Genomic DNA, 111064 nt, shown 5'->3' on the forward strand with positions numbered 1-111064 from the left:
AGGTGCTGCCGATCCCCCCGTCAGCGCCGGCCAGCAGGCCGGAGGCGAAGATCTCGTCATAGCCGTTGTAGAGCACCAGATCCGGATGTTCACGACGGATCTGCTCCATCTGGAAGAGATCGCCGGAGGTTTGCTTCAGCGCGCCGACGCCAGGCAGCGTTACCAGCGTGTTGATCTGATCCAGCGTTAACTTAACGCCGCTTAGCGCAGGGATGTTATAAACCACCATCGGCAACCCCTCCGCGGAGTCAATAATTGCACGATAGTGGTCGCAATGTTCTTCAAAGCTAAAGGGATAGTAAAACGGTGTGACGGCGGATACAGCGTCAAAACCGACGCGGGCGGCGGCCATGGCTAACTGCTGGCTTTCCGCCGTGCTGACGCAGCCAACATGGGCGATGAGCGTGATTTTCCCCTTCGCCTCTTCCGCCACAATCTCCATCACCTGCTCTCGTTCCGAAAGGCTCTGTACAAAGGCCTCTCCCGTTGAACCGCCGACGTACAGCCCATCGATACCCTGTTCAATATTGAACCGCACCAGACGGCGCAGGCTTTCTTTATCCAGCATCTGCTCAGAGTTAAACGGGGTCAGGAGTGCGGCCATTACGCCGCGTAATTGCGTTGCCATAGTTACCTCAATCGATCGTGTGTTTGTTATAACGACATACCTTTATACCTGTTATACCAGATCAATTAAGCAGCAGTAGAATACAGAACGCTTATATTGCGATCTGCTTCACTAAAGGATCGTTATTTTTTGGCTTTTGAATGCTGGCCGAAAGCGTGCCAGGTGGCGGAGACGCTGTTAAGGTGAGTTTGCAACGCCCGATCCGCTTCATCGGGATCGCGGCGGCGGATCGCATCCACAATTGCGATATGCTGGCGATAGCTGACTTCATTATGCTGATAAAGCTCTGCGTCCGGCACTTTAGGACGCGCCGCAATTAACCAGTCAAGCAGCGCAACGTGGATCGCATTGAAGATCGGATTGCCGGGGATCTCCGCCAGCACGCGGTGAAAATCGACATCGGAACGAATAAATAGCGTGTTGTCATCCAGGGACTGGCTGTTGATCTCCAGGGCTTTCGTGAGCTGCGCAATCTGATCGTCAGTGGCATATTCTGCGGCATAACGAACGAGGCTGGATTCAAAGAACAGGCGAAGCTGCTCGAAATGGGCAATACCGCCGGGCTGGGTCAGAAAGTCTTTCGCCATTCCCGACAATTCACTGATGATGGTATCGGCAGACGGCATGGTTACGCGGGCACGTTCACCGTTGTTAATCTGCACCAGCCCTTTACGCTTTAGCGCCGCCAGCGCTTCGCGCACCGAGGGGCGACCCACGTTGAAGAACTCCATCAGTTCGCGCTCGGAGGGTAACTGCTCTCCCTGGGCAAATTCCTTCCGACGGATCATCTGCTCCAGCTCTTCTTCCACCATATCAGACAGTTTTTTGCGCGCCAGCGGCCGACGGCGCAGGCTGCGACCAATGGTTTCATCAGAGTTTTCAGCTTTAAGATCAGTCGGTTTCATTGCAGTCCGGTGCCATTGAAGGAAAACAGTTCATCATAACACAGGAAATTAGAGGGGGCGAAAAGGGACCGAAAGCAAAACAGGCCCGTCGGGCCTGTTTGTTTATTTCACAACGCGCAGTGCGGGACGACCACCGCGTGGTGGTGGCTCGTCATCCGGATCGGTGTCGTCATTATGATCGGGTTTATCGCCATCGATGACAGACATTACCGTGTCGCTTTCGCGTTCATCGGATGCCTCATCATCATTCAGGCTGGCAACCTCTTCATCATAAGCCGCTTCCGGCTCAAACATGGTGCCCGCACCGTTTTCACGGGCGTAGATAGCCAGCACAGCTGCCAGCGGCACGGAAACCTGACGCGGCACGCCGCCGAAGCGCGCATTAAAGCGCACTTCGTCGTTCGCCAGCTCCAGGTTACCCACTGCGCGTGGCGCAATATTCAGTACAATCTGTCCGTCGCGCGCGTATTCCATTGGAACCAGCACGCCCGGCAACGTCACATCCACAACCAGGTGCGGCGTGAGCTGGTTATCCAGCAGCCATTCATAGAAGGCGCGCAGCAGATACGGACGGCGTGGTGAAAGTTGTGACATTTCCACAGTCATTAGCCTCGGCCGAGACGCATTTCACGTTCCGGTTCAGTTAAAGATGCCAGGAAAGAGTCGCGTTCAAAGACGCGAGTCATATAGCCTTTCAGCTCTTTCGCGCCAGGGCCGCTGAACTCTACGCCCAGGGTTGGCAGACGCCACAGCAACGGAGCCAGGTAGCAATCCACCAGGCTGAACTCGTCGCTCAGGAAGAAAGGCTTTTGACCAAAGACTGGCGCGATTGCCAGCAGCTCTTCACGCAGCTGTTTACGTGCAGCATCCGCTTCAGAAGAGGAACCGTTGACGATAACGTTCATCAGCGAGTACCAGTCTTTCTCGATACGCTGCATGTACAGGCGGCTTTCACCACGCGCAACAGGATAAACAGGCATCAGCGGCGGATGCGGGAAACGCTCATCCAGGTATTCCATAATGATACGGGATTCCCACAGGGTCAGCTCGCGATCCACCAGCGTCGGTACGCTTTGGCTCGGGTTGAGATCGATCAGATCCTGAGGCGGGTTATCCTTTTCCACATGCTCGATCTCAAAACTGACACCCTTCTCGGCCAGCACGATACGAACCTGATGGCTATAAATGTCAGTAGGACCAGAAAACAGCGTCATTACCGAACGTTTGTTGGCAGCGACAGCCATGAAAACCTCCAGGTATATTCAGAATTTTTACTGCTACCAGCCCAACGGGGCCAGCCAGATGATGTATCGCCCATCCCAGAGAAGACACATTGTTCAAGAATCGAACAAAAATCGAGTATTCACCGATATTTGGGCAGAAAATTGGATGATAGTTTACCAGATTTTGATGGCTTTGTGGTGAGGGGATTCCGGAAATGTGGAAAAAGAGAAGATATATGAAATGTTACTGTGGATAACCTGCGCATTATCCATAAAAAAACCCGCCGAAGCGGGTTTTTCGCCAATCGTTCTGCGTAAGCAGAATGGATTAACGTTTGGAGAACTGTGGACGACGACGTGCTTTACGCAGACCCACTTTCTTACGTTCAACCTGACGAGCGTCACGAGTAACGAAGCCAGCTTTACGCAGTTCAGAACGCAGGGATTCGTCGTACTCCATCAGCGCGCGGGTGATACCGTGACGGATCGCACCTGCCTGACCGGAGATACCACCACCTTTAACGGTGATGTACAGATCCAGTTTTTCTACCATATCAACCAGTTCCAGCGGCTGGCGAACTACCATGCGGGCAGTTTCGCGACCGAAGTATTGTTCCAGAGAACGCTGGTTGATTACGATTTTACCACTGCCCGGTTTGATGAAAACGCGAGCTGCGGAACTTTTGCGGCGACCAGTGCCGTAGTATTGATTTTCAGCCATTGCCTATAATCCCGATTAGATGTCAAGAACTTGCGGTTGCTGTGCCGCGTGGTTGTGCTCGTTGCCTGCGTAAACTTTCAGTTTACGGAACATAGCACGACCCAGCGGGCCTTTTGGCAGCATGCCTTTAACCGCGATTTCAATCACACGCTCAGGACGGCGGGCAATCATCTCTTCAAAGGTCGCTTCTTTGATACCACCGATGTGGCCGGTGTGGTGGTAGTACATTTTGTCAGTACGCTTGTTGCCGGTAACAGCAACTTTGTCAGCGTTCAGAACGATGATGTAATCACCGGTATCAACGTGCGGAGTGTATTCCGCTTTATGCTTACCGCGCAGGCGACGAGCCAGTTCAGTAGCCAGACGGCCCAGAGTTTTACCGGTCGCGTCAACAACATACCAGTCGCGCTGTACGGTTTCTGGTTTAGCTGTAAAAGTTTTCATTAAAAGCTTACCCAAATAATAAGTTACACGTTGGTGAACACCCAAACGTTTAGTCAGTTGAGGTTCACACGACAAAGTCCGGCAAACCTACCCCTTCGAATAGCACATGCCGACACATAGAAAGTTTCGGGAAAAAAACCTTCTCGTAACGTGGGGTCGCAAGATTATAGAGAAGTTGAGGTCAAAGATCGACCCTTAAATGTGATTTGGAATGGGTTTTTCGGGGTCAGGTATTGTGCGGTCTGGTGCCCTCACCCCCAGCCCCTCTCCCACGGGGAGAGGGGAGCATTTATTATGGCATATGCTCACGCTTGAGGTACTCTTCGCTCTGCATCTCTTGCAGGCGCGACAGGCAGCGCTGGAACTCAAACTTCAGGCGCTCGCCCTGATAAACCTCATATAAAGGCACCTCGGCGCTGACCACCAGCTTAACGTGGCGCTCGTAAAACTCATCTACCAGCGCGATGAAGCGGCGCGCTTCGCTCTCCATGAGTGGGGTCATAACGGGCACATCCCACAACATAACGGTATGGAACAGACGCGAAAGTGCAATGTAGTCATGCTGGCTGCGGGCGTCCACGCAGAGCGTTGCAAACGAGACGGCCAGCGTCTGGTTTTCTACGCCAAGCGTCGGCAACGGACGATGATTAATCTCCAGCGCTGGCGCGTTATCCCGCGGCGCTCCCGCCAGCGCCAGCCACAGTTTATCCATCTCGCGGGCTGTGTCGGCATTCAATGGCGAAAGCCACAGGTGTGCCTGCGTTAATGTGCGCAGACGATAATCGACGCCGGCATCGACGTTCATGATGTCGCAGTGCTGTTTGATAGCATCAATGGCCGGCAGGAAACGCGCCCGCTGGAGACCATTGCGATAAAGCTCATCCGGCGGGATATTGGAGGTCGCCACCAGAGTGATCCCACGCGCAAACAGCGCTTTCATGAGGCCCCCCAACAGCATGGCATCCGTAATATCGGAAACGAAGAACTCGTCGAAGCAGAGCACGTCCGTTTCCGCCTTAAAGCGATCGGCCACAATGTCCAGCGGGTCGGTTTCGCCCTGGAGCGCCGTCAGCTCTTCATGGACCCGCAGCATAAAACGGTGAAAGTGCAGGCGCTGCTTACGCGTGCCGGGCAGGCTCTGGTAGAACATGTCCATCAGCCAGGTCTTACCCCGCCCAACGCCGCCCCACATATATAAGCCACGAACCGGTGCGTTTACCGTGGGCTCTTTTTTGCCCAGTAAACGGCCGAATGCCGCCTTCAGCCCACTGCTCTGCACCGCATCGGCGGGTTTCGCCAGAAGTTCCTGATAAATCGTGTCCAGGCGGTTAACCGCTTCACGCTGGACATCATCCGGCTGGTGTGTGCCCTCGCTCAGGGCCAGTTGGTAACGCGATGAAGGGGACAGGTTTTGCATGATGTTGTTGTTATTCCTTTAGTTAAACCTCACCAGCGCGCGTGGCTGATGAAAAAAAGGCCGTTCTACACTACGCGATGATACGTCAGGATTCCACTTCTGCGGAAATAGCGGTTATAGTGGCATAATCAGGCACAGGCAGGAGCCGAGCCAACACCCTACGGAACAACAAGACAACGGGAGAAGTTCATGACCTGGGAATATGCGCTAATCGGTTTAGTCGTCGGCATCATCATTGGTGCTGTGGCCATGCGTTTCGGTAACCGCAAATTGCGTCAGCAGCAGTCACTGCAATACGAACTGGAAAAGAACAAAGCCGAACTGGAAGAATATCGCGAAGAGCTGGTCAGCCACTTTGCCCGTAGCGCTGAGCTGCTGGACAACATGGCGACAGATTATCGCCAGCTCTACCAGCACATGGCGAAAAGCTCCAGCAGCCTGCTGCCGGAAATGACCGCGGAGACCAACCCCTTCCGCAATCGTCTGGCTGATTCTGAAGCCGGTAACGATCAGGCTCCGGTTCAGATGCCACGCGACTATTCAGACGGCGCGTCCGGCCTGCTGCGCGGTGGCGTAAAACGCGATTAATCGCACAACCTGAATAAATTTTACGGGCGCACCTTATGCGCCCGTCCTTTCTTCCCGTCCCCAGCTATTATTTAGTCAAACACCTCATTGTTCAGCGGTTGAAAATTCAATAACATCAAGATGTTTTTGAGGCCGTTCTTTTTCATTCCAGGATACGAGAGTCAGCATCAATGAAGAAAAAAAACCAGCTGTTGAGCGCCTTAGCGTTAAGTGTCGGGTTATCTCTCTCGGCGTCCTTCCCCGCCAGTGCGGCACTGCCTTCGCAGGTGCCTGGACAAGAAGCCATTCCCAGCCTTGCGCCGATGCTTGAAAAAGTCCTGCCTGCGGTAGTCAGCGTTCAGGTGGAAGGGACGGCACGCCAAAGCCAGCGTATTCCTGAAGAGCTGAAGAAATATTTTGGCGAAGATGCGCCGGATCAGCAGGCTCAGCCCTTTGAAGGCCTGGGCTCAGGGGTGATTATCGACGCGGCTAAGGGCTATATCCTGACCAATAACCACGTGATCAGCCAGGCCGATAAAATCAGCGTTCAGCTGAACGATGGCCGGGAGTTTGACGCCAAACTGATCGGCGGTGACGATCAGAGTGATATCGCCCTGCTACAGGTGCAAAACCCCAGCAATCTGACCCAGATCGCCATTGCAGATTCCGATAAGCTACGCGTCGGTGATTTTGCCGTCGCGGTCGGTAACCCGTTCGGCTTAGGCCAAACCGCCACCTCCGGGATTGTCTCCGCCCTGGGGCGCAGCGGCCTGAATCTCGAAGGGCTGGAAAACTTCATCCAGACCGACGCCTCCATCAACCGGGGCAACTCCGGCGGTGCGCTGCTTAATCTGAACGGCGAGCTGATCGGCATCAACACCGCTATCCTCGCGCCAGGCGGCGGCAGCATCGGGATTGGTTTTGCCATTCCGAGTAACATGGCGAAAACCCTGTCTCAACAGCTGATTCAGTTTGGCGAGGTTAAGCGCGGTCTGCTGGGCATCAAAGGCATGGAGATGAGCGCCGATATCGCCAAAGCCTTTAAGCTCAACGTCCAGCGCGGGGCGTTTGTCAGCGAAGTGCTGCCCAACTCAGGCTCTGCGAAAGCGGGCGTGAAATCCGGCGACATTATTGTCAGCCTGAACGATAAACCGCTGAGCAGCTTCGCTGAATTACGATCACGTATTGCCACCACGGAGCCGGGCGCTAAAGTGAAGCTGGGCCTGATCCGTGAGGGCAAACCGCTGACTGTGGAAGTGACGCTGGACAAGAGCACCTCCTCTTCCGCCAGCGCAGAACAGATCTCCCCGGCTCTACAGGGCGCTACGCTGAGCGACGGTCAGCTTAAAAACGGCACGAAAGGCATTTCTGTCACTACCGTTGAGAAGAGCAGCCCGGCCGCGCAGGCAGGTTTACATCAGGACGACGTGATCGTGGGCGTGAACCGCACTCGCGTGCAGTCTATTGCCGAAATGCGTAAGGTGCTGGAGAGTAAACCGGCGGTCATTGCCCTGCAAATTATCCGTGGCAACGACACCCTCTACATTTTACTGCGTTAACCATTTGCGACTCCGGACATCGCCGCTGCGTGTGATGTCCGGATAACTCATGTTATGCTGCAAACCGTTCCTTTTTTAACGACACACGCATCATGCTTTTAAAGCTCTTTCGTTCAATTGTCATTGGTTTGATCGTTGCCGGTCTGCTGCTGGTGGCTATGCCATCTTTACGCCAGTTCAACAAACTGTCGGCTCCTCAGTTCGACAGCACGGATGAAACGCCTGCGACGTACAATCAGGCGGTACGCCGTGCCGCCCCCGCCGTGGTTAACGTCTATAACCGCGGGCTTAACAGTTCCGCTCATAACCAGCTGGAGATCCGCACGCTCGGTTCCGGTGTGATCATGGATGACCGGGGCTACATCATCACCAATAAACACGTCATTAACGATGCCGACCAGATTATCGTCGCCTTACAGGATGGCCGCGTGTTTGAAGCCCTGCTGGTGGGGTCGGACAGCCTTACCGACCTGGCGGTGCTGAAGATCAACGCCACGGGCGGTCTGCCGACAATCCCGATTAATCGCAAACGCACCCCGCACATCGGCGATGTGGTGCTGGCGATCGGTAACCCGTACAACCTGGGCCAGACCATCACTCAGGGGATCATCAGCGCGACCGGTCGAATCGGCCTGAACCCGTCAGGGCGGCAGAACTTCCTGCAAACCGATGCCTCAATCAACCACGGTAACTCCGGCGGTGCGCTGGTGAACTCTCTGGGCGAACTGATGGGCATTAACACCCTCTCCTTCGACAAGAGCAACGACGGTGAAACGCCGGAAGGGATTGGCTTTGCCATTCCGTTCCAGCTGGCGACCAAGATCATGGACAAGCTGATCCGCGATGGCCGCGTGATCCGTGGCTACATCGGTATTGGCGGGCGTGAAATCGCGCCGATGCATACGCAGGGCGGTGGTATCGATCAGATCCAGGGGATTGTGGTCAACGAAGTGGCGCCTGGCGGCCCGGCGGCCAACGCAGGTATCCAGGTGAACGACGTTATCCTTTCCGTCAACGGTACGCCAGCGGTCTCTGCGCTGGAAACCATGGACCAGGTGGCTGAGATTCGCCCGGGCTCCATCATCCCTGTTGAAGTCATGCGTAATGACAAGAAGCTGACGATTCAGGTCACCATCCAGGAATACCCGGCCACTAACTGACGGGCATAAAAAAACGGAGCTTAACGCTCCGTTTTTTTTACCGGGATAAGATCACTTGTTAACGAATTCTTCGCCCAGCGTAATGTCTTTCTTCAGCGTATCCAGCATGCCTTCCATCGCGTTTTGCTCAAACGCGCTCAGCGTGCCGATAGACTTACGCTCTTCAACACCGTTTTTACCCAGCAGCAGCGGCTGAGAGAAGAAGCGCGCGTGTTCACCGTCGCCTTCAACATAGGCGCATTCAACAACGCCTTTTTCGCCCTGCAACGCGCGAACCAGAGACAGGCCGAAACGTGCCGCCGCCTGGCCCATAGACAGGGTTGCAGAACCGCCACCCGCCTTCGCTTCCACCACTTCGGTGCCTGCGTTCTGAATACGTTTGGTCAGATCAGCCACTTCCTGCTCGGTGAAACTCACGCCCGGGATCTGCGACAGCAGAGGCAGGATGGTCACGCCAGAGTGACCGCCGATAACCGGCACTTCCACTTCCGTTGGCTGCTTGCCTTTCAGCTCAGCCACGAAGGTATTGGAGCGGATGATATCCAGCGTAGTTACGCCGAACAGTTTGTTCTTGTCGTAAACGCCCGCTTTCTTCAGCACTTCTGCTGCGATAGCAACGGTGGTGTTCACCGGGTTGGTGATGATCCCGATGCACGCTTTCGGGCAGGTTTCAGCGATCTGCTGAACCAGGTTTTTCACGATGCCCGCGTTGACGTTGAACAGGTCTGAACGATCCATACCCGGTTTACGTGCAACACCCGCGGAGATCAGCACCACGTCGGCACCCTGCAACGCAGGACGCGCATCTTCACCGGAGAAGCCTTTGATTTTCACAGCTGTCGGGATGTGGCTCAGGTCAACCGCCACACCTGGGGTTACCGGAGCAATATCGTACAGGGAGAGTTCTGAGCCTGAAGGCAGTTGGGTTTTCAGTAGTAGGGCAAGCGCCTGGCCGATACCACCAGCAGCGCCGAGAACTGCGACTTTCATCCTAAACTCCTTATTATGGTTAACTTAAGTATCTGTAACTCCGTTGCGGCGACCATAATTCAGCACGTCATTAATTACAATTTTCATCGCTAAAGAATTTGAGGTCGCACGTCTTTCGCCTTCACCTGAATACTATCGGGATGCAGGCAACAACGAATTAAGAGGGGGTTACAATACACCCTGCCACGCCACCAAAACAACATCATTTTGATAACATTTAATTTACTTTTAAGCTTATTTGCGCGGCGTGACCCAGGCATGTTTTCCGATAACGAAATCTGATAAAATCTCTCCCTTTCATAACATTATTTCAGCCTGGTGCCAGGTAGATAATTTGCATAAAAATTCATCCACATGCATAATAATGTTGTTTCTATCGTCATATTCCGGGTGACTTATGCGAAGCTCGTCTAAGCAAGAAGAATTAGTGAAGGCGTTTAAAGCGCTACTCAAAGAAGAGAAATTCAGTTCTCAGGGAGAAATTGTTCAGGCGTTGCAGGAACAAGGCTTCGACAACATCAACCAGTCGAAGGTCTCTCGCATGTTAACCAAGTTTGGTGCGGTGCGTACGCGCAACGCCAAAATGGAAATGGTTTATTGCCTGCCTGCTGAACTTGGCGTGCCAACGACCTCCAGCCCGCTGAAAAACCTGGTTCTGGACATCGACTATAACGATGCCGTGGTCGTGATCCACACCAGCCCGGGCGCAGCCCAGCTGATTGCCCGCCTGCTGGATTCGCTGGGTAAAGCAGAGGGGATCCTCGGGACCATCGCCGGTGATGACACCATTTTTACCACCCCGGCAAATGGTTTCTCGGTGAAAGACCTCTACGAAGCGATTCTGGTTCTGTTCGAACAGGAGCTGTAATTGTCTGCCCCGTAGCGCCTGGCTGCGGGGATCATTCTGCTCTTTCCGCGTTTTACCCTGCTTTGCTCTGCCTGCTGCTTTTGCAAATAGTGCTTTTTACCGCCTGTTAACATTCATTCAGTGAATGATCTGCCGCAAAATCGCACAAAAAATCAAATTACCATACCCCTTTGATTTACATAAGAAAAAACCACAAACCTCGCATTGTGACGCCCTTTTTTATGCATTCTCGTTATAAAAAATGAATTTTTTAACGCGTAATAACAGACGAAACCATTAGTCTGGTATTAATTTTTTGCGTGATTAGTGTATACTTGATTTTGTGATGAGGGTCACAGAACAAAGACCCCAGTAAAATAATTGACGAGGTAAATAATCATGAAAATTAAAACCACTGTAGCTGCCCTGAGCGTACTGTCAGTCCTGTCATTCGGTGCGTTTGCAGCCGACACTATTAATGCTGAACAGGCACAATCCCGTCAGGCTATCGGGACTGTTTCTGTTGGCGCCATCGGTACGTCTCCGATGGACATGCACGAAATGCTGAACAAAAAAGCGGAAGAACAAGGTGCGTCATCCTATCGCATCATCGAAGCGCGTAGTGGCGACCACTGGCACGCTACCGCAGAACTGTACAAATAAACCCTCGTCGTATCTCATCATACGACTTGCCCCTGACCTCCCGGTCAGGGGCTTTTTTATCACTGGCGCACGTTGAAACGCAGTTGCCCTTCCAGCTCCTCCTCCGCTTCATCAAACAATAAAATCAATGCGCCAAAGCGTCTGCGCAGTTTTTCAGGCAGATGGGTAAATTCGATTTCCAGCGGTAACGGCAGATGATTGCCGGTAACCACATCCCACAGCATATCAAGATTGCTTACGCTGCCCCGCTCCAGGTCGAACGCCCGAATAAACTCGCGATAGAAGTCTTCCTGACTCTCAATTTCGTCAAAATCAAAGGTATAAATTTTCATTGCCAGCCACCCGGTACAGGCGGGCGGCAAATGCCGCCCTGTCTATTATAATCCCCCGATATGCAGGGTTTTGACTTCCAGAAACTCCTCCAGCCCCAGCACGGACCCTTCGCGGCCCAGCCCGGACTCTTTTACGCCCCCAAACGGACCCAGCTCGGTCGAGACCGCACATTCATTAATTCCGATCATGCCGCTCTCAATGGCCTGCGAGACGCGGAACACGCGCGAGAGATTCTGGGTATAAAAGTAGGCTGCCAGCCCGTAAGGCGTATTGTTAGCGCGCATAACCACTTCGTCTTCCGACGTGAAGCGGAAGCAGGCGGCAACGGGACCAAAGGTCTCCTCTTCTGCCAGCTTCATGCCTTCATGGCAGTCACCGAGTACGGTTGGCATCCAGAAGTTGCCGCCAAGTTCGTGCGGTTTACCCCCAGCCAGCACCGTGGCGCCCTTCGCTACCGCATCTTCGACGTGCTCACGGACTTTTTCGACAGCCGAAGGCTCAATCAGCGGGCCGACAACGACGCCCTCGTCCAGACCGTTACCCACCTTCAGCGCCTTCACCGCATCGGCAAGTTGATTGACAAACTTGTCATAGACCGTCTCCTGAATATAGAAACGGTTTACGCTGACGCAGACCTGCCCGGCGTTACGGAACTTATTGGCGATCGCGCCTTTGACGGCGGCCTCAATATCCGCGTCCTCGAAAACGATATATGGCGCATTACCGCCCAGCTCCATCGATACCTTTTTCATGGTCTCTGCGGAATTGCGAACCAGCGTTTTCCCGACGGCGGTTGATCCGGTAAACGAGATTTTGCGCACGTCATGGCTGGCCATAATGGCGTCACTAATTTCTGAGGTGCTCCCCGCGACCGCATTCAGCACACCATCCGGCACACCGGCCTGCTTCGCCAGCGTCAGCAGCGCAAAGGCGCTCAGCGGCGTGTTGTTTGCAGGCTTGATGACGCCGGTACATCCTGCTGCCAGCGCCGGGCCGAGCTTACGGGTGAGCATGGCCATCGGGAAATTCCATGGCGTGATAGCAGCAACCACCCCGACAGGTTCACGAGTGGCCAGAATACGGGAGCCGGGTTTAACCGGAGGAATGATTTCACCGTTGGCGCGCTTGGCCTGCTCGGCAAACCACTGAATGAAGCTGGCAGCGTAGTCCACCTCACCTTCAGCCTCTTTCAGCGGCTTGCCCTGCTCGGTAGTCATCAGTCGCCCGAGCCAGCTTTTATTCTCGATAATCAGTTCATACCAGCGATAGAGGATCGTGGAGCGCTCTTTTGCCGTTTTTGCGCGCCATGCGGGAAAGGCCTTCGTCGCGGCCGCAATGGCCTCTTCGGTTTCGGCTTTCCCTGCTTTCGCCACTTTCGCGACCACCTCGCCCGTGGCCGGGTTTAGCACATCAAACGTGGTGTCGAGTGTTTTCCAGATACCGTTAACCAGATACCCGGTCTGAAAAAGGATACTGTCCTGAAGAGCCTGGGTTGTCATGTGTCCTCCCTTCCTGAATGTTTGAACCTGCAAGAATAAGTATAGCCACAAAAAAACCGACGCTTTTGGCGTCGGTTTTCTCTTCGTTAGCTGTCTGTCAGCGCATTCTGGTAGCGGTGCAGCATAAACACCAGCCGCTCTACCGGCTCGGTAACCTGCGGCGGCGCTTCCCAGATCCGCAGTTTCTCCTGGTAGATATCCAGCTCCTCCAGCAGTTGCTTAAAGTAGCGGCGACGTTTGTCATCACTCGATGCCGATATCACATGGTCCGCCGTTCGCCGTAGCTGGCGGTGGAAAGCGGACAAATCATCGTTGATCGGCACTGGCGCGTTCCGCAGACGCTGGTGCGCGATAATCATGGTTAACGCCAGGCGGAAGCGGGCGACATCGCCTGGGAATTTATTCAGCAACAGGAACAGCTGTTGATAGAGCGCCGGCAGGTGGTTCTCCTTGCGCCGCGCGGTGTTGGTAGTCAATGACGATACGGCGGCCGACACAAACTGATTCAGCAGCACACGCCCTGTCCGCGCCTGAGAGTTATCCCGCACCAGCAGGATCACCATCATCGCCAGGAAACAGCCCACCAGCTGACCTAATGCGCTATCCAGGAACTGGCTGAAATGGAAGGTCATCGGGTTATCCAGCACGATGATGTTAATCGTGCTCGCCAGCGCACCCAACGATCCCAGACGGCGTTTTTGTACCTCAATCCCGATAAAGAACGCCATCACCGCCAGGCTGATGCAGAGCAAAAGCATGCTTTGCTGCGTCGAGGGAATAATCACCAGGAAGTAGAGCGCACCAATGGGTAACGCCGCAATGGTGCCGTACAGAAAATCGATCGCGACCATGCGCGGGTTGGGCAGACGCATCGCCAGCGCGGTGACGACGGCAATCATCACCATCGCGCCGCTGCCGGACGTCCAGCCGGTCCACAGCCAGAACAGCGTGCCGAGTATACAAGCCAGGGTGGTACGCCAGAAATTAACCATCGCATGGTGGCGCTCGGCGGACTCCGGTTTGATCACCACTTCGCCCTGCAATACCTCTTCTTCCGCCGCACTGATTTTGGTGTTGCTAATCACGCCGCGTTTCAGGAGCAGGTAGCGCGTTGCGGCGCCTACCCAGGTATAAATGGTGACTGGCGTATCCCGTTCTCCTGTCCAGGCAATCACACGACGCATGCGTTTAAGCTGTCGATGCACGTCCTGCACCGTCTCCACGGGCTCATCAAACAGTTCGCGGAAAGTATCCGTTACCACTTCGGGGCGGGTGTTCTGAATCAGGTAGGTTTCACACGCCTGGGTGATCAGCGTTAACGAGACGGTATTGATCGCTTTCAGACGACGATTGGCCCGCTCCCAGCGGGAAGACTCCATGTTGAGATTACTGCGCATCCCTTCCAGCGCCTGCGTGCGGCGCACCAGCGCGCTCCAGGCCTTGTCGACCTCTTCGCTGTCGCCGTGCTTAATGCACAGCTGCATAAGCTGGTACTGAGCAACAATCAGCGCGTCCAGCTCACGATCGACTTCCTGCTTGATGGATCGCGGAGAGAAGAGCAGATCTGCGACAATCGCGCAGACGATACCAATGACAATCTCGCTACAACGTTCGACGGCGAACTGCGGAGCAAGCAGCGGTTCACTCTGAATGGTGATGATAATAATCAGCGCGGTATATCCCGCCAGGCCCCAGGCGTACGAGTTCTCCACCTTCACCAGCGAAGAGACCCAGGTGCAAAAACCCGCCCAGATACAGCACACAATCAGCATCAGCAGCGGCGTACGGATCATCAGGATGATAATGGTCAGAGCGGCGATACAGCCGATAAAGGTGCCGATAATACGCAGCATCCCGCGATAGCGAATTGCCCCGGAGTAAGGTTCGCCACCCGCCGCGAAGGCAGGACCGGCGGCGACGATCGCGGCGGTCAGAACGGCCCAGCGCGGTGTTTCAAGCTGGAAATGGAAGCCAACAAACAGCGCCAGCACAATGGCGCATGCCAGCTTCACGGCGAAGCGGATGTGCTGGCTGGCGATGGAAAAAATGCCCATAGCGATCAACCAAACTCGCGCAGGCGATGGGCGATTTGACGGAAGATAGAATCCTGGCTGGCATCACGGTCTTTTTCACCCGTGATCACCACCGTCGCGGTGGTGCCTGCGGGCCAGAGGTTGCTCTGCTGCTCATCCAGACGAATGCGTACCGGTACGCGCTGCGCCAGGCGAACCCACTCGAGGTTAGAATCGACGGTCGCCATCCCTTTTGTATCATTGGTACTGCTGGAGTTGGTCACCCCCGCGGCCACGCTGTCCACGGTTCCCTTCAGGACCCGGTTGCTGCCGAGCGGCGTGATTTCGGCGCGATAGCCCGGACGCACGCCTTCCAGCTTGGTCTCTTCCATATAGGCGAGGACGTAGAAGGAGTTCTGTTTCACCAGCGCCACGGCAGTTGAGCCGCGCGTGATAAACTCACCCGCATAGACGTTGAGGTTGGTCACCCAGCCATCGGACGGCGCGCGGATAACGGTACGTTCCAGATCGAGCTTCGCCAGATCGCGCGTCGCCTGCGCTTTTGCCAGCTGATGCAGCACGGTTTGCAGCACGTTATTGGACTGGTCAATCTCTTCCCGGGACATAGCCTGGATGCCCAGCTTGTTACGGCGTCCTGCTTCACGACGTTTTTCAGCGGCCAGCGCGTTGTAATACGCCACGTCGGCTTCCGCTTCTTCCAGCGCTTTTTGATAGCGCGGCTGGTCGATGGTGAACAGTACCTGATCTTTTTTCACCAGTTGGTTATCGTGGACGTTGACCGCCGTAATGAGACCGGCGACATCGGGCGCTATCGCGACCACCTCCGCGCTGAAACGCGCATCGCGCGTCCACGGGGATTCGGTGTAATAAACCCAGGCGCGAAAAATAGCGATGAACGCCAGGATGACCAGCGCCATAGTGATGGCAGTGCGGGAGATTTTTCTTGTTAGCGTTTTCACATCAACCTCAGACAAACATGCGCGATATTAAATAGAACAGGCAGCAATACAGCGCGGTATTGAACAATGCAGGATGCCAGACGAAATCATAAATCCCGGTAGGGACCAGCACCTTGCGCACCAGCCAGAAGATCGCCAGTGATAAAAGAAGCTCGAAAAATATCGGTGGGAACGACAAACCGAACACCACGATAACGGGAAACAGACTCATGTTGACCTTGATTAAAGAGAGTGCAGGTTACTGGATTTTTAAGCTCGCGCCGCCGCAGGAGAGCAAGAATTGCCGGGCGAGAGTGGCGCAGCCGTTATGTAATTAATAATATATTAACGTAACTGTTATGCTGTTATCTATCATATGTGATCTAAATCACTTTTAAGCCAGAGTGAATAATGGAACGTCTAAAACGCATGTCCGTCTTTGCGAAAGTGGTTGAGCAAGGCTCTTTTACCGCCGCAGCACGTCAGCTACAAATGAGCGTCTCATCCATTAGCCAGACAGTGTCAAAACTGGAAGATGAGCTCCAGGTGAAGCTGCTCAACCGCAGCACCCGCAGCATCGGGCTGACGGAAGCGGGTAAAATTTACTATCAGGGCTGCCGTCGAATGCTGCATGAGGTGCAGGATGTTCACGAGCAGCTCTATGCCTTTAACAACACGCCTATCGGCACGCTGCGTATCGGGTGTTCTTCAACTATGGCACAAAATGTTCTCGCTGCCATGACGGCGGAAATGCTGAAAGAGTATCCCGGTTTAACCGTTAATCTGGTAACGGGCATTCCGGCCCCGGATCTGATTGCCGATGGGTTAGACGTGGTGATCCGCGTTGGCGCGTTGCAGGACTCAAGCCTGTTCTCGCGTCGACTGGGCAGCATGCCGATGGTGGTCTGCGCGTCGAAAAGCTATCTGGCACAGTATGGCGTGCCGGAAAAACCTGCCGACCTGAGCAACCACTCGTGGCTGGAATACAGCGTTCGGCCAGATAACGAATTTGAATTGATCGCGCCGGAAGGGCTTTCCACTAAACTGCTGCCTGAAGGCCGCTTCGTAACCAACGATCCGATGACCATCTCACGCTGGCTGGTGGCCGGGGCCGGGATCGCCTACGTACCGCTGATGTGGGTGATCAACGAGATCAACAGCGGCGTGCTGGAGATCCTCTTCCCGCGCTACCAGTCCGATCCGCGTCCGGTGTACGCGCTCTATACCGAAAAGGACAAGCTGCCGCTGAAGGTGCAGGTCTGTATTAACTATCTGACGGACTATTTTGTGGAAGTGGCGGAGCTGTTTCAGGGCATGCGAGGCAGAAGGAAAGAGTAGGCTTTTCCCCTCTCCCCGTTGGGGAGAGGGTTAGAGTGCGGGGGAAAATTTACGCCGTGCCGCCCACCGTCAGATTATCCACTTTCAGCGTAGGCTGACCGACGCCCACAGGCAGGCTCTGGCCCTCTTTGCCGCAAACGCCCACGCCGTTATCCAGTTTCAGGTCGTTACCGACCATGGAAATCTGCTGCATGGCCTCAATGCCGGAGCCAATCAGGGTTGCGCCCTTCACCGCTTTGGTCACTTTGCCCTTCTCAATCAGATACGCCTCTGAGGTAGAGAAGACAAATTTGCCGGAGGTGATATCCACCTGACCGCCGCCAAAGTTTGGCGCGAAGATACCGTAATCAACGGATTCGATAATCTCCTGCGGCGTGGACTGGCCCGGCAGCATGTAAGTATTGGTCATGCGCGGCATCGGCAGATGTGCGTAGGATTCACGACGGCCGTTACCCGTCGGCGCAACGCCCATCAGGCGCGCGTTAAGCTTGTCCTGCATGTAGCCTTTCAGTACGCCGTTTTCGATCAGCACGTTGTACTGACCCGGCGTACCTTCATCGTCGATAGAAATCGAGCCGCGACGGTCGAGCATGGTGCCATCATCCACCACGGTACACAGCTCTGAGGAGACAAGCTGCCCCATCTGACCGCTGAATACGGACGTCCCGCGACGGTTGAAATCACCTTCCAGGCCGTGACCGACCGCTTCGTGCAGCAGCACGCCCGGCCAGCCTGCTCCCAGTACCACCGGCAACGTACCGGCGGGTGCAGCCACGGCAGACAGGTTGACCAGCGCCATGCGCACGGCTTCTTTTGCCCATGCATCTGCGCGGGCTTCGCCGTCGACATCGCCCAGGAACCAGTCATAGCCAAAACGACCGCCGCCACCGCTGGAGCCGCGCTCGCGCTTGCCGTCGTCTTCAACCTGCACGCTGATGGAAAGACGCACCAGCGGACGCACGTCGGCGGCCAGGGTACCGTCCGTCGCCGCCACCAGGATCAGTTCATAAACCCCGGTCAGGCTGGCAGAGACTTCCTGCACGCGTTTATCCGCCGCGCGAGCCACTTTGTCCACGCGACGCAGGATGTCCAGCTTCTCTTCGCGGCTCATGCTTTGCAGCGGGTCGATGCTGGTATAGAGCGCAGCGTGCTGCACTTCACCCAGCGTTTTCACCCGTCCGTCGCCCGTATCGCGCACAATGGTTCGCGCCGCCTGCGCGCTCTGCTCCAGCGCGGCCAGGCTTATCTGGTCTGCATAGGCAAAACCGGTTTTTTCGCCGCTGACGGCGCGCACGCCGACTCCCTGGTCAATGTTATAAGAGCCATCTTTAATGATGCTGTCTTCTAAAACCCAGGATTCGTGATAGCTCGACTGGAAATAGAGATCGCCGTAGTCGAGGCGGCGTTCGGTCAGTTGACCAAGAATGGAGAACAGGTCCTGATGGCTCAGGCCGTTCGCTGCGAGCAAATGTTCACTTACCAGGTTCAGACTCATCTATTGCTACTCGTTCGTTGCCGCCCGTGGCGGTATAAAGATCGTATTTATTGAGAGTGAGGCAATTACCTGCCCACGTCAAATCATTGCTGTGCTTCTTTGCGCGGCTGGCGCAGCACCTCATTAATCTGTGGTTTATCAACCGGCCCGGTGATGCGATAGCGCAGAATCGAGACTTTGCTCCAGAGCGGTCCCAGCACTTTACTGGCCGCAAACACCGCCGCCCCGACGATCGGATTGACCACAAAGGCTGCCGCAACGCCCACGCTTGCGGAAATCTCCGGCGCCACCACGGCTTCCATATCCAGCTCGCGGCGCACGAGATCCACTGACCCTTTCATCGCAATATCCGCTTCCAGGCCGTCCACCAGCGTGTCGTCGGTGTGCAGAACGCCGTCTTTGATCCACGCCGTGCTGCGAATGGAATCGTAGTAGAAACCTTCGCTGAAGGTGTCGCTAAAGTCGAAGCGCAGCTTGCGCAGCAGCGCGTCAAAACTCAGCAGACGCAGGATCTGCCCGGCGCGCCCCGTGCTCACATCGGCAATCTCCCCCTTACCGAAGTGGGTTTTCAGGATGCCGTTAAGCGAAGCTTCATCGGGTGTCCACGGCGCTGCGCGCCAGTGCAGATCGTAATTCACATCGAAGGACGATCCGCGAAGCGGCGTGCTAATGCCGAAGAAGTTAGCCGCGGCGTCCAGCTTGTTGCCTTTAATATCGCCCTTCAGCGAGGTGCGCTGTTCACCCGGTTTGTTCACCCATTCGCCAGCGGCAGTCATGCGGCCAAAGCCGGTATCCACCAGCCCGCCAGAGAGGCTCAGCGTATTGCCCTGAATAGCAAAATCACCGTCGATACGGCCATATTTTTGCCCCCACAGCCAGCACTCCGCACAGCGCAACTGGAGATCGGGCCAGCCGCTGAAATCCACGCGCGACGTCCCACTGCCACTGACAGGAGAAGTGCTTGTCGACTCTGCTTTAGACGCCGTAAAGGTCGGATTGTAATAGAGATAACGGATAGCCGCCTGCCATGGCGCGTGATCGCGCATGGTCAACGAACCGTTGATCTCACGCCCCTGCGCCTCGACCTTTGAGCCGTTTACCGTCGGCCGGGAGACAATACTCAGGTTGTTCCACTGCTGCCCGCCCAGCGTCAGCGCAGGCGTGCGCAAGGTAATGGACTGCGGGAACTGCGCCGTTTGGTCGACGTTTTGCCCGACACCTTTCTGGAACAGTGCCAGCCACTCTGCGCCATCCATCGGCGGGAGATTCAGTTCAACGCCCGCCTGCTCCGGCAGCGGCGGCGTGGTACGGCTGTCCGTCGTCCAGATCGCTCTGTCCAGCGTCAGCTTGCGGTTAAGCAGCCAGCGGCTGTTGAAGTGGTTTGTTCCACCAGCGTTTCCGGTTAAATCGAAGCTGTTAAGGTTGCCCGCAACCTTAACATTGACGGGCAATGCTTCACCGCTTTTCTTATTCAGCGGCGTGGGAAGTTGGCTGCTGAGGTTTTTCAGATCGCCCGTAATGTCGACGTTATAGCGCGCACCGGCATGATAAGGCAGGTCGATGGCGACCTTGCCATTCCATGACACCCCGCCGTCCACCGCATTCTCAATCGGCTTCGGCAGAACATCCATGCGTGACGGCTGCCAGTTCGCGTCCATATTGACCGCCACCTGGTAGGCTTTATCGCCCTCGGTGGTGGAGAAATCGATATTGACGGGTTGATTGAACCAGGTCGCTTTCAGCGGCTCACTTTTCAGCGTGCCGTTAACAAAGCTGAACTGACCGCTGAGGTTTTTCAGCGTGCTGTCCAGCGGCTTGATATAGAGGCTGTTGTTATTAAGGCTAACGTCGCCTTTGGCGGTGGTCATTTCACCGTCCAGCGGGATATCCAGATGTAAGCGAGCATTCACATCGCCATCTAACTGCAACTGCTGAAGGGTGGCTGCCAGGGAGTCATTCAGCGGCGTATCTTCAAAGTACGGGCCAACCGCTTTACCTGGCCCCTTAATATCCGCATCAATCAGCAGTTTCTCTTTGGAGTAATCCGGGATGTTTGCCGTCAGGTTGCTTGCCGTTACGCCGCCCAGCGCAACGCTGTCCGTCTTCATCCACAGGCCGTCATTCAGGAAGTTGAGTTCAATATCCAGATTCTTCAGCGCCGGCCAGTCCGGCTGGAAGGCATAGGTGGCGTTGCGTAGAGGCACCAGAACCTGGAACTGGCCTTCGTTGTGCTTATACGGGAACAGGTGCGGGTTGCCGCCGTAGACCAGCGTGGCGTTATCCGCCTGGCCGCCCTGAATAGCGCCGCTGAGATAGTCCACCAACGCTTTCCCCATCAGGTTTTCCGGGAAGTAGCGCCACGCCTGCGAACCGTCATCCGTGCTGATGCCCGCCAGAATACCCAACCACGGCTCATCGCCTTCAGGCTGTAGATAACGGAAATTACCGCGGGCATGTACCGCTTTGGCTTTCACATCGATATCGCGGCCATCGAGCTGAAAACCTTTGTCATTCTTCAGCCAGTTGAGGGTGGCATTTCCCTTTTCGATCTCCAGTGGCGCACGGAAGACCGTTTCGTACGGCATTTTCGCGTCCTGCATTTCTGCCGTCAGCCTGCCGTTTTCCACGCTTCCTTCCAGTTTACCGCTGAAGTGCTCGGCACCCGGCAGCAGTTTCCACTGTTTCCATGCGAGATTTTTCCATGCCGCCTGAAAACGCGTCTTTTCCGTAGCCTGGAGCGGAATATCCAGCGCCAGCCGGTTTATCTGCCCGCTCGGCTGCGTCGCCAGCCAGATTTCGCCCAGCTCCGGGGAGAGTTTTGCGGCCATTGAACGCAGCCCTTCGATCGCCGTCAGATCCAGGTTACTGGCGCGGATACGCAGCTCGTCGCTGCGTTTACCGTTTATCCCGCCGACGTCCTGCTCCGGCATCCACGCCAGCGTCAGCGCGCCGCGCGGCCAGGGTTTGTTATCCATGGAGATGCGCGTATCCGGTATAGCGAACTGCCAGCCGCCTTTATCCTGCGTCACGTGTGCGGTGAGGTTATCGACGGAAAGTTGATGCTGATGGTTTTCCCCTTTCCAGCTCGCGCCCCCCTGCTTAAGCCAGATATCGCCGCTGGCGAACGTCCCGTTCGTCAGGGTCATCCAGCCTTCCAGGCTGAAGCGCGCGGTCTCCAGCTGCATGTTCTGCTGTAGCCACTCACCGAGCCACGGCTTCACGTCCACGTCGTCCGCCTGTAGCCACACCCTGCCGTTGTTCAGCAAGCCATTGTCGTCACGCAGATCCATCCGCACCTGCATAACGCCGTGCTGCCCGTTCAGGCTGGAGAGATTCACCTGCCCCTCGGCGCGGTGGCGATCTTTCCCGTTTAACCAGGTCAGCTGTGGGATCGCCAGCTCAGCGCGCTGGCCGGAAAGAGTAATAAAGCTCACTTCGCTGTCGCGCAGATCGAAATGATCGAACTGCCGCAGGAACAGATCGCTGATACGGCTGGTTTCCAGCCCCCGATCGCTGTCGCCGCTTTGCAGCGGCGTGTTAGTCATCAGTTGAAGTTGCCAGAAGGTGAGATCGCGAAACTGCCAGCGCAAATGCAGCAGGCTTTGCCAGACATCCAGCGCCAGGGTGACGCGTTTGATTTTGAGGTGGCCGCCATCTTTCAGGCTGGCGCTGATATCCCGCGCATCAAGCGTCGGGCCAAAGTTCTGCCAGCTTGCCTCGATATGACTCACGTCCACCGGCAGGCCGGTGGCGGATTCGATTTTTGCCAGGATCTGCGGACGCCAGCTGTCCAGATGCGGCAAGGCGAGACGCAGCCCGCTCACGAGCAACGCGACAATCACGACCAGCGTTGCCCCTGTAAGCAGTAAAATCCCCGGCAATCGCCTCACGCGTCTCTCCTTGTCAGCCTTAAATCTCGCAGCGAACTGCGTTTACATCATGACGACGTCAAACTGCTCCTGGTTATAGAGCGGCTCAATTTGTACTTTTACCTGTTTGCCGACAAAGATTTCCACTTCTGCCAGCGCGTGCGACTCTTCCCCTTTCAGGGCCTCCGCCACCGCAGGGGAAGCATAGACCAGAAAACGGTCTGAGTCGTAGGCATGATGGACACGGACAATCTCACGCATGATCTCGTAGCAGACCGTCTCCACCGTCTTTACCGTTCCGCGTCCATGGCAGGTTGGACACTCATTACACAGGACATGTTCCACGCTTTCGCGGGTCCGTTTCCGGGTCATTTCCACCAGACCGAGCTGCGAGAAGCCATTGATGCTGGTTTTCACGCGGTCCTTACTCAGCGCCTGCTCCAGGGAGTGCAGCACGCGACGGCGGTGATCTTCATTGTTCATATCGATAAAGTCGATGATGATAATGCCGCCGAGATTACGCAGGCGAAGCTGGCGCGCGATGGCCTGCGTCGCTTCTATGTTGGTGTTGAAGATGGTGTCATCGAGGTTGCGATGGCCGACAAACGCGCCGGTGTTGATGTCGACGGTGGTCATCGCTTCGGTTTGATCGATGATCAGATAGCCACCCGATTTCAGCTCAACCTTACGCTCCAGCGCACGCTGGATTTCGTTTTCAACGTCATAAAGGTCAAATATCGGCTGACGTCCGGTGTAATGCTCCAGCAGCCCCGGCATTTCCGGGATGTACTCGGCGGTGAACTCCAGTAAGGCTTCGTACGTCAGACGGGAGTCCACGCGGATGCGGTCAAGCTGGGCGTCGGCGAAATCACGTAATACGCGCTGAGCGAGCGCCAGCTCACCGTACAGCCGGTAGCGGGTCTGGTTGCGTTTTTTACGCTCCATCACTTTGGTCCAGACGCGCTTCAGATAGGCCGCATCCGAGGCCAGATCTTCTTCGCTGATCCCTTCCGCCGCGGTACGGATAATAAACCCGCCCTGCTCGTCGCAGTAGGCGCTGACCACTTTTTTCAGGCGCTCACGCTCGCTTTCGCTCTCAATACGCTGTGACACGCCGACGTGCGACGCCCCCGGCATAAAGACCAGATAGCGTGAAGGCAGGGTGATGTCGGTGGTCAGACGCGCGCCTTTGGTGCCAAGCGGATCTTTTACCACCTGCACCATCAGATCCTGGCCCTGACGCACCAGCTCAGAGATGTCGCGCACGGCAAATTGCTTTTGCTCTTCGCCTGCCACACATTCGGTGTGCGGCATGATATCGGAGGCATGTAAAAACGCCGCCTTATCGAGCCCAATATCTACAAAAGCCGCCTGCATACCCGGCAGGACACGACTGACACGACCTTTGTAGATATTGCCTACGATTCCGCGTCGCGCTTCACGCTCAATATGAATTTCCTGGAGAATGCCACCATCAATGTAGGCCACACGGGTTTCCGATGGCGTTACGTTTACCAACAATTCAGCCGTCATAATTATCCCTTCCCTCACGCAGTGAGTTAAAATTGCTCAGCAACTCATACGTTTCCACCAGCGGTAAGCCGACTACGGCGTGATAGCTGCCATTTATCTTCCTGACAAAACAGCCACCCAACCCTTGAATACCGTATGCACCTGCTTTATCCATAGGTTCACCGCTGGCGATATAGCCGGCGATCTCCTCGTCGGTGAGGACTCTGAACGTCACTTCCGTTACCACAAGGCAATCCAGAACGTACTGGCTATCTGCCAGCGCTACCGCCGTCATCACCTGATGGGTTTGTCCGGACATATTACGCAGCATCCGCGCCGCATGGTCTGCGTCGCGGGGTTTCTCAAGCACCTCACCATTGAGAATAACGATGGTATCCGCACCCAGCACCGGTAAGTCACGCGGCACGCATGCCACGCCCGCCTGCGCTTTTTCACGCGCCAGACGAGAGACATACTGCTGAGCGCTTTCACCCTCAGCACGTTTTTCTTCGATACCGGTAACGATGCGTTCGAAGGAGACACCCAACTGCGCGAGCAGTTCCTGGCGACGCGGAGAACCGGAGGCAAGATACAAAGACGTCATAGAAACCTTTTATTGCACGGCAAACTGCTGGCGAATTTTACGCATCAGCAGGAACAGCCACGGCCAGAGCACACCGTTTACTACACTACTCCAGAACACTTCCGGTCGGAAAGAGACGTTGATCACTAAAAACTCTGCCCAGAAAACAACGATATCCGCAGCGAGCGACAACAACATCACTACCAGCGCCTGTTGCCAGAGCGCAAGGTTACGAAAGAGCTGGAATTTGAGTGCGACGAGATACGCAATAATGCTCATGGATAAGGCGCGGACGCCAAGCGTAGAGCCACTGATAAGATCCAGTATGGCACCCATCACAAAACCTGTGCCGACATTTACGCGGTGCGGCAGGGCAAGGATCCAGTAGAGCAAAATGAGCAATACCCAGTTTGGCCGGAAAACAAGAATGTCGTCCGGCCAGGGCATAATTTGCAGCAACAGTGCAACGAGGAATGAGAGCCAGATTACCCAGCGCCCCTGGCTACGATAACTGGCCACTACTGCCCTCCACCCGAGACTTGCGGCGGTGGGGGTGCATCCGGCAGCGGCTGCGTTAACCCCGTCGCCGGAGCCGGTACGGGTGCAGGTGGACCCATCGCATCCGGCGCAGGCAGCACCTGCGGCATCATCTGCATCAGGCGTTCGTTGGCCACGCGATGCACATCTTCCGGTGTCATCGGGTTAGCGCCGTTACGATCGGCGCCCCACAGCAGCAACAGGTAGCGCAAACGCTGCAAGCCGGCCGTTGGACGCGCCTGAATCACGGTGTAGGCACGCTGAGTGTCGAGCTTCACGGAAGAGACAACCGCAACCGGGTAGCCCTCAGGGAAACGACCGCCCAGACCGGACGTCACCAGCACGTCGCCCACGCGGATATCCGTGTTGGCAGGCAGGTGTTCCAGTTGCAGATCGTCCGTGCAGCCATTACCGGCGGCAATCACGCGAATATCGTTACGCAGCACCTGAATCGGCAGTGCATGGGTGGCATCGCAAATCAGCAACACGCGGCTGGTCAGTTTGGCAACCGCCACAACCTGGCCCACGACGCCCTTATCGCTGATGACAGGCTGACCTTCGTATACGCCGTTCACGCTGCCTTTATCAATCACCACCTGATCGCTGTACGGATCGTTTACGGTGGAGATCACCTGGGTGACCATTTTCTGTTCATCCTGGCGCAGCGGCGAGCCAAGCAGTTCGCGCAGACGGGCGTTTTCCTGCTTATATTGCCCCAGCATCAGCAGCTCGCTATTTTTCAGCAGCAGTTCCTGGCGTAACGCACGGTTTTCGAGTTCGAGCTGGTCACGCGATGAGAGCGTTTGCGACACGGAGTCGAGCAGTTCACGGGGACCATTTGAAATAAAGTAGAAAGGACTGACGGCGGTATCCATGTACGTTCGGATCTGACTGAACGTACCGAGGCGGCTATCGGCAATAATGACCCCGAGCGCAACCAGAACCGCCAGGATCAGGCGAAACTGTAGCGACGGGCCACGGCTAAAAATTGGCTTCATAGGCTATGCGTATTCTCGCGTCAGAGAGAAAGGGTAGCAAATTGCTACCCTCTCACACCCGACTACTCTTCGCTAAACAAGTCGCCGCCGTGCATGTCGATCATTTCCAGCGCCTTGCCACCACCACGGGCGACGCAAGTCAGTGGATCTTCTGCAACTACGACAGGAATACCTGTCTCTTCCATTAACAGGCGGTCGAGGTTACGCAGCAGCGCACCACCACCGGTCAGTACCATACCGCGCTCGGAGATATCGGAGGCCAGCTCTGGCGGGCACTGTTCCAGCGCAACCATCACCGCGCTCACGATGCCGGTCAGCGGCTCCTGCAACGCTTCCAGGATTTCGTTGGAGTTCAGGGTGAATCCGCGTGGCACGCCTTCCGCCAGGTTACGACCGCGAACTTCGATCTCGCGAACTTCATCACCCGGATAGGCAGAACCGATTTCGTGCTTGATGCGCTCTGCGGTCGCTTCACCGATCAGAGAGCCGTAGTTACGGCGAACGTAGTTGATGATGGCTTCGTCGAAACGGTCGCCGCCGATACGTACGGAGGAGGAGTACACTACGCCGTTCAGGGAGATGACGGCCACTTCAGTGGTACCGCCACCGATATCCACCACCATAGAACCGGTAGCCTCAGAAACCGGCAGACCCGCACCAATTGCCGCAGCCATCGGTTCTTCAATCAGGAACACTTCACGCGCACCGGCACCCTGAGCGGATTCACGGATCGCACGGCGTTCAACCTGGGTTGCGCCAACCGGCACACACACCAGCACGCGCGGGCTTGGGCGCATGAAGCTGTTGCTGTGAACCTGCTTGATGAAGTGCTGAAGCATTTTTTCGGTCACGAAGAAGTCAGCAATAACGCCGTCTTTCATAGGGCGGATCGCGGCGATGTTGCCCGGCGTACGGCCCAGCATCTGCTTCGCATCATGACCTACTGCGGCCACGCTTTTTGGCGAGCCGGCACGATCCTGACGAATGGCCACAACGGAAGGCTCATTCAATACGATGCCTTGTCCTTTTACATAAATAAGGGTATTCGCGGTACCCAGGTCAATGGACAGGTCATTGGAAAACATGCCACGAAATTTTTTCAACATACTAAGGGATAATCCTGAAAGCTGGGGCGGAAAACAAAATCCGCTTACTTTACCAACCACACGCAGCAGCGACAAGGCGCAAAAATCGTCTGCTACGGTGAAAATTAGTGCAGCACGTTTCCTTTGTTACAAATTCATCCCCTGAATCCCTCAGGGCTGAGTAAACAGCAGCGTCCCTCACTTTCACTTGTAACCCACTAAAGGTCGTTCACTGGCTTTTATGCTCGTCTTACTCAAAGCTACAGGCGCGATATTCTACGTGAAAACAAAGTAAACGGCAGGTCAAACAGAGTATCTTTGCAAATATTTTTTCACATTGGTGTCAAGCGGCTGAGAGGCGGCAAAAAAATCCCCCTGACCGCCCGTCACGCCGCGCTCTGTCAACATCTGCCATTCACTACGTGAACGTACGCCTGTGGCAAATACTTGCGTTTGCGTTCCTTTGCACGCTTCCACCAGGCTTTGTACCAGCAGCTGGTTTTCCGTGCGTTTTTCAATATTCCTTACCAGACCCGGATGCAGCTTCAATAATTCAACATCCAGCTCTTTGATCCAGCGGGTGCTCACCAGCGTCAAACCCGCCTGGGTTACCGCCACGCGAGCCCCAAGCGCATTGATTAAACGCACTACCGGGCGCAACCGGCTGATGTGTTGACCTACATCTGCCTCTGCAAGTTCAAAAATAATGCGTTTGCGTTGCGATTTTTCGCATTGCATTAACGTGTCACGTAACCAGCGCTGGAAACGCGGACGGATCAGCGATTCGACGGTCACCTGTAAAGCCAGATTTTCTTCAGGCCAGTACGATAAAAACGGAATGAGACGGGTGATTTGCTGACGGTCATACTCTTCGGACAATCCGAATTGCAACACCATGGGCAGATATTCCGCGGAGATAACCTCTTCAGTGCCATCAAAAATACGGCACATCAGCTCACGATGATGAACATGACCATTCTTCATGACCGCCGGTTTTTGATAGATGCGCGGTCCGCCCCGGCTCAGCATCTGTTCAATCAGGGTTCGCCAGCGCACGTTGCCACGCCCTTTCTCCGGCAGCGTATCATCATAGACTGCCCAGCCGTTCGCCCCCTGCAATACGGCGTTACGCGTGGCCGCTTCCGCATGTTCCATCACCTGCTCCGTCGACTGACCGCCGCGCCAGGCACAGATGCCCATATGCACCATATCGTCTCTGTCGAGCATTTTGCTCTGGGGCAGCGCATCGACGGCTTTCAGCAGCTGGCTGGCGATACTCTCGGACTCTTTTAAGGTGCGATGCGGCAGCAAGACGGCAAAATCGCTGCGGTGGTAGCGTGCCAGTAACGCGCCGGGGTAGCGCATAATAAAGGTGGACAGCAGGTTAATCAGCGTAAAGAGGTTCTCTTCCGCCACGCGCTGACCCCAGGTATCACGGAGCAGATCGAAGTCGGGCAGGCGAATCATCATTACCACGCCATGCGTACCCACCTTTTCGGGGTCATCAAGAAGCGTAGCCAGCTGATTATCAAAGAAGAGACGGTTGTTGAGGCCCGTTTTGTTATCCTGCGCGGCGTAAGAGCGAATCAACGTGTCCATACGGCTACGCTGATCGCTGGCAAACTGGATTTCGGAGAGCAACACGTCCAGGGCGCTACTGGTGCGTGATGGCCATTCATAAACCGATCCCCGCACCTGTGGACCCCGTTCGCCATTCAGTATCCGCACGGAGCGTGTTTCCAGCAGCTCCTGGCCGGAAAGTTGACGACGCTGCCAGCGAACGGCGAGGAAAATCAGCAGTACGATAAAGGCAACGGCGATGGTTAAGGGCGCGGTGGTCATAAGCGAGCGTAAATAGTTGCTCATCGGATCCTGGTACATTAGATGAATTGTCATACCCGGATGTTTAAGTGAATTAACCGTGACGTCCCGATACTGATCTACCGTGCCGGCAGGACGATAGCTGCCCTGGCGGGTATGGCTGAAAACGGTCTGCTTCCCCTGTTTAATGTCGATCTGCACGATATCCACAGGCACCATTAACTCATCCAGCTCACGCGAAAGCGCCGGGAAGGAGGTTGCAATCAGGCGAGTGTCGATAACCGATGCAACCGATTCAACCCGGTTAACCAGCTTATCCTGGATGGCATTGTAAAAGCTCAGCGAGCAGCCGATTAGCGTGACAAATATGGTCAGCCCCGTCAGCAAGGTGATAAAAGCTGAGAACTTCGTCGTTAATCGCATCCTTGAGATTGCTCCGTGGGTTGAAGGGGGTGCAAGTGAGCACTAACTTGCATTTCAAATGCGGCATACTACCAAACCTGGCGTATCTGGCAATTTATTGCGTTAAATCGGCACTGCGTTTCATTGAGCGAGTATAGTCATCAGAACATATTTTCCCATCATCAAACCTAGTGAGGACCCAGTATGCAGGCTTTGATCTTAGAACAGCAGGACGGCAAAACCGTTGCCTCAGTGCAAGCCATCGAGGAGAGCCGCCTGCCGGAGGGCGACGTGACCGTAGATATCGACTGGTCCAGCCTGAACTATAAGGATGCGCTGGCCATTACGGGAAAAGGTAAAATCATCCGAAATTTCCCGATGGTGCCAGGAATCGACTTTGCAGGCCGCGTACATACCAGTGAAGATCCACGTTTTCACGCCGGACAGCAGGTGCTGCTCACCGGCTGGGGCGTAGGTGAAAACCACTGGGGCGGACTGGCAGCGCAGGCGCGCGTAAAAGGTGACTGGCTGGTCCCGATGCCGAAAGGCCTGGACGGTCGTAAGGCGATGATCATCGGCACGGCAGGTTTCACCGCCATGCTGTGCGTGATGGCCCTGGAAGAGGCCGGGATCCGTCCTGAGTCGGGCGAAATTGTCGTCACCGGCGCCAGCGGCGGCGTGGGCAGCACGGCCGTCACGCTGCTGCACAAGCTGGGGTATCAGGTCGCCGCCGTCTCTGGCCGCGAAAGTACGCATGATTATCTACGTCAGCTGGGCGCAAGCCGCATTCTGAGCCGCGACGAATTCGCCGAGACCCGCCCGCTGGAAAAACAGGTCTGGGCTGGCGCAGTAGATACCGTCGGCGACAAAGTGCTGGCGAAGGTGCTGGCGCAAATGAATTACGGCGGCTGCGTGGCGGCCTGTGGTCTGGCGGGTGGTTTTGCCCTGCCGACGACGGTGATGCCATTTATTCTGCGTAACGTGCGTCTTCAGGGTGTCGATTCGGTCATGGCCCCAGCCGAGCGGCGGGCTGAGGCCTGGGAACGTCTGGTGCAGGATCTGCCAGCCTCATTCTATGAGCAGAGCGCCACTGAGATTACCCTGAGCCAGGCGCCAGAGTTCGCCAGTAAAATCATGGACAACCAGTTCCACGGTCGTGCGCTGGTTAAAATCGCCTAATCTTCAAATTTTCGTGACATATTCGCGCTAACCCTCCTCCTCCGTCATGCTTAGAAAAACGCCTGACGGAGGATGCCATGAAAACCCGAAAACTGACGGAAGCCGACGTAACGTCTGAATCTGTCTTTATGCTACAGCGCCGCCAGATCCTGAAAATGCTTGGCATCAGCGCCACCGCCCTGACGCTCACCCCTGCGGCTCATGCCGATCTACTCGACTGGTTTAAGGGCAACGATCGCCCGAAAGCCCCCTCCGGCGCACCGCTTAACTTCACGAAACCGGCGCAGTGGCAGAATAAACTGACGCTAACGCCGGAAGACAAAGTCACCGGCTATAACAACTTCTATGAGTTTGGTCTTGATAAGGCCGATCCTGCCGCCAACGCCGGGAGCATGAAAACCGATCCCTGGACGCTGAAGATAGATGGCGAGGTGGCAAAACCGCTGACGCTTGATCATCATGACCTCACCACCCGCTTCCCCCTTGAAGAACGCATTTACCGTATGCGCTGTGTGGAAGCCTGGTCGATGGTGGTGCCGTGGGTAGGTTTCCCTTTGCACAAACTGCTGGCGCTGGTTGAGCCCACCAGCAACGCGAAGTATGTTTCCTTCCAGACGCGCTATGCTCCGGACGAGATGCCAGGCCAGAAGGATCGGTTTATCGGCGGCGGGCTGGAGTATCCCTACGTTGAAGGTTTACGTCTCGACGAAGCCATGCATCCGCTTACGCTGCTCACCGTCGGGGTTTACGGCAAAGCGCTGCCGCCGCAAAACGGGGCGCCCATTCGCCTGACCGTACCGTGGAAATACGGTTTCAAGGGCATCAAATCGATCGTCAGCATTAAGCTCACCCGTGAACGCCCCCCCACCACCTGGAACCTGGCAGCGCCTGACGAGTATGGTTTTTTTGCCAACGTTAACCCGCACGTTGACCATCCGCGCTGGTCGCAGGCGACGGAACGTTTTATCGGCTCCGGCGGCGCGCTGGATGTTAAACGCCAGCCAACGCTGCTGTTTAACGGCTATGCGGATGAGGTGGCATCCCTCTACCGTGGGCTGAATTTACGGGAGAACTTCTAAGTGCGTTTAACGGCAAAGCAGATAACCTGGCTGAAGGTACTCCTGCATTTAGCAGGATTGCTCCCCTTTATCTGGCTCTTCTGGGCAGCCAGCCAGGGACAGTTCAGTGCCGATCCGGCGAAAGATATTCAGCATTTTACGGGTCGGATGGCTCTGAAATTTTTGCTGGCGACCTTGCTCGTCTCACCGCTGGCGCGCTACGCTAAACAGCCATTATTGATACGCACCCGTCGGCTTTTAGGGCTATGGTGTTTTGCCTGGGCGACGCTGCATCTCACCAGCTACGCCCTGCTGGAACTGGGCATTAACAACCTGGCACTCCTTGGCAGCGAACTGGTGACGCGTCCCTATCTGACGCTGGGTATCGTAAGCTGGCTGGTTTTACTGGCGCTGACGCTGACATCCACGCAGTATGCACAGCGAAAACTGGGTCGACGCTGGCAACTGCTGCACAACTTCGTCTATCTTGTCGCGATCCTCGCCCCGATTCATTACCTGTGGTCGGTGAAGATTTTATCCCCTCAGCCGGTCATCTACGCCCTGCTGGCCCTGGCCCTTTTAGCGTGGCGTTACAAGAAGTTCCGCCAGTGGTTGCGATAGTTCACGAAACTGTGCGTTTTCCCGCAGATTATTTATCAACCGCGAATCTTTTTCGGATAGCGGTTGATAATCTTCCCTGATAAGACCAGTATTTAGCTGCCAAATGCTACGAAATCGTTATAATGTGCGACTTCGGTTTTCCGGACAGGGGTTTTAGGCCTCTGAAAGGGTGACAATTGCGCTTTGAGGGTATATGTTGTTTTTTACCCGAAAATCGCAGGAGATAGCGGCACAATGGCTGACAAATTCCAAATTTTAGTATTGAACGGTCCGAACCTGAACATGCTCGGCACCCGTGAGCCAGAGAAGTACGGCACGCTGACATTGAGCGAAATTGTTAACCGTCTGAGTACGGAAGCAGCCCCGCTGAATGTGGATTTGGACCATTTTCAGTCAAACGCGGAGTACGCAATCATCGACCGTATTCATCAGGCTAAAGACACTGTGGACTATATCCTGATCAATCCGGCCGCGTTTACGCACACCAGTGTTGCTATACGCGACGCACTGCTCGCGGTGAGTATCCCGTTTATCGAGATCCACCTGAGTAACGTGCACGCCCGAGAGCCGTTCCGCCACCATTCCTACCTGTCAGATATCGCCGCTGGCGTGATTTGTGGGCTGGGTGCAGACGGCTATTCATACGCTTTACAGACAGCGGTAAAACGCTTGTCACAATCACACTAAACAAGAGTACGGAACCCACTCATGGATATTCGTAAGATTAAAAAACTGATCGAGCTGGTTGAAGAATCAGGCATCTCCGAACTGGAAATTTCTGAAGGCGAAGAGTCTGTACGCATCAGCCGTGCAGCCCCGGCCGCTAGCTTCCCGGTAATGCAGCAAGCTTACGCTGCGCCAGTGCAGCAGCCTGCGCTCTCCGCAGCCGTTGCACCAGTGGCAGCAGAAGCGGCACCTGCGGCTGCAACAGAAATCAGTGGTCACATCGTACGTTCCCCAATGGTTGGTACTTTCTACCGCACCCCGAGCCCGGACGCGAAGGCGTTCATCGAAGTGGGTCAGAAAGTCAACGTAGGCGATACCCTGTGCATCGTTGAAGCCATGAAAATGATGAACCAGATCGAAGCAGACAAATCAGGTACTGTGAAAGCGATCCTGGTCGAAAGTGGTCAGCCGGTAGAATTTGACGAGCCGCTGGTCGTCATCGAGTAACGAGGCGAACATGCTGGATAAAATTGTTATCGCCAACCGTGGCGAGATTGCACTGCGTATTCTTCGTGCCTGTAAAGAACTGGGCATCAAGACCGTGGCCGTGCACTCAAGCGCGGATCGCGATTTAAAACACGTATTGCTGGCGGATGAGACGGTCTGTATCGGTCCGGCTCCGTCCGTAAAAAGCTATCTGAACATCCCGGCGATCATCAGCGCCGCCGAAATCACTGGCGCGGTCGCGATTCACCCGGGTTATGGTTTCCTCTCTGAGAACGCCAACTTTGCTGAGCAGGTTGAACGCTCTGGCTTTATCTTCATTGGCCCGAAAGCCGACACCATTCGCCTGATGGGTGACAAAGTGTCTGCCATCACCGCGATGAAAAAAGCCGGCGTGCCAACCGTACCGGGCTCTGACGGCCCGCTGACCGACGATATGGATGCTAATCGCGCCCATGCTAAACGCATTGGCTATCCGGTGATCATCAAAGCGTCCGGCGGCGGCGGCGGTCGCGGTATGCGCGTTGTACGCAGCGATGCTGAACTGGCGCAGTCCATCTCCATGACCAAAGCGGAAGCGAAAGCGGCTTTCAGTAATGACATGGTGTACATGGAAAAATACCTGGAAAACCCACGCCACATCGAAATTCAGGTGCTGGCTGACGGTCAGGGCAACGCGATCTATCTGGCAGAACGTGACTGCTCCATGCAGCGTCGTCACCAGAAAGTGGTCGAAGAAGCGCCAGCGCCGGGCATTACGCCTGAACTGCGTCGCTACATCGGTGAGCGTTGCGCCAAAGCGTGTGTCGATATCGGCTATCGCGGGGCGGGTACCTTTGAGTTCCTGTTCGAAAACGGCGAGTTCTACTTCATTGAGATGAACACCCGTATTCAGGTTGAACACCCGGTTACCGAAATGATCACCGGCGTAGACCTGATCAAAGAACAGCTGCGTATCGCAGCCGGTCAGCCGCTGTCCATCAAACAGGAAGAAGTTGTGGTTAAAGGCCATGCGGTAGAGTGCCGTATCAACGCCGAAGACCCGAATACCTTCCTGCCAAGCCCGGGTAAAATCACGCGTTTCCACGCGCCGGGTGGCTTTGGTGTGCGCTGGGAGTCCCATATCTACGCCGGTTACACCGTACCGCCGTATTATGACTCAATGATCGGTAAGCTGATCTGCTACGGCGAAAACCGTGACGTGGCCATTGCCCGCATGAAGAACGCCCTTCAGGAGCTGATCATCGACGGGATCAAAACCAACGTTGATCTCCAGATGCGCATTATGAGCGACGAGCACTTCCAGAATGGTGGGACTAACATCCACTACCTGGAGAAAAAACTCGGTCTGAACGAGAAGTAAGAGACCAGTGTTGCTAAAAGGCCGGATTATCCGGCCTTTTTTATTTCTGGGGATCGCTAAGCCCCATCATGTACAATCCCCGCTTTCTTCATCCACAAGGGACAAAAAATGGACAAACGTTTTGTTCAGGCCCATAAAGAAGCGCGCTGGGCGCTGTGGCTGACCCTTCTCTATCTCGCCGCGTGGTTAGTAACTGCTTACTTACCTGATTCGGCGATTGGCATTACCGGCCTCCCGCACTGGTTTGAAATGGCCTGCCTGCTGCTGCCGCTGGTGTTTATCCTGCTGTGCTGGGCGATGGTGAAATTCATCTATCGCGATATTTCACTGGAGGACGATGATGCAGCTTGAAGTCATTCTGCCCCTTATCGCTTACCTGTTCCTGGTGTTTGGCCTGTCGGTTTATGCGATGCGTAAACGTTCGACCGGCACCTTTCTGAACGAGTATTTCCTCGGGAGCCGCTCTATGGGTGGCGTCGTGCTGGCCATGACGCTGACCGCCACGTACATCAGCGCCAGCTCGTTTATCGGTGGCCCCGGCGCCGCTTATAAGTACGGGCTGGGCTGGGTACTGCTGGCCATGATCCAGCTGCCTGCCATCTGGCTCTCTCTGGGCATACTGGGTAAAAAGTTTGCCATTCTGGCCCGTCGCTACAATGCCGTAACGCTGAACGATATGCTGTTTGCCCGCTATCAGAGTCGCTTGCTGGTATGGCTGGCAAGCCTGAGTCTGCTGGTGGCGTTTATTGGCGCAATGACGGTGCAGTTTATCGGCGGGGCGCGACTGCTGGAGACGGCAGCCGGGATCCCCTATGAGACGGGCCTGGTCATTTTCGGTGTGAGTATCGCGCTGTATACCGCGTTTGGCGGGTTCCGCGCCAGCGTACTCAACGACACGATGCAGGGGATGGTGATGCTCATTGGCACCCTCGTTCTGCTGGTGGGTATCGTGCATGCCGCAGGGGGCCTGAGCCATGCGGTTGAAACCCTGGAAGCGATCGATCCGAAACTGGTCTCGCCGCAGGGGGCGGATGACATCCTCTCTCCAGCCTTTATGACCTCGTTCTGGGTACTGGTGTGCTTTGGCGTGATTGGCCTGCCGCATACCGCCGTGCGCTGCATCTCATATAAAGACAGCAAAGCGGTGCACCGCGGGATCATTATCGGGACAATTGTGGTGGCGATCCTGATGTTCGGTATGCACCTGGCGGGTGCGCTGGGACGCGCGGTGATCCCTGACCTTACCGTACCGGATCTGGTCATTCCAACCCTGATGGTGAAAGTGCTTCCGCCGTTTGCCGCCGGGATTTTCCTCGCCGCCCCCATGGCGGCCATTATGTCGACTATCAACGCTCAGTTGCTGCAAAGTTCCGCTACGATCATTAAAGATCTCTATCTGAATTTGCGCCCTGAACAGGTCGAAAATGAGCGACGCCTCAAGCGCATGTCGGCGGTGATTACCCTGGTGCTGGGGGCGTTGCTGCTGCTGGCCGCGTGGCGTCCACCGGAGATGATCATCTGGTTGAACCTGCTCGCCTTTGGTGGGCTGGAGGCCGTTTTCCTGTGGCCGCTGGTGCTGGGGCTGTACTGGGAACGCGCGAATGCCGCGGGTGCATTAAGCGGCATGATTGTCGGGGGCGTCCTGTATGCCGTTCTCGCCACGTTTAAAATTCAGTATCTGGGCTTCCATCCGATCGTGCCTTCGTTACTGGTAAGTTTACTGGCGTTTGTGGTGGGAAACCGTTTTGGTCGACCGGTGCCACAAACTGCCCTGATTTCTACTGATAAATAAAGAGTTTTGCCATGCCGTGGATCCAATTAAAACTGAACACAACCGGCGCGAACGCCGAAGAACTGAGTGATGCGCTGATGGAGGCCGGTTCGGTCTCTATCACCTTCCAGGACACGCATGACACGCCGGTCTTTGAGCCGCTGCCGGGCGAAACGCGCCTGTGGGGTGATACGGACGTTATCGGCCTGTTCGATGCAGAAACCGACATGAAAGAGGTCGTGGCGATTCTGGAAAACCATCCGCTGCTGGGCGTGGGTTTCGCGCATAAAATTGAACAGCTGGAAGACAAAGACTGGGAACGCGAGTGGATGGACAACTTCCATCCGATGCAGTTTGGTCAGCGTCTGTGGATCTGCCCAAGCTGGCGTGAAGTTCCCGATAAAAACGCCGTCAACGTGATGCTGGATCCGGGTCTGGCGTTCGGCACCGGCACCCACCCGACAACCTCCCTGTGCCTGCAATGGCTGGATGGCCTGGATCTGGAAGGCAAAACCGTGATCGACTTCGGTTGCGGATCCGGGATCCTTGCTATCGCGGCGCTGAAACTGGGCGCGGCAAAAGCCATCGGGATCGACATCGATCCGCAGGCGATTCAGGCCAGCCGTGATAACGCCGAGCGTAATGGCGTTTCCGATCGCCTTGAACTGTATCTGCCCGATGCACAGCCAGAGGCGATGAAAGCCGATGTTGTGGTCGCGAATATCCTGGCTGGCCCGTTACGCGAGCTGGCGCCGTTAATCAGCGTGCTGCCGGTTGAAGGCGGTCTGCTGGGCCTGTCCGGTATCCTTGCCAGCCAGGCAGACAGCGTCTGTGAAGCCTACGCCGATCTCTTCGCGCTCGACCCGGTGGTCGAGAAAGAAGAGTGGTGTCGCATCACCGGCCGTAAAAAATAAGCGTTTGGCGTGGTCGTCTGACCACGCCTTTTCCCTTCGGTTTTTTCTCCCGCCTTCTTCCTTTCTTCGATAAAATAACCGCACAAATCATAATGTTAATCATTGATTTGGATAATAAAATTCACAGGAAGAATATGATGAAACACATTTCAGGCAAGGCAGCGCTGCTGGCGCTGAGCATGATTTCGGCTACGGCTTACGCATCACACTGGAGTTATCAGGGAGAAGGCGCACCGGAACACTGGGGCGAACTGGACGAGGCGTACAAGACGTGTAAAAGCGGAATGTATCAGTCGCCGGTCAACATAGATAACACGGTCAAAGCCCACATCTCTCCGCTGGAAACGCACTATATCGACGGCCCGGTCATTCTGACAAACAACGGCCATACTATCCAGGCAAGTGAAAATGCCGATACACGCGACAGTATCACGCTTGATAAACAGCGCTGGACGTTACAGCAGTTCCATTTCCATGCGCCATCCGAAAACACGGTGCACGGTAAAAAATACGCAATGGAAATGCATCTGGTCCATAAAAACGCTGACGGCGAACTGACGGTCGTTGCCGTTATGTTCGATCAGGGCGCGGCAAACACTGAACTGGATAAACTCTGGGGCGTGATGCCCGGACAGGTTGACCAGAACGTAACGATTAAGCCAACCCTCGATATGAATAAATTACTGCCCACGGATAAAACCTACTGGCGTTTTAGCGGCTCTCTGACCACGCCACCATGTTCAGAAGGGGTTACATGGCTGGTGCTCAAGCACCCGCTGACCGTCTCTGCTGAACAGCTGCAAAAATTCACTCACACCATGCGCCATGAAAACAGCCGCCCGGTTCAACCGCTTCATGGCCGTCTGGTTGTTGAATAAGTCGATTTTTTTACGCTGATATCCTGTGCTGAAATGCGACGCAGATCGCAAAGAAGCGCCATAATCTGCTGCTTATAGCAGCAGATTATCCCGGACAATTGATTCATTTATTCAGAAATGATGAGAAGTTACGGGAAATTGTAAGCGCCCACAAAATGTTCATTTATTCATAACACAATGATTTAAATAGCGAATAATCTTATCCAAAAAGAATGACTGGCGATTCCTTGATCTACAACAGAGGATTGTTCAAAGTTTGGCCTTTCATCTCGTGCAAAAAATGCGTAATATACGCCGCCTTGCAGTCACAGTATGGTCATTTCTTAACTCATGCGCATCGGACACCACCAGCTCAGAAATCGCCTGATCGCAGCCCCAATGGCAGGTATTACCGACCGGCCGTTCAGGACGCTGTGTTACGAGATGGGAGCAGGCCTGACCGTTTCCGAGATGATGTCGTCTAACCCGCAGGTTTGGGAAAGCGATAAGTCCCGCCTACGGATGGTGCACATTGATGAACCAGGTATCCGCACCGTGCAAATTGCCGGAAGCGTGCCTGAAGAGATGGCAGATGCCGCGCGTATTAACGTGGAAAGTGGCGCCCAGATTATTGATATCAATATGGGTTGCCCGGCCAAAAAGGTGAATCGCAAGCTTGCAGGTTCAGCCCTTCTGCAATACCCCGACCAGGTGAAGTCAATCCTGACGGCGGTTGTCAGCGCAGTGGACGTCCCTGTTACGTTGAAGATTCGCACGGGTTGGTCGCCGGAACACCGTAACTGCGTAGAGATTGCCCAACTGGCCGAAGACTGTGGCATTCAGGCCCTGACCATTCATGGACGCACTCGCGCCTGTTTGTTCAACGGCGAAGCTGAATACGACAGCATTCGGGCAGTTAAGCAGAAAGTTTCCATTCCGGTTATCGCGAATGGCGACATTACTGACCCGCTTAAAGCCAGAGCTGTGCTCGACTATACGGGAGCTGATGCTCTGATGATAGGACGTGCCGCTCAGGGAAGACCCTGGATCTTTCGGGAAATCCAGCATTATCTGGACACTGGGGAGCTGCTTGCCCCACTGCCTCTGGCAGAGGTTAAGCGCTTGCTTTGTTCGCATGTTCGGGAACTGCATGACCACTACGGCCAGGCAAAAGGGTACCGAATTGCGCGTAAACACGTCTCCTGGTATCTCCAGGAGCACGCTCCAAATGACCAGTTTCGGCGCACATTCAACGCCATAGAGGATGCCAGCGTACAGCTGGAGGCGTTGGAGGCATACTTCGAAAATCTTGCGTAATGAAATAAAGAGCTGACAGAACTATGTTCGAACAACGCGTAAATTCTGACGTACTGACCGTATCTACCGTTAACTCCCAGGATCAGGTGACTCAAAAGCCCCTGCGTGACTCGGTTAAACAGGCACTGAAGAACTATTTTGCTCAACTGAACGGTCAGGATGTTAATGACCTGTATGAGCTGGTACTGGCTGAAGTTGAACAGCCACTGTTGGACATGGTGATGCAATACACCCGTGGTAATCAAACCCGCGCTGCCCTGATGATGGGCATCAACCGTGGTACCCTGCGTAAGAAACTGAAAAAATACGGCATGAACTAATTTCGATTAGCTAACTGCTTGTTTAAAAAGGCGCTCTTCGGCATGGGGAAGCGCCTTTTTTATCGTCCGGACGGGCAACCGTCAATGCTTTGTAAACCTTCTCTTTCCCCACTTTTCAACGCCCGCTTTTCGTGTATATTTCCAGCAAATTACAGGCTCTCTTTTCACGGAATGACACATGATTCGTAAATACTGGTGGCTGGTCGTTTTTGCTGTCTCTGTTTTCATTTTTGATGCGCTGCTGATGCAGTGGATTGAACTGATGAGCACCGAAACCGATAAATGTCGCAATATGAATTCCGTGAACCCGCTTAAACTGGTCAACTGCTCAGAGCTGGACTAACCGCTTCCATCCTGTCCCCCCCTGTTATCACCCAATAAAAACAGGGATTTAAATCACTTTTCGTCATTTCCTGACGATGATAATGTCTGTGCCCTTTCCAACCGCTCTTGCTTAACGTCTCACAACGAGTGAACAGACCATGCTGGTTAGCCAATACAACCAAATCCTCGTAGTCATCTCCTTTGTTGTTGCCATTCTTGCCGCCTATACCGCGCTGAATATGGCTGCGCGCGTTGCCGGAAGCCAGGGCATCGCTGCACGCGTCTGGCTGGCAGGTGGCGGTGTTTCGATGGGGATTGGCGTGTGGGCGATGCATTTCATCGGTATGCTGGCGATGGATCTTTCCATGAGCATGAGTTACAACGCGGTCCTGACCGTGCTTTCGATGGTTATCGCCATCAGCTCGTCAATGTTTGCCCTGTGGCTCGTTAGCGGCGAGCAGCTACGTTTGCGCCGGCTGCTGCCTGGCGCCGTCGTGATGGGAGCGGGCATTGTTGCCATGCACTACACTGGTATGGCTGCCCTGGAGGTCACACCGGGTATTGTCTGGGATAAAAAGTGGGTGGCTATCTCCGTGGTCATTGCCCTTGCCGCTTCACTGGCCGCTCTTTGGCTGACGTTCCGTTTACGTCAGGAAGCAGCACGAATGGCGTTGATGCGGCTGGGGGCGGCGATCACCATGGGCATCGCTATCGCTGGCATGCATTACGCCGGCATGGAAGCAGCACAATTTCCAATGTCGACGATGGTCCACCATCATGGCATTAACGGGAGCTGGCTGGCGATACTGGTTAGCGTGGTCGCGCTCGCTATTCTGGGGATTACGCTGCTGGTGTCGATGTTCGATGCCCGCCTTCAGGCTCGTACCTCGCTGCTGGCCTCATCACTGGCAGAAGCTAACCGTGAACTCGCACAGCTGGCGTTGCATGATACGCTGACGCGATTACCCAATCGTATTCTGCTTGAGGATCGCCTCGATCAGGCCATCAGCAAGGCCGATCGCGAAGGAAGCCCTTTCGCGCTGATGTTTATGGATCTTGATGGCTTTAAAACCGTCAACGATGCCTATGGTCATGATGTCGGTGACAAGCTTCTGGTTGCGGTGACTCAGCGTTTGCTGTTGCAGCTGAAAGGTCAGTATACGCTGGCGCGTATCGGTGGGGATGAATTCGTCCTGCTGGCCGAAACCGCCACTCCGGATGATGCTGCCTCACTGGCAAATTCACTGGTGCGCGTCATTGATAGCCCGTTCCATCTCGATCCTTATGAAATGATGGTCACCCTGAGCATTGGCATTGCGCTCTATCCACACGATGGCAAAACCGATCGTGAACTGATGTTTAACGCTGATGCTGCGATGTACCACACGAAACATATGGGTCGTAACGGCTATCACTTCTTCCAGCCGTCAATGAATACGCTGGCGCAGACGCATCTACAGCTGATGAATGATCTGTGGCAGGCCATCGACCGTAATGAGTTACGCCTGCTTTATCAACCTAAATTTCACGCCCCTGCCGGGCCAGTCCTCGGGTTCGAAGCGCTGTTACGCTGGCAGCATCCCAAACAGGGGTTACTCTCCCCTGACCTGTTTCTACCGCTGGCAGAGAAAACGGGGCTGATTATTCCGATTGGAAACTGGGTAATCGACGAGGCCTGCCGCCAGCTGCATGAATGGCATCTTCAGGGCCACACGGACTGGTCAATGGCGGTGAATCTTTCTACATTGCAGTTCGAACAGCCGTCGCTGGTTAAAACAGTTCTCGATTGTCTGACGCGCCATAGCGTACCACCCGGCATGTTGATCCTGGAGGTGACCGAAACCACGGCAATGAACAATCCGGACGAAAGCGTTCGTGTCCTGACAGCGCTGACGGATGCGGGAGTAAAAGCCTCGATAGACGATTTTGGCACCGGTTACTCAAGCCTTCTGTATCTTAAGCGACTCCCCGCCTGCGAGTTGAAAATCGATCGTGCTTTTGTGAAAGAGTTAAGTGGTGAGAGCGAAGATGCGACGATTGTCTCGGCGATTGTCGCCCTGGCAAAAACGCTGAATCTGAAGGTCGTGGCGGAAGGGGTCGAAACCGCAGCGCAGCAAACCTTTCTGACAGAACTGGGATGCAATACGCTACAGGGTTACCTGCTGGGCAAACCGATTACCGCGCAAGCTATTATGGAACAGTGCCAGCACGGGGAGATGTCGCCACCCCGGACGCGATCATGAGGCTGTATCGTAAACCACTGGCGCCACTCGGGTGATATTTAGTGTCGCCAGAATATTATCCACCAGCGCCGGTGCTTGTTTGTACAGATTAAAATTGTTGCTATCCATTAACCAATTTTTAATGACACCGCTAAAAAAGGCGTGGAAAACAATCAGCGCCAGTTCAATATTGGTTTGCGAAGAGATAACGTTACAAGCAATGCATCGCTTTAGCGTCTTGCGAAGATAATCATCGTTTAAACCGATCCGCTTGCGTATTTCACATTCTGAAATCACATCGTCATGAAATTCACACTTATGATACAAAATTTGTAAAAGCGCATATTGCCGCGGCTCGCTCGCAATATATTGTAGTGCGACAATAAATTGTTCACGAAGCATTAACAAAGGGTCGTCATTTTCGGAAAGTATTAACCTGTCACGAATCATCTCACGCATCGGCAATTGCTGATCCCATATTGCATTAAATATTTCCGCTTTACTCGAGAAATGCCAGTAAACCGCCCCGCGAGTGAGTTGAGCAGCATCGGCGATGTCGGTAAGCGTGGTGCTGGATACGCCACGCGTCGCGAATAGCCCGATAGCGGCTTCAATCAGCTGCTGGCGGGTCTTTTGAGCCTCTTCTTTTTTTTTGCGCGCCATAACCTGCTACTCATTACTCATAAAATTGATACGTTATCAAAGGATATTGCCGTGGTCGTGTAGTCAAAGTATTAACCAAAACCCGTGTTAATTTTGCACAAAAAAAGTCAATTCATTTAATTTATAATTCACGTGAATAAATCGAATACATAAAATTCATAAAATATATGAATAGCATTCACCGAAAACATTTCGTTGATTATCCTGACAGAAAAAGAATACCGAATGCACTGTGTCAGATTCCGATTTTTACTTTTAAAAGCTCCATCAGCACTTATAAATTAAAAAACATTAAACACCCTCATTATTATACGCGGCTACATTTCTATTTTTTGCCTCACACCCTTTCACCGATTCATGGCAAATATCGGCTCAAGGGTAGTTTAAGGAACAGTAATGACGAATCACTTCAGATGCTTACCCTTATCCGGTTTCATTGTCTGTGCCGCGCTGCTCACCGGGTGCGATGGGCAAGAAAACCCACAGCAGCATGCGCAAGCTCCTCAGGTCAGTGTTCATATTGTTAAAAGCGCGCCACTGGCCGTAACGACAGAATTGCCCGGCAGAACTGACGCGTATCGTGTTGCGGAGGTTCGTCCTCAGGTAAGTGGTATCATTCTGCACCGTAATTTTACCGAAGGCAGCGACGTTAAAGCGGGTGAATCCCTTTATCAAATCGATCCGGCCACCTATCAGGCAGCCTACGACAATGCGAAAGGTGAACTGGTAAAAGCACAGGCGGCGGCGAATATCGCCCATCTGACGGTGAAACGTTACGTTCCGCTGGTTGGTACGCAATATGTGAGCAAGCAGGAGTACGATCAGGCGGTGGCAATTGCCCAGCAGGCGGATGCGAGCGTGGTTGCCGCGAAGGCTGGCGTTGAAAGCGCGCGGATCAACCTGGCCTATACGAAAGTCACATCCCCAATCAACGGGCGTATAGGTAAATCCAGCGTCACCGAAGGGGCGTTAGTCACTAATGGCCAGGCAACTGCACTGGCGACGGTTCAGCAACTCGATCCCATTTATGTCGATGTGACGCAATCCAGCAGCGATTTTATGCGCCTGAAGCAGCAGACGAGCCTGCAAAAGGGAGACACCAGCAGCGTCGAGTTGCTGATGGAAAATGGCCAGCCTTATCCGCTGAAAGGGACGCTCCAGTTCTCTGATGTCACGGTAGATGAAAGTACCGGCTCAATCACCCTTCGCGCCCTCTTCCCTAACCCACAGCATATGCTGTTACCGGGTATGTTTGTCCGTGCGCGCATCGATGAAGGTACGCAACCTGATGCCATTCTGGTTCCTCAGCAGGGGGTAACCCGTACACCACGCGGAGATGCCACCGTGCTTGTGGTAAATGAGAAAAACCAGGTGGAATCACGCACTGTCGTTGCACCGCAGGCGATTGGCGATCGCTGGCTGATCACGGAAGGCCTCAAAAACGGCGACCGCGTCATTATCAGCGGCCTGCAAAAAGTTCGCCCTGGCGTCACCGTCGTGGCTATTCCTGATACCGCAGCGACTCCAGCCAGTTAAGGAATAACGACATGGCTAATTTCTTTATTCAACGGCCTGTTTTCGCCTGGGTACTCGCCATCATTCTGATGATTGCGGGCGGGCTGGCCATTTTAAAACTACCGGTCGCGCAATATCCGACCATTGCGCCGCCGGCGGTTGCGGTGACAGCAACCTACCCGGGCGCTGATGCCCAGACGGTACAGGACACCGTCACTCAGGTTATCGAACAGAACATGAACGGTATCGATAATTTGATGTACATGTCGTCCACCAGTGATTCCGCTGGTAACGTCACCATCACCCTGACGTTCGAGTCGGGTACGGATCCTGATATTGCGCAGGTGCAGGTTCAGAACAAACTTCAGCTCGCCATGCCGCTGCTGCCACAAGAAGTGCAGCAGCAGGGGATCGGCGTGGAGAAATCCAGCAGCAGCTTCCTGCTGGTTGCAGGCTTTGTGTCGGACAATAAAAACCTCACGCAGGATGATATCTCCGACTATGTCGCTTCTAACGTAAAAGATGCGATCAGCCGTACTTCCGGCGTCGGTGACGTGCAGCTGTTCGGTGCCCAGTATGCAATGCGCATCTGGCTGGACAGCAACGCGATGAACAAATATCAGCTCACGCCGCTGGATATCATTAACCAGCTAAAAACGCAGAACGACCAGATTGCTGCGGGCCAGTTGGGCGGAACACCGTCCGTACCTGGGCAGCAACTGAACGCCTCAATTATTGCTCAAACGCGTCTGAAATCGCCGGAGGAGTTTGGTCGTGTGACGCTGAAGGTGAACCAGGACGGTTCAATGGTCCACCTGAAAGATGTGGCCCGCATTGAGCTGGGTGGCGAAAACTACAATATGGTCACCAAAATCAATGGCCAGGCAGCAACGGGGCTGGGGATCAAGCTGGCGACTGGCGCAAACGCGCTGGATACCGCTGCCGCCATCAAGAGTAAACTGGCGCAGTTGCAGCCCTTCTTCCCTCAAGGCCTGAAAGTCGTGTATCCGTACGACACTACACCTTTCGTGAAGATCTCAATCCATGAAGTGGTGAAGACACTGTTTGAAGCGATTGTTCTCGTGTTCCTGGTGATGTACTTGTTCCTGCAAAACCTGCGGGCAACGCTTATTCCGACGATCGCCGTGCCCGTGGTGTTACTGGGCACCTTTGCGGTACTGGCTGCGTTCGGGTTCTCCATTAACACCCTGACGATGTTCGGGATGGTATTGGCGATAGGTCTGCTCGTCGATGACGCCATCGTGGTGGTCGAGAACGTAGAACGCGTCATGGTTGAGGACAAGCTGCCGCCAAAAGAGGCGACGCAGAAGTCGATGGAGCAAATCCAGGGCGCTCTGGTGGGCATTGCCATGGTGCTTTCGGCGGTATTTATTCCGATGGCATTCTTTGGTGGTTCAACCGGGGCTATCTATCGTCAGTTCTCGCTGACCATTGTCTCCGCGATGGCCTTGTCGGTACTGGTGGCGTTGATATTAACGCCTGCTCTTTGTGCCACGCTGCTCAAACCGGTTTCCAGCGAACATCATGAAAAGAAAGGTGGTTTCTTCGGCTGGTTTAACGCGCTCTTTGATAAGAGTGTGGAGCACTACAGCAACAGCGTAAGCGGCATTTTACGTAAGACCGGCCGCTATCTGCTGGTTTACGTCATCATCGTCGGCGGCATGGCAGTTCTGTTCCTGCGCCTGCCTTCCTCCTTCCTGCCGGAAGAGGATCAGGGGGTGTTTATGACGATGGTTCAGTTGCCGGCAGGGGCGACGCAAATGCGTACTCAGCAGGTACTCGATCAGGTTCAGGATTATTACCTGACGAAAGAGAAAGCGAACGTTGAATCGGTCTTTACCGTAAACGGTTTTAGCTTTAGCGGACAGGGGCAGAACTCCGGTATCGCTTTCGTCAGCCTGAAGCCATGGGAAGAACGTCCGGGCAAGGAAAACGGCGTTGAGGCGATTGTCAGCCGCGCGACGAAAGCGTTCAGCCAGATCAAAGACGGTCTTGTATTTCCGTTTAACCTGCCTGCCATTATTGAACTGGGTACCGCAACAGGCTTTGACTTTGAACTGATTGACCAGGCAAACCTGGGGCATACGCAGTTAACCCAGGCGCGTAACCAGCTGCTGGGCATGGTGAGAGAACATCCTGACTTACTGGTTCGCGTGCGTCCTAATGGACTGGAAGATACGCCACAGTTCAAGCTGGACGTCGATCAGGAGAAGGCACAGGCGCTGGGTGTGAGCGTGTCTGACGTCAATCAGACGATTTCAACAGCGCTGGGTGGCACCTATGTGAACGACTTTATCGATCACGGACGGGTGAAAAAAGTTTATGTCCAGGCTGATGCTCGCTTCCGTATGCTACCCGGAGACATTAACGGCCTGTATGTGCGTAGCGCTAACGGCGAAATGGTGCCTTTCTCTGCCTTTAGCAGCTCTCACTGGGTGTACGGTTCACCGCGTCTGGAACGTTACAATGGGATGCCATCAATGGAGATCCTCGGTGAGTCTGCCCCTGGCAAAAGTACCGGTGAGGCAATGGCGTTGATGGAAAGCCTTGCGTCAAAACTGCCTTCCGGCATCGGCTACGACTGGACGGGGATGTCTTATCAGGAACGACTTTCCGGGAATCAGGCTCCGGCGCTGTACGCCATCTCACTGATTGTGGTGTTCCTGTGTCTGGCGGCCCTCTATGAAAGTTGGTCAATTCCCTTCTCGGTCATGCTGGTTGTGCCGCTGGGGGTGATCGGCGCGCTTCTGGCTGCATCAATGCGAGGGCTGAACAATGACGTTTACTTCCAGGTTGGTCTGCTTACGACAATTGGTTTATCAGCCAAGAACGCCATACTGATCGTTGAGTTCGCCAAGGATCTCATGGATAAAGAAGGCAAAGGGATTATCGAAGCCACGCTTGAAGCCTCGCGTATGCGTCTGCGTCCTATCCTGATGACTTCCCTGGCATTCATCCTTGGTGTTATGCCTCTGGTCATCAGCAGCGGTGCTGGTAGTGGGGCACAAAATGCGGTCGGGACGGGCGTGATGGGCGGGATGCTGTCAGCCACCCTGTTGGCCATTTTCTTTGTTCCTGTTTTCTTTGTGGTTGTCCGGAGACGGTTTACAAAGCGCAAGGATTAATGAAAACCATAAAGGCACCTCTGGTGCCTTTTTTATTTCCTGAAAACAATGTAAAAACACTTCCCCTCTTCACATTTCCTCCATTAATAATCAGTGCCCGCGCTTTTTTCTTCATAATTTTTACAATCCACACAAATTGAGATTATTCCCCGTGCTGCATGGTATTAGTGCGGTGGTAAAATAATCATCAGTTCGTTAATTGCTGTATCGGCTCTTTAGCGAATAAGCGATCATATTGAGGTAACATCATGAAAAGATTCCTTTCCGTTGCACTTCTCGCTGCGCTGCTTGCTGGTTGCGCGCACGACTCTCCATGTGTACCGGTATACGACGATCAGGGGCGACTGGTTCACACCAATACCTGTATGAAGGGCACTACCCAGGATAACTGGGAAACAGCAGGTGCGATTGCTGGTGGCGCCGCGGCAATCGCTGGCCTGACACTCGGTATTGTCGCCCTGACTAAATAAGGCTTCTAAAAGCGCGGCCATCGCCGCGCTTTTATTTTTCCCTGATATAAGGAACGTATATTCCTCATCACGAATAGCATCAGATATTAATTAAATTCAATACGCTACCTTACTCCCCGCTATACCCCATACCTGTACATAACATTTAATTGATTTAACGCTGCTGCGAGCCAGCATAATGCATTCCACAACTTCAGTTTCAGTAGGGTAAAACGCTTTAATACGTCCGTAAGGTATTAATGGCGACAGCAGGAATATCGAATGAGGGAATTGGTTTGGCTGGAGCGATAACGCAAAAAGGCCATCCTTTCGGATGGCCTTTCTACTTGTTTGATGTCTGGCAGTTCCCTACTCTCACATGGGGAGACCCCACACTACCATCGGCGCTACGGCGTTTCACTTCTGAGTTCGGCATGGGGTCAGGTGGGACCACCGCGCTAAAGCCGCCAGACAAATTCTTTTACTTCTTGCCGAACTTTAACCTAAGTATAAAGTGGTGCTGATACCCAGAGTCGAACTGGGGACCTCACCCTTACCAAGGGTGCGCTCTACCAACTGAGCCATATCAGCACGCTAAATTTGATGCCTGGCAGTTCCCTACTCTCACATGGGGAGACCCCACACTACCATCGGCGCTACGGCGTTTCACTTCTGAGTTCGGCATGGGGTCAGGTGGGACCACCGCGCTAAAGCCGCCAGGCAAATTCTGTTAATCTGTATCAGGCTGAAAATCGTGTCTGTCTCTTCGCCAAAACACCTTCGGCGTTGTAAGGTTAAGCCTCACGGTTCATTAGTATCGGTTAGCTCAACGCATCGCTGCGCTTACACACCCGACCTATCAACGTCGTCGTCTTCAACGTTCCTTCAGGAGACTTAAAGTCTCAGGGAGAACTCATCTCGGGGCAAGTTTCGTGCTTAGATGCTTTCAGCACTTATCTCTTCCGCATTTAGCTACCGGGCAGTGCCATTGGCATGACAACCCGAACACCAGTGATGCGTCCACTCCGGTCCTCTCGTACTAGGAGCAGCCCCCCTCAATTCTCCAGCGCCCACGGCAGATAGGGACCGAACTGTCTCACGACGTTCTAAACCCAGCTCGCGTACCACTTTAAATGGCGAACAGCCATACCCTTGGGACCTACTTCAGCCCCAGGATGTGATGAGCCGACATCGAGGTGCCAAACACCGCCGTCGATATGAACTCTTGGGCGGTATCAGCCTGTTATCCCCGGAGTACCTTTTATCCGTTGAGCGATGGCCCTTCCATTCAGAACCACCGGATCACTATGACCTGCTTTCGCACCTGCTCGCGCCGTCACGCTCGCAGTCAAGCTGGCTTATGCCATTGCACTAACCTCCTGATGTCCGACCAGGATTAGCCAACCTTCGTGCTCCTCCGTTACTCTTTGGGAGGAGACCGCCCCAGTCAAACTACCCACCAGACACTGTCCGCAACCCGGGTAACGGGTCTACGTTAGAACACCAGCCATTAAAGGGTGGTATTTCAAGGTTGGCTCCACGCAGACTGGCGTCCACGCTTCAAAGCCTCCCACCTATCCTACACATCAAGGACCAGTGTTCAGTGTCAAGCTATAGTAAAGGTTCACGGGGTCTTTCCGTCTTGCCGCGGGTACACTGCATCTTCACAGCGAGTTCAATTTCACTGAGTCTCGGGTGGAGACAGCCTGGCCATCATTACGCCATTCGTGCAGGTCGGAACTTACCCGACAAGGAATTTCGCTACCTTAGGACCGTTATAGTTACGGCCGCCGTTTACCGGGGCTTCGATCAAGAGCTTCGCGTTGCCGCTAACCCCATCAATTAACCTTCCGGCACCGGGCAGGCGTCACACCGTATACGTCCACTTTCGTGTTTGCACAGTGCTGTGTTTTTAATAAACAGTTGCAGCCAGCTGGTATCTTCGACTGATTTCAGCTCCACCCGCAGGGGCTTCACCTACACATCAGCGTGCCTTCTCCCGAAGTTACGGCACCATTTTGCCTAGTTCCTTCACCCGAGTTCTCTCAAGCGCCTTGGTATTCTCTACCTGACCACCTGTGTCGGTTTGGGGTACGATTTCGTGTTACCTGATGCTTAGAGGCTTTTCCTGGAAGCAGGGCATTTATCACTTCAGCACCGTAGTGCCTCGTCATCACACCTCAGCGTTAACAAGGTACCGGATTTACCTGGAACCTCCGCCTACATGCTTAAACCGGGACAACCGTCGCCCGGCTGACATAGCCTTCTCCGTCCCCCCTTCGCAGTAACACCAAGTACAGGAATATTAACCTGTTTCCCATCGACTACGCCTTTCGGCCTCGCCTTAGGGGTCGACTCACCCTGCCCCGATTAACGTTGGACAGGAACCCTTGGTCTTCCGGCGTGCGGGCTTTTCACCCGCATTATCGTTACTTATGTCAGCATTCGCACTTCTGATACCTCCAGCAACCCTCACAGGCCACCTTCAACGGCTTACAGAACGCTCCCCTACCCAACAACGCATAAGCGTCGCTGCCGCAGCTTCGGTGCATGGTTTAGCCCCGTTACATCTTCCGCGCAGGCCGACTCGACCAGTGAGCTATTACGCTTTCTTTAAATGATGGCTGCTTCTAAGCCAACATCCTGGCTGTCTGTGCCTTCCCACATCGTTTCCCACTTAACCATGACTTTGGGACCTTAGCTGGCGGTCTGGGTTGTTTCCCTCTTCACGACGGACGTTAGCACCCGCCGTGTGTCTCCCGTGATAACATTCTTCGGTATTCGTAGTTTGCATCGGGTTGGTAAGCCGGGATGGCCCCCTAGCCGAAACAGTGCTCTACCCCCGAAGATGAGTTCACGAGGCGCTACCTAAATAGCTTTCGGGGAGAACCAGCTATCTCCCGGTTTGATTGGCCTTTCACCCCCAGCCACAGGTCATCCGCTAATTTTTCAACATTAGTCGGTTCGGTCCTCCAGTTAGTGTTACCCAACCTTCAACCTGCCCATGGCTAGATCACCGGGTTTCGGGTCTATACCCTGCAACTTAACGCCCAGTTAAGACTCGGTTTCCCTTCGGCTCCCCTATACGGTTAACCTTGCTACAGAATATAAGTCGCTGACCCATTATACAAAAGGTACGCAGTCACCTAACAAGTAGGCTCCCACTGCTTGTACGTACACGGTTTCAGGTTCTTTTTCACTCCCCTCGCCGGGGTTCTTTTCGCCTTTCCCTCACGGTACTGGTTCACTATCGGTCAGTCAGGAGTATTTAGCCTTGGAGGATGGTCCCCCCATATTCAGACAGGATACCACGTGTCCCGCCCTACTCTTCGAGTTCACAGCATGTGCATTTTCGTGTACGGGACTATCACCCTGTACCGTCGGACTTTCCAGACCGTTCCACTAACACACAAGCTGATTCAGACTCCGGGCTGCTCCCCGTTCGCTCGCCGCTACTGGGGGAATCTCGGTTGATTTCTTTTCCTCGGGGTACTTAGATGTTTCAGTTCCCCCGGTTCGCCTCGTTAACCTATGTATTCAGTTAACGATAGTGCAACGGATTGCACTGGGTTTCCCCATTCGGACATCGCCGGGTCAAAGGTTCATATCACCTCGCCGGCGCTTTTCGCAGATTAGCACGTCCTTCATCGCCTCTGACTGCCAGGGCATCCACCGTGTACGCTTAGTCGCTTAACCTCACAACCCGAAGATGTTTCACTTCTGATTGCGAAAATTTGAGAGACTCGAACACACATGAGCTGTGTGTCGTTTCAATTTTCAGCTTGATCCAGATTTTTAAAGAGCAAATATCTCAAACATGACTCGCAAGTCAGTTTTGAGATATGACGGCAGGTGACTTTCACTCACGAACCAGCAAGTGGCGTCCCCTAGGGGATTCGAACCCCTGTTACCGCCGTGAAAGGGCGGTGTCCTGGGCCTCTAGACGAAGGGGACGTACAGTCTCAATCGCAAGACGCCTTGCTATTTACTTTTCATCAGACAATCTGTGTGGACACTACAAAGGCAGGTTCTTTAAGGTAAGGAGGTGATCCAACCGCAGGTTCCCCTACGGTTACCTTGTTACGACTTCACCCCAGTCATGAATCACAAAGTGGTAAGCGCCCTCCCGAAGGTTAAGCTACCTACTTCTTTTGCAACCCACTCCCATGGTGTGACGGGCGGTGTGTACAAGGCCCGGGAACGTATTCACCGTGGCATTCTGATCCACGATTACTAGCGATTCCGACTTCATGGAGTCGAGTTGCAGACTCCAATCCGGACTACGACGCACTTTATGAGGTCCGCTTGCTCTCGCGAGGTCGCTTCTCTTTGTATGCGCCATTGTAGCACGTGTGTAGCCCTACTCGTAAGGGCCATGATGACTTGACGTCATCCCCACCTTCCTCCAGTTTATCACTGGCAGTCTCCTTTGAGTTCCCGGCCGGACCGCTGGCAACAAAGGATAAGGGTTGCGCTCGTTGCGGGACTTAACCCAACATTTCACAACACGAGCTGACGACAGCCATGCAGCACCTGTCTCAGAGTTCCCGAAGGCACCAAAGCATCTCTGCTAAGTTCTCTGGATGTCAAGAGTAGGTAAGGTTCTTCGCGTTGCATCGAATTAAACCACATGCTCCACCGCTTGTGCGGGCCCCCGTCAATTCATTTGAGTTTTAACCTTGCGGCCGTACTCCCCAGGCGGTCGACTTAACGCGTTAGCTCCGGAAGCCACGCCTCAAGGGCACAACCTCCAAGTCGACATCGTTTACGGCGTGGACTACCAGGGTATCTAATCCTGTTTGCTCCCCACGCTTTCGCACCTGAGCGTCAGTCTTTGTCCAGGGGGCCGCCTTCGCCACCGGTATTCCTCCAGATCTCTACGCATTTCACCGCTACACCTGGAATTCTACCCCCCTCTACAAGACTCTAGCCTGCCAGTTTCGAATGCAGTTCCCAGGTTGAGCCCGGGGATTTCACATCCGACTTGACAGACCGCCTGCGTGCGCTTTACGCCCAGTAATTCCGATTAACGCTTGCACCCTCCGTATTACCGCGGCTGCTGGCACGGAGTTAGCCGGTGCTTCTTCTGCGGGTAACGTCAATCGACAAGGTTATTAACCTTATCGCCTTCCTCCCCGCTGAAAGTACTTTACAACCCGAAGGCCTTCTTCATACACGCGGCATGGCTGCATCAGGCTTGCGCCCATTGTGCAATATTCCCCACTGCTGCCTCCCGTAGGAGTCTGGACCGTGTCTCAGTTCCAGTGTGGCTGGTCATCCTCTCAGACCAGCTAGGGATCGTCGCCTAGGTGAGCCGTTACCCCACCTACTAGCTAATCCCATCTGGGCACATCCGATGGCAAGAGGCCCGAAGGTCCCCCTCTTTGGTCTTGCGACGTTATGCGGTATTAGCTACCGTTTCCAGTAGTTATCCCCCTCCATCAGGCAGTTTCCCAGACATTACTCACCCGTCCGCCACTCGTCAGCGAAGCAGCAAGCTGCTTCCTGTTACCGTTCGACTTGCATGTGTTAGGCCTGCCGCCAGCGTTCAATCTGAGCCATGATCAAACTCTTCAATTTAAAAGTTTGATGCTCAATGAATTAAACTTCGTAATGAATTACGTGTTCACTCGTTGAGACTTGGTATTCATTTAGTGTCCGAGGACATTAAGAATCCATGTCACTTTGAGTGCCCACACAGATTGTCTGATAAATTGTTAAAGAGCAGTTGCGACGCGCTTCAGCGCTCTGTCGCGAGGTGGCGTATATTACGCTTTCCTCTTTCAGAGTCAACCCGTTATTTCAGGATTTTTCTCTTCAACCGACCGGGTTATCTGTGAAGTGATTCACATCCGCCGTGTCGATGGAGGCGCATTATAGGGATCCCAGTTTTTAGCACAAGTATTTTTTAGATCTTTTTTTCCAACTGATGATTTTCCGTGCTTTTCGCTGAAAACCCACCCGATCCGCTTAAAAATTGACGCATTTTGCCTTGCCTCGATCCAGGAATACGATCAAAGTCTTCTTTAATAGCACTCATCTGTATCGAGGTAGATATGTTTGCAGTATTACGTCCTTATAAAGATCTGTTCCCCCAAAAAGGCGATCGCGTGATGATCGATGCCAGCAGCGTGGTCATTGGTGATGTTCGCATGGCCGATGATGTCAGCATCTGGCCACTCGTCGCGATCCGGGGCGATGTTAACTACGTTGCAATCGGTGCACGCACCAATATTCAGGACGGCAGCGTGCTGCATGTGACTCATAAGTCATCTTATAACCCTGAGGGCAATCCGCTCATCATTGGGGAAGATGTCACCGTCGGTCATAAAGTGATGCTCCACGGCTGCACAATCGGTAACAGGGTTCTCGTTGGGATGGGATCGATTTTGCTGGATGGCGTCATAGTAGAAGATGACGTAATGATTGGCGCAGGAAGCCTTGTTCCGCAAAACAAACGTCTGGAAAGTGGCTATCTCTATTTAGGCAGTCCGGTTAAACAGATCCGCCCCCTAAAAGAGGCGGAGATCGAAGGATTGAAATACTCAGCGAACAATTACGTTAAATGGAAGAATGACTATCTGGATCAGGATAACCAGACCCAACCCTGATCGTCTTCCTGCTGATCGCGGATCAAATCGCTGGCTTCCTCTTCCAGATCCCAGCGATTTTCGCAAAAGACCGCTAACGGATCTGAACCACCAAAGCGCTGATGCAACGTCTCCCCTTTAATCGCACAGGTGAGCTGCATTCCATGCACCAGCACCGGGAAACAAACCGCTTGCTTATTTTCATCCCAGATTTCTCTGTCGGGAAAATGAATCGCCTGATTCATGCCATCAGTTCCTGTTTCAGCTTTTCGATCACCGGTTCTACAGCAGGTAACACGCCATGCCAGAGTAGCACCGCATGAGCCGCCTGCCCCACCAGCATGCCCAGACCATCAGCCACGTGTTTTGCCCCCTGTTGTTCACACCAGGTCAGAAATGGCGTTTTCCCTTTTTGATAAAACATGTCATAGGCGTAGATGTGGGAATGAACCAAGGATGCAGGAATCGCCGGGATCTCTCCATTAATACCGCTTGAGGTGGCATTAATCACAAGATCAAATTCGTGACTGGCGAGATCGTCAAGTGCTACCGCAGTTACGCTGCCTGTGTGTGCGAACAACGCCGCCAGCTCTTCTGCTCTGGAGAAGGTACGGTTGGTGATTGTCACCGCACAATCCAGCGAAAGAAGAGGAAGCAATACGCCGCGCGACGCGCCACCCGCGCCGATCAGCAGGATCCGAAAGCCTGGTTTAATAAACGACAGTCGTTCCAGATCGCTGAGTAAACCTATGCCATCGGTGTTATCGCCCAGAAGGCGACCATCTTCGAGCCGCTTAAGAGTATTGACGGCACCAGCGAGCGACGCACGCTCGGTCAGCTCATCCGCACGCCCGAAAGCCTCTTCTTTAAAAGGCACCGTGACGTTCGCACCTTTACCACCCGCATCAAAAAAGCTATTCAGCGTCGGTATAAATGCATCAACAGGCGCAAGAACCCGACCATACGGGTGATCTATCTGCAATTGCTCTGCAAACAGCTGATGGATCAGAGGCGACTTGCTGTGCGCGATCGGGTTACCAAAAACAGCATAGGTTTCCATAACATTATCCCTGGCGAAAACGTTCGCCGGTCAAGGCATCGCGAATTTCTGACGGGTTAAGACGACCCCCGGTTTCACCCACGGCTACAGGGAAATCATTCCCGAACTGCGCCAGAACTTCTTCTGTTGTCCGACAAGGGGGAAGCCCGGTCAGGTTGGCACTGGTTGAAACCAGGGGTTTACCAAATGCCTGGCATAACTCCACCACCAAGGGATGGTCGGTAACGCGTACCGCGAGTGAATCGAAACGCCCGGTTAACCAGCGCGGCGTTGTCGGTTGTGCAGGGAAAACAAACGTCACGGGGCCAGGCCACGCAGAGAAAATGGTTTCCCGCTGTGCAGGCGTCAGCATGGAATCATCAATATAAGGCTTAAGCTGCTCGTAGTTCGCAGCGATCAAAATCAATCCTTTTTCGACAGGCCGCTGTTTTAGCGCCAGCAGACGGTTAACGGCGACTTCGCTGTCAGGATCGCACCCGACCCCGAAAACGGCTTCTGTTGGATAGGCGATGACTTCTTCTTTTTTCAGGATTTCCACCGCCTGCGCGATGGAGCCTGATGGCAGGTTATTATTCACTGATTTGATCCGCCGAAACCGGCTTTCCACATTGTTTACTGGCGCAAAAGCGTTTCAAGCCTTGCGCGGTTTTCTTTTCTATAAGTAACGGATAATCGCAATAAGGGCAGACGCCCGCTACTGGTTTGAAATTGATAACGAACTGACATTCAGGATAGCGATCGCACGAATGGAAGGTCTTGCCATAACGAGAGCGGCGCTGCACCAATTGACCACGCTGGCACTGAGGGCAGGCAATTGCCGTTTCATCTGGTTTATCAATTTGTTCCGTATGTTCACATTCCGGATAGCGGCTGCATCCGATAAACATCCCGAACCGCCCCTGCCGCAGCGCCAATTCGCCGCCACAGAGTGGACAAAGCTGTCCCTCCAGAATTTTGACGATATGTCCGTCCGCCTGGCTTTTCAGGGGACGGACATAATCACATTCCGGATAGCGTGAACAACCGAGAAACGGACCGTGTTTCCCGGACCGAATAACAAGTTCAGCCCCACACTGTGGGCAGGGCTCGTTTTTATGCACCGTGAAGAGTGCTGATTTGGCCATAACAACTCTTGTTGCTGCACATAGAATTAATGCAGCATACCTTCATTCACTTCAAAGAGTAATTCTTCCATTTGCTGATAGGCATTTTCACAGCCTGGGATGTTGAATAGAACCATCAGGATCACCCATTTGAGATCTTCCAGTTCAAATTCAGCAGTATCCAGCGCCATGACGCGCTCTATCACCATCTCTCTCGTTTCGAGGTTTAGCACCTGAATCTGCTCGAGGAATAAAATGAATCCCCGGCAGCTGGCATCCAGCCTTTCACACTCTTCAGCTGTATAGATGCGCACAGACAATGGGTCAGAAGCAAGCTGCATCGGTTCGGCGAGGCCGTCCTGATAATCAGCCAACTTATCCAGCCACATCAACGCATTATAAATATCTTCCCGCTCAAAACCTGCGTCGGTCAGATCCCGTGTTAATTTGTCCTGATCCACCTGCATTTCTGCTTCGTTGTGGATGTAAGTCTCAAACAAATACATCAGTACGTCGAACATGGCATGCCCTCCTTAATCGGACATAGCCGCCGGGTACAGCTGCGATCCACCCTGCTAACTCCAGTTCGAGTAGCTGTGCTACCGTTACTGGCACAGGTTGGCCGGCACGTTCAGCGACAACGTCAACAGGTGTTACCTCATCTCCTACGTTAGCCAGGAGCTTGGGAAATGGCAATGCTACTGCCTCCTGATCCGATGAAATATGTCGCTTTTGGAGATCATCCTGCAACCAATGCAATCCATATTGCAAATTTTCCAGGATATCCTCTTTACAGGTCACCAGCGTCGCCCCCTGTTTTATCAGCCAGTGAGGGCCTTCGCAGCCAGGGTTCCCCAACGGGCCGGGTAGCGCAAAAACTTCACGCCCCTGCTCCAGTGCGCACCTTGCGGTAACCAGCGATCCACTCCGAATCGCAGCTTCGACCACCAGCACGCCCTGGCTTAACCCACTGATGATCCGGTTACGCCGTGGAAAGTTACCCGGTCTGGGCGATGTCGAAAGTGAAAACTCAGATACTATCGCCCCCTCTGAAGCGATAAGTTGCTCAGCCAGAATGTGATGACGACGCGGATAGAGACTAAAAAGACCATTGCCAAGCACGGCGACACTTCGCCCTTTTGCTGACAACGCCGCATGATGTGCCACACCATCGATGCCGCAAGCCAGGCCACTGGTGATCGTAAAGCCACATTGGGATAGCTGTTCACTCAGCATTTTCCCCCACCGCTCGCCATACCACGAGGGCGCACGGCTGCCCACAACCGCAAGCTGCATGCTATTAAGCACGTCAACGCGGCCTCGCACAAATAGCGCCCCGGGAAAATCAGGTATAGAACGTAACAATGGCGGAAAGCGAGGATCATCCGCTGTGAGAAGGTGGTTGTCGGTGTGTTCCAGCCATTCCAGACTACGTTCAAGCTCACTCTCACTGAACGAAAAAAACTTTACGGCATGTTTGGGCAAAAGCCCTGACGCGTTGACAGCTTCAGCATCGACGGTTGCCTGGCGAAGCAGCCTCTGCGCAATCTCCAGCATCGCGTCACCGTATAACGACCCGATGTTTATAAGCCGTAACCATATCTCTGTGGACGTCATCCTTTTCCCTGCCATAAGCAGCCTCAGCAATCTTTGCGATTGGTCACTGATGCTGTCAATCGACCGGGGATTTGTCTAGAATAGAAGTAATATTCTTATCAACTCCTGAACACGACTCTGGAAATTTATGGCAGTTTTGCAAGTGTTACATATTCCTGACGAGCGCCTTCGCATCGTCGCGGAACCGGTTAAAGAAGTGAATGCAGAAATTCAGCGTATCGTCGATGATATGTTCGATACCATGTACGCTGAAGAAGGCATTGGCCTTGCCGCGACCCAGGTAGACATTCACAAACGTATTATTGTGATCGACGTTTCTGAAAATCGTGATGAGCGCCTGGTGCTGATCAACCCTGAGATGCTGGAAAAAAGCGGCGAAACAGGTATTGAGGAAGGCTGTCTGTCTATCCCTGAACAGCGCGCTTTGGTGCCACGTGCCGAAAAAGTTAAAATCCGCGCACTGGATCGTGACGGCAATCCGTTTGAGCTGGAAGCCGACGATCTGCTGGCGATTTGCATTCAGCATGAGATGGATCACCTGGTCGGTAAGCTGTTTATCGATTACCTCTCACCGCTGAAGCAACAGCGTATTCGTCAGAAAGTTGAGAAACTGGATCGTTTACGTTCTCGCGCTTAACGCCCCCCGGATACAAGGAATAACGTGTCTACATCACTACGTATAATCTTCGCGGGTACCCCTGATTTTGCGGCGCGTCATCTCGACGCGCTGCTATCGTCTGGTCATCAGATTGTTGGCGTATTTACTCAGCCTGATCGTCCGGCTGGCCGCGGTAAAAAATTGATGCCTGGCCCGGTTAAAGTGCTGGCAGAAACGCATGGTTTGCCGGTTTTCCAGCCTGCATCATTACGACCTCAGGAAAACCAGCAGTTAGTGGCAGACCTGAACGCTGACGTGATGGTAGTTGTGGCTTACGGCCTCATTCTGCCGAAAGCGGTACTCGATATGCCCCGCCTGGGCTGTGTTAACGTTCATGGTTCCTTGCTCCCACGCTGGCGTGGTGCAGCCCCTATTCAGCGCGCTCTGTGGGCAGGCGATGCTGAAACTGGCGTGACAATCATGAAGATGGACGTAGGTTTAGACACGGGCGACATGCTGTATAAACTGGCGTGTCCCATTACCGCAGAAGATACCAGCGCCACGCTGTATGACAAGCTGGCGGATCTCGGTCCGCAGGGGCTGATTGAGACGTTGCAACAGCTTGCTGACAATACAGCGACACCTGAAGTGCAGGATGAGGCACAGGTGACCTATGCTGAAAAACTGAGTAAAGAAGAAGCCCGGATCGACTGGTCCCTGTCAGCAGCTCAACTCGAACGCTGTATCCGCGCCTTTAATCCATGGCCGATGAGCTGGTTGATGATTGATGAGCAGCCAGTGAAAGTCTGGAAAGCTTCAGTTATTAACGGCAATACTTCGGCAGAGCCCGGTACGATTATCGACGCCAGTAAAAACGGTATCCAGGTTGCGACCGGAGAAGGGATCCTGAATCTTGAATCGCTGCAACCGGCCGGTAAAAAGGCAATGAGCGCGCAGGATCTATTAAATTCCCGTCGTGAATGGTTCATCCCTGGCAATCGCCTTGCCTGAACAAATTTACTCTTAAGGCCCGGTGTTTCCGGGCATTTTTATTTTTACGGTTATGAAAAGACAAAATCTACGCACTATGGCGGCTCAGGCCGTTGAGCAGGTTATTGAGCAGGGCCAGTCACTGAGTAATGTCCTGCCTGCACTGCAACAAAAGGTTTCCGATAAAGACAAAGCCCTGCTTCAGGAGCTGTGCTTTGGCGTGCTGCGCACCCTCTCTCAGCTTGAGTGGTTAATTAATAAGCTGATGTCACGCCCGATGAGCGGCAAGCAGCGTACCGTGCATTATTTGATCATGGTCGGTTTCTACCAGCTTCTTCATACCCGCATTCCACCTCATGCTGCGCTGGCTGAGACAGTGGAGGGGGCCGTTGCGATTAAACGTCCCCAGTTGAAAGGATTGATTAACGGCGTGCTGCGTCAGTTCCAGCGTCAGCAGGTCGAACTGCTGGCAGAATTTGCGCAAAGCGAAGCGCGCTTCCTGCACCCTGAATGGCTGCTGAATCGCCTTAAAAAAGCCTACCCACAGCAATGGCAAGACATTGCTGATGCCAATAACCAACGTCCGCCGATGTGGTTACGCGTTAATCGTAACCATCATACCCGCGACGCATGGCTGGCCCTGCTGGAAGAGGCCGGAATGAGCGGCTTCACACACGCTGCTTATCCTGATGCGGTTCGTTTAGCCTCCCCTGCACCGGTACATGCATTACCCGGTTTTGAAGAGGGCTGGGTAACGGTACAGGACGCATCCGCTCAGGGCTGCATGACCTGGCTTGAACCGAAAGACGGGGAGCAGATCCTTGATCTCTGTGCAGCGCCAGGGGGGAAAACAACGCACATTCTGGAAGTGGCGCCGCAGGCCAGCGTGATGGCCGTGGATGTTGATGAGCAGCGTCTTTCACGCGTCTATGACAACCTCAAGCGTCTGGGTATGAAAGCACAGGTTAAGCAAGGCGATGGACGTAAACCCGCAGACTGGTGTGGTGATACCCGGTTCGATCGTATTTTGCTGGACGCCCCCTGCTCTGCAACCGGCGTGATTCGTCGTCATCCCGATATCAAATGGTTGCGTCGCGATCGTGATATCAAGGAGCTTGCCCAGTTGCAATCCGAAATTCTGGATGCCATCTGGCCGCATCTCAAACCCGGCGGAACCCTGGTATATGCAACCTGCTCTGTTCTTCCGGAAGAGAACAGTCAGCAAATTGCGGCTTTCCTGAAACGCACCCCGGACGCGACGCTGCATGATACGGGGACGCCTGAGCACCCGGGTCTGCAAAACCTGCCGGGCGCAGAAGAGGGTGATGGTTTCTTTTACGCTAAGCTAATCAAAGAGTGATGTTGAGAACAGGTCACGAAAGATGAAAATTATCATTCTGGGCGCAGGGCAAGTTGGCGGAACGCTGGCGGAAAATCTCGTGGGCGAAAACAACGATATCACCATTGTGGATACCAATGGCGATCGCCTGCGCGTTTTGCAGGACAAGTTTGATCTTCGTGTTGTACAGGGGCACGGCTCTCACCCACGTGTGCTTCGGGAGGCGGGCGCAGACGATGCCGACATGCTGGTTGCAGTAACCAGTTCAGATGAAACCAACATGGTTGCATGTCAGGTGGCCTACTCGCTTTTCAACACACCGAACCGCATCGCCCGCATTCGCTCCCCGGACTATGTCCGGGATGCGGAAAAGCTGTTTAATTCCGAAGCAGTACCTATCGACCATCTTATTGCCCCTGAACAGCTGGTTATCGACAGTATTTATCGTCTGATTGAGTACCCGGGCGCGTTGCAGGTTGTGAACTTTGCGGAAGGAAAAGTAAGCCTGGCGGTTGTGAAGGCTTATTACGGCGGCCCGCTGATTGGTAATGCCCTGTCGACAATGCGCGAGCATATGCCACATATCGATACGCGTGTTGCGGCGATTTTCCGTCACGACAGACCTATTCGTCCGCAAGGGTCCACCATTGTCGAAGCCGGGGATGAAGTCTTCTTTATTGCGGCTTCTCAGCATATCCGTGCGGTGATGAGTGAACTTCAGCGTCTCGAAAAACCATATAAACGTATTATGCTGGTTGGCGGCGGTAATATTGGCGCAGGTCTGGCGAGACGGCTGGAAAAAGACTACAGCGTGAAGCTGATTGAACGAGATCAACAGCGCGCGTCGGAGCTGGCTGAAAAGCTTCAGAATACTATCGTGTTTTATGGCGATGCTTCGGATCAGGAATTGCTGGCCGAAGAGCATATCGATCAGGTTGATCTTTTTATTGCCGTCACCAACGACGACGAAGCGAATATTATGTCCGCCATGCTCGCTAAACGTATGGGGGCGAAAAAAGTAATGGTGCTTATCCAGCGTAAGGCTTATGTCGACCTGGTACAGGGTAGCGTAATTGATATTGCTATTTCGCCTCAGCAAGCCACCATTTCTGCCCTGCTAAGCCATGTACGTAAAGCGGATATTGTCGGCGTGTCGTCTCTTCGTCGTGGTGTTGCTGAAGCCATTGAAGCCGTCGCTCATGGGGATGAAACGACGTCGCGCGTTGTTGGTCGCGCGATCGACGAAATTAAACTTCCACCAGGCACCATTATCGGCGCCGTAGTGCGAGGTAACGATGTCATGATCGCCAATGATAATTTACGTATTGAGCAGGGTGACCACGTTATTATGTTCCTGACCGATAAAAAATTTATTACCGACGTCGAGCGTTTATTCCAGCCAAGCCCGTTCTTCCTGTAATGATTTGGGTGCTCAGACGAGAGCACCCAAATATTAACCTTCTAATTTTCATGCCTTTTATTTTTCATAACGATTATTTATCCCCAATGGCAATTAGCTAATCATTTGTTAAACTTATAGGCGTCAGCTGGCACAAGGAGAACATAATGAGTTTTATTAAAGAGTTTCGCGAATTTGCGATGCGCGGGAATGTGGTGGATTTGGCTGTGGGTGTCATTATTGGTGCGGCGTTCGGTAAGATCGTTTCATCATTAGTCGCCGACATTATTATGCCGCCGTTAGGACTGTTGATTGGAGGCATTGATTTCAAACAGTTCGCCTTCACCCTTCGGGAGGCTCAGGGCGATATCCCTGCGGTTGTAATGCACTATGGCGTATTCATTCAGAACGTATTTGATTTCGTGATCGTGGCATTTGCCATTTTCATGGCGATCAAACTTATCAACAGACTTAACCGTAAAAAAGAAGAACCGGCTGCTGCCCCGCCAGCACCAACTAAAGAAGAAGTCTTACTGACTGAAATTCGCGATCTGTTAAAAGAGCAGAACAACCGCGTTTAATCAGGCGACAGAAACAGAAAGGCCAGTGGTAAAAAAGCGATTAGCTTGCTTGCCACTGGCCTCCCAGTTACCCCGTTGTGCATGTTTACCTTTACGTAAATAACTCCCTTTTCCTTTCTTGTTCTTCTCAACACGCTGTCTGAAAAGCGGGTCGTGAAGCAATGCCTCAATGGCGTTATCCTTAATTTGTCCCTTCGTATGCTGATAGCGGCTCATCATTTCTCCTGAGCATAGTTAATGTCGGCGGGAGTCTAGTCCCTGGCTGATAAAAAATCAACAACCCTGAGTTTCACTACTGGCGCCCTGTTCAAGAGCTTCCAGTATTGAGCAATAAACACTGCTATGAGCGGTACCGCAGCACGCGTCATTTAACCTTTGCAGAGATCGCTGCATGGCTTGCAGCTCCTGAATGCGTCCTTCAACTTCATCCAGCCGGGCCTGAACGATGCTTTTAGATTCCTGACACGTATGATGTTCAGGATCGATACGGATCGACAGCAGTTCACGGATCGACTCCAGCGTGAAGCCGAGTTGCCGTGCATAGCGGATAAAACGAAGGCGTTGCAGGTCGTTATCCGTATAAAGGCGAAATCCACCTTCCGTTCTGACCTCATGATCGATCATCTGCTGCTTTTCGTAGTAGCGGATAGTATCCGGCGTTACGTTAGCAAGCTTCGCAAGTTCACCTATGCGGTACATGGCTACTCCTCGTTTATTTTTTGCATTAACCTTTCACTGTACTCACCATGCAAAAAGTCAGTATTCATTCCCGTCTGGCGCAGTTTTAGCTCGATGAGCGCCAACCGACGACTGATTTCGGAGTACCGCGGGTCATTCTTATGAATGCCTTTAAGCAGATCGGCAAGCTCGACGGCTTCATTGCGTTGCTGAAGTTCAGGCGGTAAACAACCTGCGTTTTTCAGTAAGCGATAACCGGCCCGTAATTCAGGGGGAATATGTGAATCATCGTCCAGAATCAGCGGCTCACCGCTACCGGGAAGATTTTCGAACTCGCCTTTGTTTTGGGCATCGCAAATATGGCGTTCAGCCCACTGATCGAGCAACCACATAATGAACTCCAGGGGGTGAGCAGAAAAGATACAGACATTGTAGATAAGTGGAGATTCTGCGGATATAAAAAAACCCGCCGAGGCGGGTTTTTTTACGTTACTACAGATTACTCTGCAGCAGCTTCTGCTTTCTCTGAACGATCAACCAGCTCGATGTAAGCCATCGGCGCGTTGTCGCCTGCACGGAAGCCACACTTCAGAATGCGAGTGTAACCACCGGCACGGCTCGCGAAACGCGGGCCCAGTTCGTTAAACAGTTTTGCCACGATCTCGTTATCACGAGTACGGGCGAATGCCAGACGACGATTAGCAACGCTGTCAGTCTTGGCAAGAGTAATCAGCGGCTCAACTACGCGACGCAGCTCTTTCGCTTTAGGCAGGGTCGTCTTGATGATTTCATGACGAACCAGTGAACCTGCCATGTTGCGGAACATAGCCTGGCGATGGCTGCTGTTGCGGTTCAGTTGACGACCACTCTTACGATGGCGCATGACCTTATCCTTCTCAGTAAAACCTTAACCTGTGATCCGGTTACTCGTCAGCAATGCTTGCCGGTGGCCAGTTTTCCAGGCGCATGCCCAGAGACAGACCACGTGAAGCCAGCACGTCTTTAATCTCGGTAAGAGATTTTTTACCCAGGTTCGGCGTTTTCAGCAACTCAACCTCGGTACGCTGTACCAGATCACCGATATAGTGGATAGCTTCTGCCTTGAGGCAGTTAGCAGAGCGGACAGTCAATTCCAGATCGTCAACAGGGCGCAGCAGGATCGGATCGAATTCTGGTTTCTCTTCTTTCACTTCCGGCTGACGTACATCACGTAAGTCAACGAAAGCTTCCAGTTGTTCTGCCAGGATGGTTGCCGCACGACGAATCGCCTCTTCAGGATCGATTGTGCCATTGGTTTCCATTTCGATGACCAGCTTGTCCAGGTCGGTACGCTGTTCTACACGCGCTGCTTCAACATTGTAGGCAATACGCTCTACAGGGCTGTAACATGCGTCGACCAGCAGACGGCCGATTGGGCGCTCATCTTCTTCCGAATGAATTCGGGCAGAAGCCGGCACATAACCACGACCGCGCTGAACTTTGATACGCATGCTAATAGCTGCGTTCTCATCGGTCAGGTGGCAGATCACGTGCTGCGGCTTGACGATTTCAACATCACCGTCGTGGGTGATGTCGGCTGCAGTCACAGGGCCAATGCCAGATTTATTCAGAGTAAGAATAACTTCATCTTTACCCTGAACTCTCACCGCCAGCCCTTTCAGGTTGAGCAGGATTTCAAGGATATCTTCCTGAACGCCTTCTTTGGTGCTGTACTCATGAAGTACACCATCAATCTCAACCTCGGTCACCGCGCAACCCGGCATCGATGAGAGCAGAATACGGCGCAGTGCGTTACCCAGAGTATGGCCAAAGCCACGCTCTAAAGGCTCAAGGGTCACCTTGGCGTGCGTCGAACTCACTTGCTCGATATCTACCAGGCGCGGTTTTAGAAACTCTGTCACAGAACCCTGCATTGTGTCCTCTCTTTGGTACTAAGCTTTACTTGGAGTAAAGCTCGACGATCAGGTGTTCGTTAATGTCCGCAGACAGATCAGAACGTTCTGGCTGACGCTTGAACGTACCTTCCATCTTGCCAGCATCAACTTCCAGCCAGGTTGGCTTTTCACGCTGCTCAGCCAGCTCCAGAGCGGCTTTCACGCGAGATTGCTTTTTCGCTTTCTCACGAATGCTAACAACGTCATTCGCTTTAACCTGATAAGAAGCGATGTTAACAACACGACCGTTTACCATGATTGCTTTATGGCTAACCAGCTGGCGTGATTCAGCACGAGTCGCGCCGAAGCCCATACGGTATACAACGTTGTCCAGACGACCTTCCAGCAGAGCCAGCAGGTTTTCACCTGTGTTGCCTTTCAGACGTGCTGCTTCTTTATAGTAGTTACGGAACTGACGCTCCAGCACACCGTAGATACGGCGAACTTTTTGCTTTTCACGCAACTGCACACCATAGTCAGACAGACGCGGTTTACGCGCACCGTGCTGGCCAGGAGCTTGTTCAATTTTACACTTGGTATCGATCGCGCGAACGCCAGACTTAAGGAATAAGTCGGTGCCCTCACGACGGCTCAGCTTGAGCTTAGGACCCAAATATCTTGCCATTTTCTATCTCCAACTAACCTAAAAAACGAGCGTTATACGCGACGTTTTTTCGGCGGACGACAACCGTTATGAGGGATCGGAGTCACATCAGTAATATTCGTGATGCGGAAACCAGCGGCGTTCAGAGCGCGAACAGTAGATTCACGACCCGGACCCGGACCTTTAACCATAACTTCCAGATTCTTGATGCCGTATTCTTTTACGGCTTCAGCGCAACGCTCTGCTGCAACCTGAGCTGCGAACGGAGTGGATTTGCGAGAACCACGGAAACCGGAACCACCGGCTGTTGCCCAACCCAATGCGTTACCCTGACGATCAGTAATAGTAACGATGGTGTTGTTGAAAGAAGCATGGATATGAGCCACGCCGTCAGAGACTTGTTTTCTTACACGTTTACGTGCACGAACTGGTGCCTTTGCCATTATTCAATCACCCCGATTATTTCTTGATCGGTTTGCGCGGACCCTTACGGGTACGTGCGTTGGTCTTAGTACGCTGACCGCGCACTGGCAGACCACGACGATGACGCAAACCGCGATAGCAACCAAGATCCATCAGGCGCTTGATGCTCATGCTGATTTCACGGCGCAGATCACCTTCAACGACAAATTTGGCAACTTCGTCACGCAGCGTGTCGATTTGTTCTTCAGACAGCTCACTGATCTTAACATCTTCAGCGATACCCGCTGCAGCCAGAATGGCTTTAGAACGGGTCTTGCCGACGCCATAGATCGAAGTTAATGCGATCACAGCATGTTTCTGATCAGGAATGTTAATGCCTGCTATACGGGCCACTATGCACTCCTACTATTTAATATGTACGCACCATGCTGAAAAGCCCGTTTTCAGGATACTCAAATGGAAACGTACAGACATACAAAAGATTGGCTGGCTAATCTAGCCAGCTCAACCCAACTTTGCAAGAAAAATATGCGAAATAATCAGCCTTGGCGCTGTTTATGCTTCGGCTCGGCACTGCAAATCACACGGATGACACCATCACGCTTAACGATTTTGCAGTTACGGCATAATTTCTTGACGGAAGCACGAACTTTCATTTTTACTCTCCGTAACTTCTCAGGCGACCAGTTAGCGGCCGTAGCCTTTCAGGTTCGCCTTCTTCAATGCAGACTCATACTGACTGGACATCATCAGAGTTTGCACTTGAGCCATAAAGTCCATAATCACGACCACAACGATAAGCAGTGAGGTCCCACCGAAGTAGAACGGTACTTTCATTGCATCACGCATGAACTCCGGGATCAGGCAGATAAAAGTAATATAAAGCGCACCAACCAAAGTCAGGCGAGTCATTACTTTATCGATATACTTCGCCGTTTGCTCTCCCGGACGAATTCCTGGTACAAATGCACCGGACTTCTTCAGGTTATCTGCTGTTTCACGCGGGTTGAAGACCAACGCCGTGTAGAAGAAACAGAAGAAGATGATCGCAGACGCATAGAGTAACACATAAAGTGGTTGCCCAGGCTGCAAATACAGCGAAATTGTTGTCAGCCAGTTCCAACCAGTACCGCCCCCGAACCATGACGCGATGGTTGCCGGGAACAGAATAATACTGGAAGCGAAGATAGCCGGGATAACCCCCGCCATATTCACTTTCAGCGGTAAATGTGTGCTCTGTGCAGCATAGACACGACGACCCTGCTGACGTTTAGCGTAGTTCACCACAATGCGGCGTTGACCACGTTCAACGAAGACAACAAAGAACGTCACTGCAAATACTAATACTGCAACCAACAGCAACAGGAGGAAGTGCAGGTCGCCTTGACGCGCTTGCTCGATAGTATGGGCGATGGCCGGCGGGAGACCCGCAACGATACCGGCGAAGATAATGATTGAGATACCGTTACCGATACCTCGTTCAGTAATCTGTTCGCCGAGCCACATCAGGAACATGGTCCCTGTGACCAGACTTACAACAGCGGTGAAATAGAATGCAAAGCCTGGGTTTAATACCAGGCCCTGCATACCAGGCATATTCGGAAGACCGGTAGCAATACCGATCGACTGGAATATTGCCAGCACCAGAGTGCCGTAACGGGTGTACTGGCTAATCTTACGACGTCCAGACTCCCCTTCTTTCTTCAACTCTGCCAGGGCCGGATGAACGACCGTCAGCAGCTGGATAATAATCGATGCCGAAATGTACGGCATAATACCCAGTGCGAAAATAGAAGCACGGCTGAGAGCACCACCAGAGAACATGTTGAACATTTCAATGATGGTGCCTCGCTGTTGCTCAAGCAGTTTGGCAAGTACAGCGGCATCAATACCAGGGATCGGAATAAAAGAGCCAATACGGAACACAATCAGCGCGCCGATTACAAACAGCAGTCTGCGTTTCAGCTCGCCAAATCCACCTTTGGCACTTTGAAAATCTAATCCCGGTTGCTTAGCCATCTGCTACTTATTCCTCAATTTTACCGCCAGCAGCTTCGATAGCAGCACGAGCACCTTTAGTAACACGCAGGCCACGAACAGTTACCGGAGTAGAAACTTCACCAGCCAGGATCACTTTCGCGAACTCGATCTGGATACCGATAATGTTAGCCGCTTTCAGCGTGTTCAGGTCTACAACGCCGCCTTCAACTTTCGCCAGGTCAGACAGACGGATTTCCGCTGTGATCGCTGCTTTGCGAGAGGTGAAGCCGAACTTCGGCAGACGACGGTACAGTGGCATCTGGCCACCCTCGAAACCGCGACGTACGCCACCGCCAGAACGAGAGTTCTGACCTTTGTGACCACGACCACCGGTTTTGCCGAGGCCAGAACCGATACCACGACCCAGGCGTTTACCCGCCTTTTTAGAGCCTTCGGCCGGAGACAGAGTATTTAAACGCATCTCTTACTCCTCAACTTTAACCATGAAGTAAACCGCGTTGACCATACCACGAACAGCAGGAGTATCCTCGCGCTCAACGGTATGACCAATACGACGCAGACCCAGGCCAAGCAGCGTTGCCTTGTGTTTCGGCAGACGACCGATTGCACTGCGGGTTTGAGTGATTTTAATAGTCTTTGCCATGGTCAATTACCCCAGAATTTCTTCAACGGATTTACCACGCTTGGCAGCGACCATTTCTGGAGAATTCATATTTTCCAGGCCATCAATAGTTGCACGAACCACGTTGATCGGGTTGGTGGAACCATATGCTTTAGCCAGAACGTTATGAACTCCAGCAACTTCCAGAACGGCGCGCATTGCACCACCGGCGATGATACCGGTACCTTCGGAAGCTGGCTGCATGAATACACGAGAACCCGTGTGAACACCTTTAACTGGGTGTTGCAGGGTACCGTTGTTCAGCGCGACGTTAATCATATTGCGACGGGCTTTTTCCATCGCTTTCTGGATCGCTGCTGGAACTTCACGCGCTTTACCGTAACCAAAACCAACGCGACCGTTACCATCACCCACTACAGTCAGAGCTGTGAAGGAGAAAATACGACCACCTTTAACGGTTTTAGATACGCGGTTTACCGCGATCAGCTTTTCCTGCAGTTCGCCAGCCTGTTTTTCGATGTGAGCCATCTTACACCTCTACCTTAGAACTGAAGGCCAGCTTCACGGGCAGCATCTGCCAGTGCCTGGACACGACCATGATATTGGAACCCGGAACGGTCAAAGGAAACATTGCTGATGCCTTTTTCCAGAGCGCGTTCAGCGACAGCTTTACCTACAGCTGCTGCGGCGTCTTTGTTACCGGTATACTTCAATTGTTCTGAGATAGCTTTTTCTACAGTAGAAGCAGCTACCAGAACTTCAGAACCGTTCGGTGCAATTACCTGTGCGTAAATATGACGCGGGGTACGATGTACCACCAGGCGAGTTGCACCCAGCTCTTTGAGCTTGCGGCGTGCGCGGGTCGCACGACGGATACGAGCAGATTTCTTATCCATAGTGTTACCTTACTTCTTCTTAGCCTCTTTGGTACGCACGACTTCGTCGGCGTAACGAACACCCTTGCCTTTATAAGGCTCAGGACGACGGTAGGCGCGCAGATCTGCTGCAACCTGACCGATCAGCTGTTTATCAGCGCCTTTCAGCACGATTTCAGTCTGAGTCGGGCATTCTGCAGTGATACCGGCCGGCAGCGGATGCTCAACAGGGTGTGAGAAGCCCAGAGACAGGCCTACTGCATTCCCTTTGATAGCTGCACGATAACCTACACCAACCAGCTGAAGCTTTTTAGTGAAGCCTTCGGTAACACCAACAACCATTGAGTTCAGCAGGGCACGCGCGGTACCAGCCTGAGCCCATCCATCCACGAAACCATCACGTGGACCGAAGGTCAGAGCGTTATCTGCATGTTTAACTTCAACAGCATTGTTGAGGGTACGAGTCAGCTCGCCGTTTTTACCTTTGATCGTAATAACCTGACCGTCGATTTTTACATCAACGCCGGCAGGAATAACGACCGGTGCTTTAGCAACACGAGACATTCTTTCCTCCGATTAGGCTACGTAGCAGATAATTTCGCCACCAAGACCAGCCTGGCGCGCTGCACGATCAGTCATAACACCTTTAGAGGTAGAAACAACTGCGATACCAAGACCAGCCATTACTTTTGGCAGCTCATCTTTTTTCTTATAGATGCGCAGGCCTGGGCGGCTGACACGCTGAATGCTTTCTACAACAGCTTTACCCTGGAAATACTTGAGAGTAAGTTCCAGTTCCGGCTTGGTGTCGCCTTCAACTTTAAAATCTTCGATAAAACCTTCTTCCTTCAGCACGTTGGCAATTGCCACTTTCAGCTTGGCGGAAGGCATGGTGACCGCAACTTTGTTCGCGGCCTGACCGTTACGGATACGGGTCAGCATATCCGCGATCGGATCTTGCATGCTCATCTGTCTTTACTCCCGTGATTCAATTGGTAATTACCAGCTAGCCTTTTTCAAGCCTGGCACTTCACCGCGCATGGCGGCTTCACGCAGTTTGATACGGCTCAACCCAAACTTGCCCACATAACCATGTGGACGACCTGTTTGACGACAGCGGTTACGCTGACGAGACGGGCTGGAATCACGCGGCAGAGACTGCAGCTTGAGAACCGCATTCCAACGATCTTCGTCGGAAGCGTTCACATCAGAAATGATCGCTTTCAGTTCAGCGCGTTTAGCGAAGAATTTATCAGCTAAAGCTACGCGCTTTACTTCGCGTGCTTTCATTGATTGCTTAGCCATTCAGTAACCCTACCTTACTTGCGGAACGGGAAGTCAAAGGCAGCCAGCAGAGCACGGCCTTCTTCATCAGATTTCGCAGTAGTGGTAATGGTAATATCCAAACCACGCACGCGGTCGACTTTATCGTAGTCGATTTCTGGGAAGATGATCTGCTCACGGACACCCATGCTGTAGTTACCACGACCGTCGAAAGACTTAGCGGACAAGCCACGGAAGTCACGGATACGTGGAACAGCAATAGTGATCAGGCGCTCAAGGAACTCCCACATGCGTTCGCCACGCAGAGTTACTTTACAGCCGATCGGATAGCCCTGACGGATTTTGAAGCCTGCAACAGATTTGCGTGCTTTGGTGATCAGCGGTTTTTGACCGGAGATTGCTGTCAGGTCAGCTGCTGCGTTATCCAGCAGTTTCTTGTCAGCGATCGCTTCACCAACACCCATGTTCAGGGTGATCTTCTCGACCCGAGGGACTTGCATGACAGAATTGTAGTTAAACTCAGTCATGAGTTTGTTAACTACTTCGTCTTTGTAGTAATCATGCAGTTTCGCCATCGTACTACTCCAAATTACTTGATAGTTTCGCTGTTAGATTTGAAGAAACGGACTTTTTTACCGTCTTCGAATCTAAAGCCTACACGGTCAGCCTTGCCGGTAGCCGCATTGAAGATTGCAACGTTAGAAACCTGAATAGCAGCTTCTTTTTCAACGATGCCGCCTGGTTGGTTCAGGGCCGGAACCGGCTTCTGATGTTTCTTAACCAGGTTGATACCTTCAACGACAAGTTTGCCGGAAGACAGAACATTTTTTACTTTACCGCGTTTACCTTTATCTTTACCGGTTAACACGATAACTTCGTCATCACGACGGATTTTCGCTGCCATGATTCGCTCCTTAGAGTACTTCTGGTGCCAGAGAGATAATTTTCATGAACTTCTCAGTACGAAGTTCACGAGTTACCGGCCCAAAGATACGCGTGCCGATAGGCTGCTCGCTGTTATTGTTTAAAATAACGCATGCATTACCATCGAAGCGAATGACAGAACCGTCAGGGCGACGAACACCCTTCTTGGTGCGCACCACTACCGCCTTCAGCACATCACCTTTTTTGACCTTACCACGTGGAATTGCTTCCTTGATGGTGATCTTGATGATGTCGCCTACGCCTGCGTAGCGACGGTGCGAGCCACCCAGAACCTTGATACACATTACGCGACGTGCACCGGAGTTGTCGGCGACGTTCAGCATAGTCTGTTCTTGGATCATTTTAGTGCTCCGCTAATGTCAACTACTACCTGAGACTCTAAAATCAGAGCCGTTAAAAAGCCCCATATCGAGGGCGCGGCATTATAACACCGCTTCTGCAATATGGGTAGAAAAAATAAACGGCTCATCGCTGAGCCGTTTATTCGTATTGAGAATGCGTACTCTATTACAGAACCGCTTTCTCTACAACGCGAACCAGCGTCCAGGACTTAGTCTTGGACAGTGGACGGCATTCACGGATTTCAACCTTGTCGCCGATACCACATTCGTTGTTCTCGTCATGTACGTGCAGTTTGGTCGTACGCTTGATGAATTTACCGTAGATCGGGTGTTTCACAAAACGTTCGATAGCTACAACAATGGATTTCTCCATTTTATCGCTAACAACACGACCTTGCAGAGTACGGATTTTATCGGTCATTACGCACCCGCCTTCTGAGTCAGTAAAGTCTTAACGCGCGCAACATTGCGACGCACTTGCTTCAGCAGGTGAGTCTGTTGCAGCTGGCCACTTGCAGCCTGCATACGCAGGTTGAACTGCTCACGCAGCAGGTTCAGCAGCTCAGCGTTCAGCTCTTCAACGCTTTTTTCACGCAGCTCTTTTGCTTTCATTACATCACCGTCTTAGTTACAAAGGTGGTTTTGATAGGCAGTTTCGCTGCTGCCAGGCCGAAGGCTTCACGGGCCAGCTCTTCCGGAACACCGTCCATTTCATAAAGGACTTTGCCCGGTTGGATCAAGGCAACCCAGTACTCCACGTTACCTTTACCTTTACCCATACGAACTTCCAGTGGCTTCTCGGTGATCGGTTTGTCCGGGAATACACGGATCCAGATCTTACCTTGACGCTTAACTGCACGGGTCATTGCACGACGTGCTGCTTCGATCTGACGTGCAGTCAGACGACCACGGCCAACAGCTTTCAGACCGAAAGTGCCGAAGCTAACATCCGTACCCTGCGCCAGACCACGGTTGCGGCCTTTGTGCACTTTACGGAATTTTGTACGCTTTGGTTGTAACATCAGCGACGCTCCTTATTTACGGCCTTTACGCTGCTGCTTTTTAGGTTGAGCAGCCGGTTTTTCCGGTTGTTCAACAGCAGCCATACCACCCAGGATCTCACCTTTGAAGATCCATACCTTAACGCCGATTACACCGTAAGTGGTGTGCGCTTCAGAGGTGTTGTAGTCGATGTCAGCACGCAGAGTGTGCAACGGTACGCGACCTTCGCGGTACCATTCGGTACGTGCGATTTCCGCGCCGCCCAGACGGCCGCTAACTTCAACTTTGATACCTTTAGCGCCCAGACGCATTGCGTTCTGTACAGCACGCTTCATAGCACGACGGAACATAACACGACGTTCCAGCTGAGAAGTGATGCTGTCAGCAACCAATTTAGCGTCCAGTTCAGGCTTACGAACTTCAGCGATATTGATCTGTGCAGGAACGCCAGCGATATCCGCTACGACCTTGCGCAGTTTTTCTACGTCTTCGCCTTTCTTACCGATAACGATGCCAGGACGAGCAGTGTGAATAGTCACACGGATGCTCTTAGCTGGACGCTCGATAACGATACGAGATACAGACGCTTTAGCCAGTTCCTTAGTCAGGTACTGACGTACTTTAAAATCGCTGTCCAGGTTGTCAGCGAATTCTTTGGTGTTCGCAAACCAGGTAGAGTTCCATGGTTTTACAATACCCAGGCGAATACCATTAGGATGTACTTTCTGACCCATTGCTAGTCTCCAGAGTCTCAGCGATCGGACACAACCACAGTAATGTGGCTGGTGCGCTTCAGGATGCGATCTGCACGACCTTTCGCACGCGGCATAATGCGCTTCATGCTTGGGCCTTCATCTACGAAAATTTTCGCGACTTTCAGATCGTCGATGTCAGCGCCATCGTTGTGTTCAGCGTTAGCAATGGCAGATTCCAGTACTTTCTTGACCAATACCGCAGCTTTCTTGTTGGTATAGGTCAGGATGTCCAGGGCCTGCGACACTTTCTTACCGCGAATCAGGTCAGCAACAAGGCGAACCTTCTGTGCAGAAGAACGAGCATGGCGATGTTGAGCTAAAGTTTCCATCTCTTCCTCCTACCTTATTTCTTCTTCGCTTTTTTATCAGCAGCGTGGCCGCGATAAGTACGAGTCGGTGCGAATTCACCCAGTTTGTGACCAACCATTTCGTCGGTAACAAAGACTGGAACGTGCTGACGACCATTATGGACAGCGATGGTCAAACCGATCATGTTAGGAAAGATCGTTGAACGACGGGACCAAGTGCGCAGGGGCTTCTTGTCTCCGCTTTCCACCGCTTTCTCTACCTTCTTCAGCAAGTGCAGGTCAATAAAAGGACCTTTCTTGAGAGAACGTGGCATGGCTTATCCTCTAAAATTATTTGCTACGGCGACGTACGATAAATTTATCAGTACGCTTGTTGCTGCGGGTCTTCTTACCTTTGGTCTGAACGCCCCACGGAGTTACCGGGTGCTTACCAAAGTTACGACCTTCACCACCACCATGTGGGTGGTCGACTGGGTTCATCGCAGTACCGCGAACGGTAGGACGAACACCACGCCAGCGTGCAGCACCAGCTTTACCCAGAACGCGCAGCATATGCTCAGCATTGCCAACTTCGCCCAGAGTAGCGCGGCAGTCTGCTTCGACTTTACGCATTTCACCAGAACGCAGACGCAGGGTGACATAAGCACCGTCACGCGCAACGATCTGAACGTAAGTACCCGCGGAACGCGCCAGCTGACCGCCTTTACCTGGTTTCATTTCTACGTTATGAACGGTAGAACCAACCGGGATATTGCGCATCGGCAGGGTGTTGCCTGCTTTGATTGCAGCATCAACGCCAGACTGAATCTGGTCGCCAGCTTTCAGGCCTTTAGGGGCCAGGATGTAACGGCGTTCGCCATCTTTGTACAGAACCAGCGCGATGTTCGCGGAACGGTTCGGATCGTACTCAAGACGCTCAACAACTGCTGGGATACCGTCTTTGTTGCGTTTGAAGTCAACAATACGATAAGCCTGCTTGTGGCCACCACCGATGTGACGAGTGGTGATACGGCCATTGTTGTTACGACCACCGGATTTGCTGTTTTTTTCCAGCAACGGAGCAAAAGGTTTGCCCTTGTGCAGCTCAGGGTTAACCACTTTAACTACGTGGCGACGACCCGGAGATGTCGGTTTACATTTAACAACTGCCATTGTATTACTCCTCCGACTTACTCAGCGCCGCCAACGAAGTCCAGGTTCTGGCCTTCTTTCAGGGTGACGTAAGCTTTTTTCCAGTCGCTACGACGACCGATACGCTGTCCGTGACGTTTAACTTTCCCTTTAACTACCAGGGTGTTAACGACTTCGACTTCGACTTCAAACAGTTTCTGCACAGCAGCTTTGATCTCTGCTTTGGTCGCGTCTTTAGCAACTTTGAGAACGATGGTGTTTGTTTTTTCCATCGCAGTAGACGCTTTTTCAGAAACGTGCGGTGCGCGCAGCACCTTCAGCAGACGTTCTTCACGAATCATGCCAGCATCTCCTCAACTTGCTTAACAGCATCAGCAGTCATTACGACTTTGTCGAAGGCGATCAGGCTAACCGGGTCGATACCAGTCGCGTCGCGTACGTCAACCTTGTGCAGGTTACGCGCGGCCAGGAACAGGTTCTCGTCCAGCTCACCGGTGATGATCAGCACATCTTCCAGAGCCATGTCTTTCAGTTTCTGTGCCAGCAGCTTAGTTTTAGGCGCTTCAACAGAGAACTTCTCGACAACGATCAGACGATCCTGACGTACCAGTTCGGACAGAATGCTTTTCAGCGCGCCGCGGTACATCTTTTTGTTAACTTTTTGACTGTGGTCCTGTGGACGCGCAGCGAAGGTCACGCCACCTGAACGCCAGATCGGGCTCTTGATAGAACCTGAACGCGCACGGCCGGTACCTTTCTGGCGCCATGGCTTTTTGCCTGAACCAGTTACTTCAGCACGAGTCTTCTGAGCACGAGTACCCTGACGAGCACCAGCTGCATAAGCAACAACAACCTGGTGAACCAGCGCTTCGTTGAAATCACGACCGAAGGTAGTTTCGGAAACAGTCAGCGCGCTCTGCGCGTCTTTCAATACTAATTCCATTGCTATCCCCTTACGCCTTCACAGCTGGTTTAACGATCAGGTCGCTACCGGTTGCACCCGGGACCGCACCTTTAACCAGCAGCAGGTTGCGCTCAGCGTCAACACGTACTACGTCCAGGCTCTGAACGGTTACACGTTCGTTGCCCAGCTGACCTGCCATTTTCTTGCCTTTGAACACTTTGCCCGGAGTCTGGTTCTGACCGATAGAACCCGGAACGCGGTGAGACAAGGAGTTACCGTGAGTAGCGTCCTGGGTACGGAAGTTCCAGCGCTTAACGGTACCAGCAAAACCTTTACCTTTAGAGGTACCGGTTACGTCAACTTTTTTAACGTCAGCAAACAGCTCAACGCTAATGTCCTGACCTACGGTGAACTCTTCGCCTTCAGCAAGACGGAATTCCCACAGACCACGGCCAGCTTCAACGCCAGCTTTAGCGAAGTGACCCGCTTCTGGTTTGGTTACACGGTTAGCTTTTTTAGCACCAGTGGTAACCTGAATAGCGCGGTAGCCATCGTTAGCCAGATCTTTAACCTGAGTAACGCGGTTTGCTTCAACTTCGATTACGGTTACTGGGATAGAAACGCCATCTTCAGTGAAGATGCGGGTCATACCCACTTTTTTACCGACTAAACCAATCATTGTTTCAACCTCTCAATCGCTCGATGACCTGATTAACCCAGGCTGATCTGCACGTCTACACCGGCAGCCAGATCCAGACGCATCAGAGCATCAACGGTTTTCTCAGTTGGCTCAACGATGTCAACCAGACGCTTGTGAGTGCGGATTTCGTACTGATCACGCGCATCTTTGTTAACGTGCGGAGAGATCAGAACGGTAAAGCGCTCTTTGCGGGTCGGCAGCGGGATCGGACCACGGACTTGCGCACCAGTGCGCTTAGCAGTCTCGACGATTTCCGCGGTTGATTGATCGATCAGACGATGATCAAACGCTTTAAGGCGGATACGGATTCTTTGGTTCTGCATGAGACCAGAGCTCCAATTATTTTATAAACGAAAATGATTACTCCTCAAACCCATTACGATTGATGGGAGAGTGTAACCGTTCTTACGTAGCTCCCCAATTGGGAGCATTGTTGAGTAACAAAGTGAGCTACTCTGGTTCAGATTGAACCCGCCGTCAATTACGACAAGCCCGCGCATTATACGTAAATCAGAGAAAGACGCAAGTGCCGTTTAGAAATTAAGCGCCAAAGACGTACTATACGTAAGGCCGCGCAATTTTTTATGCAAAGTATCCCTTCTCAACTCTTTGTCTGAAGCCGCTACGCAATTGCTGTTTTTACACATTGCCGGGCCATGCAGATTATTACGAGTATGCGCTCAAACCATTTTGAGGCTCTCGCTATGCTACTGTCCCTCCCCTTTCTGCTGATCTATTTTGCGTTATCGGCCTTGCTTGTTCGCACCGATATTCGCACGGGGCTTCTTCCCGATAAATTTCTTTGCCCGCTGCTATGGACGGGCCTGCTCTACCAGCTTTGTCTCCATCCTGATTTTTTGCCGAGCGCGGTAGTGGGTGCGATGGCAGGATACGCCGGATTCGCCATTATCTATTGGGGATACCGTCTCATCTGCCGACGTGAAGGGATGGGATATGGCGACATAAAATATCTGGCGGCGCTGGGGGCATGGCATGGCTGGTGTGTACTACCAATACTGGCATTAGTGGCCGCGTTAATGGCTCTGCTGTATCTGGTTGCTTTCTCGTTGTTTACCCCTGATAAGCAGGCATTAAAAAACCCACTGCCTTTTGGGCCATTTCTGGCGGCAGCGGGTTTATGCGTTGGCTGGGAAAGCCTGATTAACTTTCCACTTTGATCTGAGACTGAAGGTAGTTCTGTAGGCCAATTTTGCTAATGAGATCCAGTTCGGTCTCAAGCCAGTCGATGTGCCCTTCTTCATCGGCCAGGATCTGGATCATCATATCGCGGCTGACGTAGTCATGTACGCTGTCCGCATAGGCAATGGCTTCACGCAGATCTTTTGCACCCTCCAGCTCCAGCCGGAGATCAGAACGCAGCATCTCTTCGACATCTTCTCCGATGCCCAGTTTTCCGAGATCCTGTAGGTTAGGAATGCCTTCGAGGAATAAAATACGCTCAATGTATTTATCGGCGTGTTTCATTTCATCAATGGACTCATGGTATTCAACATCGTTGAGGCGAGTCAGTCCCCAGTTTTTAAACATTCTTGCATGGAGAAAATACTGATTGATTGCGACAAGCTCATTTCCCAATAATTTATTGAGATAACTTATGATTTTAACATCACCTTTCATTATATAGTCCCTCCGCTTCCACTCATTGAAGCGTAGATCGGGCTACGGGGATGTCAAAAAAAAGATAGAGGCTTACGCGATCTCTTTGAATTCCGGGATCTGCATCAGTTCGTCCTGCATGATCTCACGCGCTGCGCGAACGCATTTACCGCATTGATTTCCCACCGGAACAAACTTGCGAAGCTGCTGGAAAGATTGTGGTTGAAACTGGCGAACGGCCTGACGAATTTTTTTGTCGCTTACACCATTACATAAACAAACGTACATAAAGACTCCCGTTCAAAATATGCGCAAAGTGTAAGTGAGAATGGTTATGATTACAATAGCGCGGGCGTCGGAATACGTGGCGGGAGAAAGCAAAAAATGCGAATTTTTATGACAATGCCCCAACGGCAGAAAACAAAAAAGGACGCCGGAGCGTCCTTTTTATTTCAGGGATAATTAATTAGCCCAGAACTTTAGCAACAACGCCCGCGCCAACGGTACGGCCGCCTTCACGGATTGCGAAACGCAGACCGTCGTCCATCGCGATTGGGTGGATCAGCGTCACAACCATCTTGATGTTGTCGCCTGGCATTACCATCTCTACGCCTTCTGGCAGTTCGATGGTACCGGTCACGTCAGTTGTACGGAAGTAGAACTGTGGACGGTAGCCTTTGAAGAACGGAGTATGACGGCCGCCTTCGTCTTTGGACAGAATGTACACTTCAGATTCGAACTTGGTGTGTGGCTTGATTGAGCCTGGCTTCGCCAGAACCTGACCACGTTCGATTTCTTCACGTTTGATACCACGCAGCAGAACACCAACGTTCTCACCAGCACGGCCTTCGTCCAGCAGTTTGCGGAACATTTCAACGCCAGTACAGGTAGACTTCGCAGTCTCTTTGATACCAACGATTTCAACTTCTTCACCAACTTTGATGATACCGCGCTCTACACGACCGGTAACAACGGTACCACGACCGGAGATGGAGAATACGTCTTCGATTGGCAGCAGGAATGGCTTGTCAATCGCACGCTCTGGTTCTGGGATGTAAGAATCCAGGTAGCCAGCCAGTTCGATGATTTTCTCTTCCCACTCTGCTTCGCCTTCCAGCGCTTTCAGCGCGGAACCACGAACGATTGGAGTGTCGTCGCCTGGGAAATCGTACTGAGACAGCAGTTCACGAACTTCCATCTCTACCAGTTCCAGCAGCTCTTCGTCATCAACCATGTCACATTTGTTCAGGAACACGATGATGAAAGGAACGCCTACCTGACGACCCAGCAGGATGTGCTCACGAGTCTGAGGCATAGGGCCGTCAGTCGCAGCAACAACCAGGATCGCGCCGTCCATCTGCGCAGCACCGGTGATCATGTTTTTAACATAGTCGGCGTGGCCTGGGCAGTCTACGTGTGCGTAGTGGCGAGTCGGGGTGTCATACTCAACGTGAGAGGTGTTGATGGTGATACCACGAGCTTTTTCTTCTGGTGCGTTATCGATCTGGTCGAAAGCACGAGCAGCACCGCCGTAGGTTTTAGCCAGTACGGTGGTGATTGCAGCAGTCAGGGTAGTTTTACCATGGTCAACGTGGCCGATAGTACCAACGTTGACGTGCGGTTTTGTACGTTCAAATTTTTCTTTAGACACGGCTATATTCCTTACTATAGTGCTCTCCCCTTCGGAGAGAGCACGGGACTTAGGTTTTAATCCTGTGGATTACTTACCACGGGCTTCGATAACGGCCTGAGCAACGTTGTTCGGCGCATCATCATACTTCAGGAATTCCATAGTGTATGATGCACGACCTTTGGTCAGAGAACGCAGCTGAGTTGCATATCCGAACATTTCAGACAGCGGAACTTCAGCGTGGATCTTAACGCCAGTTACTTCGGATTCCTGACCACGCAGCATACCGCGACGACGGCTCAAGTCACCGATAACGTCACCGGTGTTCTCTTCAGGAGTTTCTACTTCAACCTTCATGATCGGCTCAAGCAGAACTGGTTTTGCTTTCTTAAAGCCTTCTTTAAAGGCAATAGACGCAGCCAGTTTAAACGCCAGTTCAGAGGAGTCAACGTCGTGGTAAGAACCGAAGTGCAGACGAACACCCATGTCTACAACCGGGTAACCAGCCAGAGGACCAGCTTTCAGCTGCTCCTGGATGCCTTTATCAACGGCAGGGATGTATTCGCCAGGAATTACACCACCTTTGATGTCGTTGATGAACTCGTAACCTTTAGGGTTAGAGCCCGGCTCCAGTGGGTACATGTCGATCACAACGTGACCGTACTGACCGCGACCACCAGACTGCTTAGCGTGTTTACCTTCAACATCGGTAACTTTCGCGCGAATCGCTTCGCGGTAAGCAACCTGAGGTTTACCCACGTTCGCTTCAACGTTGAATTCACGCTTCATACGGTCAACGATGATGTCCAGGTGCAGTTCACCCATACCAGCGATGATGGTCTGGTTAGATTCTTCATCAGTCCATACGCGGAATGATGGGTCTTCTTTCGCCAGACGGCCCAGAGCCAGACCCATTTTTTCCTGGTCAGCTTTGGTTTTTGGTTCAACTGCGATGGAGATTACCGGCTCAGGGAATTCCATACGCTCCAGAATGATCGGGTGATCCGGGTCACACAGGGTGTCACCAGTGGTCACGTCTTTCAGACCGATAGCAGCAGCGATGTCGCCCGCACGAACTTCTTTGATCTCTTCACGTTTGTTAGCGTGCATCTGTACGATACGGCCAAAACGTTCACGCGCCGCTTTCACGGAGTTCAGGATGGTGTCACCGGAGTTAACCACACCAGAGTAAACGCGGAAGAAGGTCAGGTTACCTACGAATGGGTCGGTAGCAATTTTGAACGCCAGTGCAGAGAACGGCTCGTCATCACTTGCGTGACGCTCAGCCGGAGTATCTTTACCGTCGTCCAGGATGCCGTTGATCGCAGGAACGTCAACCGGGGATGGCAGGTAGTCAACTACCGCATCCAGCATCGCCTGAACACCTTTGTTCTTGAACGCAGAACCACAGGTTACCAGGATGATTTCGTTGTTCAGAACGCGCTGACGCAGAGCAGATTTGATCTCTTGCTCAGACAGTTCTTCACCACCCAGGTATTTCTCCATCAGCTCTTCAGAAGCTTCTGCTGCGGATTCGATCAGGTTCTGGTGCCATTCGTCAGCCAGGTCCTGCATCTCTGCCGGGATATCTTCGTATTCGAAGGTAACGCCCGCATCTGCTTCGTTCCAGTTGATGGCTTTCATTTTCACCAGGTCGATAACGCCGGTGAAACCTTCTTCAGCACCAATTGCCAGCTGAAGCGGAACAGGGTTCGCGCCCAGACGGGTTTTGATCTGGCCAACAACTTTCAGGAAGTTAGCACCCATACGGTCCATTTTGTTAACGAACGCGATGCGTGGAACTTTATATTTGTTTGCCTGACGCCATACGGTTTCAGACTGTGGCTGAACACCACCAACTGCGCAATAAACCATTACCGCGCCGTCAAGAACACGCATGGAACGTTCTACTTCGATGGTGAAGTCAACGTGCCCTGGGGTGTCGATGATGTTTACGCGATGCGGTTCGTACTGCTTAGCCATACCTGACCAGAATGCAGTAGTCGCTGCGGAGGTGATAGTAATACCACGCTCCTGCTCCTGTTCCATCCAGTCCATGGTGGCTGCGCCGTCATGAACTTCACCGATTTTATGGTTTACACCGGTGTAGAACAGAATACGTTCGGTAGTAGTGGTTTTACCGGCGTCGATGTGCGCACTGATACCGATGTTACGGTAGCGTGCGATGGGTGTTGTACGAGCCATTTGATTCCTCGTTTATATCTTTAGGCGTTCAGTTAAGTTACCCAGAGCGGGCGGCTTCTCTGAAGCGCCCGCCTGGTGACTACGACTCCGAAGGGATTACCAACGGTAGTGTGCGAACGCCTTGTTGGCTTCTGCCATACGGTGAACGTCTTCACGTTTCTTAACTGCGGTACCTTTGTTTTCCGCAGCATCAGAAAGTTCGTTCGCCAGACGCAGAGCCATGGATTTATCACCGCGTTTACGAGCAGCTTCAACGATCCAACGCATTGCCAGAGCATTACGACGAACCGGACGAACTTCAACTGGAACCTGATAAGTAGAACCACCAACGCGGCGAGACTTAACTTCTACAGTCGGGCGCACGTTGTCGAGAGCGACTTCGAAGGCTTCCAGTTCATTTTTACCAGAACGCTGAGCCAGGGTCTCCAGCGCGCTGTATACGATTGCTTCTGCGGTAGATTTTTTACCATCTACCATCAGGATATTTACAAATTTTGCCAGCAGTTCTGATCCGAATTTCGGATCTGGAAGAATTTTACGCTGACCAATGACGCGACGACGTGGCATGGGATTACTCCGTTGTTAATTCAGGATTGTCCAAAACTCTACGAGTTTAGTTTGACATTAAGATAAATCAGTTTGGCCTTACTTAACGGAGAACCATTAAGCCTTAGGACGCTTCACGCCGTACTTGGAGCGAGCCTGCTTACGGTCTTTAACACCTGAGCAGTCCAGCGCACCACGAACGGTGTGGTAACGAACACCCGGAAGGTCTTTAACACGACCGCCACGGATCAGGATCACGGAGTGCTCCTGAAGGTTGTGACCTTCACCACCGATGTAGGAAGTCACTTCGAAACCGTTAGTCAAACGCACACGGCATACTTTACGCAGTGCGGAGTTTGGTTTTTTAGGAGTGGTGGTATATACACGAGTACATACGCCACGTTTCTGCGGGCAGGCTTCCAGCGCAGGCACGTTGCTTTTTGCAACTTTGCGTGCACGTGGTTTGCGTACCAGCTGGTTAACTGTTGCCATTAAATAGCTCCTGGTTTTAGCTTTTGCTTCGTAAACACGTAATAAAACGACCTCATACAATATGAGGACGCGAAATTTTAGGGCTACGTCGAAAAGGTGTCAAGAAATATACAGCGATCTCAAATCACCAGTTCATTTGACTGGCGTGCGTCACAGTAAGATTGACGAAATCAGTATAGCCAACCACGTCAATTTTGGCTGAAATTTGACCAGAAAGACCCCGCGCATCCAGATCCTCTTTCAGCGCAGAGACTGTTATGGGGGCATTAGCGAGGATTTCAACAAAACGGCTGCCTTCAAGCGCCGCAAGCACGCCATCCTGAATCAGCAGCAGATCATCACCTTCGCGCAGCATGCTCAGTAACGTGTCGATATCGCATTGCCACGGTGAACGGCTCAGGGTATGGAGCATGACAGCCTCAGAAAGTCAGAACGGTATCGTAGTGAGAGAGTTGTTCGCGCAGCGCAGCAGATGTCAGGATCGTCACGTCCAGCACGAACGGTGTTTTCTCGTTTAACCCACGCGCGGCCAGCGAGTCGGCGCACACATAGAAGGTTTCAATGTCATAGAGCGGCAGAACTTTAAAGGTCGCAATGTAGTCGCGCGCAAGAATGGCCTGCGGTTGTTGGCCTGCCAGAAGCTGGAATACGCCATCGCCTAAAAAGAAGACGCCGATATCTTCGGTTAAAGCCGATGTCGCGAGCAATGCATCCAGCCCTTCCCGGCCTGAAGCGCTGCCATGCGGCGCAGAAGTAAAAACAAACGCTACGCGCTTCATCAAAATTGCACCACTCTGTCGCAGGTCAACGCCGCCTGTGCCAGGGCACCCAGTCCGCTGAGCGAAAAGCCCGGTTGCAGGTTAGCCCCCGCCAGACCAAGGCGTTCGGCTTCGGTCACATCCGTCACGCCGCGACGCAGTGCCGCCGCGACGCAGATATGCAGGTCAACGCCCTGCGTTTCGTTTAATTTTTGCCAGGCGCGCACGAGGTCAAACTCATCGCTCGCCGGAGACGTAAACTGGTTCGCGTTATATACGCCTTCGCGATAAAAGAAGACGCTTGCCAGTTCATGACCGGCATCAAGCAGCGCATGGGCAAACTGTAGCGCGCTGCTGGCCTGCTGGGTACCGTACGCCGGGCCCGTCACCATTAACGCAAAACGCATTACTTGTCTTGTCCCAGGAAGTCGCCGCTTTTGAACTGGCGAATATAGAGGTAAACCGTGTGTTTGGAGATATTCAGGCGATCGGCCACCTGGTTGATGGCATCTTTGATATCAAAAATCCCTTTCTCATAGAGGTTCAGGACGATCTGACGATTCTTGGCGTTGTTGGATACGTTGCGATCGGCATTCACCTCTTCAATGGTGAACTCCAGCGTCTGGGTCACGAGATCCTCAACCGAAGAAGCAAAGTTCACCGATGAGCCCACGTCCGGCGTTTCGGGCGGGATGAAGGTGCTCATGATTTGCGAGAATGGCACATCAAGGTTCATGTTGATGCACAGCAAACCGATTACCCGGTGTTCGCGATTTCGAATCGCGATCGTTTCTGACTTCATCAGCACGCCACTTTTGGCGCGGGTGAAATAGCATTTTGAGACGCTGCTGTCCGCGCCGGTCATGTCATGCAACATACGCAATGCAAGGTCGGTTATTGGCGAACCAATTTTACGGCCAGTGTGCTCACCATTCGCAATGCGGATAGCGGAACACTTAAGATCTTGCAGGGAATGCAATACGATTTCGCAGTGGGAACCAATGAGCATCGCTAACCCGTCCACTACCGCTTCGTAGGATTTCAGAATATCGAAGTCGGTCTGGTCAAATGGACGTTGATCCAGCAAATCAAGTTCACTGGTTTCGTTGGTTAAAAGCGACCTGGACATGAAAAAAACACTCCTTTTCAGGAGCCTGTCGTTAGGTTTTCAGGGCAGGCTCATTATCTACACGGACAACTAAATTAATACAGCGTGTATAACGCTTTCCAGTGTTAATTATATCTGCCCCACAATAAAAAAACCGCCGCCTGTAAAGGCGGCGGTTTTTTTCAGCATTACTTCTTAGCTGCTGCGGCTTTGTCGTCAGCCGGTGCGTCTGTTTTCGCATCCGCTTTCGGCGCCGGTTTGATGTCCAGCAGTTCTACATCAAATACCAGCGTGGAGTTAGCCGGGATACCCGGAACGCCGGTTTTGCCGTAAGCCAGATCCGGTGGGATGACCAGCTTGATTTTACCGCCTTTCTTGATGTTCTTCAGGCCTTCGGTCCAGCCCGGGATCACACCATCCAGACGGAAGGAGAGAGGCTCACCGCGGGTATAAGAGTTATCGAACTCTTTACCGTCGATCAGCGTACCTTTGTAGTTCACCACAACGGTGTCGCTGTCTTTAGGCGCGTCGCCGGTACCTTCTTTCTCAACTTTATAGATCAGGCCAGTAGAAGACGTTTTAACGCCTTTCTCTTTAGCGAACTTGTCGCGGTAGGCTTTGCCTTTCGCTTCGTTATCTTTAGCGTCTGCTTCCATCTTGGTCTGAGCGGCGCCTTTCACGCGCGCTTCAAACGCTTGCAGAGTCTGCTCGATTTCCTGGTCAGACAGTTTGCTCTTGTCTGCGAACGCATCCTGAACCCCTGCGATCAGCTGGTTTTTGTCCAGTTTGATGCCCAGTTTCTCTTGTTCTTTCAGAGAGTTTTCCATGTAACGACCCAGAGACGCGCCAAGTGCGTAGGCGGATTTCTGGTCGTCATTTTTGAATGCCGCTTTGCTGTCTGTAGTCGCAGCAGGCTTCGCAGCAGTATCAGCAGCGAAAGACAGCGGCGCATTGAGCGCTACAGCCATAGTGGTCGCCAGCAGCGTAACTTTAAACAGTGATTTCATCCATATCTCCAGGACCTGAGGTCTCTCACCCCAGTGTTAAACGTAAATGAGTGACGTACTATAAAACGTTGTGGAAGAAATCTACAGACAGACTCCCCCGAATGTCGCTTCTTTTCAGACTATTTTTGTTTAAATAAGTTTCTTGTCAGGGAGATGGATACTGTACTTAAGGAAAAAGTCAGCTAAACTTCGCCGCCGCTGGTCCATTATGGCGAATGAGAGATAAACGAGGTGAATGATGAAGGATACAACGATCGAAGCGAGACTGGCTGAGCTGGAAAGCCGCCTGGCTTTTCAGGACATCACCATCGAAGAACTGAATCAGACCGTGACGGCCCATGAGCTTGAAATGGCAAAACTGCGCGATCACATGCGCCTGCTGACGGAAAAGCTGAAGGCCACACAGCCGTCAAACATTGCCTCTCAGTCAGAAGAGACGCCACCACCTCATTATTGAGGCGTAAAAAAAGCGGGATTATCCCGCTTTTTTATTTTCCGGAGTACGGAATCAGTGGCAACCGCAGCCGCCGTTACCGCAACCACCTTTACCGTGGCCGTGGTCATGACCATGGTCGTGGCCGTGACCACCGCAGCAGCCGTCGTGGCCGTGATCGTGGTCATGGTCGTGACCGTGCGCACCGTGAACGTGGCCATGAGCCAGCTCTTCTTCGGTCGCTTCACGGATCGCAACAACTTCTACGTTGAACTTCAGGTTCTGACCCGCCAGCATGTGGTTGCCGTCAACCACAACGTGGTCGTCTTCAACTTCAGTGATTTCAACCGGCACCGGACCCTGGTCAGTTTCCGCCAGGAAGCGCATACCAACCTGCAACTCGTCAACGCCCATGAATACGTCTTTAGGAACGCGCTGAACCAGGTTGTCGTCATACTGACCGTAAGCGTCGTTCGCGCCTACAGCAACGTCGAATTTGTCGCCAACTTCATGGCCTTCCAGCGCCGTTTCCAGGCCGGAAATCAGGGAACCGTGACCATGCAGGTAGTCCAGCGGCGCACTCACCGGAGACTCATCAACCAACACACCGTCTTCTGTACGTACCTGATAGGCCAGGCTGACCACCAGGTCTTTTGCTACTTTCATGATATCTCCTGAGCGTGGGAAAATTGCTGGCGCAGATTGTAGCGGAAATCTGCACCCGTGTACCCTTAAGCTTAAAAAAACTCAGAGCATATCGCTAGTCTGGATGAAAAATGCCGATCACTTGCTCTTCTTTGCGAACGTGATCGCGGGCTTCTTTGTCGGCCTCACGCATCTGGTGACCGCACTTAACACATTCAACGATATCGATATTATTTTCACGCCACATGGCCAGTGTATCTTGCGCCTGGCAGGATGGGCATTTTGCGCCCGCGATAAAGCGTTTACGTACAGCCATCTTTCGTTACCCTTTATTCAAATTCATCCCAGCCGTCGAGCTGGCGTCGTTCCTGTTGCATCTCACGCTGGAAGATCTCCTCCAGTTCGCGACGCGCTTCCCGCACGCGGGAGATCTGCGCCGTGTCGCTGTGCACGGGCATCAGTTCACGCAGCATTCGCATATCCAGCCGGCGGAAATGCATCTGGGCGCGTTGCGCCTGGTGAGGATGCATACCCAGCGAAACCAGCGCCTTGCGTCCCAGCTCCAGCGCGCTGGAGAAGGTTTCGCGGGAGAAGTGTTTCACACCCGCCTGCAAAAGTTCGTGAGCCTCCACACGTCCACGCGCACGCGCCAGAATATGCAGATGCGGGAAATGCTGCTGGCACAGCTCCACCAGCTTCATCGTGTCTTCCGGATCGTTGCAGGTGATGACGATGGACTCCGCAGCCTCTGCCCCCGCCGAGCGCAACAGCTCAAGCTGCGTCGCATCGCCGTAGTACACCTTATAACCATATTTGCGCATCAGGTTGACGGCGCTGATATCGCGCTCCAGCACCGTAATGCGCATTTTATTCGCCATCAACAGGCGACCAATCACCTGTCCGAAGCGACCAAAGCCCACGACGATCACCTGCGGTTTATCATCTTCCACCCACGGCGCTTCGTCTTCATCGTCTGCGGGATTCAGGCGGCGCGACAGCAGTTTGTCCACCAGCTTCATCAGCAGCGGGGTGGTCATCATCGACAGCGTAACCGTCACCAGCAGCAGCGCCATCTGGTCATCTTTGAACAGCTTCTGAGACGACGCCGTGGAAAACAGCACAAACGCAAATTCTCCACCCTGGCTTAACACGCTGGAAAACTGCATTCTTTCCGAGCTGCGCAGCCCGTAAATCCTCGCGAGGACATACAGCACCAGCGTTTTGACCGCCACCAGCACGGCGACACTCGCAATAACCCACAGCAGATGGGTATAGAGCACGCCAAGATTAAGCGCCATACCCACCGAGATAAAGAACAGCCCTAACAGCAGCCCCTTAAACGGATCGATGGCGGTCTCCAGCTCGTGGCGGTACTCGCTTTCCGCAAGCAGCACCCCGGCGATAAACGTCCCAAGCGCCATCGACAGCCCCAGCGCATCCATAAACAGCGCTGAGCCAAGCACCAGCAGCAGCGTTGCGGCGGTGAATACCTCGCGCACGCCGGATGCGGCAATAAACCGGAATACCGGACGCAGTAAAAACCGTCCGCCGATCAGCATCCCCGCGAAGGCCAGCACCTTCATGGAGATCTTCATCCAGTCGAAATGATCGTCTCCGGAGCCCGCCAGCAGCGGCACCAGCGCCAGCGCCGGGATCACCGCTAAATCCTGGAACAGCAGCACCGAAAAACCCAGCTGCCCCGCCTCGTTGCGGTTCATCCCTTTGTCGCGCATCAGCTGAAGCGCCATCGCCGTCGACGACATCGCAAGACCGATCCCGCCAATCACCGCGGCCTGCCAGGAAAACTGCGTCAACATCAGCAGTCCCGCGAGAATGGCCGCGCTGAGTAACACCTGCGCCGCCCCGACGCCAAAAATAGATTGCCGCAGTTGCCACAGCTTGGCGGGGTTCAGCTCCAGCCCGATGATAAACATCAGGAAGACCACGCCCAGCTCGGAGAAGTGGAGAATTTCATCCACATCGCTGATAAACCCAAGCCCCCAGGGGCCAATGGCGATCCCCGCCAGCAAATAGCCCAGCACCGCGCCAATGCCGAGACGCGCGGCAAGCGGGACCGCGACGACGGCGGCAAACAAAAACAGCACCCCGGCAAGGAGTAAATTCGAACCGTCCATTAGCGTCCTCCCGCCGGAATCGGTGACGCCAGCCATTCGCCATAGGCCCTGGCATGGCTCGCCAGCGCTTTCGGATCCTGCCGCCGTGCCCAGTAGATAATAATCGGGCTCATCCAGTGCATACGGCACATCGCCGCCGTCAGCTCAAACGGCCGCAGAATGTCGCTCATGGGGTAACGGTTCAGCCCGTCGTGACGGTAAGCGCTTTCCGGCTCACCGGTGGTAATGACACTCCGCCAGTACTTTCCCGCCAGCTGGTTGCCCCCCACCCCGCTGGAGAAGCCCCGGCTCAGCACGCGGTCCAGCCACTCTTTGAGCAGCGCCGGACAGCTGTAGGTATAAAGCGGATGCTGGAACACAATCACGTCGTGCTGACGCAGCAGTTCCTGCTCGTAAGGAATATCGATAAAAAAATCAGGATAGTGCGCGTAGAGATCGTGCACCGTTACGTTACTGAGCTGTGTGGCCGGCTTAAGCAGCACCCGGTTCGCCACCGAGTCCTGTGATTCCGGATGGGCATACAGCAGCAGCACTTTCGCTGTCTGAGACATCACTCCCCTCCCGGTTCTGTTTTTGTGTATTGTTGTCGTTTTGGGCTACCATGGCGGCCCGGTGGGGAAAATGGCCCACACCTTACATTATCATAATGACAAATTAACATAGTCGGAACATACGGCGCTTCTATGATTGTTTTCTCCTCGTTACAAATTCGTCGCGGCGTGCGCGTCCTGCTGGATAACGCGACTGCTACCATCAACCCGGGCCAGAAAGTGGGGCTGGTCGGCAAAAACGGCTGCGGTAAATCCACCCTGCTGGCGCTGCTGAAAAACGAGATAAGCGCGGATGGCGGTAACTTTACCTTCCCGGGCAACTGGCAGCTCGCCTGGGTGAACCAGGAGACGCCCGCGCTGAGCGAACCCGCGCTCGACTATGTTATCGACGGCGATCGTGAATACCGCAAGCTCGAAGCGGAGCTCAACGCCGCCAACGAACGTAACGACGGCCACGCCATCGCCACCGTCCACGGCAAGCTGGACGCCATCGATGCCTGGACCATTCGCTCCCGCGCCTCCAGCCTGCTGCACGGTCTGGGTTTCAGCAACGAACAGCTTGAACGCCCGGTGAGCGATTTCTCGGGCGGCTGGCGCATGCGCCTTAACCTGGCCCAGGCGCTGATCTGCCGCTCCGACCTTTTGCTGCTCGATGAACCAACCAACCACCTCGATCTTGATGCGGTTATTTGGCTGGAGAAGTGGCTCAAGAGCTATCAGGGCACTCTGATTCTGATCTCTCACGACCGCGACTTCCTCGATCCGGTAGTGGATAAAATCATTCATATCGAACAGCAAAGCATGTTCGAATACACCGGCAACTACAGCTCTTTCGAGCGCCAGCGCGCGACGCGCCTTGCCCAGCAGCAGGCGATGTATGAAAGCCAGCAGCAGCGCGTGGCGCACCTGCAAAGCTTTGTGGATCGCTTCAAGGCCAAGGCGTCAAAAGCCAAGCAGGCGCAGAGCCGCATCAAGATGCTGGAACGCATGGAGATGATCGCCCCGGCGCACGTGGATAACCCGTTCCACTTCAGCTTCCGCGAGCCGGAGAGCCTGCCGAACCCGCTGCTGAAAATGGAAAAAGTGAGCGCGGGCTATGCCGAGCGCATTATTCTCGATTCCATCAAGCTCAACCTGGTGCCGGGTTCACGTATTGGTCTGCTGGGGCGCAACGGTGCCGGTAAATCCACGCTGATCAAACTGCTGGCGGGCGAGCTTAACCCGGTCAGCGGCGAAATCGGGCTGGCGAAGGGCATCAAGCTAGGCTACTTCGCCCAGCATCAGCTGGAATTTTTACGCGCGGATGAATCGCCGATCCAGCACCTGGCGCGCCTGGCGCCGCAGGAGATGGAGCAGAAGCTGCGCGACTACCTCGGCGGCTTTGGCTTCCAGGGCGATAAGGTGACTGAAAACACCGAGCGCTTCTCCGGCGGCGAAAAGGCCCGTCTGGTGCTGGCGCTGATCGTCTGGCAGCGTCCAAACCTGCTGCTGCTTGATGAACCGACCAACCACCTCGATCTCGACATGCGCCAGGCGCTGACCGAAGCGCTGATCGAGTTCGAAGGGGCGCTGGTTGTCGTATCGCACGACCGCCACCTGATCCGCTCCACCACCGACGATCTCTACCTGGTGCACGGCGGCAAAGTGGAGCCGTTCGACGGCGATCTGGAAGATTACCAGCAGTGGCTGACGGACGTGCAGAAGCAGGAAAACCAGCCGGAAGAGTCAGCGAAAGACAACGCCAACAGCGCCCAGGCGCGTAAAGACCAGAAGCGCCGTGAAGCGGAACTGCGCACCCAGACGCAGCCGCTGCGTAAAGAGATTGCCCGTCTCGAAAAAGAGATGGAGAAGCTCAACGCCACGCTTGCTGCCGTCGAAGAGAAGCTGGGCGACAGCGAACTGTACGATCAGAGCCGCAAAGCGGAGCTGACGGACTGTCTGCAAACTCAGGCGAAAACCAAATCCAGCCTCGAAGAGTGCGAAATGGCATGGCTGGACGCGCAGGAACAGCTGGAAGCGATGCTGCAAGCCGACTAACACGCCGGGAGGGTTATGGGCTTCGATACCACGAGCGAGATTACATTCCGTAAGCTCAGCATCTTCATGACGTTCATGGAGAAGGGCAATATCGCACGTACCGCCGAAACGCTCGGCCTGAGCGGTGTCAGCGTGCACCGCGCGCTGCATACCCTCGAAGAGAACGTCCGCTGCCCGCTCTTTGCTCACAAAGGGCGTAACCTGATTGCCCTCCCCTCCGCGTGGACGCTGCTGGAGTATTGTCAGGAGGTGATGCAGGTGATGGAGCGCGGGCTGGAAGAGTCGCGCAAGATCGCCGGTATCGGCCAGGGACGGTTGCGCGTCGGCACGCTCTACTCGCTGACGCTGGAAACCGTGCCGCGCCTGATTATGGGCATGAAGCTGCGCCGTCCGGATCTGGAGATGGATCTGACGATGGGCTCGAACGAAACCCTGCTCCATATGCTGGATGAGGGATCGCTGGATGCGATTTTAATCTCTATTTCCGAAAGCGATATCGACCGTAACAGCCTCGAAGTGCTTCCTCTGTTCCATGACGATATTTTCCTTGCCGCACCGGCCTCTGCCACGCTGAATACCCGCGGCCCCGCCGATCTGCGTGACTATAAAGATCAGAAGTTTGTCGCCCTCGCGGAAGGGTTCGCCACTTACGCCGGGTTTCAGGAAGCGTTTCATATCGCCGGTTTCGAGCCGGAGATTGTGACGCGCGTGAACGATATTTTCTCGATGCTGAGCCTGGTTCAGGCGGGGGTCGGGTTTACGCTGATGCCGGGCAGGATGAAGAAAGTGTATGAAAATTCGGTGCAGCTACTGAAGCTGGCGCAGCCGTACCAGATGCAGCAGCTGATTGCGATCGTCTTTGCCCGCAACCGCGAGCAGGATCCGAGCCTGCGCGCGCTGGCCGCCGAAGGGCGGATGTATGCCAGAAGTTTGCAGGACGGAGCCTGAGGCCTTGCCGGGTGGCGACGCGTTGCGTCTTACCCGGCCTACAAAATAATACAACCGAACCCGTAGGCCCGGTAAGGCGCAGCCGCCACCGGGCAAAAAAACTCATGCACGAAGCCGACCCGCCAGATGCACCGCCACGTCCACCCCGCTGCGCTCCAGCGAAATGGATTCACCTTCCCACGCCGCCTGCCGCGTCAGACAGGTCAGGATGCCCCCTGGCGGCATCTCAATCGCCAGCCGCGCTTCACGCTCGTTAGCGGAAATCACCGCCTCCTGCCAGCGCACGGTTCGCGCCATATTCATCGCCAGATCGTCGGCAATTTTCTCCGGCTGCCAGAGCACGCGTCCGGTGCTGCCGCTCAGGTACGCGCAACGCGGACGTGAAAGCGTGACCGAATTAAATGCTGCCACCAGCTTCTGCGCCGGTTCCGCCAGCAGCGCGCAGTGTGACGGTACGCTCACCGCCAGCCGCTTAGCCTTGCTTGCGCCTTTTGCCAGGGCGCGTTCCGCCACCTGCGCCATGCCGTCATCGGTTCCGGCAATCACGATCTGCGTTTCGGCGTTCAGATTAGCAATATAGGTTCCTGTCCCCTGAATCAGGTTTTCCACCTGCGGCAGGGTCAACCCCATAATCGCCGTCAGGCCGTAGCCGTGGGGATACGCCTGCTCCATCAGATCGCCACGCAGCGCCACCAGCTTCAGCGCGTCCGTAAAGTCCAGCGCGCCGGCGATAACCGCCGCAGGATAAGCGCCAATGGACAGCCCGCTGACGATATCCGGCGACACGCCGCAACGTTCCAGCTCACGCGCCCACGCCACGCCGGCAATCAGCAGTGAAAGCTGAACCGCGCGGGTGTGGGTTAACGAGCCTTCGCTGTCCAGGGTATCGACTTCCGCCCCCAGCACAGCACGGGCCTGCTCCAGCTCCGTTCCCGGCAGGTTTTGCAGCATACCTTCATGCTGTGTGCCCTGCCCCGGAAAGGTAAACAGTATTTTCATTACTCCTCCCTGTGCCATGGATCCGCCACCAGGCGCGGTCCACATTGCGTTTTTAGCAGCGTTTTGCCGTCGCGTAACCATTCCGCCAGCGCGAATCCGCCCTCGGGCGTGTCCACCTGCGTATCCGCCCGGCACAACGCACGGCTGAGCTGAGCCTGCCAGCCAGTAAACGCCTCAGGGGAAACGGCACGCGGGGCGCGGATGAGCAGATCGAGATCGCTATCGGCGTGGATCACCGGAATGCCGGTCGCCAGCGCGTAACCCGTACTGCCGGTTATCCCCCACGTCCACGTCCACGACTGCTGCGCAAGCTGAAGCGCCACCTGAACCGGCGGCTGAGTGATAAACGGCGAACGCAGCAGGTCGGCGGCAACGCTCAAATCTTCGGGCGACACCACGCGCAACACGTTCTCAGGCTTCACCCATCCGGCCGCCCGCTGGTCGCGGCGCAATCCGCGCACGCCAACGGGAATACGGCCTTCATTATCAACATCACGCCGCACCACTACCGGTAGTCCGGCATGCCAGGCCGCGTCCACCCAGGATTCGGTAATCCCTTCCAGGGCGTCGCGCGCGGTAAGCCAGATGAGGTCGTGTGGGCGTAATGTTGTGGTCATGATTACATTCCTGAAGTCAGCGAGATAAACAGCGGCAGCGACAGGATACACAGTACGGAGCTCAACAGCAGCACGGCTTCAGCATCCGGCGACTGCACACCAAAGCGGTTACCGAACACCACGCCAAAGAAGCCCGCGGACAGCGCAATCATCAGGATGGCGGTGATCGCCACAGAACCGTGCAGACCGAAGATTAAAACGATACCCCAGGCAATCGCTGGCTGGATCAGCAGCTTGGCGATAGTGGAAGTGATCACCATGGTGTTGATCTGAAGTTTACGCGCGGAGAGGATCACCCCGGTCAGGAACAACGCCGCAGCGGTCGCAGACAGTCCCAGCGGTTTAATCGCCGCCAGTACCAGCTCCGGCATTTTGATGCCGATAGCGGACAGGATCACACCCAGCAGCGGGCCCATCACGATCGGTTTTTTAATGGAACGCCACATCAGCACCGGCAGCATGGAAAGCGTTGAACCCGAGTTATTGCCTTCGGCGCGGGCTTTCTCACGCTCCAGAATCAGCAGGCAGAACGGGGTCATCAACACTGAACCACAGGCGATGGAGACCGCCACGGACAGTGAGGTTGAAGGGCCTTCGCCCAGCACGCTGCCCAGAATCGGCAGGCCAAGCGCCGCGTAGTTTGGCAGGGCGACGGTAAGCGTCAGCACGGCCGCATCCTGCGGGGATTTTTTAAACACTTTCGTCGCGAGGAAGTAGATGACCGCATAGGTGATCCACATCGCCAGGGTGAGCACCAGGATCAGCGGCGACTGCGCCACGATGCCGGTCCACGGGGTTTGCACGGTGGCGCTGAACAGCGCAGCCGGGAGTGCAAAATCCATCACGAAGATATTCAGCAGGGAAACATTTTTGTTATCGACCATCTTTGCCTTACCGGCCCAGAATCCCAGCAGCATGATGACGAAAATCGGTGCAAGAGCATGAACAATTACGTAAGTCATAAATCACCTGTAGTAAAAAAGTTTAAGCACTGGCGCGATGTTTATTATTTTCAGGATGCAGGTTCCCGCGTGGACGCAACGGGCGCGCCCACGGGGTGATGCATCTGGCAGGTCTCTTTTTACTTACCAGCTGGCTCGCATACGTTCACGTACGAGCGCCGAGCTGCGGCGGTTGTCAGCACCCAGACGGTTTTTCAACGTGGTGTCCTGACGAGCGTCGCTGATGGCCTGTTGCAGGGTGGTTTTCACCCGCGTCAGATCGCTTTCGGTAGGGGCATCCGGATTGCTGATATCCAGCAGGTCGGAAAGCAGCCCCAGCGTGGCGTAGTTGCTGATGTCATACGCCATTGGCGGAATGGTTGCAGCCAGTTTTTCCAGCGCCTCAACGGTACGCAGCGTAATGCGCGCCGCAGACTCTTTGCCCATGGCATGGATCAGCACGCCTTTATCGTTGAAGGCAATCAGACGGTTAGCCTGGTAGCCGTGCGCCAGAAACGCGCCGGACATGGCCTTACCGACGATAAGACCAATCACCGGATGACCCGCCAGCCGCGCATTAGCGTAGGCGGCAGCGGCGCCGGCCAGCGCCTGGTGGATACCAAACGCCTCTTCGCGACGGCCATAGGCCTGGCTTGGGACGTCGATTACCGCCACAATCGGGCGCTTCACGGCTTTATCTGCGTCGGCGGCGACGGTTTCGCTGACCACTTTTGCCAGCGTCCATCCTTCCAGCAGGCCGACTTCACCCTGCGCCGCGCGCGGGAAGTGGTTGTTGGCGTCCGGCACCACGGTGACAAAACGCACCGTTTCACCGTTTAGCTCGCCGTCTGCGGCCTGCACGGACGGGCATAACCCCTCCAGACGTTTCGCGTTCGGGGCCAGAGTTTCCAGCCAGAGTTCGCCACGGCTAATTGAGTTAGTCATCATTTCACCTCCCGGGCAAAAAGCGCTTTAATCTGTTCGGCATCGGCCTGTTTGCGGGTGTCGAAATTCGTCAGACGGTTCAGGTAATCGTCGTAGTTATCGGTGCGATGTTTCGCCGGTACGCCTTTGGCGATGGCTTCGTTCATCGCGGCTTTCACCGCGTTCACGCCGTCGCCCACCAGCGCGTCCACCAGCCCGCTTTCAAAGCGTACTTCGCCGCCGGTCATGCTCCAGATAAACGGACGGTCGCGGGAGTCATACTCTTCAATGCCCGCTTCCTGCTCGATAACCTGCGGACCGTTGAGGCCGAGCCGCGCTTCGCGGGTCACAATCAGGTAGCTGCACAGCGCCGCGGCGATAGACATCCCACCGAAGCAGCCCACGGTCCCGGCGACAATCCCGACGACCGGGGTATAGCGACGCAGGTCAACGATCGCGGCGTGGATATCGGCAATCGCCGCCAGGCCGAGGTTGGCTTCCTGCAAACGTACGCCGCCGGTTTCGAGGCACAGCACCGCCTGAGTCGGAATGCCGTTGCGGTTATCTTCCGCCGCCAGCTCCAGCGCTGCCGCCATTTTGGCGCCGGACACTTCGCCCATGCTGCCGCCCTGGAAGGTGCCTTCAATCGCCACCACCACCGCAGGCTGGCCGTTGATGGTCCCTTTCGCGACCACCATGCCGTCATCGGCCTGAGGAACAATCCCCTGTGGCCCAAGCCACGGAGAGATAATGCCTTCAAACGGATCCAGCAGTTCGCGGTAGCTGCCGTCGTCGAGCAGCGCCTGCGCACGCTGGCGCGCTTTTAATTCGATAAAGCTGCTGTCATCACGCATGGTTCACCCCTTCAAAAACCTGTTCGATACGAATGCGTGCCACGCCCGGCGTCGCGCCGAAGTCGTGGATGGTCAGCTTACCTGCGGGCAGGCTGCTGACGGTTTGCAGGCGGTTGAACAATGCCTCCCAGCGCCCGCGGCTGTTGTCGACGGAGGTGGTGATATCAATGGTTAAGGTCTGGCCCGGTTCGGCGGTGAAAAGCACCTCCATATCCCCGGAACCGACGACCCCTGCCAGCGCCCTGCCGCTTACTTCGCGGCTGGCGGGCACGGTCAATGTGATTTTTTCCATAACATCCTCTTAATGCTTTGAATAGGGCGTTTCGGCGCGGTCAAGAAACAGCGTGGCGGCAAGCAGGTCTGCGGCTCCGCCCGGCGAGGCGTTAAGCGCCAGCATCTGACGGTCTAACCGCGCCAGCGCCTGCTGCCCCGCGAGGGTTGCGCATCCTCCGGCGTTCAGCACCGCACGGGCGCCGTTCTGCATGGCGTCCAGCCCCTCCATGCCGGCGCGCGACAGCACGCAGGTGTCGGTGAGCGAGGTCATGATCGCCATCAGCGCGTCGAGTCTGGCCTGCGTTTCGCTGCTGCCGTTGAGACGGCTGAGGCGAAGCTGCGGCAGCGCGCGCTGCATGATGTGCGGAAACGCCTGCTGAGCCTCTTCACGCGCGCCCGGTACACGGTAGCGGTGCGTGACGCGTAACCCCTTGCTGAACACTTTCGGCGCCGCGTCATCCGGCAGCTTCGCCAGCTGAGCGGCGGTGTTCGCGACGGTTTGCGCCCGGGCATCGCCGCCCAGCATCGCCACCGCGCTCACCAGTAATCCCAGCGCCCAGATCGCGCCACGGTGCGTGTTCACGCCGTCGGTAGCGGCCATCATCTGCCGTTCACCTTCGCGACCCAGGCGGCCAACGGTTTGCCTGAGGGCAATATCCGCCGGACGCTGCCAGCTCTGCTGCGCCAGCGCCTGAAACGTGGGGGTCAGGCTGTGAGCGGAGCGCTCCATCAGCGCAAGCGATAAATCGTGGTGCGCGCCGTTCCCCCGGCTGTCCACCAGACCGGGCTTCGGGCTTAAACGTGCTTCGTCAATCAGACACTGCGTGGCGGTTCGCGCCAGCCATTCGGCACCGCCTTCAACCTGGATCTGGGGCAGAAGTTTCATTACCAGCTCCGGAATTTCGCAGGTGGGTTGTAAAGACCGCCGGACCATTCCACCAGGTCCGCGACGCTACCGGCCGCCAGCAGCGAACGGGTGGCATCGGTACGACGAATGCCCATATCTTCCGGATACACAACCTTGCCGCTCTGGCGCAGTTCCGCCACGCGTTTGGCGTCAACGCCCAGACCGATATCGGTGATACCCGCCACGGCGGCGACCATGGCGCGACGCTCTTCCAGATCTTTCGCCCGGTAGAGGTAAGCAATCCCCTCTTCCGTCAGCACGTGGGTGACGTCATCGCCGTAAATCATGACCGGCGCCAGCGGCATACCAGAGGCTTTCGCGACCTCAACGGCGTCGAGTTTTTCCACGAAGGTTGGCTTCACGCCCGCCTGGAAGGTTTCCACCATCTGCACGACCAGCTTTTTACCGCGCTGCATCGGGTCAGGCTCGGTGATCATGTTCAGCCAGGCCGGTGTGGCGTGGCGACGACCGTGCGGATCGTGGCCCATGTTTGGCGCGCCGCCGAAGCCGGAAAGGCGGCCGCGGGTCACGGTTGAGGAGTTAGCGTAACCATCAACCTGTAGCGTGGAGCCGATAAACATATCGACCGCGTACTGACCAGCCAGCTGGCAGAAGGCGCGGTTAGAGCGCATGGAGCCGTCGGCACCGGTAAAGAACACGTCAGGACGGGCGCGGATGTACTCTTCCATTCCCAGCTCGCCGCCGAAGCAGTGGACGCTCTCCACCCAGCCGCTTTCGATGGCCGGGATCAGCGTTGGATGCGGGTTCAGGGTCCAGTGTTTACAGATTTTGCCTTTGAGTCCGAGCTGTTCGCCGTAGGTTGGCAGCAGCAGCTCGATCGCTGCGGTGTTAAAGCCAATCCCGTGGTTCAGGGACTGCACCTGGTGTTCAGCGTAGATGCCTTTAATCGCCATCATCGCCATCAGGATGTGTTCCTGTTTGATCAGGCGCGGGTCACGGGTGAAGAGCGGTTCGATAAAGAACGGCTTATCGGCAACCACCACAAAATCAATCCACGAGCCCGGAATATCCACACGCGGCAGGTCGCACTCGTCGTCCACCAGCTCGTTTACCTGCGCGATGACGATGCCGTCATGGAACGCGGCGGCTTCCACCAGCGCCGGAGTATCTTCGGTACTCGCCCCGGTATAGAGGTTGCCTTTGCGGTCCGCTTTAAAACCGGCAATCAGCGCCACGTTTGGCGATAGGTCGACGTATAAACGTGAGTAGAGTTCGATGTAGGTGTGAATCGCCCCGATTTCGAGCTGACCATCCTCCAGCAGTTGGGAGATTCGCAGGCTTTGCGTACCGGAGAAGGAGAAGTCCAGCTTGCGGGCGATGCCTTTCTCAAAGATGTCCAGATGTTCGCTGCGGCCCACGCTCGGCATGATCATATGCAGATCGTGCACGATTTGCGGGTTCACTTCCGCCAGTGAACGGGAAAGGAAATCCGCCTGCTTCTGGTTGTTGCCTTCCAGAACGACTTTGTCGCCTGGTGCGATCAGTTTTTCCAGCATGGCGACAAGATCGCCGGTTGGCAGTACCTTGCCCTGCACCGGTACGGACGCCAGACGACGCGCTTTCTCACTGCGTCGGGTGTTCCATTGCCGGGTGGGTGTTTGCCCAGATAACATTATTAACCTCCTGATTCAGCACATCATTCTGATTTGCTTAACGTTGAGTAAAGTGTGCGCTCTGGTGAGAAAGGCATCAATTAAGCGTAGAGCCAAATCATTAGCCTGAGAGTAATAATCAAGGTAAATATTTGTGATCGGGATCAGTTCATGTTTCGGAAAAACGGGCTAAACGGGGTACAATTCGGAAGGTATAGTTAATTTCTGACAAGAATCAGCATCGCCCTTATGACCCAAATCATTCCCTCAGACTTCGACATTGCAGCCGAAGAGAGCGCAGAGTTCGTGCCCATGCGCGGTGTGGCTAACCCTCACCTGCAAACCATGCTGCCGCGCCTGATCCGCCGCAAGGTACAGTTCACCCCGCACTGGCAACGGCTGGATTTGCCGGATGGCGATTTTTTGGATCTCGCCTGGAGCGAAGATCCGGATCGGGCCAGACATAAACCCCGTCTGGTGGTGTTTCACGGTCTGGAAGGCAGCCTGCACAGCCCTTACGCACACGGTCTCATTGAGGCGGCGAAAGCCCGCGGCTGGCTTGGGGTAGTGATGCATTTTCGCGGATGCAGCGGCGAGCCTAATCGTCAGAAACGTATTTATCACTCGGGTGAAACCGAGGACGGTACATGGTTCCTGCGCTGGCTAAGAGACAATTTCGGCGAGGCGCCAACGGCAGCGGTGGGGTATTCGCTGGGCGGCAATATGCTGGCCTGCCTGCTGGCGAAGGAGAGCGACGCCGTACCGCTGGATGCGGCGGTGATCGTCTCTGCGCCCTTTATGCTGGAGCAGTGCAGCTATCATATGGAAAAGGGGTTTTCGCGAGTGTACCAGCGCTACCTGCTCAACCTGCTGAAAGCCAACGCCGCGCGCAAGCTGAAGGCCTATCCGGATACGCTGCCTGTGACGCTGCAACAGCTCAAACGCGTGAAGCGCCTGCGCGAGTTTGATGATTTGATCACCTCGAAAATTCACGGCTTTGCCGATGCGATTGACTATTACCGTCAGTGCAGCGCCATGCCTTTACTGAACCAAATCACGAAACCTACGCTGATTATCCACGCCAAAGATGATCCGTTTATGGATCATCACTCGATTCCGGCGCCCGATCATCTGCCGGCCAACGTGGAGTATCAGCTCACCCAATTCGGGGGACACGTCGGCTTTGTCGGCGGCACGCTGCGTCGGCCAAAAATGTGGCTTGAGACGCGTATTCCCGACTGGTTAACGGCTTATCTGGACGGTAAATAATGATTATTCCCTGGCAGGATCTCTCTCCCGACACGCTCGATAATCTGATTGAAAGCTTTGTCTTGCGCGAAGGCACCGATTATGGTGAACATGAACGTTCGCTTGAACAAAAGGTCAACGATGTTAAGCGCCAGCTTAAAAGCGGCGACGTGGTGCTGGTATGGTCCGAACTGCATGAGACGGTCAATATCATGCCACGCAACGCGTTTCACGGCTGATCTTTACACTTTTCCAGTCAGGGAGTTGCTATGTCTGCCAGACATCCGGTTATTGCCGTTACGGGTTCGAGTGGGGCGGGAACCACTACCACCAGCCTCGCCTTCCGCAAGATCTTCGCCCAGCTTAACTTACGGGCGGCAGAGGTAGAAGGCGACAGCTTTCACCGCTACACGCGCCCGGAGATGGATATGGCCATCCGCAAAGCGCGCGATCTGGGTAAACACATCAGCTACTTCGGCCCGGAGGCGAATGACTTCGGCCTGCTGGAGCAAACCTTCCGTGAATACGGGCAAAGCGGTACCGGGCAGTCCCGCAAGTATCTCCACACCTACGATGAAGCCGTGCCCTGGAACCAGGTCCCCGGCACGTTCACGCCCTGGCAGCCGCTGCCGGAACCGACTGACGTGCTGTTTTACGAAGGATTGCACGGCGGCGTGGTGACGCCTCAGCACGACGTGGCGCGCCACGTGGATTTGCTGGTGGGGGTGGTGCCGATTGTTAACCTTGAGTGGATCCAGAAGCTGACGCGTGACATGAGCGAGCGCGGCCATTCGCGAGAGGCGGTCATGGACTCGGTGGTGCGCTCCATGGAAGATTACATCAACTTCCTGACGCCGCAGTTCTCCCGAACCCACATTAACTTCCAGCGCGTCCCCACCGTGGACACCTCCAACCCGTTCGCTGCAAAAAGCATCCCTTCCCTGGACGAGAGCTTTGTGGTGATCCACTTCCGCAACCTGGAAGGCATTGATTACCCCTGGCTGCTGGCGATGCTACAGGGTTCGTTTATTTCGCACATGAATACGTTAGTGGTGCCCGGGGGAAAAATGGGGCTGGCAATGGAGTTGATCATGACACCGCTGGTGCAGCGGCTGATGGAAGGAAAGCAGATCGCGTGACGCCTGTTGCCGGATGGCGCTTCGCTTATCCGGCCTACGGGCGTGCTTTTGTAGGGCGGGTCAGCGCAGCGCCACCCGCCAAAAAATTAAGCCGCGATCACTTCATACGAATGGGTGATTTTTACCGCTTTCTCCAGCATTAACGCCACAGAGCAGTATTTCTCCGCAGACAGGTCAACCGCACGCGAGACCGCCGCATCCTTCAGTTCTTTGCCGGTGACGATAAAGTGCAGATTAATATGCGTGAACAGGCGTGGCGCCTCTTCGCGACGTTCTGACGTCAGCTTCACTTCACAATCGGTCACGTCATGACGGCCTTTTTGCAGGATCGACACCACGTCGATCGCGCTGCATCCCCCCGCCGCCATCAGCACCATTTCCATTGGGCTTGGCGCTTTATCGCCGGAGTTGCCATCCATCAAAACCTGGTGCCCGGAAGCAGACTCGCCCAGGAACGTTAACCCTTCAACCCATTTGACACGCGCTTGCATATTCACTCACTCCAACGTTGCATTTTTTATGACAGATTACGTGTACGTTACATTTCTCGCAACGGAAGGCGACCTGCGTCATGCTGAAGCGAGACACCAGGAGACACGCGGCGAAAGCTATGCTAAAACACTCTGGATGCTACAGTAATACATTGACGTTACACATGTATGCAGAGGACATCAAACTTTACTGGCTGCGAAACGTTACGACAGCCGACTTCCCAGGTATGGGTAAGAATTCGATTGCAACCCCAGAGTCCGGATGCATCTTATGACTCTGGTGACAGCTTATAACAGAGGATAACAGCGCATGGTGCTTGGCAAACCGCAAACAGACCCGACTCTCGAATGGTTCTTGTCTCATTGCCACATTCATAAGTACCCATCAAAGAGCACGCTGATTCACCAGGGTGAAAAAGCGGAAACGTTGTATTACATCGTTAAAGGCTCGGTGGCCGTGCTGATCAAAGATGAAGAAGGGAAAGAGATGATCCTTTCTTATCTGAACCAGGGCGATTTTATCGGTGAACTGGGCCTGTTTGAAGAAGGCCAGGAACGTAGCGCCTGGGTTCGTGCAAAAACAGCATGTGAAGTGGCTGAAATTTCTTACAAGAAATTCCGTCAGCTGATTCAGGTCAACCCTGACATCCTGATGCGTCTTTCTTCCCAGATGGCACGCCGTCTGCAAGTGACCTCTGAGAAGGTGGGTAACCTCGCCTTCCTGGACGTGACCGGTCGTATCGCGCAGACGCTGTTGAACCTGGCGAAACAGCCAGACGCCATGACCCACCCTGACGGTATGCAAATTAAAATTACCCGCCAGGAAATCGGTCAGATCGTCGGCTGCTCCCGTGAAACAGTGGGCCGTATCCTGAAGATGCTGGAAGACCAGAACCTGATCTCTGCCCACGGTAAAACTATCGTGGTCTACGGAACCCGTTAATTTCGGTCAAACGGCGTGCCGCCGCAGGGTGGCACGCCGTTTTTGTCTCTACTCCTCATGTGGCGCAGGCTGATCTATCACCCGGAAGTTAACTACGCACTGCGACAAACGCTGGTGTTGTGTCTTCCCGTGGCCGTGGGCCTGATCCTCGGACATCTTCAGCAAGGCCTGCTGTTTTCTCTTGTGCCCGCCTGCTGCAACATTGCCGGTCTGGATACGCCGCATAAACGCTTTTTTAAACGTCTGATTATTGGCGGCTGCCTGTTTGCCGGCTGTAGCCTTGCCGTACAACTCTTACTGGCCCGCGACATTCCTCTGCCGCTGATCCTGACCGTGCTGGCGATGACGCTCGGCGTCACCGCCGAAATCAGCTCGCTGCACGCCCGCCTGCTTCCCGCGTCGCTGATTGCCGCCATCTTCACCTTAAGCCTTGCGGGCAATATGCCGGTGTGGGAGCCATTGCTGATTTACGCCCTCGGCACGCTATGGTACGGGCTGTTTAACTGGTTCTGGTTCTGGCTGTGGCGGGAACAGCCGCTGCGCGAATCCCTGAGCCTGCTCTACGTGCAGCTTGCTGAATACTGCGAAGCAAAATACACCCTGCTCACTCAACATACCGACCCGGAAAAATCCCTGCCGCCGCTGCTGGCGCGCCAGCAAAAAGTGGTGGATCTGATCAGCCAGTGCTATCAGCAGTTGCACATGCTTGCCGCCAACAAAAATCATGAATACAAGCGGCTGCTGCGAACCTTCCAGGTCGGGCTGGATTTGCAGGAGCATATCTCCGTCAGCCTTCATAATCCGGAAGAGGTGCAAAAGCTGGTGGAGCGCAGCCATGCGGAAGCGGTGATCCGCTGGAACGCGCAGACCGTCGCGGCCCGCCTACGGGTGCTGGCTGACGATATCCTCTATCACCGCTACCCGACGCGCTTTAACATGGACAAACAGCTCGGCGCGCTGGAAAAGATTGCGCGTCAGCACGCGGATAACCCGGTCGGGCAATTTGCTGCCTGGCATTTCAGCCGCATCGCCCGGGTGTTACGCACCCAGCGCCCGCTTTATGCCCGGGACCTGATGGCCGATAAGCAAAAACGGCTGCCGCTACTGCCCGCGCTCAAAAGTTATCTTTCACTGAAATCTTCCGCCCTGCGCAATGCCGCGCGGATCAGTGTGATGCTGAGCATCGCCAGCCTGATGGGAATGGCCCTGCACCTGCCGAAACCCTACTGGATCTTAATGACCGTGCTGTTTGTCACCCAGAACGGCTATGGCGCCACGCGGGTGCGCATTCTGCATCGGGCGGGCGGTACGATGGCGGGGCTGATTATCGCGGGCGTGACGCTGCACTTTCACGTGCCGGAAGGCTATACCCTGGCCGGTATGCTGGCGATCACGATGGTGAGCTACCTGATCATCCGCAAAAACTACGGCTGGGCGATGGTGGGCTTTACGGTGACGGCGGTGTATACCCTGCAACTGCTCACGCTTAACGGGGAACAGTTTATTATTGCCCGGCTGGTCGATACGCTGATTGGCTGCCTGATCGCCTTTGGCGGCATGGTCTGGCTGTGGCCGCAGTGGCAAAGCGGGCTGCTCAGGCAGAACGCCCACGACGCGCTCGAAGCTGACCAGCAGGCCATTCGTCTTATTCTGAGCGATGACCCGCAGCCCTCTCCGTTGGCCTACGAGCGCATGAAGGTCAACCAGGCGCATAACGCCCTGTTCAACTCTCTTAACCAGGCCATGCAGGAGCCGGGCTTTAACGCGCACTATCTGGCTGACATGAAGCTGTGGGTCACGCACAGCCAGTTTATCGTCGAGCACATCAATGCCATGACGACGCTGGCGCGGGAGCACACGATGCTGACGCCGGATCTGGCGCAGCGCTATTTGCAGTCGTGTGAAATTGCGTTGCAGCGCTGTCAGCAGCGTCTGGAGTATGACGCGCCGGGCGAGTCAGGGGATTCGAACATTCTGGAAGCGCCGGAGACGCTGACCCACGGGCCGATGAGCACCCTTGAGCAGCATTTACAGCGCGTTCTCGGACATCTGAACACCATGCACACCATTTCGTCGGTGGCATGGCGTCAGCGCCCGCATCACGGGATTTGGTTAACGCGCCGGTTAAAACGAACGGCGTATTAGCCGCTGACGATCTTCGCGACCGCCGCGGCAAAACGGGTTAATCCGTCTTCGATGTCTTTGTCTTCCACCACCAGCGATGGCGCAAAGCGCATCACGTCCGGCCCGGCGTTGAGCACCATGACGCCTTCGTGCGCGGCGGCGTGCAGGAAATCGCGCGCGCGGCCTTTGTACTGCGGCTTCAGTTCGGCGCCGATCAGCAGCCCCATCCCGCGGATGTCGCTGAAGACATCAAACTGTTGGTCAATCTGCTGGAGATGTTTCACAAACAGGTCGCGTTTCGCATTCACGCCATTCAGGACGTCCGGCGTATTAATGATGTCGAACGCCGCACCCGCCACGGCGCACGCCAGCGGATTACCGCCGTAGGTGGAGCCGTGTGAGCCCACATGAAATGCGGAAGCGATATCCTGGGTGGTGAGCACCGCACTGACCGGGAAACCGCCGCCGAGCGCTTTCGCGCTGGTCAGAATATCCGGCGTTACGCCGTAGTGCATATAAGCAAACAGGTCTCCGGTACGCCCCATCCCACACTGCACTTCATCAAACACCAGCAGCGCCTGGTGCTCGTCGCACAGCTCGCGCAGCCCTTGCAGAAATTCCGGGGTGGCCGCCGTGACGCCGCCTTCCCCCTGAATGGGCTCGACCACCACGGCACAGGTGTGATCGTCCATCACCGCTTTAACGGCGTGGAGATCGTTAAACGGCACGTGGATGATATCCGCAGGTTTCGGACCAAAGCCGTCGGAATACTTCGGCTGGCCGCCAACGGAAACGGTAAAGAAGGAGCGTCCGTGGAAGGCGTTATGGAAGGCGATGATTTTGGTTTTGTACGGGCTATGACGCGTGGTTGCGTAGTAGCGCGCCAGCTTAAAGGCGGTTTCGTTGGCTTCGGTGCCGGAGTTCATAAACAGCACGCGTTCGGCGAAGGTGGCATCGATGATCTTACGCCCCAGACGCAGCGCCGGTTCGTTGGTGAACACGTTGCTCGTGTGCCACAGCGTTTCGCCCTGCGTTTTCAGCGCGTCCACCAGCGCAGGATGGCAATGGCCCAGCGCCGTCACCGCAATACCGCCTGCGAAATCAACATACTCGTTGCCCTGCTGATCCCAGACGCGGCTGCCTCTCCCTTTCACCGGGATAAACTCAGCCGGTGCATAAATCGGCAGGATCACTTCATCGAATGTCGCGCGGGTAATTGCTGGTTGTTCAGTTGCCATGTCATGACCATCCATTTTTATGTTACATTGATTGTGAAAATATAATCACAAAATATGCATAAAAAATCACAACAAGGCAACAGATATTCAGCGATTAAGGAAATTGGCCAGCAGCGCGTGCCCCTGTTCGCTGAGAATGCTTTCCGGGTGGAACTGCACGCCTTCCAGATCGTACTCACGGTGACGAATGCCCATGATCTCCTGCGTCTCGCTCCAGGCGGTGACCTCAAAGCAGGCCGGCAGGGTCGGCGGATCAATGATCAGAGAATGGTAGCGCGTCACGGTTAACGGATTGTTTAGCCCCAGAAATACGCCGGTACCGGTGTGCGTGACCGGAGAGGTTTTGCCGTGCATGACTTTCGCGGCACGGACAATGGTGGCGCCAAAGACCTGCGCAATGGCCTGATGACCCAGGCAGACGCCCAGAATCGGCAGTTTGCCCGCATAATGGCGGATCGCCTCCAGCGAGATACCAGACTCCGAAGGGGTACACGGCCCCGGCGAAATCACGATTTTCTGGGGTGCCAGCGCGTCAATGTCAGCCAGCGCGATCTCATCGTTACGGCGGACAACCACCTCTGCCCCCAGCTCACAAAAATACTGGTAAAGGTTCCAGGTAAAGGAATCGTAGTTATCAATCAGCAGAATCATGGCGGCTCCTGAAAAAATGGCCGCCCTATTTTACGCAGATTCCCGCGCTTCGCTCACAACTTTGGCAAAGATGGCGTTCAGGGCTGTCAAATCCCCCATCGCCCCGCTCTGGTTGGCGGCAGCCCAGTCGTTCGGGTCGATCCCCTGCCAGTTCAGCACATAGCCCGCATGAATAGCCAGTTGTTCAAAGAAGATCCGCTGGGCCACGCCATTACCGCTCATAAACGGATGTAGCATGTTGATTTCACAGTAGTAATGACTGATTCTGTCTGTAAACTCTGCTTTCTGAAGGCCCACCAGATATTTATCACTTTCCAGCGAAGCCATCAGCTCATTACCCACTTTCTCGATGTACTCGAAATGGCAAAAAGGAATGTCGCCCTTAGAAATATCGGCGGTGCGCAGCTCGCCCGCGCCTTTCATTTCGTTGCGGAATAAATGGCGGTGAATAAGACACAGATGGGGTAAACCCGGTGCGGAAGGCCCCAGTTCCAGCGTCTCGATATCGGGTTCAGCGGGACCCTTACCTTTTTCAAGGAGGCAGCTGGCCTGAAAATTGACCTTACGTTGTTGCTCCCAGAGACGGGATTTTTGCTTGTCGGTGAGTTTTTTCACTACGCCTCCCTGAATAGTCCGTTTGCCACAAGTATAAGCAGCAAAACGCGCTTTCGCAGGGAGGGTGGAAAGACACGGGCAAGATGTGCCCGTGTGGGGGAACGATTACGGCAGCACTTTCGCGGAGAGAATGACGACTGGCTTAGACGGCACATTCTGGTATGGACCGACATCGTGAGTCTGAACCTGAGAGATCTTATCCGCAACGTCCATGCCTTTCACCACTTTGCCAAACACCGCGTAGCCAAAGTCGCGCTGACCGTGGTCCAGGAAGGCGTTATCAGCCACGTTGAGGAAGAACTGGCTGGTGGCGCTGTCTTTGTCCGCCGTACGCGCCATGGAGATGGTGCCGCGCTTGTTCAGCAGGCCGTTGTCTGCTTCATTTTTGATGGGCGGGTTGGGCTGTTTCTGCTGCATCTGCTCGTTAAAACCGCCACCCTGAATCATAAAGCCCGGGATCACGCGGTGGAACGTGGTGTTGTTATAAAAACCACTGTTCACGTAGTCGAGGAAGTTTTTCACCGAAACAGGGGCTTTCTGGCTATCCAGCTCCAGCTCAATATTCCCCGCAGAGGTAGTCAGCAGGACGTGAGGGTCTCCTTTGGCTGCCAGCGCAGCAGGGGAAACGGCAGAAAGAGCAAACACAGCTGCGACAGCCGCCAGTGTTGATTTGAGCATGAGAATTCCTTAACAAAGCGCAGTATAAAAAGCGAATGGCTTGATTCTAAAGAGCAGTATGAACCCAGACCAGTCTTTTACCTAATTTTACCAAATTGAAACAATTATTACCGCGCAAACGATTGTTCACCCCGCAACGTAATGTGATCTGTATCACGTTAAAACCTGCAATTGTGCTCAAAATTTTCTGAAAAGATTTAATTAGATCACTTTCGCGACTAAAATCTGCCCGCTCAAACGCAGTCATTGCGTTTTTCTTTACTTTTAACAGGCCAGACATGACTAACAGCAATCGCATCAAGCTCACATGGATCAGCTTCTTCTCTTACGCCCTGACCGGCGCGTTGGTGATCGTCACCGGGATGGTGATGGGAAATATCGCAGACTACTTCCAGCTGCCCGTTTCCAGCATGAGTAACACCTTCACCTTCCTGAACGCGGGGATCCTGATCTCTAT

126 protein-coding genes, 2 tRNA genes and 4 rRNA genes (2 of these 132 running past the window's edge) are annotated in these 111064 nt (G+C 54.0%); 39 read left to right on the top strand and 93 right to left on the bottom strand.

What is annotated here, in order from left to right; all coding sequences use genetic code 11:
• The 7 genes from nanA to zapE all read right to left on the bottom strand — a co-directional run.
• Positions 1-628, bottom strand: the 5' portion of a protein-coding gene (gene nanA / locus LOC22_RS08245; RefSeq protein WP_017693901.1) for an N-acetylneuraminate lyase. 266 nt of this gene lie to the left of the window's left edge; the window shows 628 of its 894 coding nt (coding positions 1-628); its start codon is at positions 626-628; its stop codon lies beyond the left edge, outside the window.
• A 122-nt stretch (positions 629-750) separates the two neighbouring features.
• Positions 751-1533 carry a transcriptional regulator NanR gene (gene nanR / locus LOC22_RS08250; protein WP_017382717.1) on the bottom strand — a complete coding sequence of 261 codons (783 nt, stop codon included), beginning with the start codon at positions 1531-1533 and terminating at the stop codon, positions 751-753.
• Between the two features lie 102 nt (positions 1534-1635).
• Positions 1636-2133 (bottom strand): ClpXP protease specificity-enhancing factor, encoded by a 498-nt coding sequence (gene sspB, locus LOC22_RS08255; protein ID WP_026080566.1) that lies wholly within the window; start codon positions 2131-2133, stop codon positions 1636-1638.
• 5 nt (positions 2134-2138) lie between these two features.
• Positions 2139-2777: a stringent starvation protein SspA gene (gene sspA / locus LOC22_RS08260; RefSeq protein ID WP_003860438.1), complete on the bottom strand. Its 639-nt coding sequence runs from the start codon at positions 2775-2777 to the stop codon at positions 2139-2141.
• A gap of 307 nt (positions 2778-3084) precedes the next feature.
• Positions 3085-3477, bottom strand: coding sequence for a 30S ribosomal protein S9 (gene rpsI / locus LOC22_RS08265; protein WP_003860436.1), 393 nt, complete (start codon positions 3475-3477; stop codon positions 3085-3087).
• A 15-nt stretch (positions 3478-3492) separates the two neighbouring features.
• Positions 3493-3921, bottom strand: coding sequence for a 50S ribosomal protein L13 (gene rplM / locus LOC22_RS08270; protein WP_003860434.1), 429 nt, complete (start codon positions 3919-3921; stop codon positions 3493-3495).
• A 292-nt stretch (positions 3922-4213) separates the two neighbouring features.
• Positions 4214-5338 (bottom strand): cell division protein ZapE, encoded by a 1125-nt coding sequence (zapE, locus tag LOC22_RS08275; RefSeq protein ID WP_017693899.1) that lies wholly within the window; start codon positions 5336-5338, stop codon positions 4214-4216.
• A gap of 189 nt (positions 5339-5527) precedes the next feature.
• On the opposite strand from zapE, the gene zapG reads away from it, so the two are divergent.
• The 3 genes from zapG (at position 5528) to degS (ending at position 8624) form a co-directional block, all read left to right on the top strand.
• Entirely contained in the window at positions 5528-5926 is a 399-nt protein-coding gene (gene zapG / locus LOC22_RS08280; protein ID WP_003860432.1) for a Z-ring associated protein ZapG, read from the top strand.
• A gap of 170 nt (positions 5927-6096) precedes the next feature.
• Positions 6097-7464, top strand: coding sequence for a serine endoprotease DegQ (gene degQ, locus LOC22_RS08285; RefSeq protein WP_023295506.1), 1368 nt, complete (start codon positions 6097-6099; stop codon positions 7462-7464).
• A 92-nt stretch (positions 7465-7556) separates the two neighbouring features.
• Positions 7557-8624: an outer membrane-stress sensor serine endopeptidase DegS gene (degS, locus tag LOC22_RS08290; protein WP_003860430.1), complete on the top strand. Its 1068-nt coding sequence runs from the start codon at positions 7557-7559 to the stop codon at positions 8622-8624.
• 51 nt (positions 8625-8675) lie between these two features.
• Here degS and mdh read toward each other — a convergent pair whose 3' ends face one another.
• Positions 8676-9614, bottom strand: coding sequence for a malate dehydrogenase (mdh, locus tag LOC22_RS08295; protein WP_003860429.1), 939 nt, complete (start codon positions 9612-9614; stop codon positions 8676-8678).
• Between the two features lie 397 nt (positions 9615-10011).
• Between mdh and argR the strand changes: the two genes are divergently transcribed.
• Positions 10012-10482 (top strand): transcriptional regulator ArgR, encoded by a 471-nt coding sequence (argR, locus tag LOC22_RS08300; protein ID WP_003860428.1) that lies wholly within the window; start codon positions 10012-10014, stop codon positions 10480-10482.
• Positions 10483-10860: 378 nt separating this feature from the next.
• Complete coding sequence (gene yhcN, locus LOC22_RS08305; RefSeq protein WP_006812160.1) at positions 10861-11124, top strand: peroxide/acid stress response protein YhcN; 264 nt, start codon at positions 10861-10863, stop codon at positions 11122-11124.
• 59 nt (positions 11125-11183) lie between these two features.
• Here the strand turns inward: yhcN and LOC22_RS08310 are convergent, their stop codons facing one another.
• The 5 genes from LOC22_RS08310 to aaeX form a co-directional block, all read right to left on the bottom strand.
• Positions 11184-11456: a barstar family protein gene (locus LOC22_RS08310; protein ID WP_048246795.1), complete on the bottom strand. Its 273-nt coding sequence runs from the start codon at positions 11454-11456 to the stop codon at positions 11184-11186.
• Positions 11457-11501: 45 nt separating this feature from the next.
• Complete coding sequence (locus tag LOC22_RS08315) at positions 11502-12956, bottom strand: NAD-dependent succinate-semialdehyde dehydrogenase (RefSeq protein WP_017382714.1); 1455 nt, start codon at positions 12954-12956, stop codon at positions 11502-11504.
• A gap of 86 nt (positions 12957-13042) precedes the next feature.
• Entirely contained in the window at positions 13043-15010 is a 1968-nt protein-coding gene (gene aaeB / locus LOC22_RS08320) for a p-hydroxybenzoic acid efflux pump subunit AaeB (protein WP_003860418.1), read from the bottom strand.
• A gap of 5 nt (positions 15011-15015) precedes the next feature.
• A complete protein-coding gene (gene aaeA, locus LOC22_RS08325; protein ID WP_017382713.1) occupies positions 15016-15948 on the bottom strand; it encodes a p-hydroxybenzoic acid efflux pump subunit AaeA in 933 nt (310 codons plus the stop codon).
• 7 nt (positions 15949-15955) lie between these two features.
• Positions 15956-16159 (bottom strand): p-hydroxybenzoic acid efflux pump operon protein AaeX, encoded by a 204-nt coding sequence (aaeX, locus tag LOC22_RS08330; protein ID WP_003860416.1) that lies wholly within the window; start codon positions 16157-16159, stop codon positions 15956-15958.
• 179 nt (positions 16160-16338) lie between these two features.
• On the opposite strand from aaeX, the gene aaeR reads away from it, so the two are divergent.
• A complete protein-coding gene (aaeR, locus tag LOC22_RS08335; RefSeq protein WP_003860415.1) occupies positions 16339-17265 on the top strand; it encodes an HTH-type transcriptional activator AaeR in 927 nt (308 codons plus the stop codon).
• Positions 17266-17314: 49 nt separating this feature from the next.
• Here the strand turns inward: aaeR and tldD are convergent, their stop codons facing one another.
• From tldD to csrD, 8 genes are all read right to left on the bottom strand, one after another.
• On the bottom strand, positions 17315-18760 hold the full coding sequence (gene tldD, locus LOC22_RS08340) for a metalloprotease TldD (RefSeq protein WP_017382710.1): 1446 nt from the start codon (positions 18758-18760) through the stop codon (positions 17315-17317).
• Between the two features lie 83 nt (positions 18761-18843).
• Positions 18844-22650 carry an AsmA2 domain-containing protein YhdP gene (gene yhdP, locus LOC22_RS08345; protein ID WP_230239484.1) on the bottom strand — a complete coding sequence of 1269 codons (3807 nt, stop codon included), beginning with the start codon at positions 22648-22650 and terminating at the stop codon, positions 18844-18846.
• A gap of 42 nt (positions 22651-22692) precedes the next feature.
• Positions 22693-24162, bottom strand: coding sequence for a ribonuclease G (gene rng / locus LOC22_RS08350; RefSeq protein ID WP_003860405.1), 1470 nt, complete (start codon positions 24160-24162; stop codon positions 22693-22695).
• Positions 24152-24745 carry a Maf family protein gene (locus LOC22_RS08355; RefSeq protein ID WP_003860403.1) on the bottom strand — a complete coding sequence of 198 codons (594 nt, stop codon included), beginning with the start codon at positions 24743-24745 and terminating at the stop codon, positions 24152-24154. The genes rng and LOC22_RS08355 overlap by 11 nt, the downstream gene beginning before the upstream one ends.
• A gap of 9 nt (positions 24746-24754) precedes the next feature.
• Positions 24755-25243, bottom strand: coding sequence for a rod shape-determining protein MreD (mreD, locus tag LOC22_RS08360; RefSeq protein WP_003860402.1), 489 nt, complete (start codon positions 25241-25243; stop codon positions 24755-24757).
• Positions 25243-26259, bottom strand: a complete 1017-nt coding sequence (mreC, locus tag LOC22_RS08365; RefSeq protein WP_003860400.1) for a rod shape-determining protein MreC — start codon at positions 26257-26259, stop codon at positions 25243-25245. The genes mreD and mreC overlap by 1 nt, the downstream gene beginning before the upstream one ends.
• A gap of 62 nt (positions 26260-26321) precedes the next feature.
• Positions 26322-27365, bottom strand: a complete 1044-nt coding sequence (gene mreB, locus LOC22_RS08370; protein WP_000913396.1) for a rod shape-determining protein MreB — start codon at positions 27363-27365, stop codon at positions 26322-26324.
• A gap of 282 nt (positions 27366-27647) precedes the next feature.
• The gene (csrD, locus tag LOC22_RS08375; protein WP_032669091.1) at positions 27648-29588 is read right to left on the bottom strand and encodes an RNase E specificity factor CsrD; all 1941 of its coding nucleotides are present in this window, start codon (positions 29586-29588) and stop codon (positions 27648-27650) included.
• Between the two features lie 183 nt (positions 29589-29771).
• On the opposite strand from csrD, the gene LOC22_RS08380 reads away from it, so the two are divergent.
• The 14 genes from LOC22_RS08380 to LOC22_RS08445 all read left to right on the top strand — a co-directional run bounded on the left by LOC22_RS08380 (position 29772) and on the right by LOC22_RS08445 (position 42704).
• On the top strand, positions 29772-30746 hold the full coding sequence (locus LOC22_RS08380; RefSeq protein WP_230239485.1) for an MDR family oxidoreductase: 975 nt from the start codon (positions 29772-29774) through the stop codon (positions 30744-30746).
• A 77-nt stretch (positions 30747-30823) separates the two neighbouring features.
• Positions 30824-31825, top strand: a complete 1002-nt coding sequence (gene msrP / locus LOC22_RS08385; RefSeq protein ID WP_032626457.1) for a protein-methionine-sulfoxide reductase catalytic subunit MsrP — start codon at positions 30824-30826, stop codon at positions 31823-31825.
• Positions 31826-32425, top strand: a complete 600-nt coding sequence (gene msrQ / locus LOC22_RS08390) for a protein-methionine-sulfoxide reductase heme-binding subunit MsrQ (RefSeq protein ID WP_003860393.1) — start codon at positions 31826-31828, stop codon at positions 32423-32425.
• Between the two features lie 234 nt (positions 32426-32659).
• Positions 32660-33112 (top strand): type II 3-dehydroquinate dehydratase, encoded by a 453-nt coding sequence (gene aroQ / locus LOC22_RS08395; protein ID WP_015572017.1) that lies wholly within the window; start codon positions 32660-32662, stop codon positions 33110-33112.
• 21 nt (positions 33113-33133) lie between these two features.
• Entirely contained in the window at positions 33134-33598 is a 465-nt protein-coding gene (gene accB, locus LOC22_RS08400) for an acetyl-CoA carboxylase biotin carboxyl carrier protein (protein ID WP_015572018.1), read from the top strand.
• 10 nt (positions 33599-33608) lie between these two features.
• The gene (gene accC, locus LOC22_RS08405; protein ID WP_003860388.1) at positions 33609-34958 is read left to right on the top strand and encodes an acetyl-CoA carboxylase biotin carboxylase subunit; all 1350 of its coding nucleotides are present in this window, start codon (positions 33609-33611) and stop codon (positions 34956-34958) included.
• Between the two features lie 108 nt (positions 34959-35066).
• Positions 35067-35309: a YhdT family protein gene (locus LOC22_RS08410; RefSeq protein ID WP_003860385.1), complete on the top strand. Its 243-nt coding sequence runs from the start codon at positions 35067-35069 to the stop codon at positions 35307-35309.
• Positions 35299-36750: a sodium/pantothenate symporter gene (gene panF / locus LOC22_RS08415; protein ID WP_032655273.1), complete on the top strand. Its 1452-nt coding sequence runs from the start codon at positions 35299-35301 to the stop codon at positions 36748-36750. Before LOC22_RS08410 ends, panF begins: the two co-directional genes overlap by 11 nt.
• An 11-nt stretch (positions 36751-36761) precedes the next feature.
• Complete coding sequence (gene prmA, locus LOC22_RS08420) at positions 36762-37643, top strand: 50S ribosomal protein L11 methyltransferase (protein WP_015572021.1); 882 nt, start codon at positions 36762-36764, stop codon at positions 37641-37643.
• A gap of 137 nt (positions 37644-37780) precedes the next feature.
• Positions 37781-38521 carry a carbonic anhydrase gene (locus LOC22_RS08425; protein WP_047057381.1) on the top strand — a complete coding sequence of 247 codons (741 nt, stop codon included), beginning with the start codon at positions 37781-37783 and terminating at the stop codon, positions 38519-38521.
• Positions 38522-38851: 330 nt separating this feature from the next.
• On the top strand, positions 38852-39817 hold the full coding sequence (dusB, locus tag LOC22_RS08430) for a tRNA dihydrouridine synthase DusB (RefSeq protein WP_023295513.1): 966 nt from the start codon (positions 38852-38854) through the stop codon (positions 39815-39817).
• A gap of 23 nt (positions 39818-39840) precedes the next feature.
• Complete coding sequence (gene fis, locus LOC22_RS08435; RefSeq protein ID WP_000462905.1) at positions 39841-40137, top strand: DNA-binding transcriptional regulator Fis; 297 nt, start codon at positions 39841-39843, stop codon at positions 40135-40137.
• A 178-nt stretch (positions 40138-40315) separates the two neighbouring features.
• Positions 40316-40480 carry a DUF2556 family protein gene (locus tag LOC22_RS08440; protein WP_003860373.1) on the top strand — a complete coding sequence of 55 codons (165 nt, stop codon included), beginning with the start codon at positions 40316-40318 and terminating at the stop codon, positions 40478-40480.
• A 139-nt stretch (positions 40481-40619) separates the two neighbouring features.
• Entirely contained in the window at positions 40620-42704 is a 2085-nt protein-coding gene (locus LOC22_RS08445; RefSeq protein ID WP_230239486.1) for a putative bifunctional diguanylate cyclase/phosphodiesterase, read from the top strand.
• Here LOC22_RS08445 and envR read toward each other — a convergent pair.
• On the bottom strand, positions 42699-43346 hold the full coding sequence (gene envR / locus LOC22_RS08450; protein WP_045339998.1) for an acrEF/envCD operon transcriptional regulator: 648 nt from the start codon (positions 43344-43346) through the stop codon (positions 42699-42701). The genes LOC22_RS08445 and envR overlap by 6 nt on opposite strands.
• Positions 43347-43742: 396 nt before the next feature.
• Between envR and LOC22_RS08455 the strand changes: the two genes are divergently transcribed.
• From LOC22_RS08455 to LOC22_RS08465, 3 genes are all read left to right on the top strand, one after another.
• Positions 43743-44882 carry an efflux RND transporter periplasmic adaptor subunit gene (locus LOC22_RS08455; RefSeq protein ID WP_230239487.1) on the top strand — a complete coding sequence of 380 codons (1140 nt, stop codon included), beginning with the start codon at positions 43743-43745 and terminating at the stop codon, positions 44880-44882.
• An 11-nt stretch (positions 44883-44893) separates the two neighbouring features.
• The gene (locus LOC22_RS08460) at positions 44894-48007 is read left to right on the top strand and encodes an efflux RND transporter permease subunit (protein WP_045340000.1); all 3114 of its coding nucleotides are present in this window, start codon (positions 44894-44896) and stop codon (positions 48005-48007) included.
• 248 nt (positions 48008-48255) lie between these two features.
• Positions 48256-48477, top strand: coding sequence for a lipoprotein (locus LOC22_RS08465; RefSeq protein ID WP_003860364.1), 222 nt, complete (start codon positions 48256-48258; stop codon positions 48475-48477).
• Between the two features lie 335 nt (positions 48478-48812).
• Here LOC22_RS08465 and rrf (LOC22_RS08470) read toward each other — a convergent pair.
• The 6 genes from rrf (LOC22_RS08470) to LOC22_RS08495 all read right to left on the bottom strand — a co-directional run bounded on the left by rrf (LOC22_RS08470) (position 48813) and on the right by LOC22_RS08495 (position 54036).
• Positions 48813-48928 (bottom strand): 5S ribosomal RNA (gene rrf, locus LOC22_RS08470).
• Between the two features lie 43 nt (positions 48929-48971).
• A tRNA-Thr gene (locus tag LOC22_RS08475) sits at positions 48972-49047 on the bottom strand.
• 14 nt (positions 49048-49061) lie between these two features.
• A 5S ribosomal RNA gene (gene rrf / locus LOC22_RS08480) occupies positions 49062-49177 on the bottom strand.
• A gap of 69 nt (positions 49178-49246) precedes the next feature.
• A 23S ribosomal RNA gene (locus LOC22_RS08485) occupies positions 49247-52152 on the bottom strand.
• A gap of 182 nt (positions 52153-52334) precedes the next feature.
• A tRNA-Glu gene (locus LOC22_RS08490) sits at positions 52335-52410 on the bottom strand.
• A gap of 84 nt (positions 52411-52494) precedes the next feature.
• Positions 52495-54036, bottom strand: a 16S ribosomal RNA gene (locus LOC22_RS08495).
• The 16S, 23S and 5S rRNA genes sit together here with 2 tRNA genes alongside, the layout of an rRNA operon.
• A 476-nt stretch (positions 54037-54512) precedes the next feature.
• Between LOC22_RS08495 and LOC22_RS08500 the strand changes: the two genes are divergently transcribed.
• Positions 54513-55067 carry a gamma carbonic anhydrase family protein gene (locus tag LOC22_RS08500; RefSeq protein ID WP_003863357.1) on the top strand — a complete coding sequence of 185 codons (555 nt, stop codon included), beginning with the start codon at positions 54513-54515 and terminating at the stop codon, positions 55065-55067.
• Here LOC22_RS08500 and LOC22_RS08505 read toward each other — a convergent pair.
• From LOC22_RS08505 to dprA, 6 genes are read right to left on the bottom strand one after another with little or no spacing between them, the layout of a single operon-like run.
• Positions 55043-55291 (bottom strand): DUF1488 domain-containing protein, encoded by a 249-nt coding sequence (locus tag LOC22_RS08505; protein ID WP_015571398.1) that lies wholly within the window; start codon positions 55289-55291, stop codon positions 55043-55045. The two genes, LOC22_RS08500 and LOC22_RS08505, sit on opposite strands and share 25 nt — an antisense overlap.
• Positions 55288-56106, bottom strand: coding sequence for a shikimate dehydrogenase (gene aroE, locus LOC22_RS08510; RefSeq protein ID WP_032104911.1), 819 nt, complete (start codon positions 56104-56106; stop codon positions 55288-55290). The genes LOC22_RS08505 and aroE overlap by 4 nt, the downstream gene beginning before the upstream one ends.
• 4 nt (positions 56107-56110) lie before the next feature.
• Positions 56111-56683 carry an L-threonylcarbamoyladenylate synthase type 1 TsaC gene (gene tsaC / locus LOC22_RS08515; protein WP_022649580.1) on the bottom strand — a complete coding sequence of 191 codons (573 nt, stop codon included), beginning with the start codon at positions 56681-56683 and terminating at the stop codon, positions 56111-56113.
• Complete coding sequence (locus tag LOC22_RS08520) at positions 56676-57230, bottom strand: type I DNA topoisomerase (RefSeq protein ID WP_230239488.1); 555 nt, start codon at positions 57228-57230, stop codon at positions 56676-56678. The genes tsaC and LOC22_RS08520 overlap by 8 nt, the downstream gene beginning before the upstream one ends.
• 26 nt (positions 57231-57256) lie before the next feature.
• Positions 57257-57730, bottom strand: a complete 474-nt coding sequence (gene smg / locus LOC22_RS08525) for a DUF494 family protein Smg (protein ID WP_000460665.1) — start codon at positions 57728-57730, stop codon at positions 57257-57259.
• Positions 57702-58826: a DNA-protecting protein DprA gene (dprA, locus tag LOC22_RS08530; RefSeq protein ID WP_032649694.1), complete on the bottom strand. Its 1125-nt coding sequence runs from the start codon at positions 58824-58826 to the stop codon at positions 57702-57704. The genes smg and dprA overlap by 29 nt, the downstream gene beginning before the upstream one ends.
• 127 nt (positions 58827-58953) lie before the next feature.
• Between dprA and def the strand changes: the two genes are divergently transcribed.
• The 5 genes from def (at position 58954) to mscL (ending at position 63733) form a co-directional block, all read left to right on the top strand.
• Positions 58954-59463 (top strand): peptide deformylase, encoded by a 510-nt coding sequence (def, locus tag LOC22_RS08535; RefSeq protein WP_015571402.1) that lies wholly within the window; start codon positions 58954-58956, stop codon positions 59461-59463.
• A 24-nt stretch (positions 59464-59487) separates the two neighbouring features.
• Positions 59488-60435, top strand: coding sequence for a methionyl-tRNA formyltransferase (gene fmt / locus LOC22_RS08540; protein ID WP_017693884.1), 948 nt, complete (start codon positions 59488-59490; stop codon positions 60433-60435).
• 52 nt (positions 60436-60487) lie between these two features.
• Positions 60488-61774: a 16S rRNA (cytosine(967)-C(5))-methyltransferase RsmB gene (gene rsmB, locus LOC22_RS08545; RefSeq protein ID WP_032682266.1), complete on the top strand. Its 1287-nt coding sequence runs from the start codon at positions 60488-60490 to the stop codon at positions 61772-61774.
• 22 nt (positions 61775-61796) lie between these two features.
• The gene (gene trkA / locus LOC22_RS08550) at positions 61797-63173 is read left to right on the top strand and encodes a Trk system potassium transporter TrkA (protein WP_003863337.1); all 1377 of its coding nucleotides are present in this window, start codon (positions 61797-61799) and stop codon (positions 63171-63173) included.
• A gap of 146 nt (positions 63174-63319) precedes the next feature.
• Positions 63320-63733: a large-conductance mechanosensitive channel protein MscL gene (gene mscL, locus LOC22_RS08555; protein WP_003863335.1), complete on the top strand. Its 414-nt coding sequence runs from the start codon at positions 63320-63322 to the stop codon at positions 63731-63733.
• Here mscL and LOC22_RS08560 read toward each other — a convergent pair whose 3' ends face one another.
• The 31 genes from LOC22_RS08560 to rpsJ form a co-directional block, all read right to left on the bottom strand.
• Positions 63734-63949: an alternative ribosome-rescue factor A gene (locus LOC22_RS08560; RefSeq protein ID WP_017383729.1), complete on the bottom strand. Its 216-nt coding sequence runs from the start codon at positions 63947-63949 to the stop codon at positions 63734-63736. It abuts the gene before it with no gap.
• Between the two features lie 57 nt (positions 63950-64006).
• Complete coding sequence (gene zntR, locus LOC22_RS08565; RefSeq protein WP_003863328.1) at positions 64007-64432, bottom strand: Zn(2+)-responsive transcriptional regulator; 426 nt, start codon at positions 64430-64432, stop codon at positions 64007-64009.
• Between the two features lie 2 nt (positions 64433-64434).
• Positions 64435-64803 carry a DUF1992 domain-containing protein gene (locus LOC22_RS08570; protein WP_023295520.1) on the bottom strand — a complete coding sequence of 123 codons (369 nt, stop codon included), beginning with the start codon at positions 64801-64803 and terminating at the stop codon, positions 64435-64437.
• A gap of 107 nt (positions 64804-64910) precedes the next feature.
• Positions 64911-65294: a 50S ribosomal protein L17 gene (rplQ, locus tag LOC22_RS08575; protein ID WP_001216368.1), complete on the bottom strand. Its 384-nt coding sequence runs from the start codon at positions 65292-65294 to the stop codon at positions 64911-64913.
• A gap of 40 nt (positions 65295-65334) precedes the next feature.
• Positions 65335-66324: a DNA-directed RNA polymerase subunit alpha gene (locus LOC22_RS08580; protein ID WP_002919219.1), complete on the bottom strand. Its 990-nt coding sequence runs from the start codon at positions 66322-66324 to the stop codon at positions 65335-65337.
• A gap of 25 nt (positions 66325-66349) precedes the next feature.
• On the bottom strand, positions 66350-66970 hold the full coding sequence (rpsD, locus tag LOC22_RS08585) for a 30S ribosomal protein S4 (RefSeq protein WP_003863314.1): 621 nt from the start codon (positions 66968-66970) through the stop codon (positions 66350-66352).
• 32 nt (positions 66971-67002) lie between these two features.
• On the bottom strand, positions 67003-67392 hold the full coding sequence (gene rpsK / locus LOC22_RS08590) for a 30S ribosomal protein S11 (protein WP_003863312.1): 390 nt from the start codon (positions 67390-67392) through the stop codon (positions 67003-67005).
• A 16-nt stretch (positions 67393-67408) separates the two neighbouring features.
• Positions 67409-67765: a 30S ribosomal protein S13 gene (rpsM, locus tag LOC22_RS08595; protein WP_003863308.1), complete on the bottom strand. Its 357-nt coding sequence runs from the start codon at positions 67763-67765 to the stop codon at positions 67409-67411.
• A gap of 146 nt (positions 67766-67911) precedes the next feature.
• The gene (gene rpmJ, locus LOC22_RS08600; RefSeq protein WP_000868187.1) at positions 67912-68028 is read right to left on the bottom strand and encodes a 50S ribosomal protein L36; all 117 of its coding nucleotides are present in this window, start codon (positions 68026-68028) and stop codon (positions 67912-67914) included.
• A 31-nt stretch (positions 68029-68059) separates the two neighbouring features.
• Positions 68060-69391: a preprotein translocase subunit SecY gene (gene secY, locus LOC22_RS08605; protein WP_003863305.1), complete on the bottom strand. Its 1332-nt coding sequence runs from the start codon at positions 69389-69391 to the stop codon at positions 68060-68062.
• Positions 69392-69398: 7 nt separating this feature from the next.
• A complete protein-coding gene (gene rplO / locus LOC22_RS08610; protein WP_003863304.1) occupies positions 69399-69833 on the bottom strand; it encodes a 50S ribosomal protein L15 in 435 nt (144 codons plus the stop codon).
• A 3-nt stretch (positions 69834-69836) separates the two neighbouring features.
• On the bottom strand, positions 69837-70016 hold the full coding sequence (gene rpmD, locus LOC22_RS08615; RefSeq protein WP_003863301.1) for a 50S ribosomal protein L30: 180 nt from the start codon (positions 70014-70016) through the stop codon (positions 69837-69839).
• A 6-nt stretch (positions 70017-70022) separates the two neighbouring features.
• The gene (gene rpsE, locus LOC22_RS08620; RefSeq protein WP_003863299.1) at positions 70023-70523 is read right to left on the bottom strand and encodes a 30S ribosomal protein S5; all 501 of its coding nucleotides are present in this window, start codon (positions 70521-70523) and stop codon (positions 70023-70025) included.
• A 14-nt stretch (positions 70524-70537) separates the two neighbouring features.
• On the bottom strand, positions 70538-70891 hold the full coding sequence (gene rplR / locus LOC22_RS08625; protein WP_003863297.1) for a 50S ribosomal protein L18: 354 nt from the start codon (positions 70889-70891) through the stop codon (positions 70538-70540).
• 9 nt (positions 70892-70900) lie between these two features.
• Complete coding sequence (gene rplF, locus LOC22_RS08630) at positions 70901-71434, bottom strand: 50S ribosomal protein L6 (protein ID WP_006178917.1); 534 nt, start codon at positions 71432-71434, stop codon at positions 70901-70903.
• Between the two features lie 12 nt (positions 71435-71446).
• Positions 71447-71839: a 30S ribosomal protein S8 gene (gene rpsH, locus LOC22_RS08635; RefSeq protein ID WP_006178918.1), complete on the bottom strand. Its 393-nt coding sequence runs from the start codon at positions 71837-71839 to the stop codon at positions 71447-71449.
• 30 nt (positions 71840-71869) lie between these two features.
• Entirely contained in the window at positions 71870-72175 is a 306-nt protein-coding gene (rpsN, locus tag LOC22_RS08640; protein WP_003863291.1) for a 30S ribosomal protein S14, read from the bottom strand.
• Between the two features lie 14 nt (positions 72176-72189).
• Positions 72190-72729 carry a 50S ribosomal protein L5 gene (gene rplE, locus LOC22_RS08645; RefSeq protein WP_003863290.1) on the bottom strand — a complete coding sequence of 180 codons (540 nt, stop codon included), beginning with the start codon at positions 72727-72729 and terminating at the stop codon, positions 72190-72192.
• A gap of 14 nt (positions 72730-72743) precedes the next feature.
• Positions 72744-73058 carry a 50S ribosomal protein L24 gene (gene rplX, locus LOC22_RS08650; protein WP_003863287.1) on the bottom strand — a complete coding sequence of 105 codons (315 nt, stop codon included), beginning with the start codon at positions 73056-73058 and terminating at the stop codon, positions 72744-72746.
• A 10-nt stretch (positions 73059-73068) separates the two neighbouring features.
• The gene (gene rplN / locus LOC22_RS08655; protein WP_002919748.1) at positions 73069-73440 is read right to left on the bottom strand and encodes a 50S ribosomal protein L14; all 372 of its coding nucleotides are present in this window, start codon (positions 73438-73440) and stop codon (positions 73069-73071) included.
• A gap of 166 nt (positions 73441-73606) precedes the next feature.
• Positions 73607-73861 (bottom strand): 30S ribosomal protein S17, encoded by a 255-nt coding sequence (rpsQ, locus tag LOC22_RS08660; protein WP_002438707.1) that lies wholly within the window; start codon positions 73859-73861, stop codon positions 73607-73609.
• Positions 73861-74052: a 50S ribosomal protein L29 gene (gene rpmC, locus LOC22_RS08665; protein WP_003863282.1), complete on the bottom strand. Its 192-nt coding sequence runs from the start codon at positions 74050-74052 to the stop codon at positions 73861-73863. Before rpmC ends, rpsQ begins: the two co-directional genes overlap by 1 nt.
• Positions 74052-74462 carry a 50S ribosomal protein L16 gene (rplP, locus tag LOC22_RS08670; RefSeq protein WP_002919759.1) on the bottom strand — a complete coding sequence of 137 codons (411 nt, stop codon included), beginning with the start codon at positions 74460-74462 and terminating at the stop codon, positions 74052-74054. Before rplP ends, rpmC begins: the two co-directional genes overlap by 1 nt.
• A gap of 12 nt (positions 74463-74474) precedes the next feature.
• On the bottom strand, positions 74475-75176 hold the full coding sequence (gene rpsC, locus LOC22_RS08675; RefSeq protein ID WP_000529945.1) for a 30S ribosomal protein S3: 702 nt from the start codon (positions 75174-75176) through the stop codon (positions 74475-74477).
• 17 nt (positions 75177-75193) lie between these two features.
• Positions 75194-75526 carry a 50S ribosomal protein L22 gene (gene rplV, locus LOC22_RS08680; RefSeq protein WP_002919773.1) on the bottom strand — a complete coding sequence of 111 codons (333 nt, stop codon included), beginning with the start codon at positions 75524-75526 and terminating at the stop codon, positions 75194-75196.
• A 14-nt stretch (positions 75527-75540) separates the two neighbouring features.
• Complete coding sequence (gene rpsS / locus LOC22_RS08685) at positions 75541-75819, bottom strand: 30S ribosomal protein S19 (protein WP_001138117.1); 279 nt, start codon at positions 75817-75819, stop codon at positions 75541-75543.
• A gap of 16 nt (positions 75820-75835) precedes the next feature.
• Positions 75836-76657 (bottom strand): 50S ribosomal protein L2, encoded by an 822-nt coding sequence (gene rplB / locus LOC22_RS08690; protein ID WP_000301859.1) that lies wholly within the window; start codon positions 76655-76657, stop codon positions 75836-75838.
• A 17-nt stretch (positions 76658-76674) separates the two neighbouring features.
• Entirely contained in the window at positions 76675-76977 is a 303-nt protein-coding gene (gene rplW / locus LOC22_RS08695) for a 50S ribosomal protein L23 (RefSeq protein ID WP_000617546.1), read from the bottom strand.
• Positions 76974-77579, bottom strand: coding sequence for a 50S ribosomal protein L4 (gene rplD / locus LOC22_RS08700; protein WP_000424395.1), 606 nt, complete (start codon positions 77577-77579; stop codon positions 76974-76976). Before rplD ends, rplW begins: the two co-directional genes overlap by 4 nt.
• A gap of 10 nt (positions 77580-77589) precedes the next feature.
• Positions 77590-78219: a 50S ribosomal protein L3 gene (gene rplC / locus LOC22_RS08705; RefSeq protein ID WP_003863274.1), complete on the bottom strand. Its 630-nt coding sequence runs from the start codon at positions 78217-78219 to the stop codon at positions 77590-77592.
• 32 nt (positions 78220-78251) lie between these two features.
• Positions 78252-78563 carry a 30S ribosomal protein S10 gene (rpsJ, locus tag LOC22_RS08710; RefSeq protein WP_001181005.1) on the bottom strand — a complete coding sequence of 104 codons (312 nt, stop codon included), beginning with the start codon at positions 78561-78563 and terminating at the stop codon, positions 78252-78254.
• A 381-nt stretch (positions 78564-78944) separates the two neighbouring features.
• Here rpsJ and LOC22_RS08715 point away from each other — a divergent pair, with 381 nt between their 5' ends.
• The gene (locus LOC22_RS08715) at positions 78945-79418 is read left to right on the top strand and encodes a prepilin peptidase (protein WP_017693881.1); all 474 of its coding nucleotides are present in this window, start codon (positions 78945-78947) and stop codon (positions 79416-79418) included.
• Here the strand turns inward: LOC22_RS08715 and bfr are convergent.
• The 11 genes from bfr to fkpA all read right to left on the bottom strand — a co-directional run bounded on the left by bfr (position 79402) and on the right by fkpA (position 87603).
• Positions 79402-79878, bottom strand: coding sequence for a bacterioferritin (gene bfr / locus LOC22_RS08720; protein WP_003863270.1), 477 nt, complete (start codon positions 79876-79878; stop codon positions 79402-79404). The genes LOC22_RS08715 and bfr overlap by 17 nt on opposite strands.
• A 72-nt stretch (positions 79879-79950) precedes the next feature.
• Positions 79951-80145 (bottom strand): bacterioferritin-associated ferredoxin, encoded by a 195-nt coding sequence (gene bfd, locus LOC22_RS08725; RefSeq protein WP_003863268.1) that lies wholly within the window; start codon positions 80143-80145, stop codon positions 79951-79953.
• Positions 80146-80323: 178 nt separating this feature from the next.
• Positions 80324-81508, bottom strand: a complete 1185-nt coding sequence (gene tuf / locus LOC22_RS08730) for an elongation factor Tu (RefSeq protein WP_017693880.1) — start codon at positions 81506-81508, stop codon at positions 80324-80326.
• A gap of 69 nt (positions 81509-81577) precedes the next feature.
• Positions 81578-83692 (bottom strand): elongation factor G, encoded by a 2115-nt coding sequence (fusA, locus tag LOC22_RS08735; protein WP_006812195.1) that lies wholly within the window; start codon positions 83690-83692, stop codon positions 81578-81580.
• A gap of 96 nt (positions 83693-83788) precedes the next feature.
• Positions 83789-84259, bottom strand: a complete 471-nt coding sequence (rpsG, locus tag LOC22_RS08740; protein WP_003861706.1) for a 30S ribosomal protein S7 — start codon at positions 84257-84259, stop codon at positions 83789-83791.
• Positions 84260-84355: 96 nt separating this feature from the next.
• On the bottom strand, positions 84356-84730 hold the full coding sequence (gene rpsL, locus LOC22_RS08745) for a 30S ribosomal protein S12 (RefSeq protein WP_000246815.1): 375 nt from the start codon (positions 84728-84730) through the stop codon (positions 84356-84358).
• A gap of 124 nt (positions 84731-84854) precedes the next feature.
• Positions 84855-85142 carry a sulfurtransferase complex subunit TusB gene (gene tusB / locus LOC22_RS08750; RefSeq protein WP_015571409.1) on the bottom strand — a complete coding sequence of 96 codons (288 nt, stop codon included), beginning with the start codon at positions 85140-85142 and terminating at the stop codon, positions 84855-84857.
• Between the two features lie 7 nt (positions 85143-85149).
• Positions 85150-85509, bottom strand: a complete 360-nt coding sequence (tusC, locus tag LOC22_RS08755; protein WP_003861700.1) for a sulfurtransferase complex subunit TusC — start codon at positions 85507-85509, stop codon at positions 85150-85152.
• On the bottom strand, positions 85509-85895 hold the full coding sequence (gene tusD / locus LOC22_RS08760; RefSeq protein ID WP_015571410.1) for a sulfurtransferase complex subunit TusD: 387 nt from the start codon (positions 85893-85895) through the stop codon (positions 85509-85511). The genes tusC and tusD overlap by 1 nt, the downstream gene beginning before the upstream one ends.
• On the bottom strand, positions 85895-86617 hold the full coding sequence (locus tag LOC22_RS08765) for a transcriptional regulator (RefSeq protein WP_003861697.1): 723 nt from the start codon (positions 86615-86617) through the stop codon (positions 85895-85897). The genes tusD and LOC22_RS08765 overlap by 1 nt, the downstream gene beginning before the upstream one ends.
• A 167-nt stretch (positions 86618-86784) precedes the next feature.
• Positions 86785-87603 (bottom strand): FKBP-type peptidyl-prolyl cis-trans isomerase, encoded by an 819-nt coding sequence (gene fkpA, locus LOC22_RS08770; protein ID WP_003861695.1) that lies wholly within the window; start codon positions 87601-87603, stop codon positions 86785-86787.
• Between the two features lie 238 nt (positions 87604-87841).
• Here fkpA and LOC22_RS08775 point away from each other — a divergent pair, with 238 nt between their 5' ends.
• Complete coding sequence (locus LOC22_RS08775) at positions 87842-88060, top strand: protein SlyX (RefSeq protein ID WP_003861693.1); 219 nt, start codon at positions 87842-87844, stop codon at positions 88058-88060.
• A 51-nt stretch (positions 88061-88111) separates the two neighbouring features.
• Here the strand turns inward: LOC22_RS08775 and slyD are convergent, their stop codons facing one another.
• The 4 genes from slyD to kefG form a co-directional block, all read right to left on the bottom strand.
• A complete protein-coding gene (gene slyD / locus LOC22_RS08780) occupies positions 88112-88702 on the bottom strand; it encodes a peptidylprolyl isomerase (RefSeq protein WP_003861691.1) in 591 nt (196 codons plus the stop codon).
• Positions 88703-88796: 94 nt separating this feature from the next.
• The gene (locus LOC22_RS08785) at positions 88797-88997 is read right to left on the bottom strand and encodes a YheV family putative zinc ribbon protein (RefSeq protein ID WP_003861689.1); all 201 of its coding nucleotides are present in this window, start codon (positions 88995-88997) and stop codon (positions 88797-88799) included.
• Between the two features lie 13 nt (positions 88998-89010).
• Positions 89011-90816, bottom strand: a complete 1806-nt coding sequence (gene kefB, locus LOC22_RS08790) for a glutathione-regulated potassium-efflux system protein KefB (protein WP_017384173.1) — start codon at positions 90814-90816, stop codon at positions 89011-89013.
• Positions 90816-91367 (bottom strand): glutathione-regulated potassium-efflux system ancillary protein KefG, encoded by a 552-nt coding sequence (kefG, locus tag LOC22_RS08795; RefSeq protein ID WP_003861686.1) that lies wholly within the window; start codon positions 91365-91367, stop codon positions 90816-90818. Before kefG ends, kefB begins: the two co-directional genes overlap by 1 nt.
• A 132-nt stretch (positions 91368-91499) precedes the next feature.
• On the opposite strand from kefG, the gene LOC22_RS08800 reads away from it, so the two are divergent.
• Both LOC22_RS08800 and LOC22_RS08805 read left to right on the top strand, forming a co-directional pair.
• Complete coding sequence (locus LOC22_RS08800) at positions 91500-93404, top strand: ABC transporter ATP-binding protein (protein WP_103269769.1); 1905 nt, start codon at positions 91500-91502, stop codon at positions 93402-93404.
• 15 nt (positions 93405-93419) lie between these two features.
• A complete protein-coding gene (locus LOC22_RS08805) occupies positions 93420-94352 on the top strand; it encodes a LysR family transcriptional regulator (RefSeq protein ID WP_063134153.1) in 933 nt (310 codons plus the stop codon).
• 102 nt (positions 94353-94454) lie between these two features.
• Here the strand turns inward: LOC22_RS08805 and mdcH are convergent, their stop codons facing one another.
• The 8 genes from mdcH to mdcA all read right to left on the bottom strand — a co-directional run bounded on the left by mdcH (position 94455) and on the right by mdcA (position 101501).
• Entirely contained in the window at positions 94455-95351 is an 897-nt protein-coding gene (mdcH, locus tag LOC22_RS08810) for a malonate decarboxylase subunit epsilon (RefSeq protein ID WP_230239489.1), read from the bottom strand.
• On the bottom strand, positions 95351-95968 hold the full coding sequence (locus tag LOC22_RS08815) for a malonate decarboxylase holo-ACP synthase (RefSeq protein ID WP_017384169.1): 618 nt from the start codon (positions 95966-95968) through the stop codon (positions 95351-95353). The genes mdcH and LOC22_RS08815 overlap by 1 nt, the downstream gene beginning before the upstream one ends.
• A 2-nt stretch (positions 95969-95970) precedes the next feature.
• On the bottom strand, positions 95971-96930 hold the full coding sequence (locus LOC22_RS08820; protein WP_000222846.1) for an AEC family transporter: 960 nt from the start codon (positions 96928-96930) through the stop codon (positions 95971-95973).
• A gap of 123 nt (positions 96931-97053) precedes the next feature.
• Entirely contained in the window at positions 97054-97854 is an 801-nt protein-coding gene (gene mdcE / locus LOC22_RS08825) for a biotin-independent malonate decarboxylase subunit gamma (protein WP_032620995.1), read from the bottom strand.
• On the bottom strand, positions 97854-98687 hold the full coding sequence (locus LOC22_RS08830; RefSeq protein WP_017384167.1) for a biotin-independent malonate decarboxylase subunit beta: 834 nt from the start codon (positions 98685-98687) through the stop codon (positions 97854-97856). The genes mdcE and LOC22_RS08830 overlap by 1 nt, the downstream gene beginning before the upstream one ends.
• Positions 98680-98979 (bottom strand): malonate decarboxylase acyl carrier protein, encoded by a 300-nt coding sequence (gene mdcC, locus LOC22_RS08835; protein ID WP_000411786.1) that lies wholly within the window; start codon positions 98977-98979, stop codon positions 98680-98682. Before mdcC ends, LOC22_RS08830 begins: the two co-directional genes overlap by 8 nt.
• Before the next feature lie 9 nt (positions 98980-98988).
• Positions 98989-99846, bottom strand: a complete 858-nt coding sequence (locus LOC22_RS08840; protein ID WP_017384166.1) for a triphosphoribosyl-dephospho-CoA synthase — start codon at positions 99844-99846, stop codon at positions 98989-98991.
• Positions 99846-101501 carry a malonate decarboxylase subunit alpha gene (mdcA, locus tag LOC22_RS08845; RefSeq protein ID WP_015571421.1) on the bottom strand — a complete coding sequence of 552 codons (1656 nt, stop codon included), beginning with the start codon at positions 101499-101501 and terminating at the stop codon, positions 99846-99848. Before mdcA ends, LOC22_RS08840 begins: the two co-directional genes overlap by 1 nt.
• Positions 101502-101729: 228 nt before the next feature.
• Here mdcA and LOC22_RS08850 point away from each other — a divergent pair, with 228 nt between their 5' ends.
• Genes LOC22_RS08850 through LOC22_RS08860 form a run of 3 tightly spaced genes read left to right on the top strand, consistent with a single transcriptional unit; the run spans position 101730 to position 103867 of the window.
• The gene (locus LOC22_RS08850; protein WP_017693875.1) at positions 101730-102749 is read left to right on the top strand and encodes a hydrolase; all 1020 of its coding nucleotides are present in this window, start codon (positions 101730-101732) and stop codon (positions 102747-102749) included.
• Complete coding sequence (locus LOC22_RS08855) at positions 102749-102967, top strand: YheU family protein (protein ID WP_014171926.1); 219 nt, start codon at positions 102749-102751, stop codon at positions 102965-102967. The genes LOC22_RS08850 and LOC22_RS08855 overlap by 1 nt, the downstream gene beginning before the upstream one ends.
• 30 nt (positions 102968-102997) lie before the next feature.
• Positions 102998-103867: a phosphoribulokinase gene (locus tag LOC22_RS08860; RefSeq protein WP_003861663.1), complete on the top strand. Its 870-nt coding sequence runs from the start codon at positions 102998-103000 to the stop codon at positions 103865-103867.
• A gap of 86 nt (positions 103868-103953) precedes the next feature.
• Here the strand turns inward: LOC22_RS08860 and LOC22_RS08865 are convergent, their stop codons facing one another.
• On the bottom strand, positions 103954-104358 hold the full coding sequence (locus tag LOC22_RS08865; RefSeq protein ID WP_015571423.1) for an OsmC family protein: 405 nt from the start codon (positions 104356-104358) through the stop codon (positions 103954-103956).
• Between the two features lie 310 nt (positions 104359-104668).
• On the opposite strand from LOC22_RS08865, the gene crp reads away from it, so the two are divergent.
• Positions 104669-105301, top strand: coding sequence for a cAMP-activated global transcriptional regulator CRP (gene crp / locus LOC22_RS08870; protein ID WP_000242758.1), 633 nt, complete (start codon positions 104669-104671; stop codon positions 105299-105301).
• Between the two features lie 57 nt (positions 105302-105358).
• On the top strand, positions 105359-107446 hold the full coding sequence (locus LOC22_RS08875; RefSeq protein WP_039269627.1) for a YccS/YhfK family putative transporter: 2088 nt from the start codon (positions 105359-105361) through the stop codon (positions 107444-107446).
• Here LOC22_RS08875 and argD read toward each other — a convergent pair.
• From argD to ppiA, 4 genes are all read right to left on the bottom strand, one after another.
• Positions 107443-108663 carry a bifunctional acetylornithine/succinyldiaminopimelate transaminase gene (argD, locus tag LOC22_RS08880; protein ID WP_023295528.1) on the bottom strand — a complete coding sequence of 407 codons (1221 nt, stop codon included), beginning with the start codon at positions 108661-108663 and terminating at the stop codon, positions 107443-107445. The genes LOC22_RS08875 and argD overlap by 4 nt on opposite strands.
• Before the next feature lie 87 nt (positions 108664-108750).
• Positions 108751-109314, bottom strand: a complete 564-nt coding sequence (gene pabA / locus LOC22_RS08885; RefSeq protein WP_017384162.1) for an aminodeoxychorismate synthase component 2 — start codon at positions 109312-109314, stop codon at positions 108751-108753.
• A gap of 30 nt (positions 109315-109344) precedes the next feature.
• Positions 109345-109929, bottom strand: coding sequence for a putative adenosine monophosphate-protein transferase Fic (locus tag LOC22_RS08890; RefSeq protein WP_023295530.1), 585 nt, complete (start codon positions 109927-109929; stop codon positions 109345-109347).
• Positions 109930-110034: 105 nt separating this feature from the next.
• Positions 110035-110607 (bottom strand): peptidylprolyl isomerase A, encoded by a 573-nt coding sequence (ppiA, locus tag LOC22_RS08895; RefSeq protein ID WP_000920483.1) that lies wholly within the window; start codon positions 110605-110607, stop codon positions 110035-110037.
• A gap of 278 nt (positions 110608-110885) precedes the next feature.
• Here ppiA and tsgA point away from each other — a divergent pair, with 278 nt between their 5' ends.
• Positions 110886-111064: the beginning of an MFS transporter TsgA gene (gene tsgA / locus LOC22_RS08900; protein ID WP_045338486.1), read on the top strand. 1006 nt of this gene lie beyond the right edge of the window; 179 of the gene's 1185 nt are visible here — the first part of the coding sequence; its start codon is at positions 110886-110888; the stop codon falls past the right edge of the window.

It is taken from the genome of Enterobacter sp. AN-K1 (genome assembly GCF_020971765.1).
In the GTDB taxonomy this organism is placed as follows: Bacteria; Pseudomonadota; Gammaproteobacteria; order Enterobacterales; family Enterobacteriaceae; genus Enterobacter; species Enterobacter hormaechei_C.

What these genes read in the sequence shown, in the direction of transcription:
- dusB (WP_023295513.1), top strand. Translation starts at nt 38,852, where the DNA reads ATGCGCATCGGACACCACCAGCTCAGAAATCGCCTGATCGCAGCCCCA.
- mreB (WP_000913396.1), bottom strand. Translation starts at nt 27,365, where the DNA reads ATGTTGAAAAAATTTCGTGGCATGTTTTCCAATGACCTGTCCATTGAC.
- prmA (WP_015572021.1), top strand. Translation starts at nt 36,762, where the DNA reads ATGCCGTGGATCCAATTAAAACTGAACACAACCGGCGCGAACGCCGAA.
- LOC22_RS08715 (WP_017693881.1), top strand. Translation starts at nt 78,945, where the DNA reads ATGCTACTGTCCCTCCCCTTTCTGCTGATCTATTTTGCGTTATCGGCC.
- LOC22_RS08560 (WP_017383729.1), bottom strand. Translation starts at nt 63,949, where the DNA reads ATGAGCCGCTATCAGCATACGAAGGGACAAATTAAGGATAACGCCATT.
- ppiA (WP_000920483.1), bottom strand. Translation starts at nt 110,607, where the DNA reads ATGCTCAAATCAACACTGGCGGCTGTCGCAGCTGTGTTTGCTCTTTCT.
- bfr (WP_003863270.1), bottom strand. Translation starts at nt 79,878, where the DNA reads ATGAAAGGTGATGTTAAAATCATAAGTTATCTCAATAAATTATTGGGA.
- msrP (WP_032626457.1), top strand. Translation starts at nt 30,824, where the DNA reads ATGAAAACCCGAAAACTGACGGAAGCCGACGTAACGTCTGAATCTGTC.
- trkA (WP_003863337.1), top strand. Translation starts at nt 61,797, where the DNA reads ATGAAAATTATCATTCTGGGCGCAGGGCAAGTTGGCGGAACGCTGGCG.
- fis (WP_000462905.1), top strand. Translation starts at nt 39,841, where the DNA reads ATGTTCGAACAACGCGTAAATTCTGACGTACTGACCGTATCTACCGTT.
- rpmJ (WP_000868187.1), bottom strand. Translation starts at nt 68,028, where the DNA reads ATGAAAGTTCGTGCTTCCGTCAAGAAATTATGCCGTAACTGCAAAATC.
- LOC22_RS08580 (WP_002919219.1), bottom strand. Translation starts at nt 66,324, where the DNA reads ATGCAGGGTTCTGTGACAGAGTTTCTAAAACCGCGCCTGGTAGATATC.
- zapE (WP_017693899.1), bottom strand. Translation starts at nt 5,338, where the DNA reads ATGCAAAACCTGTCCCCTTCATCGCGTTACCAACTGGCCCTGAGCGAG.
- LOC22_RS08310 (WP_048246795.1), bottom strand. Translation starts at nt 11,456, where the DNA reads ATGAAAATTTATACCTTTGATTTTGACGAAATTGAGAGTCAGGAAGAC.
- fusA (WP_006812195.1), bottom strand. Translation starts at nt 83,692, where the DNA reads ATGGCTCGTACAACACCCATCGCACGCTACCGTAACATCGGTATCAGT.
- rpsS (WP_001138117.1), bottom strand. Translation starts at nt 75,819, where the DNA reads ATGCCACGTTCTCTCAAGAAAGGTCCTTTTATTGACCTGCACTTGCTG.
- mscL (WP_003863335.1), top strand. Translation starts at nt 63,320, where the DNA reads ATGAGTTTTATTAAAGAGTTTCGCGAATTTGCGATGCGCGGGAATGTG.
- rplF (WP_006178917.1), bottom strand. Translation starts at nt 71,434, where the DNA reads ATGTCTCGTGTTGCTAAAGCACCGGTCGTTATTCCTGCCGGCGTTGAT.
- rpsG (WP_003861706.1), bottom strand. Translation starts at nt 84,259, where the DNA reads ATGCCACGTCGTCGCGTCATTGGTCAGCGTAAAATTCTTCCAGATCCG.
- LOC22_RS08840 (WP_017384166.1), bottom strand. Translation starts at nt 99,846, where the DNA reads ATGAAACTTCTGCCCCAGATCCAGGTTGAAGGCGGTGCCGAATGGCTG.
- pabA (WP_017384162.1), bottom strand. Translation starts at nt 109,314, where the DNA reads ATGATTCTGCTGATTGATAACTACGATTCCTTTACCTGGAACCTTTAC.
- dprA (WP_032649694.1), bottom strand. Translation starts at nt 58,826, where the DNA reads ATGACGTCCACAGAGATATGGTTACGGCTTATAAACATCGGGTCGTTA.
- LOC22_RS08820 (WP_000222846.1), bottom strand. Translation starts at nt 96,930, where the DNA reads ATGACTTACGTAATTGTTCATGCTCTTGCACCGATTTTCGTCATCATG.
- rplV (WP_002919773.1), bottom strand. Translation starts at nt 75,526, where the DNA reads ATGGAAACTTTAGCTCAACATCGCCATGCTCGTTCTTCTGCACAGAAG.
- LOC22_RS08805 (WP_063134153.1), top strand. Translation starts at nt 93,420, where the DNA reads ATGGGCTTCGATACCACGAGCGAGATTACATTCCGTAAGCTCAGCATC.
- argR (WP_003860428.1), top strand. Translation starts at nt 10,012, where the DNA reads ATGCGAAGCTCGTCTAAGCAAGAAGAATTAGTGAAGGCGTTTAAAGCG.
- rplQ (WP_001216368.1), bottom strand. Translation starts at nt 65,294, where the DNA reads ATGCGCCATCGTAAGAGTGGTCGTCAACTGAACCGCAACAGCAGCCAT.
- accC (WP_003860388.1), top strand. Translation starts at nt 33,609, where the DNA reads ATGCTGGATAAAATTGTTATCGCCAACCGTGGCGAGATTGCACTGCGT.
- slyD (WP_003861691.1), bottom strand. Translation starts at nt 88,702, where the DNA reads ATGAAAGTAGCAAAAGACCTGGTGGTCAGCCTGGCCTATCAGGTACGT.
- rpsI (WP_003860436.1), bottom strand. Translation starts at nt 3,477, where the DNA reads ATGGCTGAAAATCAATACTACGGCACTGGTCGCCGCAAAAGTTCCGCA.
- argD (WP_023295528.1), bottom strand. Translation starts at nt 108,663, where the DNA reads ATGGCAACTGAACAACCAGCAATTACCCGCGCGACATTCGATGAAGTG.
- rplE (WP_003863290.1), bottom strand. Translation starts at nt 72,729, where the DNA reads ATGGCGAAACTGCATGATTACTACAAAGACGAAGTAGTTAACAAACTC.
- rpmC (WP_003863282.1), bottom strand. Translation starts at nt 74,052, where the DNA reads ATGAAAGCAAAAGAGCTGCGTGAAAAAAGCGTTGAAGAGCTGAACGCT.
- LOC22_RS08875 (WP_039269627.1), top strand. Translation starts at nt 105,359, where the DNA reads ATGTGGCGCAGGCTGATCTATCACCCGGAAGTTAACTACGCACTGCGA.
- LOC22_RS08455 (WP_230239487.1), top strand. Translation starts at nt 43,743, where the DNA reads ATGACGAATCACTTCAGATGCTTACCCTTATCCGGTTTCATTGTCTGT.
- envR (WP_045339998.1), bottom strand. Translation starts at nt 43,346, where the DNA reads ATGGCGCGCAAAAAAAAAGAAGAGGCTCAAAAGACCCGCCAGCAGCTG.
- LOC22_RS08315 (WP_017382714.1), bottom strand. Translation starts at nt 12,956, where the DNA reads ATGACAACCCAGGCTCTTCAGGACAGTATCCTTTTTCAGACCGGGTAT.
- rplN (WP_002919748.1), bottom strand. Translation starts at nt 73,440, where the DNA reads ATGATCCAAGAACAGACTATGCTGAACGTCGCCGACAACTCCGGTGCA.
- rpsQ (WP_002438707.1), bottom strand. Translation starts at nt 73,861, where the DNA reads ATGACCGATAAAATCCGTACTCTGCAAGGTCGTGTTGTTAGCGATAAA.
- rplD (WP_000424395.1), bottom strand. Translation starts at nt 77,579, where the DNA reads ATGGAATTAGTATTGAAAGACGCGCAGAGCGCGCTGACTGTTTCCGAA.
- LOC22_RS08520 (WP_230239488.1), bottom strand. Translation starts at nt 57,230, where the DNA reads ATGGCCAAATCAGCACTCTTCACGGTGCATAAAAACGAGCCCTGCCCA.
- mdcH (WP_230239489.1), bottom strand. Translation starts at nt 95,351, where the DNA reads ATGAAAATACTGTTTACCTTTCCGGGGCAGGGCACACAGCATGAAGGT.
- rplO (WP_003863304.1), bottom strand. Translation starts at nt 69,833, where the DNA reads ATGCGTTTAAATACTCTGTCTCCGGCCGAAGGCTCTAAAAAGGCGGGT.
- rpsH (WP_006178918.1), bottom strand. Translation starts at nt 71,839, where the DNA reads ATGAGCATGCAAGATCCGATCGCGGATATGCTGACCCGTATCCGTAAC.
- rplX (WP_003863287.1), bottom strand. Translation starts at nt 73,058, where the DNA reads ATGGCAGCGAAAATCCGTCGTGATGACGAAGTTATCGTGTTAACCGGT.
- degQ (WP_023295506.1), top strand. Translation starts at nt 6,097, where the DNA reads ATGAAGAAAAAAAACCAGCTGTTGAGCGCCTTAGCGTTAAGTGTCGGG.
- LOC22_RS08355 (WP_003860403.1), bottom strand. Translation starts at nt 24,745, where the DNA reads ATGACGTCTTTGTATCTTGCCTCCGGTTCTCCGCGTCGCCAGGAACTG.
- rplP (WP_002919759.1), bottom strand. Translation starts at nt 74,462, where the DNA reads ATGTTACAACCAAAGCGTACAAAATTCCGTAAAGTGCACAAAGGCCGC.
- panF (WP_032655273.1), top strand. Translation starts at nt 35,299, where the DNA reads ATGCAGCTTGAAGTCATTCTGCCCCTTATCGCTTACCTGTTCCTGGTG.
- LOC22_RS08445 (WP_230239486.1), top strand. Translation starts at nt 40,620, where the DNA reads ATGCTGGTTAGCCAATACAACCAAATCCTCGTAGTCATCTCCTTTGTT.
- rpsN (WP_003863291.1), bottom strand. Translation starts at nt 72,175, where the DNA reads ATGGCTAAGCAATCAATGAAAGCACGCGAAGTAAAGCGCGTAGCTTTA.
- mreC (WP_003860400.1), bottom strand. Translation starts at nt 26,259, where the DNA reads ATGAAGCCAATTTTTAGCCGTGGCCCGTCGCTACAGTTTCGCCTGATC.
- LOC22_RS08380 (WP_230239485.1), top strand. Translation starts at nt 29,772, where the DNA reads ATGCAGGCTTTGATCTTAGAACAGCAGGACGGCAAAACCGTTGCCTCA.
- rng (WP_003860405.1), bottom strand. Translation starts at nt 24,162, where the DNA reads ATGACGGCTGAATTGTTGGTAAACGTAACGCCATCGGAAACCCGTGTG.
- csrD (WP_032669091.1), bottom strand. Translation starts at nt 29,588, where the DNA reads ATGCGATTAACGACGAAGTTCTCAGCTTTTATCACCTTGCTGACGGGG.
- mdcC (WP_000411786.1), bottom strand. Translation starts at nt 98,979, where the DNA reads ATGGAAAAAATCACATTGACCGTGCCCGCCAGCCGCGAAGTAAGCGGC.
- LOC22_RS08830 (WP_017384167.1), bottom strand. Translation starts at nt 98,687, where the DNA reads ATGCGTGATGACAGCAGCTTTATCGAATTAAAAGCGCGCCAGCGTGCG.
- LOC22_RS08855 (WP_014171926.1), top strand. Translation starts at nt 102,749, where the DNA reads ATGATTATTCCCTGGCAGGATCTCTCTCCCGACACGCTCGATAATCTG.
- rplC (WP_003863274.1), bottom strand. Translation starts at nt 78,219, where the DNA reads ATGATTGGTTTAGTCGGTAAAAAAGTGGGTATGACCCGCATCTTCACT.
- rplR (WP_003863297.1), bottom strand. Translation starts at nt 70,891, where the DNA reads ATGGATAAGAAATCTGCTCGTATCCGTCGTGCGACCCGCGCACGCCGC.
- rplB (WP_000301859.1), bottom strand. Translation starts at nt 76,657, where the DNA reads ATGGCAGTTGTTAAATGTAAACCGACATCTCCGGGTCGTCGCCACGTA.
- LOC22_RS08860 (WP_003861663.1), top strand. Translation starts at nt 102,998, where the DNA reads ATGTCTGCCAGACATCCGGTTATTGCCGTTACGGGTTCGAGTGGGGCG.
- rpsE (WP_003863299.1), bottom strand. Translation starts at nt 70,523, where the DNA reads ATGGCTCACATCGAAAAACAGGCTGGCGAACTGCAGGAAAAGCTGATC.
- aroQ (WP_015572017.1), top strand. Translation starts at nt 32,660, where the DNA reads ATGGCTGACAAATTCCAAATTTTAGTATTGAACGGTCCGAACCTGAAC.
- smg (WP_000460665.1), bottom strand. Translation starts at nt 57,730, where the DNA reads ATGTTCGACGTACTGATGTATTTGTTTGAGACTTACATCCACAACGAA.
- nanR (WP_017382717.1), bottom strand. Translation starts at nt 1,533, where the DNA reads ATGAAACCGACTGATCTTAAAGCTGAAAACTCTGATGAAACCATTGGT.
- zntR (WP_003863328.1), bottom strand. Translation starts at nt 64,432, where the DNA reads ATGTACCGCATAGGTGAACTTGCGAAGCTTGCTAACGTAACGCCGGAT.
- aroE (WP_032104911.1), bottom strand. Translation starts at nt 56,106, where the DNA reads ATGGAAACCTATGCTGTTTTTGGTAACCCGATCGCGCACAGCAAGTCG.
- degS (WP_003860430.1), top strand. Translation starts at nt 7,557, where the DNA reads ATGCTTTTAAAGCTCTTTCGTTCAATTGTCATTGGTTTGATCGTTGCC.
- kefG (WP_003861686.1), bottom strand. Translation starts at nt 91,367, where the DNA reads ATGTCTCAGACAGCGAAAGTGCTGCTGCTGTATGCCCATCCGGAATCA.
- tusD (WP_015571410.1), bottom strand. Translation starts at nt 85,895, where the DNA reads ATGCGTTTTGCGTTAATGGTGACGGGCCCGGCGTACGGTACCCAGCAG.
- rplW (WP_000617546.1), bottom strand. Translation starts at nt 76,977, where the DNA reads ATGATTCGTGAAGAACGTCTGCTGAAGGTGCTGCGCGCACCGCACGTT.
- LOC22_RS08775 (WP_003861693.1), top strand. Translation starts at nt 87,842, where the DNA reads ATGAAGGATACAACGATCGAAGCGAGACTGGCTGAGCTGGAAAGCCGC.
- LOC22_RS08570 (WP_023295520.1), bottom strand. Translation starts at nt 64,803, where the DNA reads ATGTGGTTGCTCGATCAGTGGGCTGAACGCCATATTTGCGATGCCCAA.
- LOC22_RS08815 (WP_017384169.1), bottom strand. Translation starts at nt 95,968, where the DNA reads ATGACCACAACATTACGCCCACACGACCTCATCTGGCTTACCGCGCGC.
- rsmB (WP_032682266.1), top strand. Translation starts at nt 60,488, where the DNA reads ATGAAAAGACAAAATCTACGCACTATGGCGGCTCAGGCCGTTGAGCAG.
- mdcE (WP_032620995.1), bottom strand. Translation starts at nt 97,854, where the DNA reads ATGACTAACTCAATTAGCCGTGGCGAACTCTGGCTGGAAACTCTGGCC.
- aaeB (WP_003860418.1), bottom strand. Translation starts at nt 15,010, where the DNA reads ATGGGCATTTTTTCCATCGCCAGCCAGCACATCCGCTTCGCCGTGAAG.
- rpsD (WP_003863314.1), bottom strand. Translation starts at nt 66,970, where the DNA reads ATGGCAAGATATTTGGGTCCTAAGCTCAAGCTGAGCCGTCGTGAGGGC.
- LOC22_RS08785 (WP_003861689.1), bottom strand. Translation starts at nt 88,997, where the DNA reads ATGGCTGTACGTAAACGCTTTATCGCGGGCGCAAAATGCCCATCCTGC.
- tldD (WP_017382710.1), bottom strand. Translation starts at nt 18,760, where the DNA reads ATGAGTCTGAACCTGGTAAGTGAACATTTGCTCGCAGCGAACGGCCTG.
- LOC22_RS08765 (WP_003861697.1), bottom strand. Translation starts at nt 86,617, where the DNA reads ATGTCCAGGTCGCTTTTAACCAACGAAACCAGTGAACTTGATTTGCTG.
- accB (WP_015572018.1), top strand. Translation starts at nt 33,134, where the DNA reads ATGGATATTCGTAAGATTAAAAAACTGATCGAGCTGGTTGAAGAATCA.
- rplM (WP_003860434.1), bottom strand. Translation starts at nt 3,921, where the DNA reads ATGAAAACTTTTACAGCTAAACCAGAAACCGTACAGCGCGACTGGTAT.
- zapG (WP_003860432.1), top strand. Translation starts at nt 5,528, where the DNA reads ATGACCTGGGAATATGCGCTAATCGGTTTAGTCGTCGGCATCATCATT.
- LOC22_RS08505 (WP_015571398.1), bottom strand. Translation starts at nt 55,291, where the DNA reads ATGAATCAGGCGATTCATTTTCCCGACAGAGAAATCTGGGATGAAAAT.
- bfd (WP_003863268.1), bottom strand. Translation starts at nt 80,145, where the DNA reads ATGTACGTTTGTTTATGTAATGGTGTAAGCGACAAAAAAATTCGTCAG.
- LOC22_RS08460 (WP_045340000.1), top strand. Translation starts at nt 44,894, where the DNA reads ATGGCTAATTTCTTTATTCAACGGCCTGTTTTCGCCTGGGTACTCGCC.
- LOC22_RS08800 (WP_103269769.1), top strand. Translation starts at nt 91,500, where the DNA reads ATGATTGTTTTCTCCTCGTTACAAATTCGTCGCGGCGTGCGCGTCCTG.
- LOC22_RS08465 (WP_003860364.1), top strand. Translation starts at nt 48,256, where the DNA reads ATGAAAAGATTCCTTTCCGTTGCACTTCTCGCTGCGCTGCTTGCTGGT.
- LOC22_RS08850 (WP_017693875.1), top strand. Translation starts at nt 101,730, where the DNA reads ATGACCCAAATCATTCCCTCAGACTTCGACATTGCAGCCGAAGAGAGC.
- def (WP_015571402.1), top strand. Translation starts at nt 58,954, where the DNA reads ATGGCAGTTTTGCAAGTGTTACATATTCCTGACGAGCGCCTTCGCATC.
- tusB (WP_015571409.1), bottom strand. Translation starts at nt 85,142, where the DNA reads ATGCTCCATACCCTGAGCCGTTCACCGTGGCAATGCGATATCGACACG.
- mdh (WP_003860429.1), bottom strand. Translation starts at nt 9,614, where the DNA reads ATGAAAGTCGCAGTTCTCGGCGCTGCTGGTGGTATCGGCCAGGCGCTT.
- rpsC (WP_000529945.1), bottom strand. Translation starts at nt 75,176, where the DNA reads ATGGGTCAGAAAGTACATCCTAATGGTATTCGCCTGGGTATTGTAAAA.
- LOC22_RS08440 (WP_003860373.1), top strand. Translation starts at nt 40,316, where the DNA reads ATGATTCGTAAATACTGGTGGCTGGTCGTTTTTGCTGTCTCTGTTTTC.
- tusC (WP_003861700.1), bottom strand. Translation starts at nt 85,509, where the DNA reads ATGAAGCGCGTAGCGTTTGTTTTTACTTCTGCGCCGCATGGCAGCGCT.
- rpmD (WP_003863301.1), bottom strand. Translation starts at nt 70,016, where the DNA reads ATGGCAAAGACTATTAAAATCACTCAAACCCGCAGTGCAATCGGTCGT.
- sspA (WP_003860438.1), bottom strand. Translation starts at nt 2,777, where the DNA reads ATGGCTGTCGCTGCCAACAAACGTTCGGTAATGACGCTGTTTTCTGGT.
- fkpA (WP_003861695.1), bottom strand. Translation starts at nt 87,603, where the DNA reads ATGAAATCACTGTTTAAAGTTACGCTGCTGGCGACCACTATGGCTGTA.
- rpsL (WP_000246815.1), bottom strand. Translation starts at nt 84,730, where the DNA reads ATGGCAACAGTTAACCAGCTGGTACGCAAACCACGTGCACGCAAAGTT.
- secY (WP_003863305.1), bottom strand. Translation starts at nt 69,391, where the DNA reads ATGGCTAAGCAACCGGGATTAGATTTTCAAAGTGCCAAAGGTGGATTT.
- LOC22_RS08500 (WP_003863357.1), top strand. Translation starts at nt 54,513, where the DNA reads ATGTTTGCAGTATTACGTCCTTATAAAGATCTGTTCCCCCAAAAAGGC.
- rpsJ (WP_001181005.1), bottom strand. Translation starts at nt 78,563, where the DNA reads ATGCAGAACCAAAGAATCCGTATCCGCCTTAAAGCGTTTGATCATCGT.
- aaeX (WP_003860416.1), bottom strand. Translation starts at nt 16,159, where the DNA reads ATGAGTCTGTTTCCCGTTATCGTGGTGTTCGGTTTGTCGTTCCCACCG.
- crp (WP_000242758.1), top strand. Translation starts at nt 104,669, where the DNA reads ATGGTGCTTGGCAAACCGCAAACAGACCCGACTCTCGAATGGTTCTTG.
- mdcA (WP_015571421.1), bottom strand. Translation starts at nt 101,501, where the DNA reads ATGTTATCTGGGCAAACACCCACCCGGCAATGGAACACCCGACGCAGT.
- LOC22_RS08410 (WP_003860385.1), top strand. Translation starts at nt 35,067, where the DNA reads ATGGACAAACGTTTTGTTCAGGCCCATAAAGAAGCGCGCTGGGCGCTG.
- aaeR (WP_003860415.1), top strand. Translation starts at nt 16,339, where the DNA reads ATGGAACGTCTAAAACGCATGTCCGTCTTTGCGAAAGTGGTTGAGCAA.
- LOC22_RS08865 (WP_015571423.1), bottom strand. Translation starts at nt 104,358, where the DNA reads ATGCAAGCGCGTGTCAAATGGGTTGAAGGGTTAACGTTCCTGGGCGAG.
- yhcN (WP_006812160.1), top strand. Translation starts at nt 10,861, where the DNA reads ATGAAAATTAAAACCACTGTAGCTGCCCTGAGCGTACTGTCAGTCCTG.
- kefB (WP_017384173.1), bottom strand. Translation starts at nt 90,816, where the DNA reads ATGGACGGTTCGAATTTACTCCTTGCCGGGGTGCTGTTTTTGTTTGCC.
- LOC22_RS08425 (WP_047057381.1), top strand. Translation starts at nt 37,781, where the DNA reads ATGAAACACATTTCAGGCAAGGCAGCGCTGCTGGCGCTGAGCATGATT.
- rpsK (WP_003863312.1), bottom strand. Translation starts at nt 67,392, where the DNA reads ATGGCAAAGGCACCAGTTCGTGCACGTAAACGTGTAAGAAAACAAGTC.